This window comes from Lewinella sp. IMCC34191, from assembly GCF_003390935.1.
In the GTDB taxonomy this organism is placed as follows: domain Bacteria; phylum Bacteroidota; class Bacteroidia; order Chitinophagales; family Saprospiraceae; genus Neolewinella.
In genome coordinates this window covers 173,015-265,711 of record NZ_QNQZ01000009.1, presented here as the reverse complement: position 1 = coordinate 265,711, position 92,697 = coordinate 173,015, and the positions used below count along the sequence as shown (strand labels likewise).

General features: G+C 57.4%; 83 protein-coding genes and 1 tRNA gene (1 of these 84 running past the window's edge). 37 read left to right on the top strand and 47 right to left on the bottom strand.

Annotated elements, in window-relative coordinates; genetic code table 11:
- Window positions 1–324 precede the first annotated feature (324 nt).
- Both DRW39_RS17510 and DRW39_RS17505 read left to right on the top strand, forming a co-directional pair.
- Complete coding sequence (locus tag DRW39_RS17510) at window positions 325–1,821, top strand: S8 family peptidase (RefSeq protein WP_116108362.1); 1,497 nt, start codon at window positions 325–327, stop codon at window positions 1,819–1,821.
- Window positions 1,822–1,839: 18 nt separating this feature from the next.
- Entirely contained in the window at window positions 1,840–2,616 is a 777-nt protein-coding gene (locus tag DRW39_RS17505) for an SDR family oxidoreductase (RefSeq protein ID WP_116108361.1), read from the top strand.
- A gap of 76 nt (window positions 2,617–2,692) precedes the next feature.
- Here the strand turns inward: DRW39_RS17505 and DRW39_RS17500 are convergent, their stop codons facing one another.
- Window positions 2,693–3,961 carry a cation:proton antiporter gene (locus DRW39_RS17500; protein ID WP_198664927.1) on the bottom strand — a complete coding sequence of 423 codons (1,269 nt, stop codon included), beginning with the start codon at window positions 3,959–3,961 and terminating at the stop codon, window positions 2,693–2,695.
- 115 nt (window positions 3,962–4,076) lie between these two features.
- On the opposite strand from DRW39_RS17500, the gene DRW39_RS17495 reads away from it, so the two are divergent.
- Window positions 4,077–5,222 carry an aminotransferase class V-fold PLP-dependent enzyme gene (locus DRW39_RS17495; RefSeq protein WP_116108360.1) on the top strand — a complete coding sequence of 382 codons (1,146 nt, stop codon included), beginning with the start codon at window positions 4,077–4,079 and terminating at the stop codon, window positions 5,220–5,222.
- Here DRW39_RS17495 and DRW39_RS17490 read toward each other — a convergent pair.
- The 3 genes from DRW39_RS17490 to DRW39_RS17480 all read right to left on the bottom strand — a co-directional run bounded on the left by DRW39_RS17490 (window position 5,209) and on the right by DRW39_RS17480 (window position 9,498).
- A complete protein-coding gene (locus tag DRW39_RS17490; RefSeq protein WP_116108359.1) occupies window positions 5,209–7,626 on the bottom strand; it encodes a TonB-dependent receptor in 2,418 nt (805 codons plus the stop codon). The two genes, DRW39_RS17495 and DRW39_RS17490, sit on opposite strands and share 14 nt — an antisense overlap.
- 35 nt (window positions 7,627–7,661) lie before the next feature.
- The gene (locus DRW39_RS17485; protein WP_116108358.1) at window positions 7,662–8,762 is read right to left on the bottom strand and encodes a DUF4249 domain-containing protein; all 1,101 of its coding nucleotides are present in this window, start codon (window positions 8,760–8,762) and stop codon (window positions 7,662–7,664) included.
- Window positions 8,763–8,904: 142 nt separating this feature from the next.
- The gene (locus DRW39_RS17480) at window positions 8,905–9,498 is read right to left on the bottom strand and encodes a hypothetical protein (RefSeq protein ID WP_116108357.1); all 594 of its coding nucleotides are present in this window, start codon (window positions 9,496–9,498) and stop codon (window positions 8,905–8,907) included.
- A gap of 304 nt (window positions 9,499–9,802) precedes the next feature.
- On the opposite strand from DRW39_RS17480, the gene DRW39_RS17475 reads away from it, so the two are divergent.
- Window positions 9,803–10,705 carry an AraC family transcriptional regulator gene (locus tag DRW39_RS17475; RefSeq protein WP_116108356.1) on the top strand — a complete coding sequence of 301 codons (903 nt, stop codon included), beginning with the start codon at window positions 9,803–9,805 and terminating at the stop codon, window positions 10,703–10,705.
- 21 nt (window positions 10,706–10,726) lie between these two features.
- Window positions 10,727–12,043 carry a DEAD/DEAH box helicase gene (locus DRW39_RS17470; RefSeq protein WP_116108355.1) on the top strand — a complete coding sequence of 439 codons (1,317 nt, stop codon included), beginning with the start codon at window positions 10,727–10,729 and terminating at the stop codon, window positions 12,041–12,043.
- A gap of 170 nt (window positions 12,044–12,213) precedes the next feature.
- Here DRW39_RS17470 and DRW39_RS17465 read toward each other — a convergent pair whose 3' ends face one another.
- The 4 genes from DRW39_RS17465 to fdhD form a co-directional block, all read right to left on the bottom strand.
- Window positions 12,214–14,490 carry an FdhF/YdeP family oxidoreductase gene (locus DRW39_RS17465; protein WP_116108354.1) on the bottom strand — a complete coding sequence of 759 codons (2,277 nt, stop codon included), beginning with the start codon at window positions 14,488–14,490 and terminating at the stop codon, window positions 12,214–12,216.
- A 356-nt stretch (window positions 14,491–14,846) separates the two neighbouring features.
- Entirely contained in the window at window positions 14,847–16,220 is a 1,374-nt protein-coding gene (locus tag DRW39_RS17460) for a hypothetical protein (protein WP_116108353.1), read from the bottom strand.
- A 61-nt stretch (window positions 16,221–16,281) separates the two neighbouring features.
- Entirely contained in the window at window positions 16,282–18,624 is a 2,343-nt protein-coding gene (locus DRW39_RS17455) for a TonB-dependent receptor (RefSeq protein WP_116108352.1), read from the bottom strand.
- A gap of 288 nt (window positions 18,625–18,912) precedes the next feature.
- Window positions 18,913–19,731, bottom strand: coding sequence for a formate dehydrogenase accessory sulfurtransferase FdhD (gene fdhD, locus DRW39_RS17450; RefSeq protein ID WP_116108351.1), 819 nt, complete (start codon window positions 19,729–19,731; stop codon window positions 18,913–18,915).
- A gap of 26 nt (window positions 19,732–19,757) precedes the next feature.
- Here fdhD and DRW39_RS17445 point away from each other — a divergent pair, with 26 nt between their 5' ends.
- Window positions 19,758–20,717 carry a plasmid pRiA4b ORF-3 family protein gene (locus tag DRW39_RS17445; protein ID WP_116108350.1) on the top strand — a complete coding sequence of 320 codons (960 nt, stop codon included), beginning with the start codon at window positions 19,758–19,760 and terminating at the stop codon, window positions 20,715–20,717.
- A 62-nt stretch (window positions 20,718–20,779) separates the two neighbouring features.
- The gene (locus DRW39_RS17440; protein WP_116108349.1) at window positions 20,780–23,872 is read left to right on the top strand and encodes a WD40/YVTN/BNR-like repeat-containing protein; all 3,093 of its coding nucleotides are present in this window, start codon (window positions 20,780–20,782) and stop codon (window positions 23,870–23,872) included.
- A 101-nt stretch (window positions 23,873–23,973) separates the two neighbouring features.
- On the opposite strand, the gene DRW39_RS17435 is transcribed toward DRW39_RS17440, so the two are convergent.
- The 4 genes from DRW39_RS17435 to rpmI form a co-directional block, all read right to left on the bottom strand.
- Window positions 23,974–24,945: a hypothetical protein gene (locus tag DRW39_RS17435; protein ID WP_157976192.1), complete on the bottom strand. Its 972-nt coding sequence runs from the start codon at window positions 24,943–24,945 to the stop codon at window positions 23,974–23,976.
- A gap of 130 nt (window positions 24,946–25,075) precedes the next feature.
- Window positions 25,076–26,281 carry a serine hydrolase domain-containing protein gene (locus DRW39_RS17430; protein WP_157976191.1) on the bottom strand — a complete coding sequence of 402 codons (1,206 nt, stop codon included), beginning with the start codon at window positions 26,279–26,281 and terminating at the stop codon, window positions 25,076–25,078.
- 100 nt (window positions 26,282–26,381) lie between these two features.
- Entirely contained in the window at window positions 26,382–26,729 is a 348-nt protein-coding gene (gene rplT, locus DRW39_RS17425; protein ID WP_116108345.1) for a 50S ribosomal protein L20, read from the bottom strand.
- Between the two features lie 68 nt (window positions 26,730–26,797).
- On the bottom strand, window positions 26,798–26,992 hold the full coding sequence (gene rpmI, locus DRW39_RS17420) for a 50S ribosomal protein L35 (protein WP_116108343.1): 195 nt from the start codon (window positions 26,990–26,992) through the stop codon (window positions 26,798–26,800).
- Window positions 26,993–27,116: 124 nt separating this feature from the next.
- Here rpmI and DRW39_RS17415 point away from each other — a divergent pair, with 124 nt between their 5' ends.
- Window positions 27,117–27,533 (top strand): VOC family protein, encoded by a 417-nt coding sequence (locus DRW39_RS17415; RefSeq protein ID WP_116108342.1) that lies wholly within the window; start codon window positions 27,117–27,119, stop codon window positions 27,531–27,533.
- Here DRW39_RS17415 and DRW39_RS17410 read toward each other — a convergent pair.
- On the bottom strand, window positions 27,530–28,147 hold the full coding sequence (locus tag DRW39_RS17410; protein ID WP_116108341.1) for a uridine kinase: 618 nt from the start codon (window positions 28,145–28,147) through the stop codon (window positions 27,530–27,532). The genes DRW39_RS17415 and DRW39_RS17410 overlap by 4 nt on opposite strands.
- A 77-nt stretch (window positions 28,148–28,224) precedes the next feature.
- Between DRW39_RS17410 and DRW39_RS17405 the strand changes: the two genes are divergently transcribed.
- From DRW39_RS17405 to DRW39_RS17385, 5 genes are all read left to right on the top strand, one after another.
- A complete protein-coding gene (locus tag DRW39_RS17405; protein WP_116108339.1) occupies window positions 28,225–29,616 on the top strand; it encodes a NupC/NupG family nucleoside CNT transporter in 1,392 nt (463 codons plus the stop codon).
- Between the two features lie 462 nt (window positions 29,617–30,078).
- Entirely contained in the window at window positions 30,079–33,237 is a 3,159-nt protein-coding gene (locus DRW39_RS17400; protein WP_116108337.1) for a SusC/RagA family TonB-linked outer membrane protein, read from the top strand.
- A gap of 47 nt (window positions 33,238–33,284) precedes the next feature.
- Window positions 33,285–34,739 (top strand): RagB/SusD family nutrient uptake outer membrane protein, encoded by a 1,455-nt coding sequence (locus DRW39_RS17395; protein ID WP_198664926.1) that lies wholly within the window; start codon window positions 33,285–33,287, stop codon window positions 34,737–34,739.
- A gap of 118 nt (window positions 34,740–34,857) precedes the next feature.
- Window positions 34,858–35,418, top strand: coding sequence for a nitroreductase (locus tag DRW39_RS17390; RefSeq protein ID WP_116108334.1), 561 nt, complete (start codon window positions 34,858–34,860; stop codon window positions 35,416–35,418).
- A 55-nt stretch (window positions 35,419–35,473) separates the two neighbouring features.
- A complete protein-coding gene (locus DRW39_RS17385; protein ID WP_116108333.1) occupies window positions 35,474–36,052 on the top strand; it encodes a GNAT family N-acetyltransferase in 579 nt (192 codons plus the stop codon).
- A gap of 23 nt (window positions 36,053–36,075) precedes the next feature.
- Here the strand turns inward: DRW39_RS17385 and DRW39_RS17380 are convergent, their stop codons facing one another.
- The 5 genes from DRW39_RS17380 to DRW39_RS17360 form a co-directional block, all read right to left on the bottom strand.
- Entirely contained in the window at window positions 36,076–37,713 is a 1,638-nt protein-coding gene (locus DRW39_RS17380) for a TonB-dependent receptor (protein WP_157976190.1), read from the bottom strand.
- A gap of 13 nt (window positions 37,714–37,726) precedes the next feature.
- On the bottom strand, window positions 37,727–40,858 hold the full coding sequence (locus tag DRW39_RS17375; RefSeq protein ID WP_232830181.1) for a tetratricopeptide repeat protein: 3,132 nt from the start codon (window positions 40,856–40,858) through the stop codon (window positions 37,727–37,729).
- A 123-nt stretch (window positions 40,859–40,981) separates the two neighbouring features.
- Entirely contained in the window at window positions 40,982–42,601 is a 1,620-nt protein-coding gene (locus DRW39_RS17370) for a GMC oxidoreductase (RefSeq protein WP_116108331.1), read from the bottom strand.
- A gap of 40 nt (window positions 42,602–42,641) precedes the next feature.
- Window positions 42,642–43,808, bottom strand: a complete 1,167-nt coding sequence (locus DRW39_RS17365; protein ID WP_116108330.1) for a hypothetical protein — start codon at window positions 43,806–43,808, stop codon at window positions 42,642–42,644.
- A 44-nt stretch (window positions 43,809–43,852) separates the two neighbouring features.
- Complete coding sequence (locus DRW39_RS17360; protein WP_116108329.1) at window positions 43,853–44,101, bottom strand: hypothetical protein; 249 nt, start codon at window positions 44,099–44,101, stop codon at window positions 43,853–43,855.
- A gap of 225 nt (window positions 44,102–44,326) precedes the next feature.
- Between DRW39_RS17360 and DRW39_RS17355 the strand changes: the two genes are divergently transcribed.
- From DRW39_RS17355 to DRW39_RS17335, 5 genes are all read left to right on the top strand, one after another.
- Window positions 44,327–44,758: an RrF2 family transcriptional regulator gene (locus DRW39_RS17355; protein ID WP_116108328.1), complete on the top strand. Its 432-nt coding sequence runs from the start codon at window positions 44,327–44,329 to the stop codon at window positions 44,756–44,758.
- A gap of 112 nt (window positions 44,759–44,870) precedes the next feature.
- Window positions 44,871–47,411 carry a TonB-dependent receptor gene (locus DRW39_RS17350; RefSeq protein ID WP_116108378.1) on the top strand — a complete coding sequence of 847 codons (2,541 nt, stop codon included), beginning with the start codon at window positions 44,871–44,873 and terminating at the stop codon, window positions 47,409–47,411.
- Between the two features lie 59 nt (window positions 47,412–47,470).
- Window positions 47,471–48,490: an inorganic phosphate transporter gene (locus tag DRW39_RS17345; RefSeq protein WP_116108326.1), complete on the top strand. Its 1,020-nt coding sequence runs from the start codon at window positions 47,471–47,473 to the stop codon at window positions 48,488–48,490.
- A 98-nt stretch (window positions 48,491–48,588) separates the two neighbouring features.
- Window positions 48,589–49,299, top strand: a complete 711-nt coding sequence (locus DRW39_RS17340; RefSeq protein ID WP_116108325.1) for a hypothetical protein — start codon at window positions 48,589–48,591, stop codon at window positions 49,297–49,299.
- A 1,324-nt stretch (window positions 49,300–50,623) separates the two neighbouring features.
- Window positions 50,624–51,010: a hypothetical protein gene (locus tag DRW39_RS17335; protein ID WP_116108324.1), complete on the top strand. Its 387-nt coding sequence runs from the start codon at window positions 50,624–50,626 to the stop codon at window positions 51,008–51,010.
- 18 nt (window positions 51,011–51,028) lie between these two features.
- Here the strand turns inward: DRW39_RS17335 and DRW39_RS17330 are convergent, their stop codons facing one another.
- From DRW39_RS17330 to DRW39_RS17320, 3 genes are all read right to left on the bottom strand, one after another.
- Complete coding sequence (locus DRW39_RS17330) at window positions 51,029–51,733, bottom strand: hypothetical protein (RefSeq protein WP_116108323.1); 705 nt, start codon at window positions 51,731–51,733, stop codon at window positions 51,029–51,031.
- A gap of 6 nt (window positions 51,734–51,739) precedes the next feature.
- Window positions 51,740–52,174, bottom strand: coding sequence for a hypothetical protein (locus tag DRW39_RS17325; protein WP_116108322.1), 435 nt, complete (start codon window positions 52,172–52,174; stop codon window positions 51,740–51,742).
- Between the two features lie 144 nt (window positions 52,175–52,318).
- Window positions 52,319–52,393, bottom strand: a tRNA-Arg gene (locus DRW39_RS17320).
- A gap of 135 nt (window positions 52,394–52,528) precedes the next feature.
- Here DRW39_RS17320 and DRW39_RS17315 point away from each other — a divergent pair.
- Window positions 52,529–53,893, top strand: coding sequence for a TlpA disulfide reductase family protein (locus DRW39_RS17315; protein WP_116108321.1), 1,365 nt, complete (start codon window positions 52,529–52,531; stop codon window positions 53,891–53,893).
- Here DRW39_RS17315 and DRW39_RS17310 read toward each other — a convergent pair.
- The 9 genes from DRW39_RS17310 to DRW39_RS17270 all read right to left on the bottom strand — a co-directional run bounded on the left by DRW39_RS17310 (window position 53,887) and on the right by DRW39_RS17270 (window position 60,554).
- Window positions 53,887–55,383 carry a hypothetical protein gene (locus tag DRW39_RS17310; protein ID WP_116108320.1) on the bottom strand — a complete coding sequence of 499 codons (1,497 nt, stop codon included), beginning with the start codon at window positions 55,381–55,383 and terminating at the stop codon, window positions 53,887–53,889. The two genes, DRW39_RS17315 and DRW39_RS17310, sit on opposite strands and share 7 nt — an antisense overlap.
- 118 nt (window positions 55,384–55,501) lie before the next feature.
- Entirely contained in the window at window positions 55,502–55,741 is a 240-nt protein-coding gene (locus DRW39_RS17305) for a hypothetical protein (protein ID WP_116108319.1), read from the bottom strand.
- A 93-nt stretch (window positions 55,742–55,834) separates the two neighbouring features.
- Window positions 55,835–56,518 carry an AIM24 family protein gene (locus DRW39_RS17300; RefSeq protein WP_157976189.1) on the bottom strand — a complete coding sequence of 228 codons (684 nt, stop codon included), beginning with the start codon at window positions 56,516–56,518 and terminating at the stop codon, window positions 55,835–55,837.
- Window positions 56,519–56,520: 2 nt separating this feature from the next.
- The gene (locus DRW39_RS17295; RefSeq protein ID WP_116108317.1) at window positions 56,521–57,117 is read right to left on the bottom strand and encodes a hypothetical protein; all 597 of its coding nucleotides are present in this window, start codon (window positions 57,115–57,117) and stop codon (window positions 56,521–56,523) included.
- Window positions 57,118–57,162: 45 nt separating this feature from the next.
- Window positions 57,163–57,618, bottom strand: coding sequence for a thiol-disulfide oxidoreductase DCC family protein (locus DRW39_RS17290; protein ID WP_116108316.1), 456 nt, complete (start codon window positions 57,616–57,618; stop codon window positions 57,163–57,165).
- Window positions 57,615–58,454 (bottom strand): hypothetical protein, encoded by an 840-nt coding sequence (locus DRW39_RS17285; protein ID WP_198664925.1) that lies wholly within the window; start codon window positions 58,452–58,454, stop codon window positions 57,615–57,617. Before DRW39_RS17285 ends, DRW39_RS17290 begins: the two co-directional genes overlap by 4 nt.
- A gap of 201 nt (window positions 58,455–58,655) precedes the next feature.
- Window positions 58,656–59,297 (bottom strand): hypothetical protein, encoded by a 642-nt coding sequence (locus DRW39_RS17280; RefSeq protein ID WP_116108314.1) that lies wholly within the window; start codon window positions 59,295–59,297, stop codon window positions 58,656–58,658.
- Between the two features lie 52 nt (window positions 59,298–59,349).
- Window positions 59,350–59,682, bottom strand: coding sequence for a hypothetical protein (locus tag DRW39_RS17275; RefSeq protein WP_116108313.1), 333 nt, complete (start codon window positions 59,680–59,682; stop codon window positions 59,350–59,352).
- A 353-nt stretch (window positions 59,683–60,035) separates the two neighbouring features.
- Window positions 60,036–60,554, bottom strand: coding sequence for a DinB family protein (locus DRW39_RS17270; protein ID WP_116108312.1), 519 nt, complete (start codon window positions 60,552–60,554; stop codon window positions 60,036–60,038).
- Between the two features lie 813 nt (window positions 60,555–61,367).
- Between DRW39_RS17270 and DRW39_RS17265 the strand changes: the two genes are divergently transcribed.
- Complete coding sequence (locus DRW39_RS17265; protein WP_116108311.1) at window positions 61,368–62,420, top strand: sugar phosphate isomerase/epimerase family protein; 1,053 nt, start codon at window positions 61,368–61,370, stop codon at window positions 62,418–62,420.
- Entirely contained in the window at window positions 62,410–63,660 is a 1,251-nt protein-coding gene (locus DRW39_RS17260; protein ID WP_157976188.1) for a hypothetical protein, read from the top strand. Before DRW39_RS17265 ends, DRW39_RS17260 begins: the two co-directional genes overlap by 11 nt.
- Before the next feature lie 28 nt (window positions 63,661–63,688).
- On the opposite strand, the gene DRW39_RS17255 is transcribed toward DRW39_RS17260, so the two are convergent.
- Window positions 63,689–64,144: a MarR family winged helix-turn-helix transcriptional regulator gene (locus DRW39_RS17255; protein ID WP_116108377.1), complete on the bottom strand. Its 456-nt coding sequence runs from the start codon at window positions 64,142–64,144 to the stop codon at window positions 63,689–63,691.
- A 96-nt stretch (window positions 64,145–64,240) separates the two neighbouring features.
- On the opposite strand from DRW39_RS17255, the gene proC reads away from it, so the two are divergent.
- Genes proC through DRW39_RS17230 form a run of 5 tightly spaced genes read left to right on the top strand, consistent with a single transcriptional unit; the run spans window position 64,241 to window position 67,787 of the window.
- A complete protein-coding gene (gene proC, locus DRW39_RS17250) occupies window positions 64,241–65,044 on the top strand; it encodes a pyrroline-5-carboxylate reductase (RefSeq protein ID WP_116108309.1) in 804 nt (267 codons plus the stop codon).
- A 3-nt stretch (window positions 65,045–65,047) separates the two neighbouring features.
- A complete protein-coding gene (locus DRW39_RS17245) occupies window positions 65,048–66,034 on the top strand; it encodes an NAD(P)H-quinone oxidoreductase (protein WP_116108308.1) in 987 nt (328 codons plus the stop codon).
- Window positions 66,035–66,073: 39 nt separating this feature from the next.
- Window positions 66,074–66,838: a lipoyl(octanoyl) transferase LipB gene (gene lipB, locus DRW39_RS17240; RefSeq protein WP_116108307.1), complete on the top strand. Its 765-nt coding sequence runs from the start codon at window positions 66,074–66,076 to the stop codon at window positions 66,836–66,838.
- A gap of 5 nt (window positions 66,839–66,843) precedes the next feature.
- Complete coding sequence (locus DRW39_RS17235) at window positions 66,844–67,386, top strand: RNA polymerase sigma factor (RefSeq protein WP_116108306.1); 543 nt, start codon at window positions 66,844–66,846, stop codon at window positions 67,384–67,386.
- 11 nt (window positions 67,387–67,397) lie between these two features.
- Complete coding sequence (locus DRW39_RS17230) at window positions 67,398–67,787, top strand: hypothetical protein (protein ID WP_116108305.1); 390 nt, start codon at window positions 67,398–67,400, stop codon at window positions 67,785–67,787.
- On the opposite strand, the gene DRW39_RS17225 is transcribed toward DRW39_RS17230, so the two are convergent.
- On the bottom strand, window positions 67,784–68,110 hold the full coding sequence (locus DRW39_RS17225; protein ID WP_116108304.1) for a tetratricopeptide repeat protein: 327 nt from the start codon (window positions 68,108–68,110) through the stop codon (window positions 67,784–67,786). The two genes, DRW39_RS17230 and DRW39_RS17225, sit on opposite strands and share 4 nt — an antisense overlap.
- 41 nt (window positions 68,111–68,151) lie before the next feature.
- Between DRW39_RS17225 and DRW39_RS17220 the strand changes: the two genes are divergently transcribed.
- Entirely contained in the window at window positions 68,152–69,387 is a 1,236-nt protein-coding gene (locus DRW39_RS17220) for a bifunctional folylpolyglutamate synthase/dihydrofolate synthase (RefSeq protein WP_232830180.1), read from the top strand.
- Window positions 69,388–69,394: 7 nt separating this feature from the next.
- Here DRW39_RS17220 and DRW39_RS17215 read toward each other — a convergent pair whose 3' ends face one another.
- Together DRW39_RS17215 and DRW39_RS17210 are read right to left on the bottom strand one after the other, a co-directional pair.
- Window positions 69,395–70,477 (bottom strand): beta-ketoacyl-ACP synthase III, encoded by a 1,083-nt coding sequence (locus tag DRW39_RS17215; RefSeq protein WP_116108303.1) that lies wholly within the window; start codon window positions 70,475–70,477, stop codon window positions 69,395–69,397.
- A 92-nt stretch (window positions 70,478–70,569) separates the two neighbouring features.
- Window positions 70,570–71,520, bottom strand: a complete 951-nt coding sequence (locus DRW39_RS17210; RefSeq protein ID WP_116108302.1) for a magnesium transporter CorA family protein — start codon at window positions 71,518–71,520, stop codon at window positions 70,570–70,572.
- Between the two features lie 188 nt (window positions 71,521–71,708).
- Between DRW39_RS17210 and DRW39_RS17205 the strand changes: the two genes are divergently transcribed.
- From DRW39_RS17205 to DRW39_RS17195, 3 genes are read left to right on the top strand one after another with little or no spacing between them, the layout of a single operon-like run.
- Window positions 71,709–72,287 carry a sigma-70 family RNA polymerase sigma factor gene (locus DRW39_RS17205; protein ID WP_116108301.1) on the top strand — a complete coding sequence of 193 codons (579 nt, stop codon included), beginning with the start codon at window positions 71,709–71,711 and terminating at the stop codon, window positions 72,285–72,287.
- Between the two features lie 53 nt (window positions 72,288–72,340).
- Window positions 72,341–72,568, top strand: a complete 228-nt coding sequence (locus DRW39_RS17200; RefSeq protein ID WP_116108300.1) for a hypothetical protein — start codon at window positions 72,341–72,343, stop codon at window positions 72,566–72,568.
- A gap of 51 nt (window positions 72,569–72,619) precedes the next feature.
- The gene (locus DRW39_RS17195) at window positions 72,620–73,660 is read left to right on the top strand and encodes a DNA topoisomerase IB (protein WP_116108299.1); all 1,041 of its coding nucleotides are present in this window, start codon (window positions 72,620–72,622) and stop codon (window positions 73,658–73,660) included.
- Here the strand turns inward: DRW39_RS17195 and DRW39_RS17190 are convergent.
- Genes DRW39_RS17190 through DRW39_RS17175 form a run of 4 tightly spaced genes read right to left on the bottom strand, consistent with a single transcriptional unit; the run spans window position 73,632 to window position 76,957 of the window.
- Window positions 73,632–74,609 (bottom strand): DUF4835 family protein, encoded by a 978-nt coding sequence (locus DRW39_RS17190; RefSeq protein ID WP_116108298.1) that lies wholly within the window; start codon window positions 74,607–74,609, stop codon window positions 73,632–73,634. The genes DRW39_RS17195 and DRW39_RS17190 overlap by 29 nt on opposite strands.
- Window positions 74,600–75,805 carry a bifunctional phosphopantothenoylcysteine decarboxylase/phosphopantothenate--cysteine ligase CoaBC gene (coaBC, locus tag DRW39_RS17185; RefSeq protein WP_116108297.1) on the bottom strand — a complete coding sequence of 402 codons (1,206 nt, stop codon included), beginning with the start codon at window positions 75,803–75,805 and terminating at the stop codon, window positions 74,600–74,602. Before coaBC ends, DRW39_RS17190 begins: the two co-directional genes overlap by 10 nt.
- 2 nt (window positions 75,806–75,807) lie before the next feature.
- Window positions 75,808–76,158, bottom strand: a complete 351-nt coding sequence (locus DRW39_RS17180) for a DNA-directed RNA polymerase subunit omega (RefSeq protein ID WP_116108296.1) — start codon at window positions 76,156–76,158, stop codon at window positions 75,808–75,810.
- Window positions 76,151–76,957, bottom strand: coding sequence for an outer membrane protein assembly factor BamD (locus tag DRW39_RS17175; RefSeq protein WP_116108295.1), 807 nt, complete (start codon window positions 76,955–76,957; stop codon window positions 76,151–76,153). The genes DRW39_RS17180 and DRW39_RS17175 overlap by 8 nt, the downstream gene beginning before the upstream one ends.
- A gap of 81 nt (window positions 76,958–77,038) precedes the next feature.
- On the opposite strand from DRW39_RS17175, the gene DRW39_RS17170 reads away from it, so the two are divergent.
- On the top strand, window positions 77,039–77,971 hold the full coding sequence (locus tag DRW39_RS17170) for a DUF3137 domain-containing protein (protein WP_116108294.1): 933 nt from the start codon (window positions 77,039–77,041) through the stop codon (window positions 77,969–77,971).
- A 3-nt stretch (window positions 77,972–77,974) separates the two neighbouring features.
- On the opposite strand, the gene DRW39_RS17165 is transcribed toward DRW39_RS17170, so the two are convergent.
- Window positions 77,975–78,904 carry an exopolyphosphatase gene (locus DRW39_RS17165; RefSeq protein WP_116108293.1) on the bottom strand — a complete coding sequence of 310 codons (930 nt, stop codon included), beginning with the start codon at window positions 78,902–78,904 and terminating at the stop codon, window positions 77,975–77,977.
- A gap of 9 nt (window positions 78,905–78,913) precedes the next feature.
- Window positions 78,914–79,546 carry an outer membrane beta-barrel protein gene (locus DRW39_RS17160; protein WP_116108292.1) on the bottom strand — a complete coding sequence of 211 codons (633 nt, stop codon included), beginning with the start codon at window positions 79,544–79,546 and terminating at the stop codon, window positions 78,914–78,916.
- Between the two features lie 97 nt (window positions 79,547–79,643).
- On the opposite strand from DRW39_RS17160, the gene DRW39_RS17155 reads away from it, so the two are divergent.
- Window positions 79,644–79,940 (top strand): hypothetical protein, encoded by a 297-nt coding sequence (locus DRW39_RS17155; protein ID WP_116108291.1) that lies wholly within the window; start codon window positions 79,644–79,646, stop codon window positions 79,938–79,940.
- Here the strand turns inward: DRW39_RS17155 and DRW39_RS17150 are convergent, their stop codons facing one another.
- The gene (locus DRW39_RS17150) at window positions 79,941–80,612 is read right to left on the bottom strand and encodes a hypothetical protein (protein ID WP_157976187.1); all 672 of its coding nucleotides are present in this window, start codon (window positions 80,610–80,612) and stop codon (window positions 79,941–79,943) included. It abuts the gene before it with no gap.
- Window positions 80,613–80,707: 95 nt separating this feature from the next.
- Here DRW39_RS17150 and xseB point away from each other — a divergent pair, with 95 nt between their 5' ends.
- Together xseB and DRW39_RS17140 are read left to right on the top strand one after the other, a co-directional pair.
- Window positions 80,708–80,905 (top strand): exodeoxyribonuclease VII small subunit, encoded by a 198-nt coding sequence (gene xseB / locus DRW39_RS17145; protein WP_157976186.1) that lies wholly within the window; start codon window positions 80,708–80,710, stop codon window positions 80,903–80,905.
- 11 nt (window positions 80,906–80,916) lie between these two features.
- On the top strand, window positions 80,917–81,807 hold the full coding sequence (locus DRW39_RS17140; protein WP_116108288.1) for an SDR family NAD(P)-dependent oxidoreductase: 891 nt from the start codon (window positions 80,917–80,919) through the stop codon (window positions 81,805–81,807).
- Here DRW39_RS17140 and DRW39_RS17135 read toward each other — a convergent pair.
- The 3 genes from DRW39_RS17135 to DRW39_RS17125 all read right to left on the bottom strand — a co-directional run bounded on the left by DRW39_RS17135 (window position 81,759) and on the right by DRW39_RS17125 (window position 84,555).
- Complete coding sequence (locus tag DRW39_RS17135) at window positions 81,759–82,598, bottom strand: SDR family NAD(P)-dependent oxidoreductase (protein ID WP_116108287.1); 840 nt, start codon at window positions 82,596–82,598, stop codon at window positions 81,759–81,761. The genes DRW39_RS17140 and DRW39_RS17135 overlap by 49 nt on opposite strands.
- Window positions 82,599–82,671: 73 nt before the next feature.
- A complete protein-coding gene (locus tag DRW39_RS17130; protein WP_232830179.1) occupies window positions 82,672–83,490 on the bottom strand; it encodes a type 1 glutamine amidotransferase in 819 nt (272 codons plus the stop codon).
- A 387-nt stretch (window positions 83,491–83,877) separates the two neighbouring features.
- Complete coding sequence (locus DRW39_RS17125) at window positions 83,878–84,555, bottom strand: YjjG family noncanonical pyrimidine nucleotidase (protein ID WP_116108286.1); 678 nt, start codon at window positions 84,553–84,555, stop codon at window positions 83,878–83,880.
- Between the two features lie 127 nt (window positions 84,556–84,682).
- Between DRW39_RS17125 and DRW39_RS17120 the strand changes: the two genes are divergently transcribed.
- The 3 genes from DRW39_RS17120 to arfB all read left to right on the top strand — a co-directional run bounded on the left by DRW39_RS17120 (window position 84,683) and on the right by arfB (window position 86,391).
- Window positions 84,683–85,192, top strand: coding sequence for a DUF1573 domain-containing protein (locus tag DRW39_RS17120; RefSeq protein WP_116108285.1), 510 nt, complete (start codon window positions 84,683–84,685; stop codon window positions 85,190–85,192).
- Window positions 85,193–85,297: 105 nt separating this feature from the next.
- Window positions 85,298–85,993, top strand: coding sequence for a metallophosphoesterase (locus tag DRW39_RS17115; protein ID WP_116108284.1), 696 nt, complete (start codon window positions 85,298–85,300; stop codon window positions 85,991–85,993).
- Window positions 85,990–86,391, top strand: coding sequence for an alternative ribosome rescue aminoacyl-tRNA hydrolase ArfB (gene arfB, locus DRW39_RS17110; RefSeq protein WP_116108283.1), 402 nt, complete (start codon window positions 85,990–85,992; stop codon window positions 86,389–86,391). Before DRW39_RS17115 ends, arfB begins: the two co-directional genes overlap by 4 nt.
- A 521-nt stretch (window positions 86,392–86,912) precedes the next feature.
- On the opposite strand, the gene DRW39_RS17105 is transcribed toward arfB, so the two are convergent.
- The 3 genes from DRW39_RS17105 to DRW39_RS17095 all read right to left on the bottom strand — a co-directional run.
- Window positions 86,913–87,824 carry a transcription antitermination protein NusB gene (locus DRW39_RS17105; protein WP_116108282.1) on the bottom strand — a complete coding sequence of 304 codons (912 nt, stop codon included), beginning with the start codon at window positions 87,822–87,824 and terminating at the stop codon, window positions 86,913–86,915.
- Between the two features lie 75 nt (window positions 87,825–87,899).
- Window positions 87,900–89,270 carry a DoxX family protein gene (locus DRW39_RS17100; RefSeq protein WP_116108281.1) on the bottom strand — a complete coding sequence of 457 codons (1,371 nt, stop codon included), beginning with the start codon at window positions 89,268–89,270 and terminating at the stop codon, window positions 87,900–87,902.
- A gap of 18 nt (window positions 89,271–89,288) precedes the next feature.
- Window positions 89,289–92,697, bottom strand: the 3' portion of a protein-coding gene (locus tag DRW39_RS17095; RefSeq protein ID WP_116108280.1) for a DEAD/DEAH box helicase. Its footprint extends 11 nt past the window's final position; the window shows 3,409 of its 3,420 coding nt (coding positions 12–3,420); its start codon lies off the right edge, out of view; its stop codon occupies window positions 89,289–89,291.

Here is a 92,697-nt window from a genome sequence, read left to right as displayed (position 1 = left end):
AGAGAAGTTAAGCTGCCCAGCGCCGATGGTACTTGGGCTTGACCCCGGGAGAGTAGGTCGCCGCCAATTTTTAAGAAAGCCTCATCGCTACGCAGCGGTGGGGCTTTCTCCGTTTGTACAACGCGGTTGGAGACCGCGATGTACGACGCAGCCTCCGGCTGCGAAGTCTCCCGAGCCGCCCCAGCATAATGCGGTCTCCGACCGCGCGCCAACACCCCTCCAAACAACTCCAAACCCAAACAAAACGTTGAAGAAGTGACGTTTGTCGAATAAGCTTCCGGCCATCCCCCGCCAGCGGCTTATCTTTAATAAAACATTCCGACCATGTTACTCTTCACCGCCCTGGCACTTTCTCTTTGGTTTTGGCGCAGAAACCTCAAAGATGCATCCCTCTGGATGGTGCTGACCTACGCCGGGGTAGGCTTACTGGCCTGGACGGACTTCCATTCCGTGTCGGTTGCCGCCAATGCCTTTCCGAAGATCCTGAAGGACTTCATCATGCTCGGCATGGTAGGCTTCGTGCAGTCGATGGCCGTGAAGAAGCAGATTTCGGTGTGGAGCGCCGTCATCCTCATTTTCGCGATGTTTGCTGCGGTTCATTTCCTGCAGGAACTGATCGAAAGGGAGGAAGCGGAGGTTGTTTCCATGGTTTCGGACAATGAGGTCAGCTATCTAGTGGAGCTCAGGGAGGGAATAAGTGCGGATGAGCTCGAGCGCTTTGCCGCGGACCGACAACTCGACTTGCAGCGCGCCTTTTTTCCCGACGCGGCTTCCGAAACATTACTGGACAACTACTATGTACTAGAAGGGGAAGGCACGAAAACGGAAATCGAGCAGCAGCTAAGCCGTTTGTCCTCGGTCGAGTACAGTGAGCCGAACGAGACTATCCTGGTAGAGCCGTTCCTGTCGCCCGACTACATGAGCGAAGCCTCCTCCAACTCTTCGCTGTCCATCAATGATCCATTCACCGGCGAGCAGTGGGCGATGGAAGTGCTCAATATGAATGACTACTACCAGGTCCTGCACCAGCAGCAACCGAAGAAACAAGCTAAGGTGGTGATCCTGGATACCGGGGTAGACGGCCAGCACGAGGATCTGACGGATAACTACTTCTCCATCGAGAGTAAGTACGATAACGACCCCCATGGGCACGGTACGCACTGCGCAGGCATAGCCGCCGGCGTGACCAACAACGGCGTCGGCATAGGTAGTCTGGCCGGTGCGGGTGACAGCCCCTTCGTGGAAATCAGCTCCGTGAAGGTGTTGAGTGCGGGTGGAATGGGCCAGCAGAAAACCATTATTGCCGGCATTATTGAAGCCACCGATGAGGGGGCCGATGTCATCTCCCTCAGCTTAGGCGGTCGCAGCAATCAGAGTAGCCAACGCGCCTACAGTGCTGCCGTGGCTTACGCACACCGTGCCGGAGCGATTGTAGTCGCCGCTGCGGGAAACTCCAACCGCGACGCTAAGGATTTCGCCCCCGCCAACGCCGAAGGGATGATCACGGTAGCCGCGGTAGACCAGCTGCTTCTACGGGCGCCCTTCAGTAATCGAACGGACAACATTAAAATGGCCATCGCCGCGCCGGGCGTAGGGATCTACAGCACCGTACCCGGTAACGAATACAAAAGCTACAGCGGGACCAGTATGGCCTGCCCCTTCGTAGCTGGCCTGCTCGGTGTGATGAAGTCCCTGAATCCCGAACTGGATTATCGGGAGGCTTACGCCATTCTGAACACGACCGGTCGCCAGACCACCGAAACCCGCGTAACCGGTCCCATCGTGCAGCCCGCTGCGGCCCTTACCGCCCTGATCCGGTAAAGCGAATTATTTTGCGGGATGGACTTACAGTTAACGGATAAAGTAATTGGCGTAGGCGGAGCCACCAGTGGCCTGGGGCTTGCGGTAACCAAACGACTAATTGAGGAAGGAGCGATTGTGGTCGGTTTCGCCCGAAGCCAGGACAAACTCGCCGCACTGTGGGATACCTACGGGGATCAATTCATCGCCCATCCTGCCGATACACACAACAACATCGCGGTGCGTAAACTGGGCGAACTACTTATTGAGAAGGAGGCCTACGGATGTATATTCAATACCGGCGGCCCTCCGACGGGAAAGGTAGCCGAACTGTCCATGCAGGATTGGGATTCGGCCTATACCAGTACGCTACGCTGGAAAATCGCCCTCTCCACGCAATTACTGCCCATGATGCGGAAGCGCGGTCACGGAAACCTGCTTTTCCTGGAAAGCGTGTCCATCAAGCAGCCCATCGATAACCTCGTGCTGAGCAACACGATGCGTGCCGCCGTTGCGGGATACGTGAAAACCCTGAGCCGGGAAGAGGGCCGTGACGGTTTGCGGGCAAATATTCTGGCTCCCGGATATCATGCTACCGACCGGATCACCGCCGTCCTGGATAAAGCCGCCGAATTACAGGGAGCAGATCGGAAAAACATCGAGAAAGAATTCCTGGCGGAAGTGCCGAACGGGGATATGGGGGATCCGGCGAATTTCGCGGCAGCGGCCGCCTTCCTGCTATCGCCCCTTGCCACGTACATTAATGGACAGACGGTCACGGTGGACGGCGGGTTGGTGCGACACATCACTGGCTAGGCGACTGAGGTCTGTGTCCTATCCGAGTTAGCGCCAGAATGAATCACTCCCGAAGTTACTTGTACTGCCGGTTTACCTAGGTACGTTCCGGCCGGCCCATCCGGTTGTCGATCCACCTCATCGCGGGCGTGACGCTCAGCCCATGCACGATGATGGAGACCAGCATCGTAAAGTTTACAATGGACCAAATGCCATCGATGGATGGGAAGGCCTCGCTGTTATGCGCGTAGGCCAGATAGTATAGCGAGCCCACCCCGCGAATGCCGAAATAGCTCAGGGCCAGTTTCTCCACCCAGGGTAGTTTCGACGGCAAGAATCCGATGAGGCCAGCTATTGGTCGAATCAGGAACAAAAGGGCCAGCCCGAGTAGGGCACCCTCCCAGGTGAGATCACGGAGTCCACCGGTACCGATGATGCCCCCGAAAGCAATGAGAAAGATGCCGAGAACGGCCTGCTCTACCTGATCGGCCGCTTCGTAGCTTTCTATCTCAGCCTGCTTCGCTTCGTCGTCGTACCGCACGCGACGGCTGACCACGGAGGCGACGAAAACGGCCAGGAAGCCATAGCCCTCGCAGATTTCGGTAACGGAATAGGTGATCAGCGTTGCCGCGAGAATGAAGAATCCCTCTTCAATTTCCGTCTCACGGATTTCCGCCATTTTATCCTTGAACTTGAAGAAGAGGAAGGACAATCCTTTTCCGATCAGGTAACCGAGCAGGGCCCCCATTCCGATCCGGTATCCGAAATCCCACCATGCCCACTCGATCAGCGTATCCTTGATGGAAACGGCATCCACGAGGCCGATAGCCAGGTATACGAAGGGAAAGGCCAGGCCGTCGTTCATACCCGCTTCGAGGGTAAGTCCGAAGCGAACTTCATCCTCCGGCAAGTCTTCATTCGGAGGGCCTACCTGCACGTTGGCCGCGAGAACGGGATCGGTAGGCGCGAGCACCGCTCCGAGTAGAAGGGCACTCGCCGGAGCGAGCCCCACCCACCACCACCCCAAAAAAGCAACCGCCGCGATGGTTAGCGGCATCGTTATTCCGAGTAAATAGAGGCCGGCACTCCAGTTCTTCAAGCTCGGAACGCGATCTAATTTTAAACCGGTAGCGGCAAGGGAAACGATCACGATGAATTCCGTGATGTACTCCATCAACTGCCGGTCGAGGCGTGCATCTTCCGGATTCATCAACGGAAGGTCGAGAGGTAAACTAAAAATTACGAAACCGAAAGCAACGTAGATGATGGGAAGGCTGACCATCTGATTGCGTATCAGGCTGGGCAGGATAAAGGTGCCCAGCAGCGCCAGACCAGCCAAAAACAACAGTAAAATATGAGTGGTCAATGGGTGTTTGTTTGCAGTCCAAACCGGGCCCCGGAGCCAGGGTTCGATTGCCGATTGGCTTGCCTACCTTGGCATGCGTTAATCCTGCGCTCCGCCGCCCAAACTGTCTGCCATTATGCACCACCAGCGTTCGCTTTTCTCTCTCCCTCCGGATGAAACTTACCTCAATGCCGCCAGTCGCTCCCCGCAGTTGAAGGCGGCGGCGCAGGCGGCGCGGGAAGCCCTACGGTGGCGCGAAGAACATAGCGGAATGCCCATTCCGGCTTTCTTTGAGCCCGTTGCCAGGTTACGCGCATCTTTTGCCCGGCTAATGAATGGCAAAGAAAGCGATCGGGTGGCGCTGATCCCGGCAGCAAGCTACGGGATCGCTACGGTGGCCAGGAATCTACCGTTGAAGTCCGATCAGGAAGTGATCGTTGTACAGGATCAGTTCCCGAGTAATTATTATTCCTGGCACCGCCGCTGTGAGGAAACCGGAGCCCGACTGGTGACCGTACCCAAACCCGCGAACGCGATACGGTGGTCTGACCGTATCCTGGAGGCCATTTCCCCACGTACGGCGGCGGTCGCTATTCCGCATTTACACTGGTCGGATGGAACCGTATTCGATCTGGAGGCCATCCGCGCTCGTACCGATGAGGTTGATGCATGGCTGGTCATCGATGGAACCCAGTCGGTCGGTGCCTTGGCCTTCGATGTCGAACGGATCCGTCCGGATGCCCTGATTGCCGGAGGATACAAATGGCTGTTGGGGCCTTACGGCTGCGGATATGCTTGGTATGGCCTACGCATGGACGATGGCATCCCCCTCGAAGAAAATTGGATAAACCGTGCCGGAAGCGACGACTTTGGCTCATTGGCCCGCTACAGCCATGCGTATCGTCCGCTCGCTACCCGGTATTCCGTAGGGGAGCACAGCAATTTCATTAGCATTCCTATGCAGCAGGCCGGGTTGGATCTGCTGAACAGCTGGTCGCCCGATACGATTCAAAACTACACGAAAGGGCTTTGGGAATCGATTGAAGGCGAACTCGAAAAGCTGGACTTGCCACTGCCCACCGCCTGCGCCCATCATCTGGTAGGTTTAAAACTGCCCGGTCACATTAATCTGGAGAAATTGAAAGCCGAGCTGACAGCAAGAAAGATCTCCGTCAGTTATCGCGGTGAGATGGTGCGGGTGGCGCCGCACGTTTATAATACGGAGGAGGACATGGGGCGCCTGGTGGAAGCTATCGGCAGCAGCAAGACTACTCGAATTTAAAGCTGTAGGACAGGCTTACGATCGGAGAGCCGAAAATGGTGAGTTGATAACTGGCCAGCGGACTACTGCCGAATATCTGGGCATTCTCGCCGCTGTCCCGGGGCTGGTAATAGATATTGTAGGCATTCTTGCGCCCGTAAAGGTTATAGACGGTGAGCGTCCAGTCCCCAATCCAGCGACGGTGGCGCATTCCCGGGTTGTGGATCGTCCAGCTCACGTCTAGCCGGTGGTAGAGGGGCAGGCGGGCGTTGTTCCGTTCCAGGAAAATGGGTACGGTCAGATTTCCGATGGGCAGATAGCCGTTCGGTACGCTGTACGGGCGATTACTCTGGACGACCAGGTTAAGACTGACCCGGTGCGTACGCTGGTCGTCGAAGGTGAAGTGGGTGTTGACCGTATGGGGCTGGTCGAAGTAACCGCGGTACCAATCGCCGCCGTTGATCTGGGTGGTAAGCCCCGGTCCGTCTACCCGGTTGAAGGCCCGGGCGTAGGTATAATTGACTTCACCGCGAAACAAGCCACCGGTTTTCCGCAGACTGAGTTCGCCGCCGTACGTCCGGCCCTGCCCCTGGAGCAGATCGGTTTCCACGTCCGGGCTAAGGAAGAAGTCGGCTCCGGGTTTGTACTCCAGCAGGTTGCTGATGTCCCGGTGATAGCCTTCAAGGCTCAGTTCGTAGGCTTCACCCAGGAGTTGGTAAGCACCAAGGCTGTAGAGATGGCTTCGCTGCGGTAGGATGTTATTATCGGATACTTTCCACCGGCTACTGGGCAGGGGAGTAGTGGAGTTGAAGATATTCTGAAGGTACTGCCGGTTAAGCGCATAGGAAGCTTTCAGGCTGGTTTGCGGCCCAACCTGGTAACTTAAGCCGATGCGGGGTTCCAGACCGCCGTAGGACTGCATAAGGGAACCCTCACCGAAAGTGGTAACCGCGCTCGTGCCTCCGCTAAGGCGCTCGATATCTTCGTAAAAGCGTTGTTCTCCCGGTCCCAACCGGGCAAATTGGGTGTACCGCAGACCCGCCGATACGGTCAGCTTGCTGCCTATCTGCCATTCGTCTTCCACGAAACCACTGATTTCCATGGCCTGCTCGCGCTGAAGGGATACCGCGGTCACGTTAGTCGAACTCCCGGGTGAAAGTTCTCCCGGACTAAGTTGGTAGTGAGCAAGTTGGATGCCTGCCGTGAGACGGTGACCGGCTTCGTCGCCGAATTCCAGTTTGCTGGTCAGCCCGTGGTAAAGAATGCCCGAACGATAAATGACCTCGTTTGCGGCATCCACTTCCGGAAAGATGACTTTGGGTTGGTGATCGCTCCGCACCACTTGGGTCAGCAGGTTGCGCCGCCAGAAGACGTGGAGCCATTCCAGGCTGCCGTTGGTGGTCGAATAATCGTACTGATTCGACCGGGCAATCACGCCGGCGAATCGATTGATCAGATCCAGCTCGTAGAAATCGCGGCTGTAGAAACCGGAGAACGTAAGCATGTCGTTCTCGCCGGCCTGGTAGCGCAGCTTTATGGTGGCGTCCCCGAATTTGCTGCGGGTATTTTTCAGCCGGTCGAAGGCCTTGAATACAAAATCATTTAAGCCGGCCCGGGCGGCCACCAGCAGCTTCAGGCTTTTGTCACGGGTAACCGGGGTTTCTACGCTCAACCGGCTGGACACCAGCCCGATACCTCCCTGAAGTTTCAGGTGGTCGCTGGTAGGATTTCGGGTGCGAACGTCCACAACGCTGGCAATACGTCCGCCGAACTGGGCCGGTATGTTCGCCCGGTAGAGGTCGACGCTTCCAACGGCATCGGGGGTGAAGACGGAGAATAGGCCGAAAAGGTGCGTCGGAGTGAAAACGGGTGCCCCGTCTTGCAGCACCAGGTTCTGATCGACCGTCCCGCCCCGGATACTTAGCCCGTTACTGGCTTCCCCGGCGGAGTTCACCCCGCTAACGAGCTGGAGGCCGCGAAAAACATCTACCTCCCCGAGCGCGACCGGGAGAAGTTCGATCTCGCGGATATTGAGTTGTTCAACGCCCATCACGGGCCGGGCCAGACGCTCGGCGGCGTTATTGCTGCTTACGGTTACGGTTTCCAGCGTTGCCGCGACGGGGACGAGCCGGACGGTAATCTTCACCGTAGGATCCTCCTCCAGGCGAACGCGTTGCCTGAACGCCTCGTAGCCTACGGACGAAACCAGAAGGGTCAGTTCCTCCCGCCGCGTGGTAAACCGATAGATACCATTCTCATCTGTCATGCCACCCTGTGGACTATTGGCTACCTGTACGTTGACGTAGGGTAGGGGCCCGCCGGTGATTGAGTCCGCGACTGCAACCTCCACCCGCCAATCGGCCTGGGCGAACACACCGGTGCTCCAGAGAATGACCAGAACGGAGGAAAGTATTCGGAAAAGCATGATCGCGGGTTGTACGGCTGAATGGCACGGATGCATTAATCGTTCCAGCCGTCAGGTTCGGAAGCCGTTCGGTTGGGTCCGTCACAGGGAGCGCTGGGCGGCGAAGGGAGTAGGGGTTCGTAAACCGGTGGTTGGGGAATGGATATTGGGGTTCCATCCGTGCTGTCACGATTCCACGCCAGTCTGTCGGTGCTCACCGACCGCGCACTTACGTATCCCAGAACGGTCGTTTGCCGGTCGCTGACGTCGCGCAAATTGCCGTACAATGGGGCAGGGAGAGGCGCATTCAGCCCGGCACTCCCTTCGGTCAGGTCCTTCAATACGCTGAAATACGCGAACGCTTTTCTGGTGATGGCGTACTGACGTACCTCGGCCAGTATTCTACCCACGCCTGCGAAATCGATGCGGGCGGCAGGCACGGCCGTATACTGACCCCCGGGATTGAGCTCATCCGATAATAATTGAAAGGCATCGCCATCCGTAAACGCCCAGCAGGGATTCAGGCAGGAATAATCGTAATGATCAACCAACCGGCTGCTGGCTGTTTCGACGCATACCCCGTTGCGATACACTGATTTGTGGCAAGTGGCACATATGCTTAGCTGGCTCCAGGTGCGGTGTGTATATAGATAGAAGTTATCCGTATCTGCGGGATCAACAATATCTACTAACAGGGAGAAGGCTGGAACGAAGCGCTGCCGCGAATCACTGAAGTAGGCTTCCTGATTGAAGCTCAGGCTCAGGTTGGAAAAGGGGACGGCTTGTGGAATGCGTTCCGGGTCCGATTCGATGATCTCCCCGCCGGCCAGCTGTATGCGGACGTGATACGTCTCTCCCTCGCTAGCTGCGAAATCGTTCGGGGGAAGGTATACACCCGTTTGCGCGCTTTTTAACCAAGCTACCTCCGCTCCGCTCCCGTCGATGCTGAATACCAGGGCGTCACGGATGGGTTCGAGTACGTAGCGACCGAAAGATAGATCGCTACGTCGGATCCGGATTTCATTGCCCGCTCCGCCGGCTACGATGCCGCCTTCTACCAGTATGAATCCGGTTGTATAGTCGTACACCGGTTCGATGGGATCCACGCAGTGCTGTAGCAACAAACAAGTAAGCAACAGGCACCAAGCGTATTTCATTTACCGGGGGATTGGACCCGAATTTACCATAATTAATTTTGGCCGTGACAACATCGATCGGTTCGAAAGTAACGGACAAAAAAAAGCCCCTTCGCCGAAGGCGAAGGAGCGAAACTTAAAGTCGATCATGCAAAAAAAATTCTTACTGCAGGGACAAGCTGGTTGTGTAGGCTGGTTCCTGAGGCACGCTGACGGTGACGAAGTATTCGCCAGCGGGTAGTTTTTCTAGGTTGTAAGCGCGCTGTACGGTGGGGCTGGTACTGACCCGATCTTTGAGGACTTCCATGCCGTCTTTGTCTGCCAGACGAATGGCCACCTTGTTGCTCGCTGTGTTGAGGTAGGTAATCGTCAGCATATCCTCTTTGAGGTTGACGCGGGGGAAGAAAGTGCGGCTTGCGAGTGCGGGGTCGGCCTGTACACCATCGTTGTCGATGATCATGGGCTGAATGGTACGTCCCAGTTCGTCACTCAGTACGATTTCGTACTTACCGGCGGGCAGGGCGGCGAGTTGGAAGCGGGAGTTCAGGTAGCTTCCACTGTCGAGGCGGGCGGTGTGTAAAATCCGTCCTTGGTTATCTAGAATTTGTAACTTGCTATCGGCATCAAATTCAGTGAGGCTGCGTAAAACGACGCTTTTGGAGGTTGGGTCGGCCTGAACAATCAGGTCGGCGGGGTTAATGGAGGCGGAGAGAGTAAGTGAGAAAAGGAATGCGAAAAGTGAGATAGACGTTTTCATAATAAAAGGATTCAAGGGTTGAGAAAAATTGGGGTTATTTACTTCGGCGGGGGTTATTCGCCATTCATGATCAACTCCTTGTACCACAAAGGTGGGGGTCTTTCGGAACCGAATCAGCGCATAAATTGGCAGCCCTTCCGCAGATTTTCACCACTTGAAATAGGCCGGGTAATTTGCGCGCAAGCCGGGGTAATTCCTGCCCATCCCGAACGTTAACTATAGGTCGCACGACGCGTTTATCTTGTACCTACTTCGGTTATCATCGCCGTCGCCCGTCTTAACCACCCCAAATAATCCCAGTAATATGGAGACGACTTCCCAACCTGTCAGAGAGCGGGTCACTCCGGCTCCTGGTACGTCCTTCCTAGTCAAGCATTATCCCGAACCGAAAATCCGGGTCAATAAGCTGCCGAAGTGGCACTATCACCCTGAACTCGAACTGGTATTCGTACGGGGCGGCCACGGCCGCCGGCACGTAGGTTCGCACATCAGCCACTTTCAGGATGGCGACCTGATCCTCATCGGCTCCAATCTTCCCCACCTCGGTTTTACCGACCGGATGACCAAAAACGAAAAGGAGACGGTTGTCCAATTCGCTCCTAGCTTCCCCAACAACGAATTTCTGGAGATGCCGGAAATGAAGGCAGTTCGTGATCTGATGCACCGTTCACGTAACGGGATCAGCTTCCACGGCAGGACGCGAACTGTTCAGGGTAGCCGACTGGAACGATTGATTACCCTTCCACCGCTGGGACGGTTGCTGCTCCTGGTAGACATCCTGAACGAACTGGCCCTTAGCGACGAGTACGAAAGCCTGAACGCGGAAGGCTTCCACTTGCAGGTCGAAACGCACGGCTTCGAACGCTTCAATCAAATACAGGACTTTATCGGAAACAACTTTGATCGGGATATATCTCTGGACGAGATCTCCGGCGTAGCATCCATGACCGTACCGGCCTTCTGTCGCTATTTCAAAAAAACGACGGGGAAGACCTTCGTTACCTACCTCAATGACTTCCGAATCGTGTACGCCTGTAAGTTGTTGGCCGACGACCATTCGACCATACAGAACGTAGCCTTCGACAGCGGATTTAATTCGATGAGCCAGTTCAACCGGGCCTTTAAGAAGCATACTAATATGACGGCTTCGGAGTACCGGAGTAAATTCCGCCTGAACGTCAGTGGCGGGCTGCCCGGCATCGAGTAGGCCTTCCGTACCTTTACGGACATGACCTTCGCCGACCTCAATCTCGGAAATCCCCAACTCAACGCCCTCGATGATCTGGGCCTGACCACGCCCACGCCAATCCAGGAGCGCGCCTTTTCCGTGATCATGTCCGGTAAGGATGTCGTTGGCATCGCCCAGACGGGTACGGGTAAGACCATTGCGTACCTTCTGCCGCTGATCCGCCTGTGGAAGTTCCGTAAGGATCCGTACCCACAGGTGCTGATCATTGTCCCGACCAGGGAATTGGTCGTCCAGGTAGCCGAGGAGATCGAAAAGCTAACCGCTTACCAGAACGTGGTCATCGCCCCGGTATACGGCGGCGTTAACCTCAAACAGCACGCCGCCCTGATCGAGGCCGGCTGCGATTTCGTCATCGGAACGCCGGGACGCCTATACGATCTGATCGTCACGGGCAGCCTGAAGTTCCGCGGCCTGAAGTACCTGGTGATCGACGAGGTGGACGAGTTACTGGAACTCGGTTTCCTGCCCCAACTGCAGAAGATATTCGAACTGCTACCCGAGCGGCGGCAGAACCTGTTGTTCTCCGCCACCATGACCCCGGAGGTGGAAGCGATCATCGCGGATTCCTTCAATTTCCCGGTCACGATCGAGGCGGCCCCTTCGGGTACCCCACTGGAGAATATCGATCAAGCCGTTTATCACGTCCCGAACTTCAACACCAAGGTCAATCTCCTGCTCCACCTGCTGAGCGATGCGAAGGAATTCGATCGGGTACTGGTCTTCACCCCCGGCAAGAAGCTGGCCGACGTCCTACAGGAAAGGCTGGAAGAAAAATACCCGGAGATATCCGGTGTCATCCACGGCAATAAGAGCCAGAACTATCGCTTCCGGAGCCTCGAGCGTTTCCAGGCGGGCGAGCACCGCGTGCTTATCGCTACCGATCTGGTTAGCCGTGGCCTCGATCTACAGGGTGTTTCCCACGTCATTAATATGGACGTACCCGAGCAGCCCGAAAACTACATCCACCGTATCGGCCGTACCGGCAGGGCGGAAGAACACGGTCAGGCCATTACCTTCGCCACGGAGGAAGAGGCCGACAAATTTCAGACCATCGAGGATCTCATGGGCCAAACCGTTCCCGTTCTGCCCATCCCCGAAGAGGTGGAGATATCCGATGAGCTGATTCCCGAGGAACTTCCCCAATCGCAGCAACCTCAGGTGGAGGTGAAAATCGAAGTCAGCGACCGCGGCGCGTTCCAGGAAAAGAAGGAAAGCAATAAGAAGCGCCCGATGACCCGCCAGGAGCTGCAGGAGTATCGGCGGCGGAAGAAGGCCCGGGGTAGGAAGCGGAAGTAGTTTTGCGTTGATCGTCGACTTCGCCGGTTAGTGCGCTTCGCTTTTTAGTCGGCTTCGGTGTTGTGTGCGGGAACATCGCATGCCGCCTTTCCTGAGGGGGTACGGCCGGGACGGACGAAGCCAGGAACGTGGACATGACAAGACTTTTTGAAGGGCTCCACGCTGAAAGACTAGCGAACTAAAACTTGAACCCGAACGGACTTACTGATTGGGCAATTGCTACCCTTGGCCGTGACTTCGCTGGGGACGAGCACGTTCGCTTCCGGGAAATACATGGCGACGCAGCCGCGGGGGATGGAGTAGGGGACCAACTGAAATTGGCGGGCCCAACGTTCCGTACCGGCGTACGCGCTTTTTATGTCGACAACCTGTTTGGCGGTGGCTCCCAGGGCGGCAATGTCATCGGCGTGCATGAGGATGACGCGGCGCTCGTTGTGGATGCCGCGGTAGCGGTCGTGGAGGCCGTAGACGGTAGTATTGTACTGATCGTGGGCGCGGATCGTGGTAAGCAGAAACTCGCCCGGCTCGAGTTGATGGGGCGTGAGGTCGGTGGAGCTGAACTGGGCCTTGCCGGTGGAGGTGTCGAAGCGGCGGTTGCGCGGCCCGTTGGGAAGGTAGAAACCGGCGGGCTGCCGCACTTTCTCGTTGTAGCGTTCGAAGCCGGGGATGCAGGCGGCAATGGCGTCGCGTACATTGTCGTAATCCTTACGGTATTCAACCCAGGGGACGCGGGATTCCGGGAGAGTGAGGCGGGCGAGTTCGCAGACGATAGCTACCTCGCTCATCAGATTCATGTCTTCGACTTCCAGGACGCCTTTACTCATCTGGACGACGCCCATGCTGTTCTCGCAGCTGACGAATTGCTCGCCGCCGGCCTGCAGATCAACCTCGGTGCGACCGAAGCAGGGTAGGATCAGCGCCTCCCTGCCGTGTACGAGGTGGCTGCGGTTGAGTTTGGTCGATACGTGGACGGTCAGGTCGCAGTTGCGCAGGCCTCGGGCGGTACGCTCGGTGTCAGGAGTAGCGCTGACGAAGTTGCCCCCCATGCCGAAGAAGAATTTCACCTTCCCCGCTTCCATGGCGGCCATGGTTTTGACGACGTCCAAACCGTCTTCGGTGGGCGGCTCGAAATTGTAGTAGTTGCGCAGGGCCTCGGCCAGCTCCGGCTTGAGTTTGTCCCATACGCCGACGGTGCGGTCACCCTGTACGTTGCTGTGGCCGCGGACCGGACAGATGCCCGCCCCCTTCTTGCCGATGCTGCCCTTGACGAGGAGCAGGTTCACCAGTTCCTTGATGGTGTCGACGCTGTTCTCGTGCTGGGTCAGGCCCATCGCGTAGCAGATGATGATGCGTTCGGAGCCGTGGATCAATCCCGCGGTCTCTTCGATCTCATTGCGGGTCAGGCCGGTATTCGCTACGCAGGCGCCCAGGTCGGTGGCCTCGAGGGTAGCTACGAGCTCGTCGTAACCGGAGGTATGGTCGCGGATGAATTCCTGGTCGAAGTATGTGCCGGGTGCCTGCTTTTCCCGCTCGTAGAGAATCTTAAGCCAGGCGCGAAGCAGCGATTGGTCCTCATTAATTTTGATCTGAAGGAATAAGTCGGTGAGGTCCGTACCGCGCGTCACGAATTTGAGCGGTCGCTGCGGATTGACGAAGCGCATGAGCCCCGTCTCCGGTAGGGGATTGACGCTGATCATGCGGCCGCCGTTCTCCTTCATCTTTTCCAGCGCGGTCAACATGCGCGGGTGATTGGTTCCGGGGTTCTGACCCATGCAGATGATGAGGTCGGCCTCGTGGATGTCCTCCAGGGTCACGCTTCCTTTACCCAAGCCAAGCACCTCGGCCAGGGCCTTACTCGTGCTTTCGTGGCACATATTGGAGCAGTCCGGCAGGTTATTGGTGCCGAGTTGCCGTGCGAAGAGCTGGTAGACGAAAGCCGCCTCGTTGCTGGTTCGTCCGGAAGTGTAGAAGACCGCCTCGTCGGGGTCGATGCTCCTGAGCTTGTCCGACATCAGCCGAAAGGCATCCGCCCAGGTGATCGGTGTATAGTTTGTCGCGCCGGGGCGCAGGTGGAGCGGCTGTGCGATACGGCCACTCTTGCCCAGCTCGAAGTCCGTCCAGGTACCGAGTTCGTCCACCGGGTGCTCGGCGAAGAAGTCCGCGCCGATGCGGCGTTTGGTTGCCTCTTCGGCGATGGCCTTGACGCCATTCTCGCAGTACTCCGCCATCGGGGTGCGGCTGCCATCGGGATCGGGCCAGGCGCATCCCGGGCAGTCAAACCCACCCTTCTGATTGAGCTTGGCGAGGGTTTCGAGGCCTTCCCCCGTATGCATGTATTCGTTGACGTGCTTGAGCGAGTACCGCAGGGCGGGCATACCGGCCGCGATTTCGGTGGGCTTTTTCAGTTCGAGGCCGGACAGCCGTTCCGGGGTAAGTTCGTTGGACATGATCGCAGGTTAGGACAGGGTAAGGTAAGGCACGGTAAATGGTTTAGTGGCGCGAATAAATCGCCGGTCGGCTGCGTGTATCCGAAGTGATTATCGGGTCAATATGCCTACCGCATGGAAAAAGAATCGTGCTCCCATAATCATCGCCATCACGAACTGAACGGACTTTTACGGACCATGGCGTGGGAAGATGAAATCACCTGCGATTCAGAAAGCCGTCTCCTACCTGCGCACCGCCGCCAAATGAATGCGCCGTTCGCCCGGGCAGAGCAGAGACCGGAAAAGGCAGAGGGGCGGACCCACAAGCGGATCCGCCCCTCCCAGGCGATACCTCGGTACAGTACCCATACGCGGAGCTAGTAGATGCCGATGTAGGTACCCTCCGCCAGGTTCTCGAGACTGGCGCCCAGGGTGAAGGCGTCGGGACTATCGGAGGTGACGTCAAAGATGTAGACGTGACCGTTCTCACCGGTCGGAGTGATGGCCATATAGAGTTGATCGTCGCGGACGACGGCGCTCTGATACTGCTGCAGCCACAGGTTCTCGGGTAAATTCATTTTAGTAGCCGTTCCATTGTAAAGATCGACCCGCGCCACGGACCAGTTGGCGTCGGCGTTGGAATCGGTTTCGTCCGTGCGGAGGTAAGGCACGTAGCCGATGCCATTGCCCGCGTAGAACCAACCTAACGACCGGGTATTTTCACCTACCAAGGCGGAGAGATTGAACTGAAAAGATTCGTCGTAGCCGCCGTCGCGTAGCCGAAGAATGTGTGTATCGTAAGTATTGTCCGGAACGGTGATGATCTGGTACACGTCGCCTTGCTCGTCGACGTGCGCCACGGGGGTACGGTAGCCATTGGTAGCCCCGGCGGCCATTTCGGTACCGATGACACGGGGGTTGGTAAGGCTTGGGTAGTCCAGGACAAGCGTTTCCGTGTTGGTGTAGACGGGACCGGGGCATCCACGACCCGTACAGGGGTCCGCCGGGTCGTAGGCACTTTTTGCCATACCGTAGTAAATGTGATCGCCGGCAATCACGGGGGCGTCAACCCGGCTTACGTAATTGTTTGATTCCAGATCGGTGGGCGTGACCGGAACCACCATCTCTTCGATCGAACCGAAGGTCAATTCGTCGAGCCCTACCGCCATCACCCGAAGCGTAACGTCGGAGCGTACGAAGGTGGAATCCGTGTAGACGTAGGTTCCATTTCCGGTGTCGGTGCTATCGGTATAGGCGTACACCCGCGTCGCCGCGGATCCGTCCGCATAGTGAATGGAGGCCGTTTCCTCGTTGGCCTTGGTCCATCGGGGGTAGGCGGTTCCCATCGCGAATTCGACGTTCTTCTCGTACTGCAGCGGGTAGGATTCCCCGCCGGCTACGCTAAACTTGTAAATTCTTCCTCCGCCGTAGTCGAGGTTGTACAGCGTAGTTCCATCTGCCGAAGCGAAGATGCGTGCCGTGCGGGTAGAGGGCATCTCGTAGCCCACGCCGCTGTAACTCACGGTGCCCTGGCTCACGTCCGTCAAAGCCTGGGTGTAGACTTTGGTTTCGCCGGTGGGGCTGGCGGAGAGGGCCAGCGTGAAGTATTCGCGGTCCTGGCTGGTGCCGGGTTTGTCGCCGGGACCGTCGATCTTGATTTCTTCTTCCTCGCAGGCGGTGGCGACGAGCATCACCAGCACGCTCAGGAGCGTAAAGATTCGACGGCTGCTTTTCAGGGGATAAAAGGTCATATTAATTGCATTAAGGGGTGTTGGGTAAGAAGCTGATACACTGATGCGTAATCGGTGCCTGCTAGAATATTCTGTAATTTATTTTGGCGTAGAAGGCTCGACCGGGCTTCTGCAGGGCGTAGTTGTCGAAGACCTGATCATTGAGCAGATTTCTTCCGTCCACCGCCAGCGTGACATGATCGCCGGGGAAAGCATATGCCAGGCTGAGGTCAAGCACTACCTGGGTCGGGATGATGTCCTTGCCGCTTCCACCGAGCGATTCCCAGTCGCGGTAGAACCAGTGAACGAAGGCGACATTTGTCGACAGGGTGGTTCGGGAATCGCGCTGGAAGAGATGCTGGTGGCGGTACTTCGCGTTTCCGTTGGCGGTAAAGAAGGGGGCGTTGCGCTCCCGGTCGCGGTACCAGTCGTAGCGCAGGCCCGTCTCGTCGAACTCGGTGTTGAAGAGAGAATTGAAGACGGACACGCTGCCGGATAGATCCAGCTTGCGGTCGTAGGAGTAAAAAGCGTCGATGTCAAATCCCTTACTGATGTAGCTATCGTCGTTTATATACTCGGTGGTTTCGTCCGTATCGTCCAGGCGGACGTTCCGCTTGATCTTATCCTCCGTGTCGCGGATGAAGGTGTTGAGCTGGAAGCGGGCTTCGTGCTTCCCGAAGCGGTAGGTGCCCAGGGTCAGGCCGAGGTTGAGGTTTTTACTGCGCTCGGGTTGCAGGCCGTAGTTGGGCTCCAGGCTCTCGGCCAGGTTGCCGAAGAGTTCGCGGGGTACCGGCAGGCGGAGACTGCGTTCCGCGGAGGTAAGGAGCAGTACCTTGGGGAACAATTCATAGGAAAGCGCAAAACCATATCCGTTGGCCCATACGCCTCGGTTGACATCATTCAGTTCCACGGCCTCATCGCCGGCGCTTAGGCGGTATTCTACAATGCGCACCGACTGATTAAAAAGCTTGTAAAAGGCGGAAACCTTGAGTCGCTCTTCCAGGGCCGTCAGGTCGTATCCCAGGCCAGTAACGAGACGATCGGAATAGCGGGTGTCTTCCAGGTCACGAATGTCGACGTGACTTAGCGGATCTTCCGAATCGCGGGTAAATCCGGAGTACAACAAATTGAGGGTCAGCTTATGGTGGTCGCCGAAGCGGTAGCCGGATACCGCCCGCGCTACGTGGACCCGTTCGTTGCTGAGCTGGAGGGTGGGGGTGCCGGCCTCGGCGCCCGAGATGTACTCGTAGTACCCCAGCATGTCACCCTGTGCATTGTAGCGTGCCTTGCGTTGGCCGTCCCAGTCGTAGATATAGGCGGCGGTGTCGACGATCCGGCGATCCAGATTGGAAACGGAGGCGAAGGCTTCCAAACTCCAATTATCGGAGAAGAAGCTGCGATCTTTAAAGGACAGGCTGGCTAGTTGCGTCTGCTGGTACGCCTTGCGGCTTCCGTACACGGATTCCATGGTGGCCCCGTGCTGGATGTCGCGGTCCAGCGAAGAGTAGATGGCACCGACCATCAGTTCGTCGGCCCAATCCTGGCCGGTTATCCCGGCGCTGACGTCGACCCCGCCGGAGCGGTAAGTATCGTGGAAGCGGGGAGTGCGGACGTAGGTTATGTCGCCGGTGGTCGGGTCGGTGGTATATACCTGGTTTCCCCATACCTCGTAGTTGTTGTCCGAGCTGTTGTAGAAGCCCGAGCCCCGGACGGTCAGTCCGCTTTTCGTGTGACGGTAGGTGCCCGAACTGGCCAGCTGGTGCGTGTTGAAGGAGCCAAAGGAATAGGAGGCCTGTAGGGTATTGCGATCGATCTCCTTCCTGAGGATGACGTTGATGGCTCCGCCCAGGGCGTCTCCGGCTAGCTCTACGGGCACCACCCCTTTGTAGACTTCGATACGCTCGATGAGGTTGGACGGAATGCTGCTCAGCGAGAAGGAGGGGCCGTAAGCGTCGATGGGAATACCGTCGATGAAGATGCGGATCGCGTTCCCGGAAAGCCCGTTGATGTTGTACGAAATTCGGGAGCCTAGCCCCCCGCTCTGCCGGATGCGCACGCCCGAGGTGCGGTCGAGCAGGTCGGTGACCCGAACGGAGGTGTTTCTTTCCTCGTCGAGCCCGACGGCCTTCATCGCGTATCCCCGGTTTTCGAGGGTTGTGACGACCGATTCCCCCAGAACCGTAATCTCCTCTAGCAAGAGAGCGTCTTCCTCTAGTACCAAATCGACGAAGGACGCTGCGGCGGTCACTTCGATGATTTGCGTCAGTGGCTTATGGCCCAGCAGGTAGGCGCGCAGGATGTAGGTGCCGGTGTCCACCGTGGCAAAAGCGAAGGAACCATCTGGATTGGAGTAAATCTGTTGGTCATCCGGATCGAGGCTCAGGGCCACTCCCGGCAGGGGCGCACCGTCGGAACCGGTGAGCATTCCACTGATCGTTCCCGACGCTTGCCCCCGGATACATAAGGGTAAAAGAAGGGCGGCGAGCGCAGGTAGAAAGCATTTTGGAACGGGGAGTGACAAAGCTACTTCTATTTAGACTAAATACAGATAATTAGGAAAGAGCACGGTTTTCCTGCTCTTTCCTACTGTGACAAAGGTAGAAGGAGCAGACAAACCGCGCAATTATTATTTAGACTAAATATAATTTAATTAAAATTTCTTGGCTTCGGCATTCCAACGACCCGACGTATTGTCCCCCAACAAGTCGAGCGTCTACGCCACTATACGCTCGGCGTGGGTGTAACAGTTGAGGCTATGCGGACGAACGAAACCGCAGAGGGTGATGCCGTTATCCTCCGCCAGTTCGACGGCCAGAGAAGAGGGGGCACCTACACTTGCCACTAACCCGATGCCGGCCATGGCCGCTTTCTGGATCAGTTCGAAGCTGGCCCGTCCGCTCAGGATAAGGATGGTCCGGTGTAGGGGTAAAAGTCCCTGGCGGTAGCCGTGTCCCACGACTTTGTCCAGGGCATTGTGGCGGCCGACATCTTCCGCTACGTGGAGCAGCTCACCGGTGGTAGTGAAGATGCCCGCGGCGTGGATGCCGCCCGTGGTCCGGAAGAGCGACTGGGCTTCGCGTAGCCGGTCGGGTAGGGGGTAGATAGTGGAGGCTTCAACCCTCCAAGCCGACGGATCATCAGGAAAGGGGAGGGATTGGTAAACCTGCTCGATGGATGTTTTACCACATACGCCGCAACTACTTGAGGTATAGGTATGTCGGTCGAGTGAACGTAAATTGAGTTCGAGCTCATTCGGCCATTCCAAGGTCAGGGAATTGCTTTCTACCTGCGCTCCGTCGCCCGGATTTATACCCTGCGGAAGCAGGCCTTCGGAGAAGAGGAATCCCAAGGCCAGGTCGAGGTCACGTCCCGGGGTCCGCATCGTGATGGCGGCTACCCGCCGGCGTGCCCGGTGGCGGATGGCAATCTCCAAGGGTTCCTCTATGGCCAGTGCGTCGGCCCGCGTTTCCTGTCCGCGGGAGGAGATGCGCAGGATCGACCGGCTTATTTGACCGACGGAAGAATTGGACATGATCAACTGTTTATCTTTGCCAGCGAATGAAAAAAGTACCGACCGACAATCTACAGCAAGCCATCGCGAACGCCGCAAAGGAAGTTCGCCAGCGCCACCCCGATCTTACCCAGCAGGATGTAGGAGATGCCTATGCGAGGTACCGCACCCACTTCCGGGAGCGGGAAGACGATCCCCCGGTTTCCAACCGCGAGGCGGAAGACGAGCTGCTGTTGGCTATCTGGGACGTCATCGTTGACCGGGAAACGGAGGGCCTCGACGAACCGGACGGTCTACTGGAAGACTACTACGCGCAAACCTTCGACGCGCTACTGAGGGCGGAAGCGGACACCGACGAGGTGGAGCCGATTGCCGTAGCCGGAACGGAGATCGTCGCGGAAGCCGATCCCCCGCCCGTGATGGCGGAAGAGGAGGATACGACGACGAATGCGATCGAGGATGAGGAAACGGACCCGGTGAATACGATCTACCGGTTGCAGGTGGTCCTGGACGGTAGCCGGCCCGCGGTGAAGCGCGTCCTGCTCGTGGACAAGCACGTCAATCAATCCCAGCTTCATTTTATCATCCAGGCCGCCATGGGGTGGCGGGGTACGGAACAGTTTCAATTCTATCCGAGCCGGGAACAGGAGCTGCCATCCAGCGGGGAGATCCTGTTGGGAGATCTATTCGATAAGGAAGGCGATCACTGCGGATACGAATTCGATACCTGGTACCACGACATCGAGCTCCTGGATCGGGAGCGTCCGGAGGGCCGCCGCCACTATCCGGTGTGTATTGCCGGTGAGCGTGCCTGCCCGCCCGAAGACATCGGGGGCGTGGCCGCCTACAACGAGATGGTGGAAGTACTCAACCAACCCGACCATCCCGATTACACGGAGATGGCGGGTTGGTTGACGCAGGACTTCCACCCCGATGCCTTCAATATGGACCAGGCGAACCTGCGCCTGAGCCAGTACCGGGACAGCGAGTTCAAGGCTGTCGTCTGACCGGTTTTCGTGCCCGGCCGCCTTTGCTTACCTTACTTCTTGCAAACCTAACCAACTGAAACATGCACAAGCTCTACCTCCTGCTTTTGCTCCTGTGTGGTGCGTCCCTGACCGCCCAGGAGATCGACGAAAAGATCTATTCCTCACTCGAGTTCCGTAGTATCGGTCCCTACCGCGGCGGTCGATCCGCGGCCGTTACCGGGGTGGCCGGTCAACCCATGCTGTACTACTTCGGCGCTACCGGCGGCGGCGTCTGGCAAACGAAGGACGGCGGCCAGACCTGGACCAACATTTCCGACGGCTACTTCGGCGGCAGCATCGGGGCGGTGACCGTAGCCGAAAGCAATCCCAATATCCTTTACGTCGGTGGCGGCGAACAGACCGTACGCGGTAACGTCAGCTACGGCAGCGGTATGTGGAAGTCCATCGATGCCGGGAAGAGCTGGAAGCAGATCGGCCTGGAGAACAGCCGCCACATCGCGCGCGTGCGGGTTCACCCCCGGGATCCCGACCTATTGTACGCCGCCGTTATGGGCGACCTGTACAAGGACACCGAGGAGCGGGGCGTGTACCGCAGCAAAGACGGCGGCGAGAGCTGGGAACGCGTGCTGTTCGCCAACGCCGGAGCCGGCGCGGTGGACCTGAGCATGGACCCCTCCAACCCGCGCGTACTATACGCCTCCACCTGGAAGATCCGTCGTACGCCCTACAGCCTGGAAAGCGGCGGGGAGGGAAGCGGCCTCTGGAAAACCACCGACGGTGGCGATACCTGGACCGAAATCACCGGTAACCCCGGTCTGCCGAAGGGTACCTGGGGCATCAACGGCGTGTCCGTCAGCCCGGTCGACGCAAACCGCGTTTATGCCATCATAGAAAACAAGGATGCCGGTGGGGTATACGTCAGCAACGACGGCGGTGAAAGCTGGGAGGCCCGCAGCGACAGCCGGGCCCTGCGTCAGCGCGCCTGGTATTACACCCGCATCTACGCCGACCCCCAGGAACTGGACGGGGTGTACGTCATGAACGTCAGCTACCACCACAGCACCGACGGTGGCCGCTCCTTTAAGTCGAGCAACGCTCCCCACGGCGACCACCACGACCTCTGGATCGCCCCGGAGAATAACGAGCGCATGATCATCGCCGATGACGGCGGTGCCCAGGTGACCTTTGATCAGGGGGAGAACTGGAGCACCTACTACAATCAACCCACGGCCCAATTCTACCGGGTAGTAACCGACAACAGCTTTCCCTACCGCATCTACGGAGCGCAGCAGGATAACTCCACCGTCCGGATCCAACACCGGACCGACGGCGGCACCATCGGTGAATCCGACTGGGAAGAAACCGCCGGAGGAGAGTCCGCCCACATCGCCCCGGATCCCGATAATCCCGATATCGTGTACGGTGGCAGCTACGGCGGTTTCCTGACCCGCTACGACCACGAAAACAACCAGGTACGGGCGGTCAACGTCTGGCCGGATAACCCCATGGGCTACGGCGCCGAAGGCATGAAATACCGTTTCCAGTGGAACTTCCCGATCTTTTTCTCGCCCAATGATTCCGACGTTCTGTACACCACCAGCCAGCACGTCCACCGCAGCACCGATGAAGGCGAAAGCTGGGAGATCATCAGCCCCGACCTGACGCGCAACGAAGCGGAAAAACTGAAGAGTAGCGGTGGCCCGATCACCCAGGACAATACCAGCGTCGAGTACTACGCCACCATCTTCGCGGCGACCGAGAGCCCCCGCGAGCCGGGCGTGATCTGGACCGGTAGCGACGACGGCCTGATCTACGTGACCCGTGACAACGGCGAGAACTGGACGGACGTCACGCCCGCCAATGCCCCCAAGTACATCATGTGGAACAGCCTCGATGTAGACAGCAGCCGCGACGGAGGCATCTACGCCGCCGGTACCGCCTATAAGACCGGTGATTATACGCCCTACCTGTTCTACAGCGGCGACTACGGGCAGACGTGGCGGCGGATCGACAAGGGCATTCCCCGGACGCATTTCACCCGCGTCGTGCGGCAGTACCCGGGAAACCCCGACGTACTCTTCGCGGGTACGGAAGAAGGCCTGTATATGAGCCTCGATAACGGGGAGAACTGGCGCCCCTTCCAGCAAAACCTGCCGATCGTGCCGGTGACGGACCTGGCCATTAAGGACGACGACCTCATCGTGGCCACCCAGGGTCGCAGCTTCTGGATCATGGATGATCTCACGCCCCTCAAACAACTGGGCGAGGTAGCCGATAACGCTGACTTCTACCTCTTCAAGCCGGAGGATGCCTGGCGGATGGGGGGAAGCAGTCGCAGCAGCCGGACCGCGGGGCAGAACCACCCGGGCGGCGTGAACTTCCACCTGTACCTGAGTGAGACGGCGGCGAAGGACAGTATGCCGATGACGCTTTCGGTAATGCAGGCCGGCGATACCATCCGCAGCTGGTCGACCACGTCCTCCGAAGACGCCAACAAGCTCAAACTTAAGGCGGGCGGACAGACCGTAAACTGGGATATGTCATACCCGGACGGCGTCGAATTTGACAATATGATCATGTGGTGGGCCGGCACGGGCGGACCGATGGCGCTGCCCGGCGACTATCAGGTGGCGTTCACCTACGGTGAGCGGGAGCAGGTTCGCGACTTCACCATCAAGGCCGACCCCCGGGTACAGGCCAGCGAGGAAGACCGCCAGGCCCAGTTCACCTTTATGAAAGAAGTGCAGGACAAGACCAGCGAAGCCCACCAGGTCATCATTGACCTGCGCAAGCTGCGGGAGCAGATCGAAGACTTGCAAAAGCGCATTGATGACGAGGAGGTGATTGCCGCCGGCAAATCGATCGTCGACAGCCTGACCGCCATCGAGAAGACGCTGTACCAGACGCAGAATAAGAGCGGACAGGACCCGCTGAATTACCCCATCCGGCTGACGAATAAGCTGGCCCACCTCAACAGCCTGACCGGTATCGGCACCTACCGCCCGACGGCCGCGGCCTACGCCGTCAAGGACGAGATCACCCAACTGATCGACGCCGAGATCGATGCGTACCAGCAGATCGTATCGGAAAAAGTACCCGCTTACAACCAATTAATTCTGGAGCGCGACGTGAAAGTCATCAGCGTACCAAGACCCAATAGTGCGCGCAAGTAAGCGCTCGACCAATTAAGCATTTGGAACGGAGGACATTGTCCTCCGTTCCTGTTTGCGGTAGCCCGGTTCGGAAAAGCAGAGGGCTACCTCCCGCCGGAGCCTTATCTCGTCTTCACGAAGGTGGCCACCATCGGTGGGCTTTGGTCGCCTACGCCAAACCGGAGGGTGTACACCCCCGCCGGAAGGTCATGGATGTCGAGCAGCATTTCTTCCCCGGGTCCACCGTTACTTACCGCAACAGGCTGCCGAAGGGCGTGCTGACGACCGTCAGCCCCCGTAACGCGAATGAAGGAAGGAACGGCAGCAGCCGCCGGCAATGGAACGCGTAGGGTGCCCGTGGTCGGATTAGGATAAACGGCCAGCATCACCGGTTCGTGTGCCGGATTCCGTAGGCCGGTGAGCGTAGAAGCGGACCGCGGAGGGCAGGTCGGCGCATGGGCACCGATCCCATCCGGATGCCGCCCCGAGGGGGAGAGGAAAATCTTGTCGAATTGGGTACCTGTTTCCCGCGCGGCTACTCTGATGGTATGCTTGCCCGTGCTCAGATTGAGGTTCAGGGGCGAGCCGTCGTCGACCACTTCGCGCCATTCGAATCCATCCGTGATGAGCTGTTCCTGGTCGCGTTGCTTCCAGAACTTCGCCCAGGGGCCATTGTCGATGGAGACCCATACGGAGTTGCGGTCCTGGGCGGGTGAATTAACCCGAAAGTAGAGCGTATACGCCGCGGTCACGGAGAGGTCGACCGAAAAGGTGAGCTGGGAAGGTCCGCCGATTCGCTTGGGGCGGGGAAGCTTGTCGTTACCGGGGAAATACACGAAGAAGCGATTCGAGGCGGCGTCCGTACTGTCCGGTTGCCATTCTTCGCCCTCGCGGGCGCACTCGGCTTCCATCCATCGCTCGCCGGCAATCAAAACGGCCAGGGAGTTCTCGCCGGGGGGATCTTCGCCTTTGTTCCCGACGCCGGGATCAAGATGTATTCCAGCCAGTGCAAACGGGCAAGCTAAAAGTAGGGCAAAAGCCAGCCACAACGGCCGGCCGGGGCCGAAGATCGGCCCTTGGATAAATGTTCTCATGGTAGTCGGGGTGTGCGTGGAAGAAAGCTGGGGCCGGTGTCTTCCTTAGTAAACTACCACACAATTCCCGTATCCGCAGTGCGGGAGCGCGGATAATCAGGTAATGATCGCCACTTTAACATTCCCCGAATCAGTCGCCCAATGCCTGATAAGTCATCTGCCGGAACATTTTCTCATGGTAACCGGAGTACGGGGACCGTTGTGACATCAAAATGGCGATCATATGCTCGGACGGGTCGATAAAAAAGAAGGTGGAGTAGGCCCCGTTCCAGAAGTACTGTCCCTCGCTTCCCAGGACGCCGTTCTCGGCAACGTCGGTGATGATCCCGAAGCCGAGGCCGAAGCCTTCGCCATTGCCGCGCATGTCGCCGACGTGGTTCGTGGTCATTAATTCCACGGTTTTGGGACTCAAATAGCGGGTGCCGTCCAGTTCGCCCTTATTGAGCAGCATACGGCAGAACTTCAGGTAATCGGCGGCGGTGGAGTACAACCCGAAGGACCCGCCATACACCTTATTGCCGCTGCTGGGAAGCTGCATGGCTGCCTTCGTGAGCATACCCTCGGAGACCTGGTGGTTGGCTACCAGTCGCCCGGACTCCTCCGCGGGAATATTATAGTCGGTGTCGGTCATATGGAGTGGGCCGAGGAGTCGCTCTTCCAGAAACTCAATGACCGTTTGTCCCGAGAATTCTTCGATGAGCCGGGCCAGGATGTCGGGTGAAGTGCTGTAGATCCACTGTTCCCCGGGTTGACCCAGCAAGGGTAGGGTCGCCAGGGTCTTGACGCGGGAGGCGATGTCGGCGTGGGGCCGGTAGTACAGGGCTCCGGCGATCTCGTTGTCCAGCATCGTACCCGTCAGGCCGTGGGAGAAGCCCGCCGTGTGCGAAAGCACCTGTTCGATCGTAATGGCGGAAGTAGCGGGATCGGTGGCCACCTGTAGCCCCTCGTCCGAATTGCGGGCCACCTTTAGGTCGGCAAATTCAGGAAGGTAGTCGGCAACCTTATCGGTCAGCTGAAAGTGGCCTTCTTCGTACAGCATCATGAAGGCGACCGTGACGATGGGTTTGGTCATCGACATGAGGTGATAGAGCTGGTTTTCCCGTAGCGGCGCCTCGGTCGTCAGGTCGCTTACGCCGGTCGTACGGTGGTAGCCGACTACGCCGTTCCGGTAGATCAGCAGTTCGGCCATCGGCAGACGCTGCGCGGTCACTTCCCCTTCCAGCCAATTTTCGAGCCGCTGGACGCCGTCTTCCGTCAGACCGGCTTCGGCGAGGGACTGCGCGCCGGCCGGCACGGTAAACAGGCAGATGGTAATCGCCAGGAGTAGGGTACGCATGATCATAGTAGCTAAGTGAGCTGGAAAAGTAGCCAAAAATAGCAAGCCCCTTCGTCCGGATGGGCGAAGGGGCTCGACACGGGGCTAATACAGTTCCCGTTTATTTGCTTACCGTATTAACGACGGCGGTGAAGGCGGCGGGGTGGTGCATGGCCAGGTCAGCCAGGACTTTCCGGTTGAGGCCGACTTCGGCGGTCTTGAGGCCGTGCATGAGCCGGCTGTAGGTGGTACCGTTCTGGCGGGCGGCGGCGTTGATACGCGCGATCCAGAGGCGGCGGAAGACCCGCTTTTTGTTGCGGCGGTCGCGGTAGGCGTAAGCCATACCTTTATCGACGGCGTTCTTGGCAACGGTGTAGACTTTGGAGCGTGCGCCGAAGTAACCTTTGGCGGACTTAAGAATGCGCTTGCGGCGCGCGCGGCTGGCAACCGCATTAACTGAACGTGGCATAATGAGTTTGTTTAGTACAGCACGGAGACCGCGGTGGGTACTTAGGGCCCGTACTCTCGTTAAATAATTTACTTACACAGCAGGCGCTTGATGCGCTTCTCGTCGGCTACGGAAACCAGGGCGGCGTCACGGAGACGAAGCTTGGCTTTCTTGGACTTGTTGCGCATCATGTGCGAGGTGTAAGCCTGGAAGCGCTTCACCTTACCGCTACCGGTAATCTTGAAACGTTTCTTTGCACTACTGTGCGTTTTCATCTTAGGCATGGCACCGGTTTTTACAAATGGAGCGCAAAGGTAGGAAATTTTATCGCTACATACAACGCAACTTCCGGGAATTTCCCACCTTGCCGTTCATCACCCGCCGCCTTCCACCGAAAATGCTCCGCTCATGCCCCAGTCCATCGCTCAGTTCAGCCTCCTGGTGGCCGATTACGACGAGGCGCTATCCTTCTACGTAGACCGCCTCGGATTCGAGTTGTTGGAAGACACCCGACTCGGAGCGGACAAGCGCTGGGTGCGCATTCGGCCGGCCGGGGCAGCGGGCTGCGCGATCCTGCTGGCCCGCCCGAGCACTCCGGAACAACGCGCCCTGATCGGGCGTCAGGCCGCGGACCGGGTGTGGCTTTTTCTCGATACCGATGACTTCGAACGGGACTACCGTCGGCTGGTAGAGCAGGGCGTGGAGATCGTCCGGGAGCGCTCGGAAGAGGCGTATGGAAAGGTCTGCGTATTCGCCGATTGCTACGGCAACCGGTGGGATCTGATTCAGCGGACGCCGGATTTGGGCGGCGGAGCGCAGGATTAATTGATTTTCTTTTCGACGAATGCCCGTATCACGGAGAGGCCCATGTTAAAGTCGGTATTGTTGTTGACGATCAGGTCGGCACGGTCTTTATGGGGCTGGACGTACTTCTCATAGGCTGGCAGCACGTGGTGCTCGTAGCGGTAGAGTACGTCCTCGAGGGGGTAGTTGCGCTCCACGCGGTCGCGCTTGATGCGTCTGACCACCTTCAGGTTATCCTTGGCGTGGAGGAATATTTTGAGGTCGAGGAGTTTCCGCAGTTCCTTATAGTGAAAAACGAAGAGCCCCTCCACGATAATGACCGGTGCCGGATGGAAGGTGAGCAAGCGGGCCTTCGCCAGTTCGTTGTTGAAGACGTACTCCTGGCGCTGGACGGTTTCGCCCGCAATCAGTTGCTTGAGGTCCCGGATAAACTGCTTGCAGTGGATGGAGGCGGGCCGGTCGAAATTGTGGATGCCGCGCTCGTCCTTTTCCTGGTCTTCCCGACGGACATAATAGTCGTCCATGCTGAGGAGACAGACCTGGTCGTCCGGAAGTCCGCGTCGTAGCTGCTTAATGAAGGAGGTCTTGCCGGATCCGCTGCCGCCGGTGATTCCGATAATGAAGGGTATCGCCATAATTGGTCGCAAAGGTACACAGGTAATCGCAGTCACTCATCCTTTATGGCTACCTTGTGCGCTACCCAACCGCTGTCATGACTTTTGCCTACGATCTTTTTCGCACCATTCTCGGAATGAGTGCAATGCTGGGAATATGTTACGCCTTTAGTGCCAACCGAAAGGCCATTGACTGGCGGTTAGTTGGGATCGGCGTGGCCATGCAGTTCGTACTGGCCATCCTGATTCTCAAGATCGAGGGGGTCAGCACCGTTTTCGACTACGTGGCCGCCGGATTTCGAAAAACGCTGGAGTTTACCGCCGCCGGAGCGGAATTCCTTTTCGGTAGCATCGTGGTGGACGTGGACAGCTTCGGCTACATCTTCGCTTTTCAGGTGCTGCCCACTATCGTTTTTTTTTCCGCCTTGTCCGCTATTCTCTACTATCTCGGTATCCTGCAGAAGGTCGTGTACGGACTGGCCTGGTTGCTCAGTAAAGCCATGGGACTCAGCGGGCCGGAGAGTCTCGCCGCCGCTGCTAACGTATTCATCGGTCAGACGGAGGCACCGCTGGTCGTAAAACCCTACCTCGAACGGATGACCCGCTCGGAACTGCTCTGCGTAATGGTCGGAGGCATGGCGACCATTGCCGGGAGCGTCTTCGTATCGTACATCGGATTTCTGGGGGGGACCGATCCCGCCAGTCAGCAGTTCTTCGCCCGTCACCTGCTCACGGCGAGCATCATCTCGGCTCCGGCGGCGATCGTTTGCGCCAAAATGCTGCTCCCGGAGACGCCGGCGGCACTCGCGGCGGTCACCGGTACCGAATCCACCGATGTCCACGATGCCAAGGTGCCCGAACGCGACGAGCGACTGGAGATGGCCGCCGACGAAAGCAACAACTTACTCGATGCCATCAGCCGCGGGACGGGCGACGGGCTACGGCTGGCCATCAACGTGGGGGCCATGCTGCTCGTCTTTACCGCCTTAATCTATATGATGAATGTTCTCTTCGTGGGCGCAACGGAGATCATCAATGATGCTGCGCTTTGGGTGGGGCTCACCGATATGAACTGGAACGAGGCCATCTCCGCTAGCACCGAGGGACGGTTTCCCGGCTTTAGCTTCACCTACCTACTGGCACTCGTTTTCGCTCCGGTAGCCTGGATCATAGGCGTACCTACCGAAGACATCACCATCGTCGGCCAGTTACTCGGCCTGAAAACCGTCATTAACGAGTTCGTAGCCTACGATACCTTCCGCACCGTTCAGGCTACCGGCCCCGCTCTGAATCCGAAAAGCGTGCTTATCGCTGCCTACGCGCTCTGCGGGTTTGCCAACTTCGCCAGCATCGGGATACAGGTGGGGGGCATCAGTGCCATTGCCCCGGGGCAGCGGAAAAATCTCACCGAACTGGGGTTAATCGCCCTGGTGGGCGGTACGGTGGCTTGTTTGATGACGGGGGCCGTGGCCGGCCTGTTTTACCAGTAGCACTTAGCTTCTCAGAAGCGATTTTAGGTCCATTTACAGGTACTTTGTTCCGCTTCTGCGGAAGCCAGATGAGGAATCGTTGTGCTATTAAGATGCACCACGATTGTCCTATTTATACCCAAATGCACGGGTGGCAGGACCATCCGCGGGGGAGAGGACCGGTAGGTGTTATTCAACTTCACAGAAGCTGGCGGAATGTTTTTGGATTTGGTCGATCAAACCATGCCATTTGTCGATAAATCCGGGCTATTGAACGGGTGTGCCTTTGGCAATCCTACGCCGGTGTTATCATTGTTTACGCAAATGAATGCTTCGCCACGGCCTCCCGTTCGCGAAAGCTGCTCCCTAGGTTTTTTCACGCTAGGTCGATCCTGATACACCTCTACTTTCACTACTTGCCCGCCGGCCGCTTCGTGCCGGTCGGGAAGATATCCTCGTAACCTATAGTCTCAAATTATACCAATGACCAATCGGTTTATATATCTACTTAATTATGGCTTCGTGCTGATTTTGGTGTGCTGGTCCGTGGCGACCGGCGCCCAATCCGCGCAGTCCGGCACCGTTAGCGGTACGGTGCTGGATGCCGAAACGAACGACCCCCTGATCGGCGTGACCGTCATGATCGAAGGCTCAACTACCGGCACCGTCACGGACCTTGATGGTTATTATTCCATCGCCGCGAATGCGGACGACGTGCTGATTTTCAGCTATACGGGTATGGAAACGCTTACCGTTCCGGTAGGTGGACAGTCTTCCGTCGATGTCAAACTGGGAGCTTCCAGTATCGCGCTGGACCAGGTCATCGTGACCGCCTACGGTACGTCCAAACGTGGCGCCTTTACCGGTTCTGCTACCCAGATTAATGCCGAGGCACTGGAAAACAGGGCCATCACCAACGTCACCTCCGCTCTGGAGGGCGCCGCGGGGATTCAGTACACGCCAGGTAGCGGTCAGCCGGGCTCCTCGTCTCCGCTACGGGTGCGGGGCTTCGGTTCCGTAAATGCCTCTTCCTCTCCGCTTTACGTGGTAGACGGCATCATCTTTTCGGGCGCTCTGAACAGCATCAATCCGAACGATATTGAAAGCCTGACCGTTCTAAAGGATGCATCTTCCACGGCCCTCTACGGTTCCAAGGCCGCCAACGGGGTGGTTTTGATTACCACGAAGGGTGGCCGCACGGGGCAGAGCCGCTTCAACGTGAACGTGAGCCAAGGCTTCAGTGGCCGGTCGATCAAGGAATATGATCGCGTAAGCCCGGAGCAGTACTATGAATTGCAGTGGGAAGCATACCGCAACAGCCTGGTCTACGGAGCCGGTGAAACCATGGAAGACGCCAACCGGGAGGCCTCAGCCGAGATCGTGGAGCTCCTGGGTACTAATCCATTCAATGTAGCGGACAGCCTGGTAGTCGGAACAAACGGCCAACTCAACCCCGACGCGGAATTACTCTACGGAGACGACCTCAACTGGCAAGATGCCCTTACACGGCTCGGCAACCGGACGCAAGCGGACATTTCTTACCAGGGGGGAACCGAGACCTCAACGTTTTACACTTCGCTGGGCTATATCGACGATACCGGGTGGATCCAGGCATCCGACTTCGGACGACTGACCGGACGGGCCAACGTTACCGCACAGCCCCGGGAATGGGTGAAGACGGGTTTTAATGCTAACCTGAGTTCCAGCACGACTAACCAGGCCGCTGACGGGGGAAGCACCAGCTTCGTGAACCCCTTCTTTTCCACCCGGAACATTGCGCCTATATACCCACTGTATGAACACGACCCGGTTACCGGCGACTTTATCTTCGACGAGGCCGGCCAGCGTATCTACAACCTCGGTGCCGCCCGCGTGGGCAATACCAACGGCCGGAACGTGGTCCAGGAAACGTTGCTGAACATCGATGAAGAGCGCCGTAACACCCTTGGCGCCCGCGCATTCGTAGATCTGTATTTTCTGAATGGGTTTACCCTGACCCTGAACGCCGGTCTCGACCGTCTTTCCTACAACAACGAAACCTACGGTAACCGCATCGTTGGCGACGCTGCGCCCAACGGGCGTGCTTCGCGGACAAACTCCGTCACTTCGTCCATTACGTACAACCAGCTGCTCAATTATTCCACGGCCATCGGCCGCCACAATTTCAGCCTGCTGGGTGGTCACGAGAGCTTCGAGTACGAGTATAACTATCTGTACGCTTACCGAACCAACCAGATTGCCGACGGCAATACCGAACTCCGCAATTTTACCACGATTTCTGATGCCGACAGCTACACCAGCCGGTACACAACGGAGGGGTGGCTCGCCCGTGCGGAGTATGACTTCAACGACCGCTACTTCATTTCCACTTCTTTTCGGGCGGATGGATCTTCCCGCTTCTCCGAGGATGTTCGCTGGGGTAATTTCTATTCCGTCGGTGTAGCCTGGCGCCTGGATCAGGAAAGCTTCGTTAGCAACCTCAGCTGGGTCGACCTGCTCAAGTTCCGCGCCAGTTACGGGGAAGTCGGCAATGACTCCAACCTGGACACCGACCCCGTGAGCTTCTACGCCAGCCAGCCACTCTTTACCCTCGGCTTCAACAACGATACCGAGGCGGGTATCATCGTGGGTTCGCTGGGAGCACCACAGCTCGAGTGGGAATCGAACGCCCAGACGGACGTCGCCCTCGAATTCGGGTTTTGGGATTACCGGCTTTCCGGAAGCATAGAATACTATAACCGGGTGACGGATAACCTGATCTTCAGTGTACCCCTTCCACTGTCGACCGGTAATGATGACTACCTCGCGAATATTGGTAGTATGTATAACCGGGGTGTCGAACTCGCCCTGAGTGCCAGCATCATTAATACTTCCAATTTCAATTTCTCGATTGACTGGAACGGATCGACTATAAATAACGAATTCACCGAGTTGCCCCAGGAGGAGATCATCAACGGATCAAAGAAGCTTGTCGTGGGCGGGTCCCTTTACGACTACTGGTTACGCGATTATCAGGGGGTTGACCCTGCGGACGGAGCCGTACTCTATGCGCTGGACGCTGAAGTGACGACCTCCGACTCCGATATCCGCGTGATAGACGGTGATAGCCTGACCACCAATGCAAACAGCGCCGCGTACGCATTCGTAGGAACGGCGATTCCCGATCTGTTCGGCAGCTTTTCTCCAAAGTTCCGGATCGGAAATCTGCGCTTTGGGGTACTGTTTACTTATCAACTGGGCGGACAGACCTATGATACTAACCACGCCGGGCTGTTATCCAATGGAAATTACGGATCATCGCTTAGCACGGACATCCTGGATCGCTGGCAGCAACCGGGGGACATCACCGAGGTCCCAAGGCTGGATGCATCGCAGTCTAATAATTTCGGTGCCGCGTCGTCTCGCTTTCTCGTAAAGTCAGACTATCTGGCCCTGCGTCAGGCCAACATCTCGTACGATCTGCCCGACGATCTGTCATCGCGCATAGGACTGGCATCGCTGCGCGTATACGCCAACGCGGAGAATCTTTTTCTCGCCAATGCCCGTCAGGGTATGGATGCCAACCAGAACTTCAACGGTACCACTTCTAACCGCTTTACCCCATCCCGGACGATCACCTTCGGCGTGAATGCTTCCTTCTAAATCATACTGACATGCAACAGCGCCATACATATTTATCCCTATTGGTTTTGGCACTTCTCCTGTTCGCCGGATGCGGTAAGGACTGGTTGGAAGAGTCACCCACCACGGCGGTCTCGGCCAGCACGGCCACCTCGAGTACGGACAACCTCTACCTGGTCATTAACGGAATCCACCGCTTGCTCTACGAGCGGCAGGGATCGAACGGGGAGGGTGGTTACACCGCCATGTTGATACAAAACGACGCACTGGGCGAGGATTTGGTCATGAACGCCCGCGCCAATGGCTGGTGGATCAGCATGGCCAGCTGGAACGACCACACCAACGCCACCGACGGTGACCTACGCCACGGCTGGCGGGTCATGTACAAGGTCATCAACAACGCCAACATCATCATCGAAGGCGCAGAGAACGCGGAGGGCAACCAGGCCGATCGCGACGCTGCACTGGGGCAGGCCTATGCGTACCGCGCGTTTGCCCATCACTTTCTCGTGCAACGTCATGCCGAACGTTATGCCTACGGCGGCGGCAACAGCCAGCAAGGCATTCCGCTGGTGCTGACTGCTACTACCGAAGGGCTCAGTCCATCCTCCGTGGAAGAGGTGTATGCCCAGGTGAACGCCGACATCGACCAGGCAATAAGCCTACTGGAAGGCTATAACCGTTTTAATAAATCCCACATCAACCAAGCGGTTGCGCAGGGAATCAAAGCTCGCGTTGCCCTGACGCAGGGTAACTGGGCGGTAGCTTCCGAGTACGCCCAGCTGGCCCGGGAAGGATTCGATCTTATGGATCGTGGTACTTACCAGAGCGGATTCAACGACTATGGCGTTAGCGAATGGATGTGGGGCGGACACTACAACGAGGAACAGGGATCTGCCTTTACCAACTTCGGTGCGTGGATGTCGCGAAACTTCGAATCCTCTAATATCCGGGGCAACCCTAAGTCTATCTTCAGCGTGCTCTACGAGCAAATACCCGAAACCGACGTACGTTCGACCGTTTTCAGCGCTTCGGGTAACCACGAAGATCTGCCAGCCGGATACGAGATTGGTCCCAATCACCTTCTTTTTCCTTACACCAGTCAGAAGTTTCTCAGCTACAGTAGTGGAGACAGTCGCGGCGATGTTCCTTACATGCGCGCATCGGAAATGTACCTGATCGAGGCCGAAGCCAAGGCGCGTCTGGGCGAGGATGGCGCGGAGGCCCTGCTTCCGCTAGCCCTGGCCCGGGATCCGTCGTATACCCTGTCAACGAATACCGGCGAGGATCTCATCGAGGAAATCCTGCTGCAGCGTCGTTGGGAACTATGGGGAGAGGGATTCCGGTTCTTCGACCTCAAACGCTTGAATATGCCCCTGGACCGGACCAGCCAGAACGGTGTGGAAACAAACCACATCCCATCCCTGCTCAATAACGTGATGCAGGTACCGGCCGATGATCCGCGGTGGGTTTGGTTGTTTCCGCAGGATGAGGTTAATGCTAACCCCAATCTGTCGAACTGAGCGTAATAATCGAGTGATTGAGGATTCCAGACCGGGCAATTGGCTTTGAGCCGGTTGCCCGGTTTCCTTTTCGTAGCATTGCATTCTACCTGCGCTCCGCCGCAAAAATTCTTTTACTATGCTTCCACTGATTGCTGAACGCAAATCCGTATTCCCACAATTCTTCACCGGCCGATTGATAGACCGGCAGGTGTTGGAAGAACTGGTAGCGGCTGCGAACCAGGCACCCAGTCATCGTAAAACGGAGCCTTGGCGTTTTCGCATTTATCAGGGTGCGGGCAAGCAAAGACTGGTCGATGAGCTTCTGGCGGTCTACGGCCGGGACCAACCCGACGCAGACAAGATCGCCAAAAAATTCGGCGGTAAAATTGACAGTTCCGGGGCGGTAGTACTCATCTTTCTGCACCGCGATCCGCAGGAAAGCGTACCGGAGTGGGAGGAGATAGCCGCGGTGGGTGCGGCGGTCGAAAATTTATGGTTGAGTCTGAGTGCATACGACCTCGGTGGATACTGGTCCAGCCCGGGCTTCGTATGCGGCGACTACGGGGAATGGCCGGGTGCCGCTAAAAATGAGCGGTGCCTCGGGATGTTCTACCTAGGCTACTACGAGGCGCCGGAACTTCCGCGCCCGCGTGGCGACTGGCGGGAGAAGGTGGAGTGGATCGGAAAAGGAAGTTAGGGGGGAGTCCGTTAGTTTTTTAGTAGGTTGGGTGGTTCCTTAAAACCTGTCGTTGATGCGTCACCAGTTATTTGATATTGACACTGCCCTGATTACTGACCGCTGCGTGGTGCGGCGATTTCGGGAGGGGGATGGAAAGGCTTTTTATAAGCTGCTAGATAACAATCGCGACTACCTGCTGAATCACTTTCCCTACCTGATGGCGGAGGCGGCGAAGAACCGGAAGACGGCGGAAAGCTTCGTGCGGGAATGTATCGCCGAGTGGCTGCTGCAGACCCGTTATGCCATGGGCGTATGGCACAACGAGTCAACGGAATTGATTGGCTTCGTGCAGGTGTTCAACCTGGACTGGGCGGTGCCGATGGGAGAGGTCGGTTACTTTATAGACAAGGATCTGATTCGCCAGGGAATTATGACGGAGATCCTGGCCCGCGTCGTCCGCTTCGGCTTTTTGCAGCTGGAACTGGAAAAGCTCGTGATCAAGACCCTCGTGGACAACTATGCCAGTCAGCGGTTGGCCCGCCGCGTGGGCTTTAGCCGCGAGGGTGATCTGCGACAGGAGTACCGCCTACCCAGCGGAACCCTGGTGGATCTGATGCGATTCGGCTTTGCCCGGGAGACTTACGGAGAGTAGGTGCGGGATTGCGGGGTGCGGGGTTAGAAGCGCGCGGAAGCTCCGACCATGAAGTTCGTCCCGATGGTGGGGTAGGTGTAGAAGCGCTCGCGGCGGTTATTGAGTAGGTTGTTGACGCGGGCCCAGACACCGAAGTGGTCGTTAATAGTGTATTCGGCGTTGAGGCTAAGATCGAGGAGGGCATTGAGGTGATCCGTGCCGCCCTCCAAAGTCTGGTAGGGTAGGCCGTTCTCTACGAAGAAGTCGGCGCGCAGTTGAAGGGGCAGGGTACGGAGCGTGTAGATGCCGGCGGCATTCAGGCTGAAGCTGGGCAGGTGCCACGGCTTTTCCTCGTCCTCCATGTTGTAAAAGCGCTGTACCACGGTCGCATTGAGGTCCAGGTCCTCAACGATAGGTAGGGTAGCGGTGGCCTGCACGTAAATCTGGCTGCCATCGTCGTAGATGACGTCGAAGCGGGGAATACCGTCGCCGTCGCGCATGTAGCGGTAGAGTGCCAGGTTATCCAGGTATTTGTAGCCGGCCTCGGCGCGGAAGGCGATACCGCGGAGGCTTCCCTCAACACCACCGTAGTAGCGGGTGGCTTCCGAGTTACGGACACGCAGGCGGGTATTGATCCAGGGGTTGTAGTCGGAGAGTGACTTCAGGGTGTTCTTCTGGACGTTACCCTCGACGCCGGCGAAGGCGTTCAGGAGGCCGTCGATAACTACGGCGGAGGCCGTGAAGTTGGGGAAGACATCGAAGTCATCTTCCTGACTGGTAAGGCGGATACCCGCTTTCAGTTTGACCCGGTCAGCGACTACGACGGTGTAGCTGGGGCTCAGGCTGACGACGTTTAGATTCTGGGTGCTCGTATCCTTGAAGGAGGTGAAATCAGCACGTAGCTCGACATCCAACGGATTGGTTTCGTTGATCCACTTAGTGGCCGCGATATTGATGTCGAAGCTGGTCTCCCGCACGGAGGGGTCGGCGCTGGTAACGGATAGTCCGATGCCGGCACGGTAATCGAAGGCGCCCTCGGTGAGGGTGCCGTTATAGATCTCCGTGTGCAAGGCGAAGGTGTTGAAGCGCTGGCGCACCTCGTCCTGATCGAAAGTGAGGGAGGAATCGGCGGGGAGGTCACTGAAGTTGTACCCGTAATAGTAGCGGCTACGAGTGTCGTAACTCAGGCCGGCACCGACTGCAAATCCCTGGTCGAAGAGGTAGCTGCCCTCAGCGCCGAGTTTGGTATCGCTGGCCCGCTGGTTTTCTACCTGGTTATTATTGTTGAAGCTGTAGTGGGTACCGTAGAAGCCCAGGTCCATGTTCTCGCGTCCGGTGAAGTCGTAGCTGGCGTCAGCGTAGAGGGCGTTGGGGACACCACCGCCAAGCTTTAACCAAGCGTTGTTGATCGGTTCGGGCTCCTCGCGCTGGATGGCGCGCGGGCGAATCGTGGGCGCGGGATAGTCGATCGCCAGGGGGCGGGGAATGATGCTATAGGTCTGCCGGCGACTGCTGGTGTCGGCCGGGGGAAGCACGGGATTGACGTTGACCCGTTCGGAATCGGTCAGGCGGGCTTCGAAATTGGTAACTACGGTGACGCTGTTGTCTTCCAGGTCCGTGTTTTGGGCAAACAGGCCGGCGGCCGAAAACAGGCAGCAGCTGAGTGTGAGGATGCGGAGCATATACATATGTCTTTTAATTACCGCCGTTGTCGAGTTCGAGGCGATTGGGATCGGAAGGCTGGGTGTTGAGGCGGCTGCCGGCATTGATCTCGCCCTCTAGTCGGGCAAGCTTTTCACGGGCCTCGGCGACCAGCTCCGGGTCTTCCTCGTAATTCTCGAGGAGAGCCTCCAGCGCCGCGCGGGCGTTGTAGAGATCCTGCTTATCGCGCAGCACATCGGAGAGGAGAATAACGGTCTTGGCTACCCAGTACGGATAGCCGGAGCTTTCCCGGTTGGCATCCAGCGCTAACTGCTGTGCCCGGTCCAGGTCGCCCTGCTGGTAGATGGATGACGCCCGTAAATAGCGAGCTTCGGCGGTCCGTTCGTCGTCGCTGTTGTTGATCACGACATCGAAGTAGGGGATGGCCTCATCGAACCGCGAGCGATCGTAGGCAATTTTTCCGAGGTAGAAGTTGGCGATGGCCTTCTGAGCAACGGTCGCATTGCGGTTGCCGGCCACCTTCGCGGCGTAGTCGGCCGTGGCGTTCACGTCATTGAGGCGGTAAGCGGACTGCAGGGCGCCGACCTGGGCGTCGTAGCGCGTCGCTTCGGAGTCGGCGGCGGCCTCGAGCAGGGTGTAGAGGCGGTAGGAGCGTTGGAAATCCTCGACGCTATTGTAGGCGATAAGGCTTGCTTTCTTCAATGCGGGAAGGTAAAAACGGCTGGGACCGGCGTTGATAACCGCCTCGTAGTCGGGCAAGGCGTCATTGTAGCGGCGCAGGGCTACGTAGCTGTCTCCGCGGTAGAATACGCCGGATAGCGCGTTCGGGCTCTGCGGGTACTCCTGGAGGTACTGGGTCAGTGCATTGACGGCCCGGTCGTAATTGCCGTTCTCGTACTGGCTGACGGCCGCACGGAAGGAGATGCTGTCACGCGCGTCGGTAGTGATTTCCTGTCCCGGCATCGTTTCGAAGAAATCGAAGAAGAGATCGGCCCTCCCCATATCGTCGACGTAGATCTCCCGCAGAGCATCCCTTGCCCGTGTGGCCTCGCCCGGCGTGGGATTTGAAGCGAATACTTGTTTGTAGTAGTTGACCGCGGCTTCACTGTTGCCAAGGTTATAGCTGATGAGTCCCAGCTGTAGCAGGCTCTGATTGACCAGCGGGGAATTGACCTTATACTGGCGAATAATGGTGCGCAGCGGCTCGAGGGCTTCCTGCGGCCGTTGCAATTCCTGATAGGTGAGTGCCAGTTGGTAGAGCGCATCGTCGGCGAACTGGCTGTTGGGGTAGTTTTCCACTAAACGTTCCAGGGCCAGCAGCTTTTCGGACTGTCGACCGCGCAGCCCCTCGATGAGGGCTTTCTGGTAAAGCGCGTATACGAAGCCGATTGTCTGGCGTTGGATCGCGTCGTCGTAAAAGCGGGCGGCCAGGTCGTACTGATTGCGGGAGAAGTACGCATCGCCCGCGCGGAGGACGGCGTCGCCTAAGACGCGTTCGCGCACGTCGGTATCGGTGATGTAGGGAAGATTTCGCTCGATGCCTTCCACCGCCGCGGTGAAGTAGTTGAGGGCCGAGGCGTAGTTATCCTGTTTCAGGTAGTTATAGCCCTGCAGGTAGTTGGCCGTATACAGCGAAGACTGTGGGGGCAGGCCTTCCACGGAACGAGCCAGGGTGAGAAACTGATTGGTCAGGTTGATGGAGGTGGCGTAATCGCTCTGACGGTTGGCCAGGTCGGCGAGCCAGTAAAGTGCCTGGGCGCGGTAGCTGCTGTTGACCGGACGCTGCAGGCTCCGTTCGAGGAGAGACTTCGATTCCACGAGTTCTCCCTGACCGAGCAGCTGAAGGCCCCGCATGAAGGCTGCCCGCTGGTAAGCCTCGTCCAACTCGGGTGAGCGGTTGGGCATGCCTTCCAGGATGGTCAGCACACGTCCGTAGTCCTGGGTGGTGGTGAAAACATCCGCCAACAACCGCTGCCCTTCCGGATAGAAGTTACTGGTCTGGGGCAGTTGCTGAATGGCACTTATCGCATCCGCGGGATAGCCGAGTTCATAGCTCAGCTTTGCGTAGTTATACAGTGCTTCTCCCTGCATTTCGGGATCGAAGTTCTGCCGGCTGGCGGCCGAGAAGGCCGTGCGGGCACCGACGCCATCGCCCTGGCGGAGAGCAATATCCCCGAGGTAAAAGTTCGCACTCTGTCCGATCTCGGTATCCTGTCTGGATACCTCCTGGAATGTCTTTTTGGCCCGTTCGTAGTCTTGCGTTTGGTACTGGGCGAAGGCGAGTTGAAAGAGTTCTTCCTCCCGTAGGCGGCGGTTCCCCTGGGCGTAGCTTTCCAGGAGGGGACGGGCCGCGGTGTAATCGCCCTTTTCGAAGTATGCCTGACCGAGCAGCTGCTCCATCTCGCTCCGGTTGCGCATACCCGCGCTGCCATTCTCTACGCGGGGTGCGGCGTAAGCGATCAGTTCGTCGTAGCGCCGCTGGGCAAAGTAAATCTGGGTGAGATAATAAGGGACGTAGGCTTCGTACTGCGGATCCTTTTCCGCGATCTGAAACTGCTCGGCGGCGAGGTCGTAGTTCCCTTCAAAGAACTGAATGATACCGAGGTAGTAGTTGGTAGGATAGTAGAATTCCCCCTGGATATTGCGGCTGTACTGGAAGTAGCGTTTAGCTTCGTCGAAATCCTTCTGGACGAAGTAAGCGTACCCGAGGCGGAAATTTACCTGTGCCTGTTCTTCCGAGGTCATCATATCCCGGGGAGCCATTTCGTAGTATTCGATGGCCTTGCTCAGGTTGTTCTGGTCGAAGTAGTAATTCGCGATCTCCAGCAGGGCCGTATTGGCAATGGGGTCCGGTTGGTAGCGGCGAACGAAGTCCAGGATCAGTTTTTCCCCGTCGCTGTCACCCAGGCGCACGGCCAGCTTGGCGGCGTACAGTTCGGCCTGTACGCGTAGCAATTCGGCCTCGGGTTCGTGGACAGGTAGCAACATGGTGGCCACTTCCTCGTACTCGCGCTTAGCCTTGTCGAGTAGGTTTTTTTGGCGGTGGTCTTCGGCCTGCTTGTAAGTACGCCAGGCTTCCGTATAAACGGTTGTCGCTTGAGCGGAAAGTCCTAAGGATAATACGAATAGCAGTAAGCCGGGTAGTAAAAAGCGTTTCAACATCATAGTGTCACGTCTAAGGCACGGCAAGATAGGCCGTGGGGGGATAACGCAAGCTGACGGCCTTGAGTGTAGGGAGTTGCCGGCAGCGTGCGTTACCAAAATCTAAAAAGGCGGGAATGTTTGTTTTTAGGCGCCCCAGCTTTCGTCATCGCCTGCTTTATAGGTAGGCGCCGTGACGTTCGCGGCGGCACTGTCGGCCATATAGAGATCCGACAGCGGGTAGTCATCCATGGATACCCCATCGGAGGCAAACCACTCCTTGCGAAGATGCTCGCCCACGCGAATGGCATTAGCCACGATCGTCAGTGTGGGGTTAGTTGCTCCCTGGCTGGGTTGAAAACTTGCATCTACGACATAGAGGTTATCCAGGTCCCATGCCTTGCAGTTGACGTCCAATACGCTCTTTTTCGGGTCGGTACCGAATTGAGCGGTCCCGGCCTGGTGCCAGGTGAATTCGAGCCCCTTGGTAGAGCGCATGAAATCGCTGAAGCCCTGCGGGCGCAGGTACTTTTCCTGAAAGAAATCGAGGAATTCGTAATGGCTCTCCCGGTTATTGGGGCGGTAGTTGAACTTGATGCCCTTGTCGGTCCACTCGATGCGATTATTTGCGTCGGGCAGGTCCTCGCTGGTGAACCAAAAATCAACGGCGTATTTCTGTACTTCTTTCGCGCGGTCTTCCTTGATGTCCAGGTGAGCGTAATCGCCCATGATCCGCGTCCAGTGCGCTTTGCCGGTCAGCTGTATCGTGCCGAGGGGGTAGGGGTGTTCCGGACTACCGTGATAGAAATCGTGTACGCCCAGCGTCTTTTGAAAAACGGTGGGGTTGGGGTTGTCGTAATCCATCGCGGAGATACCGCTCTGGTTGTGCTTCGTAAAGTTGCGGCCTACCTGGTCGGAGGAATTGGCCACCCGCGAGCGCAGCAGCAGGGCCGCGGTTTGGATAGCGCCGCAGCTGACCACTACCAGATCGGCTGACAGGCTCATCGGCTCCCCGTCGCGGGTACCCTCGATGCGGGTGATCTTGCCGTTTTCTTCGATAAGTTTCTCGACGCGCGCGCCCGTCCAGAGGGTCACGTTATCGTGTTTTAGGGCCGGGCGGACCAGGGCCGTTTCCGCATCCGACTTGGCGTGCACCATACAGGGGAAGGGATCGCAGGTGTTGCAGGCGATACAGGGGCGGCGCCACGGTTCGTCAATGTCCCGGTTCAGGGCCAAATTGGAGTGGTGTGGCTTGAGGCCCATGCCGGCGAGCTTATCGGCCACCTCCTGAATGCGCCGTTCGTGAGGGAATGCTTTGAAGGGGAACGGACCGCTGTACCAACCCTCGGTGGGGTCTTCTCCGCGGTTGCCGTGGATCTTCATGACGTGCTCGGCCATCATATAGTAGGGCTCAAACTCATCGTATGACACGGGCCAGCCCGGACTAATGCCCCCCTTATGCTCCTGCTCCTCGAAATCTTCGGGGCGCTGCCGGTGGAGGAGCGCGCCGTACATCTTGGTATTTCCACCGACGTTGTAGTATACAACCGGGCGAATATTTTCACCGTCGGGGCCTTCCCAATCGACGTCCGCCTTATAGCCGTCTTCGCCGAAGATAAACTCGGGTTCCCAGTTGTTTTTTTCCCGCGGCAGGAAACTGCCCTGCTCAAGAATCAGGATCTTCTTTCCCGTATCGGCGAGCGTGTAGGCAATCGTACCACCGCCGGCTCCGGAACCGATGATGATGACATCGAAATCGTTAGGCATCGTTAAAATTTGTTAGGTAATGCCTCTATTCCGCATTGGTTCAATTCGTCTCGCCAATCGTACGTAACGCTACGGTCGTCAGCTCCTTTACCCGCCGCGCCGGCCGCATTCCCGCGTAGTCCACCCGGTCGCCGAACCAACGCGCGAAGACGTACTGACTGAACAGGCGGAAGTAGGTATAGCCCCCTCCGTATTCCGCGGCGGCCCACAATCCGATGGCTTCTTCGTACTGCCCGCACTCTAACGGTGCCAGACCTGAATTACAGAGTCTGGCCACTTCACCCTTGCGCATATTTGGGCGTATGGACAGACTAAAGGGATTGCCGCTAAAGCGTTTGAAGTAGTGGAGCCACTCGCGGTATGGAATGTCGGTGGTAACCTCTCCCGGTGCCGACGCCGCCCGGTAAGCGATGTACAGGCCCGTGGCCGCCGCACTGGGTTCGATGCGGCAGCGGTTGGTCGGGGTGAAGGCGGCGCACGGCAGCCGGCTTTCCGCGTAGTGCAATTCCTTGTCGATGTAATTCGTCCATTCGCGGCGCGTCACGTCGGCCAGCGATTCCCCGTAGTATTCATCATATAAACTGAGGGCGTATACCGCGGCGGCATTATCGGCGGGCCGTAGCAAATTCTCGTCGGTGTGGCTACCGAGGTGTTTATAGTGACCCCGGTGTAACCGCTCGCCCAGATACCGGCCGATGCGTCGAAAGTGCGGCGCATAGGTTTCGTCGGTGGTCGTTAGTTGATAATGGCCGAGCACGATACCGGCGTGGGCCAGGAAGAAGACCTCGTGGTCCCAATCGGATCCGGGCTGCCACTGCGGTAAATTACGCCGGTTGACCGTCCACTGCGCCATACGTCGGAGCAGGCTATCGGTTACGCCCAAGGTGTCCGGGAAGTAATTCAGTCCGCGGTAGAGCGCCTGAGAGGCGGTGGAAAAGAAAAAGAGCGTTTCTTCCGCTTCGCGTAAATCGGCATCGCCGTACAGGTCGTCCTTTCGAAGTGCATCGGTTAGCAGGCGCAAGTCGGAGGCCGCCTGACGGTGTTGGATATCCTGGACATAAATGGCCAGGGTGCTGACCGCTAGAATAAGGGCAGTCAGGGCTGGAAAAATCGCGAAGCCTGTGCGACCCCGCCGCCATAGCCAATACGCCGGCAGTAGAAAGGCCAGACTGAAGAGAAGGGGAGGTAAAATACCGGTGAGCGCCATGGGGCGTCAAAGGTAAGCCATCCGGCATACGATTCGTGCGTACTTCACTTGCAGGATATCGATGCCGCCGGAAGTACACGAACGACCGGGACATAGGGAAGAAAGCGGAAAATGGCCGTGGCGCGGTCGTGGAGTTCAGCGGCGGATATGAGGCCATCTAAATTACCGACCTGTTGCACCCGCAAACCAATACGGTGGGCAACCAAAAACTCGATGTCGATTTGAATACCGTTACTGTTAAGAAGGTCACGATGGAACGCATAGTGGCTGCGGGTGCTGGGGTCAAGATTCATACAATAACAAAAACTTCATGAGAGACAAGTGAACCATTAACGCATAGTTGCGACGGTCCGCTTGCTGCTTGGTCACATTATTTAATGTTAGCGGGTAGAAAAGGAGCCTTCCGGAAGAGCAGTTGCGATCGCGTGCCGCAGCAAGTATTACGTAATTTGCGCCGTCAACCCGATATTCCGACGATCAGCCGTTGGGAAGTACCATCCGGGAAAAATCATTCTCACTTGCTATCCAGAAAAACGAAATATGCGATCAATGCGCTGGTCTATCTGGCGCGCTACGAAGACGAGCAACCGATCTCCGTCAGCCGCATCGCGGAGGATCGGCATATTCCTTTAAAGTTCCTGGAGGCCATCCTGACGGAGTTGAAAAACGCCCGAATTTTAAAAAGCAAGAAGGGGAAATACGGCGGCTACTCGCTCAATGGCCGCCCAGAAGAAATCGACCTGGCGCAGGTTGTTCGTCTCTTCGACGGGGCTATTGCCTTGCTGCCATGCGTGACCCACGATTACTACGAACCCTGTGAAGAATGCGTGGATGAAGAAACCTGCGGCATCAGGCAAGTGGCCCTGGAGATTCGCAATGCAACCGTTGCCCGACTGAAGGGGGCAACCCTGGCGAGCATCCTGGAGCGCGAACGTAAAATGCGGGAGTAAAAAATTTTTGAAATTTTTATTCCTACCTATTCTATGGGATTAATGGGAGAACTACATTTGTATAGTCCTACAAAAAAGGTAGGATTAATAGGTGATGACTCAGCAGACCATTATGAAGCAATTCCTACTTTCTATCGCCCTACTAATTGCTGGATCCCTTTCCGGCCAAAGACCCGTAACCGGGTGGGTAGGGGACAGTCTTTCCGCCGATCCGCTTCCCGGAGCTACGGTATTGATTACGGGAACGACCATCGGCACGACGAGCGATCTCGACGGCCGCTTTGAACTTCCTTATACAGGTTCCTTTCCCGTAGAGATCCAGGTCAGCTACATCGGCTACGAAGAACGGGCGTTTACCATTTCCGGCGGTGATCTGGCCATCCGGCTCGTGCCTAATGGGGCCGCTTTGAATGAAGTAGTCGTGACCGCCCGTCGCTCCGGGGAATCCGCCCAGGTAACACCGATCCCCGTAACGGTCCTTGGTGCAAAGGAACTGGACAATGCCGTGACCTTCAACGTTAACCGGGTGAAGGAAATGGTGCCATCGGTGCAGTTATACGCTTCCAACCCGCGGAACACGACCTTGAACGTTCGTGGCCTAGGGTCCACCTTTGGCCTGACCAACGACGGTATCGATCCCGGGGTCGGATTCTACGTTGACGGCGTTTATTACGCCCGTCCGGCAGCCAGCTCACTTGACTTCATTGACGTACGGCAGATTGAAGTCCTGCGCGGGCCCCAGGGGACGCTATTCGGAAAAAACGCTACGGCTGGAAGCTTCAACATCGTGACGCGCAAGCCTACAATGTCGCCTTCCGTCACCCTGGAACAATCATTCGGCAACTACGGATTCGTGCAAACCAAAGGCTCAATCTCCGGGCCATTGGTCGCTGACCACCTGGCGGCGCGACTTTCCTTCACGGGTACCAGCCGGGAAGGAACCGTGTATAACCAACGCACGGAGAAGTACATCAATACCCTCGCCAACCAGGGCGTACGCGGCCAACTCCTTTTTGAACCCGACTCCCGAACCACGCTGCTACTGACGGGCGATTACACCAGGCAGCGGCCGGACGGTTATGCTCAGGTGTACGCCGGCACGGTGCCCACCCAGCGGGCTACCTACCGCCAGTTTCCAGCGATCATTGAGGATCTTGGCTATCGGCTGCCATCGACGAACCCCTTCGACCGCGTGGTCGACCACGATACGCCCTGGCGATCCAACCAGGATATGGCCGGAGCTTCCCTCACCGCCACGCGGCAGGTCGGGGCGGGGGAATTTACCTCCATCTCAGCGTGGCGCTGGTGGAAGTGGGATTCTTCTAACGACCGTGATTTTACCGGACTTTCGGCCATTGCCCGCTCTCAAGCCCCTTCCATCCACCATCAGTGGTCGCAGGAGCTGCGGTACTCAGGTGCTATTCGGCCTTCCCTGAACGGGGTCGTAGGGTTATTTGCTTTTTATCAGCGGCTGCGTCCTGACGGGGCGCACATCCTGGAGGCGGGACCCGACCAGTGGCGTTTCGTGCAGGATAGTGAAAACCCACTCTGGCAAACGCCGGGGCTGCTCGACGGACTGACCCAGGAAACCTATCCCGCCTTTAATAATTTGAGTACGGCGCTATTCAGCCAATTGAGCTGGGATATTTCCGAGCGCGTGACTCTTACCCCCGGCCTGCGTCTCAATTACGATGACAAACAAGTGGACTTCCGGCAGTCCGTATACGGGGGCCTCGCTACCTCCGACCCAGAATTACTGGCGCTCCAGCGGCGGGTATTCCGCCCGCAGCAATTTAGCGCCCGTATTGATAATTTCAACCTCTCGGGTCAGTTGAGCCTCCAATACGCCGTCCATCCCAACCTGCGGGTGTTCGGGAACTACGCCCACGCCGTCAAACCGGTCGGCTTGAACCTAGGTGGTATTCCGGCCGAGCAGGATGTTCCCCTGCTGGAGCTGGCTATCGTCCGCCCGGAAAGGGTTAATCACTTTGAAGTCGGTCTAAAATCCGAGCCCACCTCCGGTTCGATCCTGAACTTTACGGCCTTCTTCACCGCTATCGATGATTACCAGACGAACGTGCAGTCCGAACAGCTGGGCGTGACGCGCGGGTACCTGGCCAATGCCGATAAGGTATCGGTAGCGGGAGCCGAGCTGGAAGCTACGGTAGAAAGGAGCCGCCACTTACGCACTTCCGTATCGGTGAGCTACCTGGATGGCCGCTACGTCTCCTTCCCCAACGCCCCGGTGCCCCTGGAAGAAACGGGCGGCGAATCGCTCAAGGATATTTCCGGCGAACGCCTGCCCGGGGTATCCAAATGGACGGGTAGTCTATCCACGGAATATTTCCGTACCGGGAAGCTGCTGTCCTGGGAAGGGGAGTGGTTCGCCAGCGCGGATACCTACGCCCGCAGCGGCTTTTCCTCGAGCCCTTCCCCCTCGGACTACCTGAACATCGCCGGCTACGCATTGGTGAATGCCCGCCTGGGCTTTCGGATGCCGGCCGGTCTGACCGCTTTCGTATGGGGGCGGAACATTACGGGAACCCGCTACTTCGAACAACTTCTCCCGGCCGGAGGGAACAGCGGTCACTACGCCGCGGTCCTGGGTGATCCGGCCACCGTGGGCATTACCCTTCGGTACGTACATCTCTAGGCTCTTTGCAGGGCTGACCATCTCTTCTTCGAATCACTAAGCATCTTTTCTCTATTTACATGTCAGACGCATTTCACGTATTAACCATCCCCATTCTATTGGCCATGTTCGTGGCAATAAATATGGGGGGAAGCGGCACCGCCCCCGCCTTTTCCGCTGCTTACGGAGCGGACGTCATCAAACGGACCATGGTACCCGGGCTGTTCGGAATAATGGTATTGGTCGGGGCCTTGCTCGCCGGGAAGGAGGTGTCACTGACCCTCGGTAACGGTATCCTGGAACAGGTTTTCTTCACCCCGCTTAATACCTCGATCATCCTGCTTTCGATCGGCATAACGCTGCTGGCCTCCAACCTGATCGGCGTACCGCAGTCGACAAGCCAGAGTACGGTGATGTCCATCGCCGGCGCGGCCTACGCCCTGGACGGTCTGAATACACATACGCTGTTTTACGAGATCATCCCCACCTGGGCCATTTTACCGGTGATCTCCTTCGTCATCATGCTGGGACTGGCGCGCTATATCGTCCCGACGATGCGCAGCCAACTCCCGTCCATTGACTATGGAAGATTACGCAAGCACACGGGGCTGAAAGCCTTGCTCATTTTCGCTTCGCTTTACGTCGCTTTCTCCATTGGGGCCAACAACGTGGCCAACGCCGCGGCGCCGATTGCCTCGCTTACGGCCAATGAGGTGGGGATCGCCTCGGCCGGCGACTTTCTACCCATCATCATTCTTTCGGTACTGGTCGTCGCCCCCTGCTTCGCGATTGGCAGTTCTTTACTGGGGCACACCGTGACGGAAACTACGGGGAAGGGAATCGTCGCCGTCACGCCCTTCTACGCCGCCATCATCGCTACGCTCGTGGCGACGCTATTGCTGCTGGCATCGGTCGTAAAGGGCATACCGACATCTCTCGTTCAGCTCAACGGCGCGGCCTTTATCGCGCTAAGCGTAAGTAAGCATGGGTGGGCGGCTACCTTTTCCAACCCTACGGTGAAGCGCTTCTTCACCATCTGGGGAATTGCCCCGGCCTTTGCCTTTTTTCTTACTTACGGACTACTGGTTCTGGTACGCTGATGTTAGGAGAAATTTAAATAGGCGCTAAGGAAACGCTAAAGCGGACTTGGGACGCGAATGTGAGGAGGAAAGCGGATAATTTGGATAAAATATAATCCATGAAGGCATCGCTCTACCTCCTGTTCCTTTTGTCCAACGTCGGCATTGCGCAGAGCAAACTTGCCGAAGACAGTGTGCTCCAGCAACGTCTGGAAGCGGGCACGATCGATACGAACAAATACCGCAGAGAAGCGGAAGCACTGCGGGAAGCGATTGGCAATCAGCGGGGATATCCCGAGATACCGGTCGATTCCGCCGGTAACTTTTATCTGGTTACGCGGCTACAAAATGCTTTCTCACGAGAAGAGAATTATAGCGCCACGCTTCAGTGGTTGGTCCGGGCGGGAATGACCTACGATCCCGGTCAGGCCTACCTAGATCCGCAGTCGGGCACGATGCTGTTGCGCGTGATGAGTCCCTACGTATATTCCCAGGCCGGCAAAACATTGATCAGCACAGAAGAAGTATGGTCGGCCGCGCCCTCCGAGGTATCGTGGCTGTTGGAAGTGCAGGTCTCCGACGGTAGTATAGTTATCGAGTGGCAGGATCCTTTGCTCCGGGAATTTCGGTTTGAAAGTTATGCCGTCTTCGACGGCGTAGGACTATCGATACAAGAAGTGGAAACGCTTTACGAGGGATTGCTGCCCCTAGTGAATCACGATCGGGATGAATGGGAAGAGCGACTGCGCAAGGCGAAGCTGATTCGCGATACGCTTGTTTCAGCGGAAGACAATCTGCGGGACCACCTGACGGCTTCGCTAGCGAACTAGGGGCTGTAAAAATCAAATCCCCGATCGCGGTATGCGGCCGTGGATTTCAAGCGGTTTCGGATGGAATAGTGATGCCCGTAAAGGATTCTAGCTGCAACTGGAAGCACAAGAGTCGCCTGACTAAACGGCAATTTTGATGGAGCCATAATTAGTGTCAGCGAAAACCTAAATCCATCTTTTGGCAGAGAGCGGCGATTTTTTTTAAAGTAGTCTTGCTAGTTATTTTTGGTCCGTACATTATCCTCTTCAGCGCCTGCGCCGCTCGCGGCCACCCACCCCATTTAACACCCCGCCACGGCCGCACAATTGATAAATGAGTGTTCCAGAAAACTCCGTCTTGCAGTTCGGCGCGCGTCTGCGGAGGCGTCGGCCGGTTAGGGTCCTGGGTGACAAGTAAGCGCGGCTGTCCTACTTAATCTTCTCCACCGTCGTGTCCAGCCTGCCGCCAATAACGCCATTGTTGGCTTCGGCGTGAGCGATACAGTAAGTAAGCTCCTCATCGGCGTGGCTGGCCTGGATTCCATCGTATGCTACGCTGATTTCTTGGGCGACTGGCTGAAAGTCCGAAAGCCGAACCGTGAAGCCGTGGGATTAGCAGCGCAAGGGTGCTTAGTCCGCTGAAGTACAATGTCTAAAGGCGCGTTTACTGGCCGGTTGGAGTGGGGTGGGTTAGGAAGTATTTGATGCCGTTGCATCGTTTGGATCTATCACTATGTGGTGGCCATATGTGTTGACATGGAACAAGATTAGCTTCAAATATCTCTGCGACTGTAAGTCACAAAAAAAGAAAGACCCCGACAGTAACTCACTGTCGGGGCTCCATATAGAGACACTATGAAAACACAACACTTAATGATAGAACTCTAAATTCGACCCCATGTGTGAGTTCGCAACCGATGTAATGACACCAATTATGATAAGGGCAGAATTAAACCTTGAGCGGTACCTAATCGTAGGGAAATGATCCGGCCATCGAGGGTCTAAAGGCTAGCTTTTGGAGCCAACCGATAACATTTGGTGGATTGGGGGTAAAAAAGTGGTGAGTATTGTGGAAAACAAAAGGGCAAACGTGGATAATTAATTACTTGAATCGTAGGTGTTTGGTCCGTGAACCCATAGCTTCGCACAGCACTTACGGCAAGGCGCAAAGATCTTGCCGATAATTGCGGGCTTTCATTTAGAGACACTAAGATTTGAATACTATTTTCAAAAGCTTCGGCCCGGTGGGTCGGAGCTTTTGCTTTAGAGGGGGGCGGGGCGGCATGCCGGTGTCTACCTGCTCGGCGATTACTACGTCGGCCGCAGTGATGACATCGCGCACCGTGTGGCCGGTCACCTCAGCGCGGTACGCTCCCGCCGAACGAACCCGGTGAAGAAAGCCTACCGGGATTTTGTCAAGCGCAGCGGCGGCCACATTCCGCGGGTCAACCTGCTCAGCCTGAATCCCCTCGATGAGGCCTACGTAATTGACGCGCTTTTCCTGCGGGGCTTACCGCTCTGCAACCAAGCCGCGAGTCGAGGAGCGGTAAGTTGTATTGTGATGGACAATCTCGAATATCGCCGCGGCGAGTCCGTAAAACTTTCCCTGATCAATCACCGACAGCGGGGAGAATTGGGAATTTCGGGACAGGTACAAGGTCGATGTAGTCCCTGCAGCTACAACGTGTCTATCTGGAGGAGGGCGGTTACATATAAACGCCCGCTTAAGTAGAGTTGCAACTACTGTAGCCTACTGTTCCACCTCAGCTCGACTTGGCGCCGCCAAGATTCTCTTAATCAAATCTCCTGCCAGTATATTTTCCTCGTATTGAGCATCTAAAACGTTGGAAAACGCAAATCCATTGGGATGCGCATGATCCCAGTATAGCACGCCTCCTAAACCAGGGGTGGGCTGAATAGTACCTTCCTCAGTGCGGATCGGATAGACCATTAATAAAAAGTCGAAGGAGCTTCCTAACTCGTTAACAACATATGGAAGCCATTCGGGAGGAATGCCATCTGAAGGGCGCGGAGTGTAGAAAGGCTTGGCCTCGATCCGCATACTTTTATCCTGCTGAAGCTTAGGCTGAATATTGGTTCTGAGAGAGTAGAGTAGTGAATCTGCAAATTCACTTGACATAAAATTTCCATCATACAGCAAAAGCCCGTGACGAGAATATGTCCTAAAAGGCGCGCCAGTTGAGGCAGACACGGAAGGCCCTGGCTGCTGTCCAAAGAGAACGGTATCCATGGATTCGTAGGTCCTTTGGATGGAGATCAGCTGGTTTGAAATAGTGGGTAATACGTAGGTTTCATATACTACTTCTCTGGCATCGGACAAAGCTGCTTGGTACAATTCGTCATCAGCCAGGGAACTAGGAGAAGGAGTGTAGATGAACACTCCCAATGACCCAGCATAAACCAAACCCACAACTACCCATAGTAGAGCTTTCATACCAATTCAATTGTCGCATGCAAAGAACAATCTGAGAGAGTCAAGTTTTGATTCAGTATTTTCTATTTCTCTGCAATTCCTAGCGTCACCGAGCTGTTGTACCAAATCAATGTTGAGTTGATACAATTTGGCCAAGTCATCACGTATTTTGGGTTCCATCTCCAAGCTACTGTTTTCTTGACAAACCTTCAACTGGCCCTCAAGGCGGGCTACTTCAAGGGCGTGAGCAGCAAAAAAGTCCCGCCTAAGTTCATCGTAGCGTACGTGCCCCTGCCACCAACCATAAGCACCCGCGGCGGCCATTATCGCCCCGACAATCGACAAGATTGGAGCGTAAGCCTGCAGACGATTTGAAAGGTTCTTTGCCCAAGATAAAGTCTCTTCAGGCTGATCAACGTCTTTGCGTCGATTCTTCTCCCTGCTCTTACCTGATTTTGCCATTTGAGCTAGATAAGTGGTTGAACCAAGTGAGAGCGTCGAAGGGAGCTAAAGTAATGTCGACACAAAAAGTTTGGAAAAACAATACCCAAAAAAGGTCACAACGTTTGCCCAAATATAGTGTAAATGCCTGATTATCAAGAAGTTTGGTGGTCTCGGATGGAATCGAACCATCATCGCAGGCTTCGGAAACCTGTATACTATCCGTTGTACTACGAGACCGGACGTCTCCCGCGGGAGCGGACGCAAAAGTACAGCAAGGAGCGGAGATGACCAACTAGTCGGCAGGAAAAGCGTATAAAGCGTAGGAGTTTCTTCGAACCACCCGGCGAACTCAACTGATTCAAGCCCCGCGACATGTTCCCTTCCCCGAAAAGCTATTTACCTGCGCTCGCCGCCCTATTGATTCTGCTTACGATCGCTTCCTGCGTATTCGTACAGGAGCGCTATGCCTACCTGCCGCCCGGCCCGTACCGGGGCGTGCTGGAGTTGGAGTATAACCCCATCATCCCCAATCCGAAGGGGGAACCGCTGCCCGAAAAGGTCGACCTGGAATTCGATGACGTGACCGAGGGGGTGTTGCCCTTCACTTTCGACGTGGTCTACGAAGACGATACCACCTTTCATATGGTGATCCACAACGGGGCGGAGGAGATCATCGTGCCCGCCGAGGACATCGAGGCGGGGCGCGACCAAAGCATCGGGCGCGACACCATCCGTATCAACTTCCCGGTCTACGATACCCACATCAGCGCCTACCACGAAGAGAACGTCATCGAGGGGGTATGGGTGGTGCACTACCGCTCCGACTACCGCATTCCGTTTAAGGCATACTTTGGCAAAGGTTTTCGATTTACCACCATGCGGAAGGAGCCGGTGACAGACGTAAGTGGGACCTGGGCTGTAGAATTTGCCGGAGGCATGGACGAGGATTCGTACCCGGGCATCGCGGAATTTACCCAGCAGGGCAACGAGTTGACCGGCACGTTCCGTACCGAAACCGGAGATTACCGGTACCTGGAGGGAACGGTACAGGGAAATAAACTGTACCTGAGCGTTTTTGACGGCAGTCATGCCTTCCTCTTCGAAGCCGTGATCCGGGAGGACGGATCGCTTTCGGGCTCGTTTCGCAGCGGGCGCCACTACATCACCGACTGGACGGCCCGCCGCGACGATCAGGCGGAGCTGACCAGCCCGGATGAGCTCACGAAACTGCGTGAGGACATCCCCCTGGCCTTTGCTTTCCCCACCCCGGAGGGCGATACGGTGGATTTAGAAGATATCGACGGACCAAAACTGGTGCAGCTATTCGGAACCTGGTGTCCTAATTGCCGCGACGAAACGAATTTTCTAAAAGCTTACCTGGCGAAAAATGACGTGAAGGATCTGCAGGTGGTCGCCCTGGCTTTCGAGCAGTACGGTGCCGATGACGACCGGAGTAAACAGGCCGTCCGGCGGTACCGAGAGAATATGGAGGTCGACTGGCCCATCCTGCTGGCCGCCAGCAACGACAAGCGGGAGGCGGGTCAGGCCCTGCCCATGCTGGACCGGGTAATCAGCTATCCAACACTGCTCTTCGTCGACCGGGAGAACCGGGTCCGTCGTATCCATACCGGGTTCAACGGGCCGGCCACGTCGAAGTACGCGGAGTTTGAGGAAAGCTTCGACGCGAGTATAAAGGAATTGATAGCCGGTGACCCGGCGGCGGGACCGGATCAGTAACGCGCCAGCAGGTCACGCTGGTGGAGGAGAAATTCACTCTGCGGGTAAAGGCGCAGGGCTTCCTCGACGTACCTACGGGCGGTGGGGTAGTCCTCCTCCGCGAAATAGTAATTACTCGCCGCTACGTAGGCCGTCAGTATCCACAGCCCTGCATCGTTGCCCCGTGGAAGACGCTCGAATTGCGCGCGGAAGTAGTCGAGTTCCCTTAAAGCTTCCGCTTCCCGATCCGCGGCGAAGTGGTCGCGGATACTGAGCGCTGATTCGCGTAGCATAACATCCGCATACCGGGCATTCTTGGCGATAAAGGGATGCTTGCGAACGGCGGCTTTCGCGAGCCGGACCTGATCCTCCGGCTCGGCGTGGTTGCGCTGGATTTCGTGGAGGCTCAGTTCGGCCACGTAGGCGCGGTAGTGTGGGTTTTGCTCATCTCCCTTCAGTAGCCGTTCGGCCAGTTCCAGGGCGGGTACTACCTTTTGGTTTTCGATATAATACTGCAGCAAGCGGATCTCCCGGAGGGATTCCAGCCGTTCCACCCAGTCCTGCCGGCCCTTCGGAACCTGAACCGTGAACTGCCGGATAAGCGGGGAGACTTCGTCCAGCCGGTCGCTAGCCAACAGCGCACGGTGCTGCCGGTCGAAGGTCTGCAGGAGTAGGGCGGGGTAGTAGGGGTCGTCGGGTTCTCGTTGCCACTTTTCGAATAGGGATGTCGTTTCGAGGTGACTTCCCAGGGCGGAGAAAGCCATGGTTTGCCATTCCACGGCGCGCTCGAGCACGTCAATGGCGGGTCGGTTGTCCAGTTGCCGGGCGTGAGCTATGCATTCATGGGTAGCGTCGTAGTCCCCATCAGCGTAAGCGTGGATGCCGAGCCGAAGTTGCTGGAATCCGGACAACTGCCTAATCGTCAGCCGTTCGTAAGGAAAATAGAAATAGCGGTAAAAAAGGCTGTCCGATTGTTGTTCGGTCAGGGGAGGTAGATTGGGTTCCGCGGTGCTGCGGATCAAGGCAAGATATTCCCGCCGGTAGGTCATCTCACTGAGTTCAGTGTGTTCCTGGGCCAGGGGGTGATGTAGCTTTTTGCGTATACCGGCGGGATCGACGAGGAGGTAGGTTTCCCAGTGGTCGACGTGCACCTCGTACACGATCTTAAATTGCTCGAGGCTGAGCGCATACAGGATAGTAGCCGTGGCATCGCTGTAAATACCTTCGCGAATCGCATCGATGAGCCGGGCGTCAGGTCGGTACGTTTGCAGCAAATCCCCGTTCAGCCGGGCGGCGATGCGGCTTATCTGGTCCGGTAGAGGAGATGGTGCTAATTGATCTTCGCGACGCAGCTGACGTACGATATCCTCGATCCGGGCTTCCACTAACCGCCTGTCCTGCCGGACTTCCACTCCTTCACCCGGCATGAGAATGCGCAGCCGGTCTTCTAGTCGCTCCGCCCGCAGCGTAAGCGTAAAAAAGACCAGCACGAGAAGGTAAAGGAAGCGCAAAGGAAGGGAGATGGCGAGGAATATCAGTCGAACAAAGATATACCGCCACCTTCATCTCCCGTACTTGCACACCCAGAGTTTTGGTGACCTTCCGCGTTTTCCCGATGCTTTGGTTCGCTTACCGGGTAGTCGCCGTGCTTATACGGTTCACGGGTGGGATGGGGAGTGCAAGGTAGCCATCGTGACAGATGCCGCTGGGGAAACCGAGCCCGAGATATATCAACTTTTGGTAGGCGGGTAATACACTGCCGGAGGGGAGCGAAATGTCCAGCCGCTGAAGTTGTCGCATCAGCGTAAGGACATGGACGCCGTACTCGTCCGCTATTTGCTGTCGTGTTTTAGGTGGTATGTAACTCATGGTGTTCAATGGGTTTGTGAATGCTATTCAAATCTAACTGAATAAGGGTGAATATTAGGCTCTCCCACCCCTATTTTTTTAAAGGAAAAAACGCTAACCCGCCAGCCATCCGGAGAGCCAACCGTTCCCGCTTTTTCCGGCGAAATCACTGGCTTTTCGGCTTTGCAGGTAGACGGTCCCCTCTCCCGTAAGTTGGCTCAAAAACCCCTCCCCGCTAGTCAGCGTTTCCTTCACGCTACTTTTAGCAATGGGCTGCACCTCGATATGCCCGGAGAGTGCAAGCAGGGCATCCTCATCGACCCTTATGGGGCTTTCGGCTACCAACTCATGCCGGATGATGGTGCCGGCGGCCTGGTATACCAGATTACCCCGGTCGCCTCCGACGGATAGTAGGGGAGAGCCGTTGACCAGCGTTTTAAACGTAATACGACCAGGCGTCAGCGTGAGGTGCGCCGGGTGAGCGAAATGGGCAGCGGGGTGCAGGTATAAAGGTTCCTCGGGCTGGTAGTGCAATATGCCAAGCGAGAATCCTCCCGCCGGAACAAACCGAAAGCAGGTACCGGGGGCCATGCTCCGATAGACGTTGTGCAGCAGGTCCTGCCCATAGAGTTTCAGTAGCCACCTTTTGCCGGATTTCGATCCGGATACCACCTCATGACGATAGGCTCCACTCGCGGTGAGTAGCGCGTTTCGCTCGACGAGGAGGGCCTCCCCATCCTCGAGCGAGGCCAGTAGGTGCGATCCGTAAGGACCGTCACCATGGATGGATAAGTCCAAGGCTATGTATTAACTGGAACGGGTGACTGCCGGGAAACGTAAACGAAAAACAGGCCCTGGCTGATATAAAATGCGGCCTCCAGCAAGCCATACCCGAGGTCGGCAACTAGCGTGCCGGTCCGGGCCGGTCCGGCGAGGGCATAAATGACCTGGATGCTGCCGAAAACGAGCATAAACAGCAGATATAATTGCAAGCCGGTGTGCTTTTGAATCCGATCAAATCGCCGCAACACGGGAACTCCCGCTATATACAAAAACAGCAGTCCCGTCAGCAGCGTCATGATCAGCAGGGTATCCGCCCCAAACTCGCGCATTTCCAGCACGAGCACGCTCGCTAATTGAAGCGCAATCAACGCGACAAGCGGGACCCAACTCCCTACCCAGGCGCGGATGTGCATCAAGTAGCGCCCCAGAATGAACGTGGGATAGGCAAGCAGGCCGGCGGCAACGATTTTGAGCAGCCAGGCGAAGGATATGACGAGAAGACCGCCATCCTCCGCTACCAAATAGTACAGCGTGAGCACGATAAAATGGAGTAACGTGGCTATGCCGGCGTAGTATAGGCTTTTGGCTGTCGGCGGCTGAGTAAATACAGGCATTTGGGAAGCAGGTGTTAGTGTGGATGAATAGGGATATTGAACGGACTAATCCAGCACAAAATGGGCTCTGAGCGTGGCGTCCGGAACGGCGCATCGACTATTATCGCGCCGCCGTCGACGAGCGGTGTAATCATATAGCCGGCTGAAGATTTTTTTACCCGCAATTGTGATCAGCCAATCGGGGGGACGACCGAACGTGAGGTAACCGACTATAAAGACAACCGCGCGAGCCCGCAGCAAATACCGCCCGTCCGGGGTCCGGACCAGGAGCGTGTGCCGCACGGTTTCCCGGATAGCAGGGAATTCTTCATTTAAACCCCAGTCTACTATGCGGCTCGACGCATTGCTCATCAGCAGGAAAAGCCGGTGGTGGTCGTGCCGGGCGATCAAGAGCATGGTGCGGCTACAGAAACCGCAGGCACCATCAAACAGGACGATGGACTGGTCGCGCGCTTCGGCAGGCAGAGGCGATCTTTCCGACGGCGTGTGGATGCGACTCATTTTGACAGGCTGGTTGACGGGTTAAGAGCTAGGTGGTTGCCCAGGCGATTTACCCAGTTGTTAAACCGGGCGTAGACGGCCAGCCACGAAGCGTTGGCGATGAAGAAGCCGTAGGTCGCCATGAAATACAGCTCGAAGTCGAAGATCATCATGGTGGTATAGATACCCAGGTGTAGGAGCCAGCCGCTGACGAGTAGCCAAGGGCGGTGTAGCGGAAACCAGACGAGGATCGGGAAGAGCAACTCGAAGACCAGCGTGAAATAGGTTCCAGCCGTGACCAGGAAGGCATTGTTGCGCACCACGTCGCTCAGCGGGCCTGAAAATCGGTCTATGTTGAGGATATAGTACAGCGCCGTGCCGTTAAACCATACATCCGAGTGGATCTTGTGGAGGGCCGATACCATGTAAACCAGGCACAGGTGCAGCATGATGGATAAGGCGGCCAGATTACTGGCGGTCAGGCTCAGTCGGTAGCGGTAGTTACTCTTGGTTTCCCGATCGCGATCCGTCCGGAACAGGCAGAAATAGTCAAAACTTCGGGCAAAACAAAGGTAAAGGACGCCGAAGAAAAGCAGATTGTCTCCTCCGTTGAGTGCGAGGAACATGGCGTGCTGGTAAAGGGATATTCCCACCAATAGCCCGACGATAGAAAGCCGGCGACCGATCCCGAACATCGTGAAGGCAGCGAGGACGAGCACGCCGAACATGAATATCTCGTAGTGCGTGTACAGCCAGTTCAATACTCCGGGAGCTACCCAACCGAGAAGGGAATTGGTCTGGTCCGTCTGGTAGAAATTATCTCCGAAGTAAAGCGACAGGCTGGACCATTTGAACAAGATCTTTTTGATAATGTGAAAACCGATGAATACACGAAAGAGAGAAAGGTAAAATGCGTGTTTATTTTCACGGTCGATGGTGCTATACCATGTACGTAGGGTGTTCATTGTGGGTGGTTTAGATGGAGAGAATTCAGCATGCTCTTACGCCTGGGTAGGCGGTTCATCCGATGCGGAGAAGGCCGGTGAATAGCTAGTCAATCACTTGGCGGATAGCCAATTCGTATACCACACGATCTTCTCAGCCGGGGCCGGTAGATCCGTCCGGTTTCGGTCGGCGAATTTGGGGACCGGTGCTTCGGAGATCGTTATTCTCAGAAGGGGGTATTGCTCGGTGAAGGAATCGCCACGTGCTTGGGCGATCATTTTACCGTAGTTGACCAGCGCCTGGATCTGTTCGGTTTCGTGTAGCTCCTGATCCAGCATGAATTTCCTGTGGCATTCCGGATCGGCCTCGCCGCTGGTGCATTGATCGAATTTGAAGTAGGCGAACTGATCGACGAGGCGGTCTGTAAAACTGTTGATGGATCCGCTCAGTATATCGTCGCGATGCGATGCGTGGTCGTTGAGGATAAATTCCCGGCGGCGTTGCTCCTGCAGGGGCTGGAGCACTTCCGTACTGAGTACTTCCGTTGTGTCGGCGGAAGCAAAGTCGTAATACAGCCTGCTCGATGCCGTCGGAGGCGGAGCAAAAAAGGACCACCGCTGGTACAGAAAAGTGGTGAAAAACCGTTCGGTGCCGGCGAACTGAATCTTGAGGTAATTATCCGGCATGTTAAAAAATACCGTCACGCTCCAGTAGAGCGCGAAGAACAGGAAGGGTAGTGTTTTCAGGTGTTGCATGGCGGGCAAAAATGGGGGCCGGAACGATGGTGTCGGTCCGGCCCCGGATTAATTAGAGTTTAGCCAGTTTCATGGCCTTCTCTTTGTTCAGGTCAGCGGTAAGCCCGGGGGAAGAGGCACTCAGCACGTAATCGATGCCAGCCGTCACCACTTCATAAGCGACGTACTTGGCGGCTTCTTTTCCACTGCGGTCCCAAACCTTTTTGGCCAGGCTGATCAGGCGGGCAACCTGCACGGCTTCGCCGGGTTGGGCACCCTGCAGGCCCTGTTTGTGTAGCTGGATGTTGCCTGCCATTTGCTGGTAATTTGCTTCGGTACCGCGCAGCGAGGTAGCGGCAAAGAGCAGGGCCATCGTGGAAAGAAGGAAGAGGGATTTCAATTTCATGGTATGGGTCGGTAATTAGAATTGGCCTACTCTGTTAGCGCTTTTCGGCATCCGCGCTTTTACCTCCTGCCGGGCGAAGTAATTTCCCGTCGTGGGATGCATCCTGACATAGACAAATGTATCGGCGGGGGGCAATAGCGGTTTGCTACAAAATCTAACACTATAGTACAGGAGGCAACAACACCCAGCGGGGGCAATGAGCCACCGGTGTTACTGGTGGCTTTAAAAACCCAATGAAAGACGATGCGCGGCATCGGGCGCATTGAAAAGGGCAGGTAAAGGTTGGGGTACCGCTTAGCTGCGCGGCTGAGGGCAGGCAAAGTAATTCGGCCGACCGACGGTCTGAAGCCGAACTACAGGTAGAGTCGGTCGAAAACGGATCGATGATGAAAAGTATGACCGGCTATAATAAAGCCCATCGCGCGACAGCTCATGGGGTGATTGCTTACCGTGCCGGTAAAACGTAAATCCTCGCCGGTAAAGCCGCTAAACATCGACTGCATGCTGAGGCGGTGTTGACTAAACTCCGTAATGAGGTCAGTAAGACGGATAGCGGAAAGATCAGCGTGGGCGGCGTAATCGTCCTGCTCGAAACCGGGTAGGGGGGTGGCGTCGTGTCTGGCTAAGCGGAGCGCCCGATAGGCAAAGATGCGATCGGTATCGATAATGTGCTGCAGCGATTGTTTGATCGTCCACTTTCTGGGAGCGTAGGCAAAGTCCTGCCGGTCATCGCCAACATTTTCCAGGTACGCTAAGAGAGAATCTTTGCTGTCCTCCAGTGCCCGAACTACCGTCATTCCCTCCGGAACGAGAGAAATGTAATTAGCATAGAAGGAGCCATACTCATTGGAGGGTAGAGCATTCACTGTCATGCTGTCAAGTTAAACGAAGTAATTTGGATAGATAAGTGGCGTCTTTAATAAAAAAATCATATAAAATTATGAGTCATATCAGGCGCCAACTAATGTGTAATCCAGTAGACATAGAATACATTCGCATTAGCGTAAATTTAATGTTAGGCAAATTAAAGTTTGTGATTTAAACAGGGACAAAATAAAAAAACATCTTACCCGTCATCACGTTGTTAGGATAAATCAGTCAGACAAACTCTCATGTACGCCTCACTGAATACACGAAACCCACTCATCCTTACACCTACCATCCGGCTAATCCCAATTACTTTCTTCGCCCCGTCCTGCCACCCGCGGTGACAGAGTGACCCCCCCATTCATCATCCGCCCTTTGCGTTTACGAGCCCCGCCAATTGCCATCGGTAGGGGGGGTAAGAATAATGCTGTACGCATTACGATAGTGTTTGTTTTGCAGTTGACGTAGCCTTTTTTTTCCTTCGGAATTTCACCTAAATTCCCCACATGACTGACCGGCAACTAACCTGATTAATACAAAATCTCGGTTTGCGGATACCGTATTCCGCAGCCTTATCTAGCATGTATGTATTGTGTTTTGTTCAAAGTGTCTGTCATGGGAGGCCTGGTTTAGTCCAGGCCTCTTTTGTTTGTGCTGGATTCTACTGGCAGGGATAGCGGAGGGACTCCTGCCCCCACGATCTGTCAATTCTTATTAAGTTAGCCGCCGCCGAAATTGACCGCGGTTCGGGACACAGGTTTCTTCCTGCGCTCCGCCGCCCTCTGATTTCCCGGCACGAAGCTTAAAAATCCACGTACATGACTACCATCAAAGGCCCCGCCATATTCCTAGCCCAGTTCATGGGTGACGAACCCCCCTTCAATAATCTGGATGACATCTGCCGTTATATGGCCGGTCTGGGCTACAAAGGGGTGCAGATCCCCACCTGGGAAAGTCGATTGATCGACCTGGAGAAGGCCGCCGAGAGTAAGACCTACTGCGATGAGATCAAGGGGCGGGTGGCGGACCACGGGCTTGAGATCACCGAACTGGCCAGCCACCTACAGGGACAGATGGTAGCCGTCCACCCCGCCTACGATACCATGTACAATGCCTTCGCACCGAAGTCCGCCAATAACGACCGAAAGGCCAAAATGGAGTGGGGGACCAACCAGTTGCTGCTGAACGCCAAAGCCAGCGCCAACATGGGGCTTAAGGCGCATCCCACCTTTTCCGGAGCACTGCTGTGGCCATTCGTATACCCCTGGCCGCAACGCCCCGCCGGCTTAGTGGATATGGCCTTCAAGGAACTGGCCGATCGCTGGCGCCCCATCCTCAATGCTTTCGACGAAGTGGGCGTTGACGTCGGATACGAACTGCACCCCGGGGAAGATCTCCACGACGGCATCAGTTTCGAGATGTTCGTGGACGCACTCGACGGGCACGAGCGCGCCCAGATCAACTATGATCCCAGCCACTTCGTATTACAGCAACTGGATTATCTTGAGTTCATTGATCTTTACCATGACCGGATTTGCGCCTATCACGTGAAGGACGCGGAGTTCAATCCCACCGGAAAGCAGGGCGTCTACGGCGGATACCAGGGCTGGGCAGACCGCGCCGGCCGATTCCGCAGCCTGGGCGACGGTCAGGTCGATTTCAAGGGCATCTTCTCCAAACTGAGTAAGTACGGTTACGATAGCTGGGCCGTCCTGGAGTGGGAATGCGCCATTAAGAGCAGCGAACAGGGAGCGGCCGAAGGCGCTCCCTTTATCGCGGAGCACATTATCCAGGTCACGGAAAAGGCCTTCGATGACTTTGCGGATGCGGGTACCGACGAAGCGGCTAACAGGTCCATACTTGGCCTTTAGAGGCCAGCTTCACTTAGAGGTGTATGTCGGGCTGTTCGCGGCCCTGGTCTTGCTGAGCAGTTGTACGAGCGAGACCAAGGCTTCGGACGAAGAAGCCGCCGCATCCTCTTTCTGCCTCGACCTCGCAGTCGGCAGTCACCTTCCCCGCTTCGGCACGGACGGCGACCGACTGCTGCTTTCCTACGTCCTTTCCGACACTTCCGGACCGGCACGGCTGATGGTACGGGAGTGGCGGAAGGGGGAGTGGTCGACCGCGGTAGAAGTGGCGTCGGGTGCGAACTGGTTTGTCAACTGGGCCGATTTTCCATCGGTCAAGCCCCTGGGGAAAGGTCGTTTCTATCATTTCCTCGCTTACAGCGGTGACGGAACTTATGACTACGATGTACGCTTTGGAGTGAGCGGCGATTCTTCCTCCGAGCACCGTATCCTCCACAACGACGGCAAGCCGGCCGAGCACGGATTCGTTTCCAGCGCTCACCGACCGGATGGCAGGCTGCAGGTCACCTGGTTAGACGGTCGTTTTACGAAGCAAGAGGGGGCAGCAGCAGCGGTTGGTCACGATCACGGCGGCGGCGGGGCCATGACCCTGCGTACGGCTAACGTAGGCATGGACGGAAGCGTGAGCGAGCGCCAGGAACTTGACCACCGGGTCTGCGATTGCTGCAGCACCGCGACGACCGTGGTCGATGGGCGAGCCCTGATCGTATACCGCGACCGGACGGAAAACGAGATTCGAGATATCTCTTTCGTGCAAGAACTTCCCGATGGGAGCTGGTCCGAACCCCGTGCGGTAAGTCATGACGGATGGCAAATTGCCGGATGCCCGGTAAATGGTCCGGCCCTGGCCGCTAACGAAGCTGGAGATGCGGCAACCGCATGGTATACCGCCGCGGACGACGAGGCACGCATTCAGTTTGCCCGGTATGATCGGGAGAAGGGCACCTTCGGTCCAGCTATCGTACTCGACGATGACGAGCCCGCTGGTCGGGTTGACGTCAAAGTGGACCGCGACGGGGTGGCCTACGTCCTGGGGCTATCCCGGGGGATAGACGCCGACACCGGAGAACTCAGGTTGTGGACGATCCAAAAAAACGGGGAAGTGAAGGAGCGCGCCGTGGGTACGATGTCCACGGCCCGCAGCGCTGGTTTTCCGCGCTTAGCCATTACGGACGATGAAATTTGGGTAGCTTATACAAGTACGGATCCGCTTTCGCAGGTCAAATTATGCCGGATAAAATAGGGGCAGGGGTAGAGGGGGATGCTTCGCGCTAGCCGCGCAGGCGATCGAGCATGGTGCTTAGCTCATCGAAGTCCTTGTCGTCGAGGTTATTGAAATTTTCCACCATAGCGGCTTCGACGCCTTCGGAGGCTTTACCGACTACTTCCAGGCCTTCCTCCGTAATAACGATATCCACGCGACGGCGGTCGGTTTCACACTCCTGCCGCATGACGTAGCCTTTTTCCTTGAGTTTATCCACCAGTCGACTGGCGTTGCTCATTTTATCGAGCATGCGCTCGGTGAGCAACTTGATCGTCGCCGGTTTGCCATTGCGGCCGCGAAGGATGCGTAGTATATTGAACTGCTGAATGCTGAGGCCATAGGGACGTAGGGCCTGCGTTGTCCGTTGATTGATCCAGGCGGCAGTAAATATAATATTGACCTGGGTCCGGTGGGCGGGCGAGCGGAAAGTCGATTGTTGAATTTCTTCTTCGATAGATGGCATTCCTTTCATGTGATTACAAATAATACGCTGGTGTATGGGTTTTTGTTGTAAGTCCGGGAGGTGGCAGGATGTTCTATCTTCGCGCCAAACTGCTATATGAAGATTCTCGTGATCGGTGGGGGAAATATGGGCCGGACTTACGCCAGGAGCCTTTTACGCGCGCACCTGGTGAAGCAGGAAGATCTGATGATCCTGGAGCGCATTTCCGAAAAGATAGATGAGCTGAGGGGCGAAAAGCTGGGTACCGTCTATACCTCCGCCGAGTCTTGTCTGGCGGCGGCCGATCTGATCATCCTGGCCGTCAAGCCCCAGGACAGCGCCACCTTATTTGCCTCTCTCCGGCCGCTGACCGATCCGCAGCAGGTTTATTTGTCCATCATGGCGGGCGTGACGATCAAATCCATCCAGGACGGGCTGGGCGTAGCGAAAGTCATTCGGGCCATGCCCAACCTGCCCGCGCAGATCGGACTCGGGATGACTGCTTACACGGCCAGCGAGGCGGTTACCCGCATCGAGCTCGTACTCGTTCAGAATTTACTGAATACGACCGGCAAGGCGATCTACGTCGACGAGGAATACAGCATCGACGCCACGACGGCCATCAGTGGCAGCGGACCGGCCTACGTGCTCTACTTCATGCAGGCCATGATCGAGGCGGCAACGGAAATGGGATTCAACGAAAGCCAGGCGGAACTGCTCGTTGCCCAGACCTTCCGCGGAGCGGTGGAACTGCAGATGAAGAACGACCTCACCTGCCAGGAATGGATCGACCGGGTATCCAGTAAGGGGGGCACCACGGAGGCGGCGATGAACACCTTCCGGGCCACTAGCGTATTCGAAGACATCAAAAGCGGCGCTCGCGCCGCACTGGACCGGGCCGTCGCGCTCGGCAAAAACTGATTTATGAAGGCGATTCTATTCCACGAGCCCGGCGACGAAAGCCAGCTCTACCTTTCGGAGGTGGCCGACCCGGTCCTCCAGCCCCAATCCGTCGTTCTCCACGTCGCCGCCACGGCCCTGAACCGGGCCGACTTACTGCAGCGGGAAGGGAAGTACCCCGTTCCGGCCGGTGCCAATCCGATCATGGGATTAGAAGTCGCGGGTACCGTTATCGAGGTAGGGGAGGAAGTCGACAATTTCGAGGTCGGCGACAACGTCTGCGCCCTGGTCAACGGCGGGGGCTACGCCCAGCAGATCGCCGTGGACCACCGTATGCTGCTTAAACTGCCCGAGCGATTATCCTTCACGAAGGCCGCCGCCATTCCAGAGGTGTTTTTGACGGCCTTTCAGGCCCTCCACTGGATCGCCCAGGTGAAGAAGGGCGATACCGTCCTGATCCACGCCGGGGCGAGCGGGGTAGGTACGGCGGCCATTCAACTCGTGCGGCTAGCCGGTGCGGTCGCCATCGTAACGGCCAGTCCGCAGAAGCACCAGGCGGTAGAAAATCTGGGAGCGGCCCGCACGATCGATTACGAAGCGGAAGACTTCGACGAAGCCGTCAATGACTTTACCGGCGGGGAGGGAGCGGACATCATCCTGGATTTTGTAGGCGGGCCTTACCTGAAGCAGAACCTGGAGGCCGCGGCAACGGACGCCCGCATCGTGAGTCTCGCCGCGCTGGGGGGAGCCCGGGTAGAAGCCTTTAGCATGGCTCCCTTCCTGCGCAAGCGCATCCAGTTGACGGGAACCACCATGCGGAGCCGCACCGACGAGTACCGGCAGCGGCTAACGGCGGACTTCCGCGAGAAGATCTGGCCGCACTTCGCTAGCGGAGAACTGCAACCCGTGGTCGATACCATATACGATTGGGAAGACGTAGCCGCTGCCCACCGGTACATGGCGAGCAACGCGAACGTCGGCAAAATCGTCCTGACCATCGGGTTGGATTAACCGGGCAACCAAAGGTCCGGTCTCCGCTGTTTACCCGCTATGCCCGACGTACAGATCCATCACCTGGGCCGTTTGGCCTACGAACCCGCCTGGGAACTGCAGCGCCGATTGCACGCGGCGATGGTGGAACACAAGATGGCCAACCGGGCGCGGCACCGGGCGGGGGAAACGCAGCTGCCCCGACAGCAACACCACCTGTTATTTGTCGAGCACCCACCGGTCTATACGCTCGGTAAATCGGGAACGGCGGACAACCTATTGCTTTCCGAGGAGGAACTAGCCGCGCAGGGTTTCACCTTTCTGCGGATCAACCGCGGCGGCGACATCACCTACCACGGCCCCGGGCAGTTGGTCGTCTATCCCATTTTTGATCTCGATGAGTTCTTCAACGACGTCCATCGCTACGTCCGCAACCTGGAAGAGGTGATCATCCGTACGCTGGCGGACTTCGGGCTATCCGGCGAGCGGGATCCGGGCTTCACGGGGGTCTGGCTGGCCGGCGATCCCGCGCGCCGGCAACCGCGACGCAAGATCTGCGCCATTGGGGTCCACCTGAGCCGGTGGACGACCATGCACGGGCTGGCGTTTAACGTTCGGCCCAACCTGACGCACTTCGGTAACATCGTTCCCTGCGGCATCGCCGATCCCGACCGCTCCGTCACCAGCCTGAGCCTGGAACTTCGGCGGCCCGTAGAACTGGAGGAGGTCATTCCGGTAGTATCGCGCCACTTCCGCGAGGTTTTCGATTTCGTACCCACCAATGTCGGTGCCGGCCGCATCTTCCGTACGGAACCAAATGAGTAACCCCCTTGACCGAGCAGGAAATGATCGCCGGCTGCAAAGCAAAGGACCGCAGGGTACAGCGGGCGGTCTACGACCGGTATTCGCCCCTGATGGGGGCGGTGGCCCGCCGTTACTGCCGCCGGGACGCGGATGCCGAGGACGTCTTGGTGGCGGCTTTCTTCAAGGTCTTCGATAAGATCGACACCTTTACGGAAGAAGGCAGCTTCGAGGGGTGGATCCGTCGAATCGTCGTCAACGAATCGCTCATGCTGCTCCGGAAGAAACACGCGCTGAAACGCGCCAGCGAACTGACGGAGGTGAACCCGGCCAGCTATTCCATCCCCCCCGCCGCGGCCGAACGCCTGGCGGAAAAGGACATCCTTGATCTGCTCGATAAACTGCCCACCGGCTACCGTACCGTCTTCAATTTGTACGTGGTCGAGGGTTTTAAGCACCGTGAAATCGCGGAGATGCTCGAAATTAGCATCAACACCAGTAAATCCCAACTCATCCTGGCGAAGAAGCGTCTCCGGGAGCAACTCGAAAAACTGGGCTACCCCGCCCGCTAAAGTACCTAGCCATGTCAACCCCCGATTCCTTCGATCGACAGTTTCGCCGCACCGCGCGGGGCATGCGCCGACGCCCGTCGCCCGGCACCTGGGACCGCATCGAGCAGCGGCTGGATCACCGTACGCCGTCCGCCCGCTTCCTGGGCATACGGCCCTGGATGATCGCCGCCGTGGTGCTGATCGTGGCGGGTCTTGCCGTTCTCGGTCACATCGGCCAGCGTCCGGCCTACGATCCCCTGGCCCAGCGGGCCGAATCCATCGAGGAACTCAGCACCTCCTCCGGAACGCTCAACCGTATACCGGATTATTCTCCCATTGAGGAGGGGCGGGCGGACGGTGAGCTGCGCTCCCGCAGCGAATCCCGCGGCCGGCTTACCCCCGCACCCAAGTACCGTCTTTAGGCAAAGTCGTCTTCGTCGCCCAGTTCCATCCGCGCCCCGGCCAGTTCGCGCATCGCGTGCTGCTCTCCCAGGCGTTTGGTCACCTCCATACCCTCGCTGAATACCTTCCACGCTTCCTGCGGCCGTTCCATGCGTTGCAGGGTTTTGCCGAGGTGGTAGTACGTGCCCACGTATTCGGGCTGATCGTTGACCAGGCTACGGTAGATGTTGAGGGCCGCCGGATCGTTGCCCTCCTGCTCCCACTCCTTGGCCAGGGCAAAACGCAGAAAGGCGTCTTTGGGGGAGGCTTCCAGTAACTGTATGATTTGCTCTTTCCTTGTCATGGGGCAAAGGTACATCGGGGCAGTTGGTACTTTCGCAGCGCATGATGACCTACGCCGCCACCCTCGACTATCTTTTCACCCGCCTGCCGATGTACCAGCGTACCGGGGCGGCCGCCATGAAGAAGGACCTCACGAATATCCGGCTCCTGCTCGACGAGCTCGGCCACCCGGAACGCAATTTCCGCTGCATCCACGTGGCCGGAACCAACGGGAAGGGAACCGTCAGCCACCTGCTGGCCGCCGCTCTGCGGGCCCACGGTTACCGGACGGGGCTGTACACCAGTCCGCACTACAAGGATTTTCGAGAGCGGATCAAGGTCGACGGTACCTTCATCCCGGAAGCGGAGGTCGTCCGCTTCGTGGAGCGCATCCAGCCCGCGATCGAGCGGATCGAACCGAGTTTCTTCGAAATCACGGTCGCTATGGCATTTGATTTTTTCGGCGGAGCGCAGGTAGAATACGCCGTCGTGGAAGTGGGGCTTGGTGGCCGCCTCGACAGTACCAACGTCATCGATCCGGAGCTATCGGTCATCACGAATATCGGCTACGACCATATGCAGTTTCTCGGTGATACCCTGGCGGAAATAGCCGGCGAAAAGGCCGGGATTATCAAAGCCGGTCGGCCCGTCGTGATCGGCGAGACCCAACCGGAAACCGAGGAGGTGTTTTGCAAGAAGGCCGGGGAAGTCGGCGCACCCATCACCTTCGCCGAACGCCAGCCCGCCCACCCGTACGAAACCGACCTCCGTGGTCCCTTCGCCGGGACAAATTTGCAAACGGCGCATACCGCACTCCAGGTGCTCGGCCGAACGACGCAATTCGAGGTCAACGCTGACAAGGTAGCCTACGCCTTTAACCACGTACACGAACTGAGCTACTACATCGGCCGCTGGCAGACGCTGCGGGAAAAAGATCCGCTCGTCCTGGCCGATAGCGCCCACAACGGAGAGGGCTTACGGCCCGTACTGCGTCGACTCGGTGAGATCAAGCAGGAGCGGGGGGGAAGGTTACACATCGTACTGGGCGTGGTCAACGACAAGGATCTGACGAAGGCACTTCCGCTGTTTCCGTCTAGTGCCGTCTATTACTTCGTCAAGGCGGATATACCACGTGGTCTTGATGCCGCGGAACTCCGCCGGGCAGGGGAGGACTACGGCCTCATCGGCTCGGCTTACGATTCCGTCGGGGTAGGGTATGCGGCCGCCCTAAAGGGTGCCGCCCCCGACGATGTAGTCTTCGTCGGCGGCAGCATCTTCACGGTGGCGGAAGTGCTGTAAGGTAGCCTTAAATGCCCCACTTCAGGACCGCCGCGGCCCAGGTGAAACCGGCGCCGAAGGCGGCCAGCGCCACCACGTCACCTTTTTTTACGCGTCCCTCATCCCGGGCTTCCGAGAGGGCGAGGGGGATGGACGCCGCCGTGGTGTTCCCGTACCGCATGATGTTGTTGTAGACTTGCTCGGGCTTCAATTGCATGCTGTGCTGCACGAACTGATTGATCCGCAGGTTGGCCTGGTGCGGTACCAGGAGATCGAGATCTTCGACGGTCAGACCGGCGGCATGCAACGCCTCCTGGATAACTTCCGGAAATTTGCGGACGGCCATTTTAAAGACTGCCTGACCTTCCATGTGCGGATAGACGCGGCCCTTGTCCAGCATATCCTGGTTGAAGAATACGCCGCCGTAGGGGTTGTTGTCGAGATCGTAATCGACGTCGAAACCTTCCAGCCCGTATTTCTCGATGAAGTATCCGCCGTGGGCGCCAGGATACATATAGCTCAGCTTTTCGGCGTAGGTGCCATCGCTGTGCATCTTCGTGGCCAACACCGCCTTGTCCTTGTCTTCGGTGGCTTCCAGGATGACCGCCCCGGCCCCGTCGCCGAAAATGACGCTCACGCCGCGACCGCGGGTGGTGAAGTCCAGGCCTACGCTGTGTACTTCGGCCCCCACCAACAGGATCTTTTTGTACATCCCCGAGCGGATGAACTGGTCGGCGGTACTCAGGCCGTAGAGGAATCCGGAGCACTGCGCGCGTATGTCCAGGGCCGCGATCTCCGTCTTGGCGATACCCAGTTCCCGCTGCAGCAACACGCCGGATCCCGGAAAGTAGTAGTCGGGGCTCAGCGTAGCGAAGACGATGAAGTCGATCTCCTCCTTGTCGATGCCCGCGTCCGCGATGGCCCGCAGGGAGGCTTCGAGCGCCAGGGTAGTGGTAGTTTCTTTCGTGCGGTCGATGTAGCGGCGTTCCTCGATCCCGGTACGTTCCCGGATCCATTCGTCGCTGGTTTCCATCACTTCGGTCAGGTCCTGATTAGTGACTACGTTTTTCGGTACGTAGTGGCCGATACCGGTGATCGTGGAATATGGCATGCAAAAGACTTTAGCGATAAGGGCCGTAAAGGTAGAATAATGTTAGACGCATACAAACTGTTAGGTTTTGCGGCGGTGGCCGGCCGATTTGCCTAAAACAATCGCTTGCGACGGAAGTAGAAGATGACGGCCGCGCTGAGGATGATCGACAGGATCAGAATCAGCACGAAAGTGTAGCTCCCGTTTTGGAGGGGCATCGGTACGTTCATGCCGTAGAAGCTGGCGATAACCATCGGCACCGTGAGGACGATCGTGATCAGGGTCAGCCGCTGAATGGTGATGTTCAGGTTATTGGAAATGATGGAACCGTAAGCGTCCATCGTACCGTTGAGGATATTCGTGTAGATGTTGGCCATCTCCAGCGCCTGGCCGTTGTCTATGATGATATCCTCGAAAAGATCCCATTGCTCTTCATCGTGGCGGATGCCGAGGAAGTCGGCCCGTTTCATTTTCATTTTGAGCAGTTCGTTACCGTTCAGGGCATTGATGAAGTAGACCAGCGATTTTTCAATGCTCAGCAACTGCTTCAGCTCGCGGTTCCGGCTGCTGTCGTAAAGCTCCTGCTCGATGAGGTTTCGCTTGACGTTCAGGCGCTTGAGGCAGGTGAGGAAGCGGTACACGGTGTGCTCGAAGATGCGCAGCACGAAGTGGCTTCTCCGGGCCGGGTCCACGTTGCGGACCTTATTATCAATAAAGAGCTGCAGCACGGGGTGGTCCGGCGTGGAGCTGATCGTGATGAAGGCTTCCGGCGTCAGGATAATACCGATCGGGACGGTTATGTAGATACTGTCGTTCTCCGTTTCCACCTGACTGAGGACGGGCGTATTGATGACGATGAGCCGAGCGTCGTCTTCCCGTTCGTAGCGCGACCGTTCGTCAATATCGAGGGGGTCGGTCAGGAAATCGATCGGTAGCTCGTACCGTTCGGCGATTTCGGGAAGCTCTTCGGAGGAGAAGGGAGGGTAGAGGTGAATCCAGGCGTCGGGGGCGGCTTCTTCAACGCGTCCCAACTGGCCGTTTGTGCTGGCATAGTAGCGGATCATGGCGGGACGTTTTGGTGACGCGGGGACAAAGGTAGCAAAAGGGGCCACTTCACCAACGGACGGGCCTCGCAAAGACGTTTATCCCCGCCATTTTTCTCTTCCCGATAAAAAAATGCCGGGCTTTGCAACTTAGCGCCATCGACCCGACATTACCCACCCACATTACTTCACCAATTCATTATTCAATCATGACCCGCCCCGCCCGCGATCACTTATTCGAAGCGGAACTCCTCGTACACTACCGGGTGGTCTACAACTTCCTGTTGCGAATGACCGGCCATTCCAGTGATGCCGCCGACCTGACCCAGGAAACCTTCGCCCGCGCCTACCTGAAGATCGACCAGTACGAGGCGGGCACGAATGCCCGTGCGTGGCTATTTTGTCTGGCCCGTAACCTCTTCATCAATGACTATCGCAAGCGCAAGCGCCGCGGCGAACAGGAACTCGACGAGCGGACGGCCTTTCACCAGCGGGACGAGGTAAACCCCATGGCCGGTTTTGCCGATCTGCGCATCGCCGGAGCACTGGACCGCGACTTCAGCGACCCCATCCTCCGCGCGATGACCCTGCTGACGGACCGCCAGCGCGCTATCGTCCTGATGGCGGACCTGTACGACTTCGCCGAGAAAGAAATCGCCGAAGCCATGGAAATGCCACTGAATACGGTGAAGTCCGTGACACGCCGTGCCCGGATCGCCCTCATCAAGCAGCTGAGTGGCTACGCCGAGACAACTTTCGGCATTCTGAATACCCGCAATTTAGGTTAACGCATCGTGCCGCTCCGCATCCGCCGGGGCGGCACTTTTCAATTCATCCCATCATGTTCAATTCACATTCCCCCTCCAACGAACGTAAGCAACGTACGGAACGCATCTTGCCGGAAGTGGCCGATCGCCAATCCCAGCCCGTATGTAGCGACAGCGACCAGCTCGACGATGTGGCCGCCTTCAAGGTGTTTCTCAAACGCAATATGCGTCACGAAGCCCCACCGGCCGACCTACTCGGCAATATCCGCGCCAGAATCCGGGAAATGAACCCCGAAGGCTAAAACCCAAACGGCGGAGACGGACTTATAAGCGATAGTCAGCAATCTCACCGCATGGGGGCCACCCAAGAAAAAAAACTCGCCGTTCCGGATCTTATTCACGTATCCGACGACCAGCCCGGCTGGACCAGAAAGCCCGCTAAGCAGGGATTTCGCTACTTCCGTGAAGACGGAACCCTCATTAAAGATAAGCTCGTCCAGGACCGCCTGGCCTCCCTCGCCATTCCCCCGGCGTGGACGGAAGTCTGGATCTGCCCCCTCGAAAACGGCCACCTGCTCAGTACCGGTCGCGATGAAGCCGGCCGAAAGCAGTACCGCTACCACCCGGACTGGCTGGCCTTCAAGCAGCTCAACAAATTCAATACCCTCATCGAGTTCGCCGACGCCCTGCCGGGCGCGCGCCGGACGCTGCGTGGCATTCTTAAGGACGATACCCGCGGCTGGGGACAGGAGCGCGTAAGCGCCCTGGCCATTGCCATGATGGACGAAACCGGAATGCGCGTCGGTAATTCTTCCTACCGCAAACGGAATGGAACCATCGGCCTCACTACACTACGTCGAAAGCACGTGGAACTCGACGATACCGGTTTTCACTTCGAGTACACGGGAAAAAGCGGAATCGAGCGGGCCGTCGACCTGACGGATCCGACCCTGGTAAATCTGATTACAAATATTAGCGAACTGCCCGGTTACGAGGTTTTCCGCTTCCGTGGTGACGACGGCAAGATGCACAATCTGGATAGCAGCGACGTGAACGAGATGGTGCAGCAACTGCTGGGCCCCCGCTTCAGCAGCAAATACTTCCGTACCTGGGCGGGTACCGCCGCGGCAGTAGATGCCTACTGGGAATTGCAGGAGGAAAACGATGGCGGTTTACCCGAACGCCCCGACCTGCGGGTAGTGGAGCGGGTAGCGGAGTTCCTCGGCAATACGGTCAGCGTATGTCGGAAGTACTACATCCACCCCAGCGTTCTGGCGGCCGTAGCCGAAGAGCGCGTTCCCGCCGAATCCACCGTTACCGCCAAGGAGGAGGCTAAATTCGATGGCGAGTTCGACCACGACGAGATTATCGCTTACCGGCTTGCCCGCGGGTAACCCCCCGGCGGCCGGCGGCACTGGTGTTTCCGGTGCGAATTTCGCGGTAGATATTTGCCTTCGAGGGGTCAATGCGGGATAGCATCTCGATGACGGCCGTCTGCTCCGCACCGGTGGCTCCCTGGTAGATCTGGACGATCTCCTCCCGCTTGGCATCCACGAAACTCTGCACCAGCGCGCTGTTGGGGTAGGTTTGATTGGCCGATTGTACGTCCTGGATTGCCAAGGTGATATTTTGTCGGGCCTGCACGGGATCTACCAGCATCTGGTCGAGACCCAGCCGGTGGTAGGTGTAAGCCGCCCGGCGCATAGGCAGCATACGGGGACTCAGCAGGTTTTCAAGCAGGAGGTACCGGTTGTTGGTTTTACCCGCCGCGGTCCATCCGCCGCTGTTCAGGATGCCCGAGGGGAGGCGGTTGTAGATCTGCTGGGCTTCCTCGAAGTAGGGTTGTCCACCGAGCGCGGAAAAGGTATCGTAGTCCATGCCAAGTACGATGTAGGCATAAAATCCGATGATTGACGCCAACTCCGACGTATAAGTCTGATCCGACACCTGGATAGCCTGAAATTGCTCGTACGAAAATTCGATCCGCTTATCCTGGTAGTTGAGTACGGGCGTGACTTCTCCGGTTCCGTAGATGGGGCGGCTTGACTGGATAGCCAGCGTACCCGTGTAGCGGTTGGGAATGATTTCCTCGTCGTCGCCCTGGGTTTTGGTGGCTTCGGAGAGCGTCAGGAAGAGGATCGCCTCGATGCGTTCGTCTTCCTGGAAGACATCGTCCGTCCAGGTGCGGCTATTCAGGAAATTGACCAGTTCTTGTTCCAGAGTGGAAAAGACGTTCTTGTCCGTCTGGGTGACCTGCTGGGTATTGAGGTTGACCGTCCACTTGATCTCGCTCTGGGCGGTCAGGCAGGTAGAGGCTAAAAGCAGCATCAGGATCAGTCGCATAGCGTTGGTTTGTCGGCAACGAGCCGGTCGAGGATGTCATCCGCAACGGCCCGTTTAGGTTTTAACTCGAAGGGCGTCACCTTATTGCGGTCCACCAGCTGGATTTGGTTGGTATCGTGACCAAAACCGGCACCGGCGTCGCGCGGGGAGTTGAGCACGATAAGATCGAGGTTTTTCCGCACAAGCTTGCCCCTCGCGTTTTCCAGCCCGTTTTCCGTTTCCAGGGCAAAACCGATCAGGTACTGACCGCCGGTTTTCGTCCGGCCGAGTTCGGCCGCGATGTCTGGATTGCGGACCAGTTCCATGTGGATGGACCCTTCCTCCTTTTTGATCTTTTCCGGAGCGATCGTTTTCGGGCGGTAATCGGCAACTGCCGCGCTCAGGATGGCGTCCGTAGTCGCCGGCCAGCGTTCTACCGTCGCCTGGTACATCTCTTCGGCGCTGCGCACATGGACGGTAGTCACGTCGGGGGCGTCCGTAGACAGGTGAGTGGGACCCAGGATCAGCGTGACTTCCGCTCCTCGTTCGGCGGCGGCCTCGGCCAGCGCGATACCCATGCGTCCGGTGCTGCGGTTGCCCAGGTAGCGCACGGGATCGATGTCTTCCAGCGTCGGTCCGGCCGTGATCAATATGCGGCGACCTGTAAGGTCTCGCCGTCGCTCAAAATAATCGGCCAGCGTATCCAGGATTTCTTCCGGTTCGGCCAGCCGGCCCGCACCGCTCAGGCCACTGGCCAGTTCCCCTTCACCGACGTCAATGAGTCGGTTACCGAAGGATTGCAAGCGGGCGACGTTCTCTCGGGTGGTCGGATGCTGCCACATATCCACGTCCATCGCCGGAGCGAAGAACACGGGGCAACGGGCGGAGAGGTAGACGGCCACCAGCGCCGAATCGCAAATACCGTGGGCGAGCTTCGCCAGGGTCGTTGCGGTGACGGGTGCGATAAGGTAAGCGTCGGCCCAGAGGCCTAACTCCACGTGATTGTTCCAACTCGCTCCGCTGTGCACGGAAGAGACTACCTCTGCCTTGGACAAAGTGGCGAGGGTAAGGGGGGAAATAAAGTCGGTGGCCGAGGGCGTCATGAGTACCCGCACCTCCGCTCCGGCCTTGATGAGGCCGCGAACGATCAGGGCGGATTTGTAAGCGGCAATGCTACCGCATACGCCCAGGATAATTTTCTTGCCGGCGAGGCGCAAGCCTACAGTTCCTCGTCGTCCTCTTCCCGCCGCTCGTTGTAGCGGGAGTAGAGTTCTTCATCGAGGTATTCGCGCATGGCGATCAGGACGGGATTCGGCAGCTTCTCGTAGAACTTGGAGATTTCGATCTGCTCCTTGTTCTCGACTACCTCCTCGATGGTGTCGGTCACCTCGGCGAACTCCTCCAGTTTCTGGTCCAGTTCGTGCTTCAGGTCGACGGCCAGCTGGCGGGCACGGCGGCTGACGATGGCCAGTGATTCGTAAATATTACCGGTATCGCCAACGATGCGCTGGATGTCGCGTGCGGCGGTATCGGGGCTCATTCCTTGGGCGCGGGCTTTTATATCAGACATTTTCTATTTCTTTTAATTCTTCGATTGATTCGTTGAGGTACTTGGTGACCTCATCCACGTACTGGCTATCCGGGTAGCGGTTGATGAAATTCTCCGACAGCTCGATGGTCGTGCGGAGGCGTTCCGGCTTGCGGGCCAGAAAACTCCGGCTCGTGTATTCGTATTGTACCCGAGCCATCAGATAACGGATCTCCTCGGCACGTTGCGTTTCGGGATACTCCTTCAGGACGTTACCGAAGCTGGTCAGCGCCGATTCGTAACGCTCGATGTCCATGTACAGTTTGGCCGACTCAAAGTCCTTCAGTTCCATTTTCGCACGCATCTCATCGATGAGGGAGTTGGCCTGGTTGACCCGTTCGCTGTCGGGGTAGCGGTTGGCGAATTCCTCGAAGGCTTCGATGGCCTTCACGCTGTAGCTCTGGTCGAGCCGGTAAGTCGGGCTAAGCTGGTAATTGCTGAAGGCCGACATGAAATCCGCTTCTTCCCGCAGACTGCTGCCGCCGTAGGTCGTAGCAAACTGCTTGAAGTAGTAGCTGGCCAGTACGTACTGCCCGGTGTAGTAATAGGTATAGGCGTAGCGATACGCGATCTGTTCGGCCTGGGCCTGGCCCCGGTAGGGCGCAATCACCAGTTCGTAGAGCGTCTGCGCGCGCTGGTATTCTTCCGCGAGGTAGTATTCGTTCGCCTTGGCCAGGATGGTCTCCGGGTTGTTACTGGTGCGGATGGTTTCGAACTCCGACCGGCAACCCGTGAAGAGCAAGACAAAAAACAGGACAGAAAAAAGAATGCGGTTCTGCATAAGCGCGCAAAGATAAGGGTTTTTAAGAAGACACCGAGGGTAGGGGACAAGGTTGTATTTTGCCCCCGATCCTTCTTTACTATGCTACCGCCCCGACTGTCGGAACTCCGGTTATACTACAATACGACTATCCGTCCCGAGCTCCTGCGGCTGGAAGGGCTGCGCAAGCGGATTCTACGGGGCATTGCCCTTTCCCTGTTAGGGATACTGGCCGTCATCATCGTATTCCTGGTGTACGACCTCGGCTTTCTGATCCTCCTGCTGGTCGTTCCGGTCATATTCTATATCGGCTCCCTTTACCTCCGTATCGAGCGCTTTCGGCAATCCTTCAAGCCGGCCATCATGCGGCTGTTGCTGGATTTTATTAACGAGCTGCCGAATTACCGGAGCCTGCAGTACGAGTCCAAGCGTCCCATCCTGCGTGACCGCTTCGAGCGCAGCGGCCTCTTCCGGCCCCACCCCGATAGTTATAAGGCGGAAGATTACATCCGCGGGCTGGTGGGGGAGATGGCCTTCGAAATGGGGGAAGCCTACGTGCAGGAGATCAGCCCCGCCAGCAACCGTTTACAACTCGTATTCAGCGGGCTCTTTGTCCACGCGATTTTTAACGAGCCAACCAGCGGACGTGTCGCCGTCTGGCCGCGCCACAAACTGCGGCGACTCAAGCGGACGGTGGACGCCTACGTGGGCGCGAACGGCAGATCGGCCGACATCGAGATCATGAACGAGGGCTTCCGCGAAGTCTTCGCCGTATACGCCCACCCCGGCACCAAGGTCGCCGGTATCCTCACTCCGTCCATGCAGGAGGCGCTGCTGAATTTCCACGAGCGGGAAAAGCGCGACCTCTACTTCTCCGTGCACAACCAGGATTTATTTATCGGCCTGGAGCACGGCTACGATCTGCTCGAGCCCCACTTTTTCCGGTCGAATGTCTCCTTCCAGCTGATCCGGCAGTTCTACGCGGATATCACCCTGATCCTGGGCGTCATACAAGACTTCGACCAGACGCACTAACCTTTACACCGTTGGCAACCCTTCCGTACCCAGCAGGATCCCTTCCTTCATGGCGTACTCGCTAACGGTAATGCGGCGGATGTCACCGATTTCCATAACGTAGCGAATCAGGAGCATGGCCACCACGATCAGGTCGGCCCGTTCGGCGGGTACGCCATCGATAGCCAGCCGCTGCTCCGCGGTAGAAGCCACGATCTGGAAGTGAAGTTCTTCCAATCGGTCGAGTTTGAGCCGTTGGCCGGTAGGATGTACGGTGGCATCCGGATCGCGCAGTATCTCGGCCAGCACGTCAAATGTCCCCGCCGCGCCAACCAGGTGCTGGGTGGGGTACTCCTCCAGCATGTCGCGCAGCGGTACCAGCGTGCGGGCCAGGTGTTCGTCCAGGGCACGGATCTCCTCCTCCGAGATCGGGTCAGTCTGGTGGAATCGGCGTTGGAGCACCGCCACGCCGATGGGAAAAGACTGCCGCCAGTGGACCCCGGCCTCGGAAGCGAGGATGAACTCCGTAGAGCCGCCGCCGATGTCCATGATCAGGATGCGGTCTTCGAGCGGGGGCAGGGCCGCCAGGACGCCACGTGTTATCAGTTCCGCTTCCAGATCACCCGGAATCAGGCGGATAACGATGCCGGTTTCGAGTTCGGCTCGTCGCACGAATACCTCTCCGTTGGAGGCGGTGCGCAGGGCGGCGGTTCCGATGGCCGTTACCTGCTCGACTTCGTGCCCCTTAATCAGTTCAGCGAAGTAGCGCAGGGTTTCCATTCCGCGTTCAAAGGGACCCGGCCCGATCGTCTCGATGCCGTCGCTGGCCAGCTTGACGAACACCCGTTCGCGGTATACCTCGCGCACCCGCTCGCCTTCCTCAACGGCGGCTATGAGCAGGTGAAAGGTGTTCGTGCCCAGGTCGATGATGGCCCGTAAGGATTGGGAGGACATAGCAAATAGTTATTGCGGCGAAGGCGCAGGTAAAGGGCTGTTCGGTGAAGGCAGGCTTTCCCCGGATCCGAAAACATATACCGCCCGCAGACTAAGGCTACGCCCGCGCAGCCGGGGGGATTCCTCCACCTGGAGGTCGGTAAAGTGGCGGGACCAGCGAAAGTTGACGCCCACTTTCGGAGTCAGGTATAGGGTCACGCCCAGATTCAGGGCATAGGCTTGGTTTTGCAGTGCCAGATTTTCGGTGATATCATCGCCGGTGGCATCTTCAACCGTGTAGCTGATCAAGCGCTGGTAGGCGACACCGGCTTCGGCCGTGAACCGCCAGTCCTTATAGTACACCATGAGCGGAAGCTCGACGGTATTGAGGTGGATCCGGCTGTAGTCGCTGATGTTGAGACTGTTGCGGTTCCGCTTGGCACCTTGCTGACTGTAAACGATCTCGGGACCTACGCGCCAGTGTTCGCCAAGCACGGCCACTACCCGCAGTCCGGCATTTACCCCCGGCTGGTGAAAGCCAAGAAGGTCGTCACCGTCAACCTGACTTAGGCTGCCACCGGCCAGGGCGGCTGCCCGGAAGGTTTGGGCTCCGGCAGTAGACATCATCGCCACGGCCAGTAGTAGTGATAGCAAATATCGCATCGGGCAAAGGTACGCGAAGGCCCCGCTGACCAGGTGTCAATAGCGCCGGTTACCTTCGCGGTTTCTGAAAATCGTTTTACCTGCGCACCGCCGCCCTATGATCTCTACTACCAAACATTCGCTGAAAAAGCTGGAAACGCTGATGAAGGAACTGGGCTATACGGTTCGGTACGAGAAGGGGAATTTTACTTCGGGCTACTGCCTGGTCGAACAGCGTCGAATTGCTATCGTCAATAAGTTTTACGATACCGAAGGCCGCGTTAACGTACTACTCGATATTCTGAGCGGCTACACCGTCCCCCCCGAAGGCGTCGAGCTTACGCCCCCCTCCGAAAAGCTGTTCAAGAAGGTGCGGCGGCTACTGGAGCGGCAGGGTGACTCCGAGGAGGAATGACTACTCCGGGCGGTCGCCCCGGTCGTAGAATTCGATGCCTTCCCAGTTGACGTCAAGCTCCTGGGTCATCTTCCAGCGGCGGTTGTCGGGGTCCATGTAATAAACCGTCCGGCGTTCGTCGGTGGTTCCCATGCTCTCCGTTTTCCGGCGTGCAATCTGGATCAGGTCGAAGTTGGTGTCGAGATTGACGTCGGTGATATAGCTGTCCATTTGGAGGCACTCGTTTCCGCCGCAGTCACGGTAGGCGAGCGTTTTCAAGTGCTTCACGCGACCGTCGCGGATGGCGAACATATCGATCTGATCGCGGCGGGGAGCGTCCAGGCGGGTGAGGTACAGATTCTCCTCGATGCCCTTGATGGCAATGGTGGAGTAGAGGGTAGATCCCTCCTTATCGGCCATTTTGCGGAAGCGAGGGGGTAGCATGGCCATGGCGGTATCCGACATTTCCTGACCCCGTAGCAGGTAGGTTTCCAGCGGATCGATGGCCGGGTCGATGTAGATGTGGAGGTAGCCCACGTTGGATTCATCGAAGGTGGTGGCGAAGAGATCGGCACCCGTCGATTCTTCCAATGCGGTAGTCTGCATGCCCTCGCCTCCGACGTCCACGGGGCTCTGGGCCATAGTGCTCGCCGTCACGAGAAGCGTAAAAATAACTAGCAGGTGGTGGTGCATGTTGATTGTTGTTTCTTTGCCAATGCAACGCGAGAAAGGGGCAGAGGTGTTCTGTCCGGATGTATTCCGCCCCCTAATCGCCTAAAATGTCATATATGAGCTATGCCGAAGCTCTCGCCGAGCTCGAAACGATTCTGCAGGAACTGCAACAGACACCAACGGACATCGACCGGCTTCACGCCCGCGTCGCCCGGGCGGAGCAGCTGATCGCGTCGTGTCGGGCCACGCTACGCAGCGTCGAGGATGAGTTGGGCAAGCTGGGGCAAACCACCGACGCTGCCGTCGATCAATAGCCAAGACTACTATGAAGACGGTACTTATAACCGGTGCGACCGCCGGTATCGGACTGGAAACCGCCCGCGCGCTCGCTCACCACGGCTTTCATGTCCTGCTGCACGGACGTACGCCGGATAAAGCGCGGGATGCCGCCACCAAAATCCCCGGCCAGGTGACGCCGGTCTCCGGTGATCTCGGAGATCTCTCCGCGGTGCGCGATCTGGCCGGGAAGGTGAAAGATCTGGTGCCGCGCCTCGACGTACTTATCAACAACGCGGGGGTCTGGAATTCCCACCGGGAGCTGACACCCGAAGGAGTGGAGCTAACCTTTGCCGTCAATCACCTGGCGCCCTTCTTGCTCACCGGCCTGCTACGGGATCATCTGTCACCGGAAGGGCGCATCATCTGCGTTTCGAGCGATAGCCACCGGCAGGTGAAGGGGATGAACTTCGCGGATATCGGACTGAGTAAGAATTACCACGGTCTGCGAAGCTACGCGCAGAGCAAGCTGGGCAACGTCCTGTTCTGTTACGAATACGACCGTCGAAAGGAAGACCGGACAAGTATCTGCGCCGTGCAGCCCGGACTGGTCCAGACGGACATCGGACTGAAGGGCAATACCTGGTTGCACCGTCTGGCCTGGCGGGTGAGAAGACAAATGAGCGGTCACAAGACGGCGGCGGAAGGCGCCCGCACCAGCATATTTCTGGCTACCGTTGCCGATACGCCACCCAGCGGGCTTTACTGGGACGATATGGAGCCCAAACGTAGTTTCTCCAGCAGCTACAGCGAGGAAGAAGCGCGTAGGCTTTGGGCGCTTAGCGAAAAGCTAACCGGATTCCACTACGATTTCGACGGCGCAACGGCCGATCAGGATACCTCCAGGGGTTCGAGCGACGAAGGGGCCGGATCGCGGTAGCGGCTAAAGAGCTTTTCCAGGATGCGCATCCGTAATGGACGTGGCGTCAGGTAGCTGGTCATGATCAGGACGCGCGTAAGCCAGCCGGGTACGATAACCGCCTTGCCGTCCAACATGCCGCGGATTGCGCGGGGGGCTATGGCGTCGGGGGTGGTTACCAGTAACTTGGCGCGGTAGCCCTGCGCTTCGAGGCGGCGTAGCCCGTCGGCGTTGGTCAGGACCGGCCCCGGACAGATAACCGTAACACTGACGCCGTGGTGGCGGAATTCCTCGCGAAGGGCGAGGGAGAAGTTATAGACGAAGGCTTTGGTTCCGGTGTAGACGGTCTTATAGGGTAGGGGGAGGGTAGCCTCCATGCTACTCAGGTTAAGGATACCGCCGCCGCATTTGCGCAGTTGGGGAAGCAGGCGATAGGTCAGCTCGACCATCACCTGATTATTGAGGGTCATCATCGTCCGGTACTCGGCCCAGTCGGTGTGCTCGAAGAGCCCGCCCCGGCCAAAACCCGCATTGTTGATCAGGTAACTGACTGTGATGCCTTCTTCGTCCAGGAAGTCTACTACGCGATCGACTGATCCGGGCTGGGTAAGGTCGAGGGCGAGGCTACGGATATTATCGGCGGATTCGGAATGCAGCCGGTTGACAGCTTCGGCGAAATTTTCGTCGGGCAGGCCGACCGTCACCACCCCCATGCCCTGGCGCAGACTTTCGAAAGCGAGTGATAATCCTATACCGTGCGTTCCTCCGGTAACCAGGACCCATTCGGCGGCAGGTAAGGTGCTTGAACTCATAGGCTAAAGGTAAACAAAGGGGGATGCGTACCCGCAATTAATCTACCAATAGTCTACGACCGCCGGCGCACGTCTAACCGGCCACCTCGACGCGCGGCGCCAATACCTTGATGGCCCGGTTAAGGAAGCCAGGGATTACGGAGTCGTGGGTATGTGAAATTTTGGCCCGGTCGGTCAGGTCACCCATCAGCCGGATCCACTTCTCGCGTCCGTGTTCGGCGATCACTTCGGCCTTGATGTCGGGGCGGCTGAAGTGCTCGAGCATCCCGTCGGCATCCGCTTCCGGGTGGAATTGCGTGCCGACGATCTCGGGCGTCCACCGGATAGCCATGGTTGCCCGCTCCAGGTCGACGTGGGGGCGTTCCTTTTCAATCGCGAGGATAGTAGCGCCCAGCTCCTCCATACGCTCCGGATCGGGCTGAATAACCTGAAAGCGCCGAAAATCAGCGGCGGTGAAGGGGTCCGTTAATCCCGTAAAGACCGGGTCGTCTTCCCCCGCCGCGGTGATGTGCATGGGGAAGGTGCCGAAACTGAGGCTTTTGCGCTGGGTAACCTCGGCCATACCAAGGTGATGAACGGCCATTTGGAAACTGTGGCAGATAAAGAAGACGAACTTCTTTTGCTTATGCGATTCATTATAGGCAAGCACCTCATCGAACCAGTTTCCCCAAAGTCCTTCCCAGGTGCCATCGCCCTCGCGCGGGTCACCGGGCCCTCCGCTACTGATGTAAATGTCGTAGGAGAGATCGGGTAGATGGTGCGCGACGCGGACGTCGAACACCTCGTATTCGATCAGGTCGCTGAACTGTTCTACGATTTCCCGGATGCAGCGCATCCCCTGATTGGGGATACCGTTATAGAGATCTAGAATGGCGAGTCGGAGACGGCTCATGGTCAATTGGGGTTTATCTGGCAACGTAAATTAGACGAACGAAAGCGGGAAAGGTGACGTGGGGCTACGGGCAAGTTAGGTCTTTGTCACTAAACGGACGCGATCAGCGCCGGAGTATAGCTTAGCTGGTGGGTTCGTGGTCATACAAACAGACGAACCCAGTGGATGTTGGTACAGTGAACGTATCCGGGGACGGAAAAAGCAGCGATTGCATGATATCGGCGGGCATTCTGGCATAAGCCGGCAAAACGACCGTTCCGCAATGCGCGGGCTTCGGTCCTGACGTTTCGGCCCCCCTTGAATACCGCATTTTATCTAGCCCTGATCTTCAACGATGCCAGAACCAACAGCTACTCCGCTACCTGCTTCTGGAGAATCGTTACGCCGCTATACGTACTCAAGCAAATCGCTGATTTTCCGGATTCGGTAGGTTTCTCCCAGTTTCTGGCGGTCGGCCGCACCGGGGTGTCGCAGCCAGCAGGCATCGAAGCCGTACGACAGTGCTCCCCGGATATCGGCATTCGGGTTATCGCCGATGACGAGTACGCTGCCGGCAGGCGGATTACCCATTTGCCGGTTAGCGTGATCAAAAAAGGCGGCATGCGGTTTCGCTACGCCGAGCTCGTCACTGATTGCGATGAATTCGAAGTAGGGGGCAATGCCCGTATTAGCCAGTCGCGGGCGCTGTACCTCCTGCAGGCCGTTCGTGATCAGCCCGAGCCGGTATTTTTTGCTGACTGCATCCAGAACTTCGAGCGCCCCGGGTAACAGGTGGTGACTGGCCGCCAGGTAATTCCGGTAGCTCAGCGACAACTCCTCGGCCGGGTGATCGTGCCGGTAGTGTTCCAGTAGCCGCTGGAATCGGATATCGCGGAGTTGTTCCTTTGGTAGGCGGCCCTTTTCGTAATCGTCCCATGCCTCCCGGTTAATCAGTTGGTAGGTGCTGAGTATCTCGGCGGACCACGCGATATCTCTTTCCACCAGCGTTCTTTCCAGGGCGTGGGCCTCGGCGGCGTCAAAGTCCCAGATCGTGTTGTCGGCGTCGAAGAGGAGCCAGGTATACATAAAAGCTGCTTTGCGCGGCCAAGGTAGCGAGCGTATCGTTTGCAAGCCGTTAACAAGAAGGTTTCACCCGGATGGCCCGTTCAGACGTTAAACGTTTCATATTTGCGATCCACAAAACCTCCTTTTTATGCTTACTTCTCGCTTTTCGCTGCTTGCCGCCGTCCTTATGGCCTTCAGCGTATTCTCCTGCCAGCAGGGAAATGACGATGTCCGCGAGGCTGCCCGCCAGAACATCGAGACCGTAACCCCGGCCAACCCCAATGCCGCGGCTCCCGCACAGGCTAATGTAGCCGTTCCCTCCGGCCCGACCACCGGCATGGAGTTTGCGGAAACCGCTTTCGACTTCGGACAGGTAACCGAAGGAGAGATCATTACCCATACCTACAGCTTCACGAATACCGGTGACGAGCCCCTGATCATCTCCGACGCCAAGGGTAGCTGCGGTTGTACCGTTCCCAGCCGTCCTACCGCGCCCATCGCTCCGGGTGAGACCGGTGAGATCACCGTCCGCTTCGACAGCAATAATAAAGTTGGACAGCGGAACCAGCGCGTGACCATCACGGCTAATACCGATCCCGCTCAGACCGTGATCGCCCTCAACGGTACGGTCGTTGCCGACCCGAATGCCGTTCAGTAGGTCCGACCTGCATAAACTGCTCAAGCGCCCCGTCCAGTTGCTGGTCGGGGCGTTTGCTATTATATCGGTGCGGAAGCCTACTTTTGCGGCTTTCGTTTTTTGCCCATGTCCCGAAGAATCGCCATTTCTGATATCCACGGTTGCCTACGCACCTTTGAAGCGTTACTGGACCGAATCAGCTTGAGCACCACCGATGATCTGTACCTTCTCGGTGACTTCGTGGACCGTGGCCCCCGTAGCGCCCAAACGCTGAATCTGATCATCAAGCTGCAGGGAGAGGGCTACCGTATCCACGGCTTACGGGGCAACCACGATCAGTACATGGTCGATGCCATATTGATTGGAGATAAACACTCCCGCGCCACGTGGCGGAATGCCGGCGCGAAATCGACCCGCCAGAGCTATATCGGTCCGGGCAATCCGGAGGGCAAGATCGATCCCCTCCACGTCTACTGGTTGAATAACCTGCCTTACTACTACCTGCTCGACGATTACGTCCTCATACACGCCGGGCTGAACTTTCGGCGCAAGAATCCGCTCAAGGGAAAAAAAGCGATGCTGAATCGCCGCAACTGGTACCGCTACATCGACTACGAGTGGCTGGGTGATCGCAAGATCGTCCATGGGCATACCCCCCTGGCGCGCGTGCAGGTAGAGGCACAGGTGCACCCCCGTCGGCGCGCCTATCCCGTATTCGACATCGACGCCGGTTGCTTCCACACCAAGCCCGGCATGGGGCACCTCTGCGCTTTCAACCTGGACGAGCGTACCCTCACCTTCGTCCCCAACCTTGACCGATGAACTGGGACATAATTGAACGGGAACTCGATATGCGAACCAGCCGGTCCTCCGGAGCCGGCGGCCAGCACGTGAATAAAACGGAAAGTCGGGTCGAGCTCGTCTTCGACCTCCGCAACACGCAAGGCCTCAGCCGCCGCGAACGCGACAATGTCCGCTTCCACCTCGGCAACCGCCTCGACACCCAGGAACGCCTCTCGGTCACCGATCAATCCGATCGCTCCCAGCACACCAACCGCAAGCGTGCCCTGGCCGCCATGCGCCAGCTACTGGAGCGAGGCATCCGCAATCCACCCAAGAAGCGTCGCGCCGGCGCCTTCAAAGCCAACAATCGCAAACGGCTGGACCGGAAGAAGCGGCGGGGGGAGATTAAGAAGGGACGGGGGAAGATTGATTTTTAGAGGCTTGCCTTCGGCTGTGCGGTGGAGGCTTGCCTGGCGGCTGCGCGGTAGAGGCTTGCCTGGCGGCTGCGCGGTGGAGGCTTGCCTGGTGGCTGCGCGGTAGAGGCTTGCCTGGCGGCTGCGCGGTAGATGCTTGCCTTCGGCTGCGCGGTAGATGCTTGCCTTCGGCTGCGCGGTAGAGGCTTGCCTGGTGGCTGAGTGGTAGATGCTTGCCTGGTGGCTGCGCGGTAGATGCTTGCCTTCGGCTGCGCGGTAGAGGCTTGCCTGGTGGCTGAGTGGTAGATGCTTGCCTGGTGGCTGCGCGGTGGAGGCTTGCTTGGCGGCTGCGTGGTAGAGGCTTGCCTTCGGCTGCGCGGTGGAGGCTCGCCTGGTCCTAGAGAGGTGGATAGTACCGCGAGCAATAGCGAGTCTCTACCGGCGGAGCCTTCTACTGGCGTCAGCCCTCTACCGCGAGCGATAGCGAGTCTCTACCGGCGGAGCCCTCTACCGGCGAAGCCCTCTACCGCGAGCCTAGCGAGCCTTTACTTCACCAACCCTTCTTCCTGGAGCCCCTTAAGCAGTTTGTCGAGCACACCGTTGAGGAAATCCTTGCTTTTTTCGGTGCTGTAGAGCTTGGAGATGTCGAGGTACTCGTTGAGGGTGACCTGGGGGGGGATGGAATCGAATTCGAGGAATTCGGCGATGGCCATTTTCAACAGGATCATGTCGATGATGGCTACGCGCTCGGCGTCCCAGTTTTGGAGGACGGATTTGATGCGTTCGAGGAGTTGGTCGTTGGCATCGACGACGAAACGCAAGAGGACCTCACCGAACTCACTGACGGCTTCGGAAGTGTTCTCGTAGTCGCGGAAGAAATCCTGCTGCTCGGGAAGAGCCTTGATGGTCTTTTTGATGGCGCCGACGACGAGGCTTTTGTCTTCGTTCCAGAGGGGGAAATGGTCCTCGACCATGGTTTGGAAGAGTTCCTGCTTCTGTAGCCATTTGAAGAGGGCGAGAAGAATCTTCGTGTTGTCCTCGCGACTGGGAGACGGATGTGCCGCGTAGGTCGCGTAGGCATCGGTGGTCAGGAAATCGCGGTACAGCTGCTTGATCTGGTCGGCATCCACCATACCCCGGATCTTGTAGCGGTCGTAGAGTTGGCTGAGTTCCTTGTTTTCCGTAAGGGACCGGACGGAGGGGTTCGTGGCCAGGGTATCGCGAAAATTGCGGTCTTCGGCGGTGGGACGCAGCTTCGTGTTGCGGGTGGCCAGGTCCTGGCGGGCATAATCGCAGCAGCGTTGGAGGATGAGCAGGTTCTGCAGATAAAGCTCGAAGGAGCGCTTTACCATAAGTGCGTAATGGCTGCGGATCGCTCTGAGGTCATGGCGTTCCTGCCGCTGGGCGGCGTAGAGTACCTGCATGATCTTGATGCGAACGTTGCGGCGGCTGAGCATATAATGGTCCGGTTTTCAAATGCGCAGGGCGTTACTGCCACTTGCGCAGCGCAAAGCAACGGAAAAAAACGGGGACTACTTCGATGAAGCGGCCAAAATATCCCGATTCGCGATTTCGTCGAAAGCCGGTAGCTTGCTGTGGTGCCATTTATTGACGATGACGCCCTGCTTCATGAGAACGACGCCCGGGTTGGAGCGGATGATCGTCTTCAAGAGGATATCATCTCCCCGGTGGAAGGGGTAATCCGCCCCGATGGTTTTTTTGAAATCATCCAGGGTAGCGTCGTCGACGTACTTCGTCATGGCCATCACGGAATGACCGGCAGCCCGTGCCTTTTCCACTACCGGCTGGATATCTTCCCGCCAGTCTTCCAGGTAATCTTCGTCCCAGTCGCCCGCCTCTCCCTTGAGTTTGTAGGCTACGATGATAAAGGTATACCCCGGGTCGGCAAGCAGGTCGGGAACTACATCATAGCCCTCGGCGTCGCTAACTTCAAACTCGCTGATCTTGGTCGCCTCGAGGGTCGGTTCGGATGTGAAGTTCTCGATTTCCCAATCTTCCTTGGGGTAATCCTTGTAAACTTTCAGGAACTCATCCATGGACATGCTCGTGACCTCTCCGGTTTCCTTATTGGTCAGTTCGTAGCCGAGCACGGTGACGGCCGCGGCGGCGTCGGATTCGGCCTGCTTACGGGCGGCGACGTCCGTACCGACCTTGAAGGGACGGAAGTCTTGTCCAGGGATGTCCCAGATGAAATTGCTCAGGCAGTAGACAACGGCAATCGCGCCGGTAGCTACTACCGCCAGCGTCCGCGTCCGGGTGGTAAACAGCTGGTGCATCTTGCCGGGAGCCAGCAAGAAGATGATCGACGGAATGAGCAGCGCCACGTCCTTCAGAAAGCTGACGCGCGGCTCGAGTTTGAGGAAGTCGCCGAAGCAGCCGCAATCGGTGACCTTCATATTGGTTTCGGTGTAGGGACCCCACTCCCCGAAGGCGAAGAAGTTGACGCCCGACGGAACGTAGCCGGTCAGGTAGGTGAAACCCGTGAGTACCGTAAAGAAGGCTACAATGGGAAACAGCAGCCCGGCGGTCAGACGCGGTTTGTTTCCGAGGATCAACATCAGGCCGAGCATGATCTCGAGTACGATCATGAAGACCGAAAAGCCGGCCGCCATTTCACTAAGCCAGGGGAAGATGGGGGCGAGAAACTCCGCGCCCGCTCCGTTCGCCGTTGCCTCGAACTCGGCGAAGTACTGCTCCATCTTGTAAGCCGTACCCAGGGGGTCGATCGCCTTGACGTATCCCGAAAAGAGGAACAGCGCGCCTACGAAGTTTTGCAGTAAGCTCATTCCGATATTCTTCCGTTCACGCAGGACACCATAGGTGAGGCCAGTGAGGGCAAGGGCCGCGATGCCGATGTAAATCAGGAGGGTAGTAAGCGTCATGAGCTCAAGTTATTAACTTCAATTACAACTGTCAACCGGGGTGGTTCTAACGTGTGCGAGTAGCTTAGCGTATACGTCGTTCGTTTGCAGAATATCGGGGCAGCCCACCAATACTAGATGGTCCCGCGCGCGGGTCATGGCGACGTTCAGTTTGCGGTCTACGCCTTCCTCGCTGATCTGTGCCATGCGGTCCAATTGCTGCACGTCGTTGGTGCAGAGCGACATCAGGACGATCCGCTTCGCGCTTCCCTGGTAGCGCTCGACGGTATCTACCGTATAGTCGTCGGGCGCAAAACCGGCTTCCGCGAGGCGCGACCGGATCAACGCGATCTGGGCCCGGTACGGCGTGATGATGCCAATATCACCAGTGCGCACTGGATGGTCAGTACGCGAATAGACCGCGGTGAAAGCCTCGACCAGTCCGACCAGCAGGTCCGCTTCGTGGCGGTTGATCTTCGGGTCGGCACTGCCCCGATCGGCGGGCGCGTCGATGAAGACCAGGCGGTGGGCACTGATTTGTTCCTGCAGGGTATTGTCACCGGCCACGAGCGCGAGCTCCGCGATTTGATGCCGGTGATGGTCAATGGCGGGCGGCAGAATGTCGAGGGCACCCTGGTAGAAGTGCAGGGCGGGGAAGGCCATTACCTCGCGGTGCATCCGTCCCTGATGGCGCAACTGGTCGTAGGCCCAAGTCCAGTCATTTGCTTTGGCGGTTAAGTACAGGCGCTCGAACAGACTGGTGCCCAGGTTTTTGACGCCTGCTGTCCGTAGCTTCTCGTCACCTACGTAAGTGTCGTAATCCGACTGCTGTACCACGGCTGGCAGCTGCCGGTGGTCGCCGATGAGCAGGCTACGGTGAGCCCGGGTCAGCAAGGTGCCGAGCAGTGGTTCCAGGATCTGACTTGCTTCGTCGACGATGATTCGGTCGAAAGCTTTTAGTTTGAATAGTTCGTTGTTCCCACCGACGCTGGCTACCGTGCCGACCACGATGCGGGTGTTCTTGACAAGCGCAAGCAGATCCTTGCGACGGGTGACGCCCTGGCTTCTGACCTGCAGGAGACGATCCTTGTAGGCCTCGCTGGCTCCAAGGCGACTGCCGATGCGAAGGTAATCACGGAAAGGACTGCCGTCGTCGGCGAGGATGCGTTCGATACTCTCGCAGATCTCGTCCACGGCCCGGTTCGTGTAGGCCACCAGCAGTACGTTTTCCTGACTGTGCTTCAAGAGGTGCCGGACGAGGTGGTGCAGCATCTTGCTGGTCTTGCCCGTACCGGGAGGTCCCCATAGCAGAAAGTAGTCCGGGGCGGTAATCACCTTGCGGAGAATGTGGTCTTGTTCTTCCGTTAGTTCGTCCGACACGCGGCTGGGGTGGGGGGCAGCCTGGTGGGGCGGTGCCAGCCCCAACCACCGCTGGCGAAACTCCGGTGTCGACGAGGCCCACAGGTGGAGCCCGAGATAGTGGTTGCGAAAACTGCTGTCCAGCACGTCCTTCTCCACCGCCCAGAAGGGCTTCCGACGAAAGGCGCTGTCGTTGAGCTGGCGATTGCGCGGCCGCAGGAGCAACTCGTCGTTTGCGACGGACACGATGGTAGACTTGAAGATCTGGGAGTGCACCGCGTCTCCGGTCCGGGCTTGCTGTTCCGGCGTACCGTACAGCGCCACGATATCCCCCTGGCGGAACTTGACTAGCAGGTCGTCGTCCGCGCCGCGGCTGAGGGTAAGAATGTTCTCGTCCGTATCGTAATTGGTGAACCGTAATCCGTCGAGCAATTCGAAACGCTCCACCTTGTCGGCGCGCTCGTCGAGCCAGAGACTCGCCAACCCGTTCAGGTGATCCGTTCGCTGCTCGCCGATCTTGGAGAGCCGTTGTTCCCGGGCCACGAATCCCAGGTAAGCGCCGAAGTAGCGTCGCTCGAGATCGTTCAGCTTGCCGTAGCATTCGAGCACCGCCTGGTGGTCCGCCTCCGTGAAGCGGCCGAGATTTTTGAAGCGGCTGGGGTGGATTCTGGCAAACAGCGCATCGGTCTGCTCCCGCAGGTCCCGCCACTCGCCGTCGGCCGAGGGCTGCCCGAGCTGAGCGATCATCATCTCCAGGCCGACCAGCTGGTTGCGAGCTGAAAGTGCCTCCATCTGTCGGTTAAATTCCGCCGGGGCGTACCGGATGGGCTTGTCGTAATCTACGCTGTACAGGATGTAGGACCGAACGTTGGCCTCCTTACCCAGTGCCTGGTTGATCATCAGATCGTACAAAACCGTCTGTACGAAGTTGTCGCTCCGAATACCGTGTACATTCGGATTGAATATCTTACTGGTCTTGAGTTCAACGATCGATGTAAGTCCTTCCTCGGTATCGCGTTGCGATTGCAGTAAATCGAGACGACCCTGTAGCCCGTAAGCGGGAGAAAGGAAGGTCGGCTCCAGCATCACCTTATCGCGTTCGATGTCCAGCCCGGTCAGCAGTTCCCGGACGAAACGGGAGACCGTAAGGAAGTGGTGCTTCAGGTCGCTGACCAGGTCCCGCACCTCCGCATCGGAAAAGAGGCAGAGTTCCAGCGGCTGCATCTCGAAGATCTTCGGCAGCACGTCGCGAAACCGGATGTCCGGATCCTGGACCAAGAGGTCAAGGAAGGTATTGACGATGTTACCGCGCACCAGGGGCGGGCGCTTCTCGAAGGGCAGCAGGCGATTGGGAAGGGACGACCACGGCTGGTAGTGACTCCCGCTGCTGAAGCAATAGGCCACGTCAGTGACGTTGACCAGAAAGTCGGGCTCGATGACCAGCTGGGAAGGGTAGAGGCGGTCCTCGCCCCGCAGTTGGGCATTGATGAGGTTCAGCGTGATGAATGGACCACTGATCTTATGCAGGATCGAGACCGCCTCGCGGACCGGCGAATCGGCCAGTTCGGACTCCCCGTACGGAATGCGGTAGATCATTTCCGGGCGGCGCTCTTCGCGGACCAGGATTTCCTGGGCCGTAACGTCCGTTTCCAGGTATACGACCCGGAGTTGGTAGAAGTGCCGGCTTACTTCGGGTTGCTGGTACTTGGGGTAAGCGGCTTCCAGATAGGGCTGCAAATCCTCGGGCACGTCCACGCCAAACAGGGTTTCCGTCAATTCGCACAACAAGCGGTAGCCAATGCGGACCTGCGGTTCAGCCAGATCGTCCGCCATCTCCCGCTGACGCATCCGTCGAAAGGCGCGTTCCTGAAAGATCAACTGGCGGGACAGGCCATACTTATGCGCCGCGTAGGTAACCCTGGCGTATACGGTACTGAAGTGCAATTTATCGGCTTCCGTCGCCCGTTCGAATAGCTCGAGCAGCAGGCGGCGTTGGGCGTCAACCCGCTGCGGGGGGGTGAGTTCCCCGTTGTCCATCAACTTGCGGATGCGCCCGTAAAAATGCCCGCCCAGGGCCCGTTCGCGGGGA

Bases quoted from the DNA above. Each gene is read 5' to 3' on its own strand.
- DRW39_RS17430 (WP_157976191.1), bottom strand. From the start codon at position 26,281: ATGCGTACCCTACTCCTGGCGATTACCATCTGCCTGTTTACCGTGCCG.
- DRW39_RS17130 (WP_232830179.1), bottom strand. From the start codon at position 83,490: ATGAGCCGTCTCCGACTCGCCATTCTAGATCTCTATAACGGTATCCCC.
- rpmI (WP_116108343.1), bottom strand. From the start codon at position 26,992: ATGCCTAAGATGAAAACGCACAGTAGTGCAAAGAAACGTTTCAAGATT.
- DRW39_RS17505 (WP_116108361.1), top strand. From the start codon at position 1,840: ATGGACTTACAGTTAACGGATAAAGTAATTGGCGTAGGCGGAGCCACC.
- DRW39_RS17105 (WP_116108282.1), bottom strand. From the start codon at position 87,824: ATGCTCAGCCGCCGCAACGTTCGCATCAAGATCATGCAGGTACTCTAC.
- DRW39_RS17245 (WP_116108308.1), top strand. From the start codon at position 65,048: ATGAAGGCGATTCTATTCCACGAGCCCGGCGACGAAAGCCAGCTCTAC.
- DRW39_RS17160 (WP_116108292.1), bottom strand. From the start codon at position 79,546: ATGCGATATTTGCTATCACTACTACTGGCCGTGGCGATGATGTCTACT.
- DRW39_RS17100 (WP_116108281.1), bottom strand. From the start codon at position 89,270: ATGACGCTTACTACCCTCCTGATTTACATCGGCATCGCGGCCCTTGCC.
- DRW39_RS17150 (WP_157976187.1), bottom strand. From the start codon at position 80,612: ATGCACCACCACCTGCTAGTTATTTTTACGCTTCTCGTGACGGCGAGC.
- DRW39_RS17480 (WP_116108357.1), bottom strand. From the start codon at position 9,498: ATGAAAACGTCTATCTCACTTTTCGCATTCCTTTTCTCACTTACTCTC.
- DRW39_RS17140 (WP_116108288.1), top strand. From the start codon at position 80,917: ATGAAGACGGTACTTATAACCGGTGCGACCGCCGGTATCGGACTGGAA.
- DRW39_RS17225 (WP_116108304.1), bottom strand. From the start codon at position 68,110: ATGACAAGGAAAGAGCAAATCATACAGTTACTGGAAGCCTCCCCCAAA.
- fdhD (WP_116108351.1), bottom strand. From the start codon at position 19,731: ATGTCCAATTCTTCCGTCGGTCAAATAAGCCGGTCGATCCTGCGCATC.
- DRW39_RS17385 (WP_116108333.1), top strand. From the start codon at position 35,474: ATGCGTCACCAGTTATTTGATATTGACACTGCCCTGATTACTGACCGC.
- DRW39_RS17470 (WP_116108355.1), top strand. From the start codon at position 10,727: ATGACCTTCGCCGACCTCAATCTCGGAAATCCCCAACTCAACGCCCTC.
- DRW39_RS17155 (WP_116108291.1), top strand. From the start codon at position 79,644: ATGATCTCTACTACCAAACATTCGCTGAAAAAGCTGGAAACGCTGATG.
- DRW39_RS17190 (WP_116108298.1), bottom strand. From the start codon at position 74,609: ATGCGACTGATCCTGATGCTGCTTTTAGCCTCTACCTGCCTGACCGCC.
- DRW39_RS17330 (WP_116108323.1), bottom strand. From the start codon at position 51,733: ATGAAAGCTCTACTATGGGTAGTTGTGGGTTTGGTTTATGCTGGGTCA.
- DRW39_RS17375 (WP_232830181.1), bottom strand. From the start codon at position 40,858: ATGATGTTGAAACGCTTTTTACTACCCGGCTTACTGCTATTCGTATTA.
- xseB (WP_157976186.1), top strand. From the start codon at position 80,708: ATGAGCTATGCCGAAGCTCTCGCCGAGCTCGAAACGATTCTGCAGGAA.
- DRW39_RS17115 (WP_116108284.1), top strand. From the start codon at position 85,298: ATGTCCCGAAGAATCGCCATTTCTGATATCCACGGTTGCCTACGCACC.
- DRW39_RS17125 (WP_116108286.1), bottom strand. From the start codon at position 84,555: ATGTATACCTGGCTCCTCTTCGACGCCGACAACACGATCTGGGACTTT.
- DRW39_RS17510 (WP_116108362.1), top strand. From the start codon at position 325: ATGTTACTCTTCACCGCCCTGGCACTTTCTCTTTGGTTTTGGCGCAGA.
- DRW39_RS17295 (WP_116108317.1), bottom strand. From the start codon at position 57,117: ATGCCTGTATTTACTCAGCCGCCGACAGCCAAAAGCCTATACTACGCC.
- DRW39_RS17490 (WP_116108359.1), bottom strand. From the start codon at position 7,626: ATGCTTTTCCGAATACTTTCCTCCGTTCTGGTCATTCTCTGGAGCACC.
- DRW39_RS17220 (WP_232830180.1), top strand. From the start codon at position 68,152: ATGATGACCTACGCCGCCACCCTCGACTATCTTTTCACCCGCCTGCCG.
- DRW39_RS17340 (WP_116108325.1), top strand. From the start codon at position 48,589: ATGAAGGCATCGCTCTACCTCCTGTTCCTTTTGTCCAACGTCGGCATT.
- DRW39_RS17270 (WP_116108312.1), bottom strand. From the start codon at position 60,554: ATGACAGTGAATGCTCTACCCTCCAATGAGTATGGCTCCTTCTATGCT.
- DRW39_RS17475 (WP_116108356.1), top strand. From the start codon at position 9,803: ATGGAGACGACTTCCCAACCTGTCAGAGAGCGGGTCACTCCGGCTCCT.
- DRW39_RS17455 (WP_116108352.1), bottom strand. From the start codon at position 18,624: ATGCTCACCGGTTCCGACGGTGCGCCCCTGCCGGGAGTGGCCCTGAGC.
- DRW39_RS17135 (WP_116108287.1), bottom strand. From the start codon at position 82,598: ATGAGTTCAAGCACCTTACCTGCCGCCGAATGGGTCCTGGTTACCGGA.
- DRW39_RS17315 (WP_116108321.1), top strand. From the start codon at position 52,529: ATGTTCCCTTCCCCGAAAAGCTATTTACCTGCGCTCGCCGCCCTATTG.
- DRW39_RS17305 (WP_116108319.1), bottom strand. From the start codon at position 55,741: ATGAGTTACATACCACCTAAAACACGACAGCAAATAGCGGACGAGTAC.
- DRW39_RS17255 (WP_116108377.1), bottom strand. From the start codon at position 64,144: ATGCCATCTATCGAAGAAGAAATTCAACAATCGACTTTCCGCTCGCCC.
- DRW39_RS17275 (WP_116108313.1), bottom strand. From the start codon at position 59,682: ATGAAATTGAAATCCCTCTTCCTTCTTTCCACGATGGCCCTGCTCTTT.
- DRW39_RS17405 (WP_116108339.1), top strand. From the start codon at position 28,225: ATGACTTTTGCCTACGATCTTTTTCGCACCATTCTCGGAATGAGTGCA.
- DRW39_RS17495 (WP_116108360.1), top strand. From the start codon at position 4,077: ATGCACCACCAGCGTTCGCTTTTCTCTCTCCCTCCGGATGAAACTTAC.
- DRW39_RS17290 (WP_116108316.1), bottom strand. From the start codon at position 57,618: ATGAGTCGCATCCACACGCCGTCGGAAAGATCGCCTCTGCCTGCCGAA.
- DRW39_RS17380 (WP_157976190.1), bottom strand. From the start codon at position 37,713: ATGCTCCGCATCCTCACACTCAGCTGCTGCCTGTTTTCGGCCGCCGGC.
- DRW39_RS17485 (WP_116108358.1), bottom strand. From the start codon at position 8,762: ATGAAATACGCTTGGTGCCTGTTGCTTACTTGTTTGTTGCTACAGCAC.
- DRW39_RS17360 (WP_116108329.1), bottom strand. From the start codon at position 44,101: ATGAATCTTGACCCCAGCACCCGCAGCCACTATGCGTTCCATCGTGAC.
- DRW39_RS17120 (WP_116108285.1), top strand. From the start codon at position 84,683: ATGCTTACTTCTCGCTTTTCGCTGCTTGCCGCCGTCCTTATGGCCTTC.
- DRW39_RS17180 (WP_116108296.1), bottom strand. From the start codon at position 76,158: ATGTCTGATATAAAAGCCCGCGCCCAAGGAATGAGCCCCGATACCGCC.
- DRW39_RS17465 (WP_116108354.1), bottom strand. From the start codon at position 14,490: ATGTCCAACGAACTTACCCCGGAACGGCTGTCCGGCCTCGAACTGAAA.
- DRW39_RS17210 (WP_116108302.1), bottom strand. From the start codon at position 71,520: ATGATCCGCTACTATGCCAGCACAAACGGCCAGTTGGGACGCGTTGAA.
- DRW39_RS17215 (WP_116108303.1), bottom strand. From the start codon at position 70,477: ATGCCATATTCCACGATCACCGGTATCGGCCACTACGTACCGAAAAAC.
- DRW39_RS17410 (WP_116108341.1), bottom strand. From the start codon at position 28,147: ATGGCGATACCCTTCATTATCGGAATCACCGGCGGCAGCGGATCCGGC.
- DRW39_RS17175 (WP_116108295.1), bottom strand. From the start codon at position 76,957: ATGCAGAACCGCATTCTTTTTTCTGTCCTGTTTTTTGTCTTGCTCTTC.
- DRW39_RS17345 (WP_116108326.1), top strand. From the start codon at position 47,471: ATGTCAGACGCATTTCACGTATTAACCATCCCCATTCTATTGGCCATG.
- lipB (WP_116108307.1), top strand. From the start codon at position 66,074: ATGCCCGACGTACAGATCCATCACCTGGGCCGTTTGGCCTACGAACCC.
- rplT (WP_116108345.1), bottom strand. From the start codon at position 26,729: ATGCCACGTTCAGTTAATGCGGTTGCCAGCCGCGCGCGCCGCAAGCGC.
- DRW39_RS17415 (WP_116108342.1), top strand. From the start codon at position 27,117: ATGCCCCAGTCCATCGCTCAGTTCAGCCTCCTGGTGGCCGATTACGAC.
- DRW39_RS17200 (WP_116108300.1), top strand. From the start codon at position 72,341: ATGTTCAATTCACATTCCCCCTCCAACGAACGTAAGCAACGTACGGAA.
- DRW39_RS17195 (WP_116108299.1), top strand. From the start codon at position 72,620: ATGGGGGCCACCCAAGAAAAAAAACTCGCCGTTCCGGATCTTATTCAC.
- DRW39_RS17280 (WP_116108314.1), bottom strand. From the start codon at position 59,297: ATGCAACACCTGAAAACACTACCCTTCCTGTTCTTCGCGCTCTACTGG.
- DRW39_RS17460 (WP_116108353.1), bottom strand. From the start codon at position 16,220: ATGACCTTTTATCCCCTGAAAAGCAGCCGTCGAATCTTTACGCTCCTG.
- DRW39_RS17390 (WP_116108334.1), top strand. From the start codon at position 34,858: ATGCTTCCACTGATTGCTGAACGCAAATCCGTATTCCCACAATTCTTC.
- DRW39_RS17325 (WP_116108322.1), bottom strand. From the start codon at position 52,174: ATGGCAAAATCAGGTAAGAGCAGGGAGAAGAATCGACGCAAAGACGTT.
- DRW39_RS17370 (WP_116108331.1), bottom strand. From the start codon at position 42,601: ATGCCTAACGATTTCGATGTCATCATCATCGGTTCCGGAGCCGGCGGT.
- DRW39_RS17230 (WP_116108305.1), top strand. From the start codon at position 67,398: ATGTCAACCCCCGATTCCTTCGATCGACAGTTTCGCCGCACCGCGCGG.
- DRW39_RS17400 (WP_116108337.1), top strand. From the start codon at position 30,079: ATGACCAATCGGTTTATATATCTACTTAATTATGGCTTCGTGCTGATT.
- DRW39_RS17365 (WP_116108330.1), bottom strand. From the start codon at position 43,808: ATGGCGCTCACCGGTATTTTACCTCCCCTTCTCTTCAGTCTGGCCTTT.
- arfB (WP_116108283.1), top strand. From the start codon at position 85,990: ATGAACTGGGACATAATTGAACGGGAACTCGATATGCGAACCAGCCGG.
- DRW39_RS17445 (WP_116108350.1), top strand. From the start codon at position 19,758: ATGAAAAAAGTACCGACCGACAATCTACAGCAAGCCATCGCGAACGCC.
- DRW39_RS17170 (WP_116108294.1), top strand. From the start codon at position 77,039: ATGCTACCGCCCCGACTGTCGGAACTCCGGTTATACTACAATACGACT.
- proC (WP_116108309.1), top strand. From the start codon at position 64,241: ATGAAGATTCTCGTGATCGGTGGGGGAAATATGGGCCGGACTTACGCC.
- DRW39_RS17205 (WP_116108301.1), top strand. From the start codon at position 71,709: ATGACCCGCCCCGCCCGCGATCACTTATTCGAAGCGGAACTCCTCGTA.
- DRW39_RS17265 (WP_116108311.1), top strand. From the start codon at position 61,368: ATGACTACCATCAAAGGCCCCGCCATATTCCTAGCCCAGTTCATGGGT.
- DRW39_RS17350 (WP_116108378.1), top strand. From the start codon at position 44,871: ATGAAGCAATTCCTACTTTCTATCGCCCTACTAATTGCTGGATCCCTT.
- DRW39_RS17165 (WP_116108293.1), bottom strand. From the start codon at position 78,904: ATGTCCTCCCAATCCTTACGGGCCATCATCGACCTGGGCACGAACACC.
- DRW39_RS17440 (WP_116108349.1), top strand. From the start codon at position 20,780: ATGCACAAGCTCTACCTCCTGCTTTTGCTCCTGTGTGGTGCGTCCCTG.
- DRW39_RS17435 (WP_157976192.1), bottom strand. From the start codon at position 24,945: ATGAGAACATTTATCCAAGGGCCGATCTTCGGCCCCGGCCGGCCGTTG.